General features: G+C 63.8%; 105 protein-coding genes (2 of these 105 only partly in view). 46 read left to right on the top strand and 59 right to left on the bottom strand.

Annotated elements, in window-relative coordinates:
• Positions 1–1,488, bottom strand: partial view of a class I adenylate-forming enzyme family protein gene (locus KO516_RS16490; RefSeq protein WP_216004945.1) — the 5' portion only. Its footprint begins 18 nt before the window's first position; the window shows 1,488 of its 1,506 coding nt (coding positions 1–1,488); its start codon is at positions 1,486–1,488; its stop codon lies off the left edge, out of view.
• Between the two features lie 64 nt (positions 1,489–1,552).
• Here KO516_RS16490 and KO516_RS16485 point away from each other — a divergent pair, with 64 nt between their 5' ends.
• A complete protein-coding gene (locus tag KO516_RS16485) occupies positions 1,553–2,173 on the top strand; it encodes a helix-turn-helix domain-containing protein (RefSeq protein WP_216004875.1) in 621 nt (206 codons plus the stop codon).
• Positions 2,174–2,176: 3 nt separating this feature from the next.
• Here the strand turns inward: KO516_RS16485 and KO516_RS16480 are convergent, their stop codons facing one another.
• From KO516_RS16480 to KO516_RS16445, 8 genes are all read right to left on the bottom strand, one after another.
• Positions 2,177–2,365: a hypothetical protein gene (locus KO516_RS16480; protein ID WP_216004874.1), complete on the bottom strand. Its 189-nt coding sequence runs from the start codon at positions 2,363–2,365 to the stop codon at positions 2,177–2,179.
• Between the two features lie 80 nt (positions 2,366–2,445).
• The gene (locus KO516_RS16475; protein WP_216004873.1) at positions 2,446–2,676 is read right to left on the bottom strand and encodes a hypothetical protein; all 231 of its coding nucleotides are present in this window, start codon (positions 2,674–2,676) and stop codon (positions 2,446–2,448) included.
• A 120-nt stretch (positions 2,677–2,796) separates the two neighbouring features.
• The gene (locus KO516_RS16470) at positions 2,797–4,086 is read right to left on the bottom strand and encodes a branched-chain amino acid ABC transporter permease (protein ID WP_216004872.1); all 1,290 of its coding nucleotides are present in this window, start codon (positions 4,084–4,086) and stop codon (positions 2,797–2,799) included.
• Positions 4,083–5,093 (bottom strand): branched-chain amino acid ABC transporter permease, encoded by a 1,011-nt coding sequence (locus KO516_RS16465; RefSeq protein ID WP_216004871.1) that lies wholly within the window; start codon positions 5,091–5,093, stop codon positions 4,083–4,085. Before KO516_RS16465 ends, KO516_RS16470 begins: the two co-directional genes overlap by 4 nt.
• A 57-nt stretch (positions 5,094–5,150) precedes the next feature.
• Positions 5,151–5,963, bottom strand: coding sequence for an ABC transporter ATP-binding protein (locus KO516_RS16460; protein WP_216004870.1), 813 nt, complete (start codon positions 5,961–5,963; stop codon positions 5,151–5,153).
• A gap of 82 nt (positions 5,964–6,045) precedes the next feature.
• The gene (locus KO516_RS16455) at positions 6,046–6,825 is read right to left on the bottom strand and encodes an ABC transporter ATP-binding protein (RefSeq protein WP_216004869.1); all 780 of its coding nucleotides are present in this window, start codon (positions 6,823–6,825) and stop codon (positions 6,046–6,048) included.
• 105 nt (positions 6,826–6,930) lie between these two features.
• Complete coding sequence (locus tag KO516_RS16450) at positions 6,931–8,115, bottom strand: ABC transporter substrate-binding protein (RefSeq protein WP_216004868.1); 1,185 nt, start codon at positions 8,113–8,115, stop codon at positions 6,931–6,933.
• 97 nt (positions 8,116–8,212) lie between these two features.
• Positions 8,213–9,208 (bottom strand): GlxA family transcriptional regulator, encoded by a 996-nt coding sequence (locus tag KO516_RS16445; RefSeq protein ID WP_216004944.1) that lies wholly within the window; start codon positions 9,206–9,208, stop codon positions 8,213–8,215.
• A 198-nt stretch (positions 9,209–9,406) separates the two neighbouring features.
• Here KO516_RS16445 and KO516_RS16440 point away from each other — a divergent pair, with 198 nt between their 5' ends.
• Together KO516_RS16440 and KO516_RS16435 are read left to right on the top strand one after the other, a co-directional pair.
• Complete coding sequence (locus KO516_RS16440; protein ID WP_216004867.1) at positions 9,407–10,777, top strand: class II 3-deoxy-7-phosphoheptulonate synthase; 1,371 nt, start codon at positions 9,407–9,409, stop codon at positions 10,775–10,777.
• A gap of 163 nt (positions 10,778–10,940) precedes the next feature.
• Positions 10,941–11,378, top strand: coding sequence for a DUF4174 domain-containing protein (locus KO516_RS16435; protein WP_216004866.1), 438 nt, complete (start codon positions 10,941–10,943; stop codon positions 11,376–11,378).
• A gap of 62 nt (positions 11,379–11,440) precedes the next feature.
• Here KO516_RS16435 and ggpS read toward each other — a convergent pair whose 3' ends face one another.
• Genes ggpS through KO516_RS16420 form a run of 3 tightly spaced genes read right to left on the bottom strand, consistent with a single transcriptional unit; the run spans position 11,441 to position 14,859 of the window.
• On the bottom strand, positions 11,441–12,949 hold the full coding sequence (gene ggpS / locus KO516_RS16430; protein ID WP_216004865.1) for a glucosylglycerol-phosphate synthase: 1,509 nt from the start codon (positions 12,947–12,949) through the stop codon (positions 11,441–11,443).
• A gap of 3 nt (positions 12,950–12,952) precedes the next feature.
• Positions 12,953–13,729 (bottom strand): HAD-IIB family hydrolase, encoded by a 777-nt coding sequence (locus KO516_RS16425; protein WP_216004864.1) that lies wholly within the window; start codon positions 13,727–13,729, stop codon positions 12,953–12,955.
• Entirely contained in the window at positions 13,726–14,859 is a 1,134-nt protein-coding gene (locus KO516_RS16420) for an NAD(P)H-dependent glycerol-3-phosphate dehydrogenase (RefSeq protein ID WP_216004863.1), read from the bottom strand. The genes KO516_RS16425 and KO516_RS16420 overlap by 4 nt, the downstream gene beginning before the upstream one ends.
• Before the next feature lie 442 nt (positions 14,860–15,301).
• Between KO516_RS16420 and KO516_RS16415 the strand changes: the two genes are divergently transcribed.
• Entirely contained in the window at positions 15,302–16,213 is a 912-nt protein-coding gene (locus KO516_RS16415; RefSeq protein ID WP_371742094.1) for a UTP--glucose-1-phosphate uridylyltransferase, read from the top strand.
• Positions 16,214–16,403: 190 nt separating this feature from the next.
• Here the strand turns inward: KO516_RS16415 and KO516_RS16410 are convergent, their stop codons facing one another.
• Positions 16,404–17,057 carry a PAS domain-containing protein gene (locus KO516_RS16410; RefSeq protein WP_252737644.1) on the bottom strand — a complete coding sequence of 218 codons (654 nt, stop codon included), beginning with the start codon at positions 17,055–17,057 and terminating at the stop codon, positions 16,404–16,406.
• A 287-nt stretch (positions 17,058–17,344) separates the two neighbouring features.
• On the opposite strand from KO516_RS16410, the gene KO516_RS16405 reads away from it, so the two are divergent.
• From KO516_RS16405 to tsf, 12 genes are all read left to right on the top strand, one after another.
• Entirely contained in the window at positions 17,345–18,223 is an 879-nt protein-coding gene (locus tag KO516_RS16405) for a YicC/YloC family endoribonuclease (RefSeq protein WP_252737643.1), read from the top strand.
• A 5-nt stretch (positions 18,224–18,228) separates the two neighbouring features.
• Positions 18,229–18,870, top strand: a complete 642-nt coding sequence (gmk, locus tag KO516_RS16400) for a guanylate kinase (RefSeq protein ID WP_216004859.1) — start codon at positions 18,229–18,231, stop codon at positions 18,868–18,870.
• On the top strand, positions 18,867–19,388 hold the full coding sequence (locus tag KO516_RS16395) for a gamma carbonic anhydrase family protein (protein WP_216004858.1): 522 nt from the start codon (positions 18,867–18,869) through the stop codon (positions 19,386–19,388). Before gmk ends, KO516_RS16395 begins: the two co-directional genes overlap by 4 nt.
• A 111-nt stretch (positions 19,389–19,499) precedes the next feature.
• Entirely contained in the window at positions 19,500–20,540 is a 1,041-nt protein-coding gene (locus KO516_RS16390) for a cell wall metabolism sensor histidine kinase WalK (protein ID WP_216004857.1), read from the top strand.
• 284 nt (positions 20,541–20,824) lie between these two features.
• Positions 20,825–21,865 carry a substrate-binding domain-containing protein gene (locus KO516_RS16385; RefSeq protein ID WP_216004856.1) on the top strand — a complete coding sequence of 347 codons (1,041 nt, stop codon included), beginning with the start codon at positions 20,825–20,827 and terminating at the stop codon, positions 21,863–21,865.
• Positions 21,866–21,959: 94 nt separating this feature from the next.
• Entirely contained in the window at positions 21,960–23,417 is a 1,458-nt protein-coding gene (pstC, locus tag KO516_RS16380) for a phosphate ABC transporter permease subunit PstC (protein WP_216004855.1), read from the top strand.
• Complete coding sequence (pstA, locus tag KO516_RS16375) at positions 23,414–24,763, top strand: phosphate ABC transporter permease PstA (RefSeq protein WP_216004854.1); 1,350 nt, start codon at positions 23,414–23,416, stop codon at positions 24,761–24,763. Before pstC ends, pstA begins: the two co-directional genes overlap by 4 nt.
• A 35-nt stretch (positions 24,764–24,798) precedes the next feature.
• Complete coding sequence (gene pstB / locus KO516_RS16370) at positions 24,799–25,596, top strand: phosphate ABC transporter ATP-binding protein PstB (RefSeq protein ID WP_216004853.1); 798 nt, start codon at positions 24,799–24,801, stop codon at positions 25,594–25,596.
• Between the two features lie 5 nt (positions 25,597–25,601).
• The gene (gene phoU, locus KO516_RS16365; RefSeq protein WP_216004852.1) at positions 25,602–26,336 is read left to right on the top strand and encodes a phosphate signaling complex protein PhoU; all 735 of its coding nucleotides are present in this window, start codon (positions 25,602–25,604) and stop codon (positions 26,334–26,336) included.
• 4 nt (positions 26,337–26,340) lie between these two features.
• The gene (gene phoB, locus KO516_RS16360) at positions 26,341–27,030 is read left to right on the top strand and encodes a phosphate regulon transcriptional regulator PhoB (RefSeq protein WP_216004851.1); all 690 of its coding nucleotides are present in this window, start codon (positions 26,341–26,343) and stop codon (positions 27,028–27,030) included.
• Positions 27,031–27,191: 161 nt separating this feature from the next.
• On the top strand, positions 27,192–27,956 hold the full coding sequence (gene rpsB, locus KO516_RS16355; RefSeq protein ID WP_216004850.1) for a 30S ribosomal protein S2: 765 nt from the start codon (positions 27,192–27,194) through the stop codon (positions 27,954–27,956).
• Positions 27,957–28,086: 130 nt separating this feature from the next.
• A complete protein-coding gene (gene tsf / locus KO516_RS16350) occupies positions 28,087–28,968 on the top strand; it encodes a translation elongation factor Ts (RefSeq protein WP_216004849.1) in 882 nt (293 codons plus the stop codon).
• A 464-nt stretch (positions 28,969–29,432) separates the two neighbouring features.
• Here the strand turns inward: tsf and KO516_RS16345 are convergent, their stop codons facing one another.
• Positions 29,433–30,197 (bottom strand): LuxR family transcriptional regulator, encoded by a 765-nt coding sequence (locus KO516_RS16345; protein ID WP_216004848.1) that lies wholly within the window; start codon positions 30,195–30,197, stop codon positions 29,433–29,435.
• Complete coding sequence (aroQ, locus tag KO516_RS16340) at positions 30,194–30,637, bottom strand: type II 3-dehydroquinate dehydratase (protein WP_216004847.1); 444 nt, start codon at positions 30,635–30,637, stop codon at positions 30,194–30,196. The genes KO516_RS16345 and aroQ overlap by 4 nt, the downstream gene beginning before the upstream one ends.
• A 191-nt stretch (positions 30,638–30,828) precedes the next feature.
• On the opposite strand from aroQ, the gene KO516_RS16335 reads away from it, so the two are divergent.
• From KO516_RS16335 to KO516_RS16320, 4 genes are all read left to right on the top strand, one after another.
• Positions 30,829–31,722, top strand: a complete 894-nt coding sequence (locus tag KO516_RS16335; protein ID WP_216004846.1) for a PfkB family carbohydrate kinase — start codon at positions 30,829–30,831, stop codon at positions 31,720–31,722.
• Entirely contained in the window at positions 31,719–32,636 is a 918-nt protein-coding gene (locus KO516_RS16330) for a pseudouridine-5'-phosphate glycosidase (protein ID WP_216004845.1), read from the top strand. The genes KO516_RS16335 and KO516_RS16330 overlap by 4 nt, the downstream gene beginning before the upstream one ends.
• 68 nt (positions 32,637–32,704) lie before the next feature.
• A complete protein-coding gene (locus KO516_RS16325) occupies positions 32,705–33,412 on the top strand; it encodes a DUF502 domain-containing protein (protein WP_216004844.1) in 708 nt (235 codons plus the stop codon).
• Between the two features lie 84 nt (positions 33,413–33,496).
• A complete protein-coding gene (locus KO516_RS16320) occupies positions 33,497–34,525 on the top strand; it encodes a PHB depolymerase family esterase (RefSeq protein ID WP_216004843.1) in 1,029 nt (342 codons plus the stop codon).
• 3 nt (positions 34,526–34,528) lie between these two features.
• Here KO516_RS16320 and KO516_RS16315 read toward each other — a convergent pair whose 3' ends face one another.
• On the bottom strand, positions 34,529–35,563 hold the full coding sequence (locus KO516_RS16315) for a patatin-like phospholipase family protein (RefSeq protein WP_216004842.1): 1,035 nt from the start codon (positions 35,561–35,563) through the stop codon (positions 34,529–34,531).
• Positions 35,564–35,735: 172 nt separating this feature from the next.
• Complete coding sequence (locus KO516_RS16310; RefSeq protein ID WP_216004841.1) at positions 35,736–36,509, bottom strand: 3-hydroxybutyrate dehydrogenase; 774 nt, start codon at positions 36,507–36,509, stop codon at positions 35,736–35,738.
• A gap of 376 nt (positions 36,510–36,885) precedes the next feature.
• Here KO516_RS16310 and KO516_RS16305 point away from each other — a divergent pair, with 376 nt between their 5' ends.
• The 5 genes from KO516_RS16305 to KO516_RS16285 all read left to right on the top strand — a co-directional run bounded on the left by KO516_RS16305 (position 36,886) and on the right by KO516_RS16285 (position 43,070).
• Positions 36,886–38,706, top strand: a complete 1,821-nt coding sequence (locus KO516_RS16305) for an extracellular solute-binding protein (protein WP_216004840.1) — start codon at positions 36,886–36,888, stop codon at positions 38,704–38,706.
• Positions 38,707–38,746: 40 nt separating this feature from the next.
• Positions 38,747–38,863 (top strand): entericidin EcnA/B family protein, encoded by a 117-nt coding sequence (locus KO516_RS16300; protein WP_216004839.1) that lies wholly within the window; start codon positions 38,747–38,749, stop codon positions 38,861–38,863.
• 84 nt (positions 38,864–38,947) lie between these two features.
• Positions 38,948–39,652 (top strand): response regulator transcription factor, encoded by a 705-nt coding sequence (locus KO516_RS16295; protein WP_216004838.1) that lies wholly within the window; start codon positions 38,948–38,950, stop codon positions 39,650–39,652.
• Between the two features lie 32 nt (positions 39,653–39,684).
• Complete coding sequence (locus tag KO516_RS16290; RefSeq protein ID WP_216004837.1) at positions 39,685–40,845, top strand: FIST N-terminal domain-containing protein; 1,161 nt, start codon at positions 39,685–39,687, stop codon at positions 40,843–40,845.
• A 2-nt stretch (positions 40,846–40,847) separates the two neighbouring features.
• Positions 40,848–43,070, top strand: a complete 2,223-nt coding sequence (locus tag KO516_RS16285; protein WP_216004836.1) for a PAS-domain containing protein — start codon at positions 40,848–40,850, stop codon at positions 43,068–43,070.
• 2 nt (positions 43,071–43,072) lie between these two features.
• Here KO516_RS16285 and KO516_RS16280 read toward each other — a convergent pair whose 3' ends face one another.
• On the bottom strand, positions 43,073–44,587 hold the full coding sequence (locus tag KO516_RS16280; protein ID WP_216004835.1) for a helicase HerA-like domain-containing protein: 1,515 nt from the start codon (positions 44,585–44,587) through the stop codon (positions 43,073–43,075).
• Between the two features lie 416 nt (positions 44,588–45,003).
• On the opposite strand from KO516_RS16280, the gene KO516_RS16275 reads away from it, so the two are divergent.
• The gene (locus tag KO516_RS16275; RefSeq protein WP_216004834.1) at positions 45,004–45,630 is read left to right on the top strand and encodes an invasion associated locus B family protein; all 627 of its coding nucleotides are present in this window, start codon (positions 45,004–45,006) and stop codon (positions 45,628–45,630) included.
• Positions 45,631–45,681: 51 nt separating this feature from the next.
• On the opposite strand, the gene lpxB is transcribed toward KO516_RS16275, so the two are convergent.
• The 12 genes from lpxB to frr all read right to left on the bottom strand — a co-directional run bounded on the left by lpxB (position 45,682) and on the right by frr (position 56,922).
• Positions 45,682–46,836 carry a lipid-A-disaccharide synthase gene (gene lpxB / locus KO516_RS16270; RefSeq protein WP_216004833.1) on the bottom strand — a complete coding sequence of 385 codons (1,155 nt, stop codon included), beginning with the start codon at positions 46,834–46,836 and terminating at the stop codon, positions 45,682–45,684.
• The gene (locus KO516_RS16265; protein ID WP_216004832.1) at positions 46,836–47,624 is read right to left on the bottom strand and encodes a UDP-2,3-diacylglucosamine diphosphatase LpxI domain-containing protein; all 789 of its coding nucleotides are present in this window, start codon (positions 47,622–47,624) and stop codon (positions 46,836–46,838) included. The genes lpxB and KO516_RS16265 overlap by 1 nt, the downstream gene beginning before the upstream one ends.
• Positions 47,621–48,406, bottom strand: coding sequence for an acyl-ACP--UDP-N-acetylglucosamine O-acyltransferase (gene lpxA / locus KO516_RS16260; protein WP_216004831.1), 786 nt, complete (start codon positions 48,404–48,406; stop codon positions 47,621–47,623). The genes KO516_RS16265 and lpxA overlap by 4 nt, the downstream gene beginning before the upstream one ends.
• Complete coding sequence (gene fabZ, locus KO516_RS16255; RefSeq protein ID WP_216004830.1) at positions 48,403–48,864, bottom strand: 3-hydroxyacyl-ACP dehydratase FabZ; 462 nt, start codon at positions 48,862–48,864, stop codon at positions 48,403–48,405. Before fabZ ends, lpxA begins: the two co-directional genes overlap by 4 nt.
• A gap of 69 nt (positions 48,865–48,933) precedes the next feature.
• On the bottom strand, positions 48,934–49,524 hold the full coding sequence (locus KO516_RS16250; protein ID WP_216004829.1) for an OmpH family outer membrane protein: 591 nt from the start codon (positions 49,522–49,524) through the stop codon (positions 48,934–48,936).
• 1 nt (position 49,525) lies between these two features.
• Positions 49,526–51,901 (bottom strand): outer membrane protein assembly factor BamA, encoded by a 2,376-nt coding sequence (bamA, locus tag KO516_RS16245; protein WP_216004828.1) that lies wholly within the window; start codon positions 51,899–51,901, stop codon positions 49,526–49,528.
• Between the two features lie 136 nt (positions 51,902–52,037).
• Positions 52,038–52,169, bottom strand: a complete 132-nt coding sequence (locus KO516_RS24580) for a hypothetical protein (RefSeq protein WP_256444185.1) — start codon at positions 52,167–52,169, stop codon at positions 52,038–52,040.
• 118 nt (positions 52,170–52,287) lie between these two features.
• Positions 52,288–53,616, bottom strand: coding sequence for an RIP metalloprotease RseP (gene rseP / locus KO516_RS16240; protein ID WP_371742093.1), 1,329 nt, complete (start codon positions 53,614–53,616; stop codon positions 52,288–52,290).
• 33 nt (positions 53,617–53,649) lie between these two features.
• Positions 53,650–54,816 (bottom strand): 1-deoxy-D-xylulose-5-phosphate reductoisomerase, encoded by a 1,167-nt coding sequence (gene dxr / locus KO516_RS16235; protein ID WP_216004826.1) that lies wholly within the window; start codon positions 54,814–54,816, stop codon positions 53,650–53,652.
• Positions 54,813–55,601 carry a phosphatidate cytidylyltransferase gene (locus tag KO516_RS16230; protein ID WP_216004825.1) on the bottom strand — a complete coding sequence of 263 codons (789 nt, stop codon included), beginning with the start codon at positions 55,599–55,601 and terminating at the stop codon, positions 54,813–54,815. Before KO516_RS16230 ends, dxr begins: the two co-directional genes overlap by 4 nt.
• A complete protein-coding gene (locus KO516_RS16225) occupies positions 55,598–56,323 on the bottom strand; it encodes an isoprenyl transferase (protein WP_216004824.1) in 726 nt (241 codons plus the stop codon). The genes KO516_RS16230 and KO516_RS16225 overlap by 4 nt, the downstream gene beginning before the upstream one ends.
• Before the next feature lie 35 nt (positions 56,324–56,358).
• Entirely contained in the window at positions 56,359–56,922 is a 564-nt protein-coding gene (frr, locus tag KO516_RS16220; RefSeq protein WP_216004823.1) for a ribosome recycling factor, read from the bottom strand.
• Between the two features lie 148 nt (positions 56,923–57,070).
• Between frr and KO516_RS16215 the strand changes: the two genes are divergently transcribed.
• Positions 57,071–57,733, top strand: a complete 663-nt coding sequence (locus KO516_RS16215) for a TrkA family potassium uptake protein (protein WP_216004822.1) — start codon at positions 57,071–57,073, stop codon at positions 57,731–57,733.
• A 9-nt stretch (positions 57,734–57,742) separates the two neighbouring features.
• On the top strand, positions 57,743–59,095 hold the full coding sequence (locus tag KO516_RS16210) for a TrkH family potassium uptake protein (RefSeq protein ID WP_216004821.1): 1,353 nt from the start codon (positions 57,743–57,745) through the stop codon (positions 59,093–59,095).
• 87 nt (positions 59,096–59,182) lie between these two features.
• On the opposite strand, the gene pyrH is transcribed toward KO516_RS16210, so the two are convergent.
• Positions 59,183–59,908, bottom strand: a complete 726-nt coding sequence (gene pyrH / locus KO516_RS16205; RefSeq protein ID WP_216004820.1) for a UMP kinase — start codon at positions 59,906–59,908, stop codon at positions 59,183–59,185.
• 40 nt (positions 59,909–59,948) lie between these two features.
• On the opposite strand from pyrH, the gene miaA reads away from it, so the two are divergent.
• A complete protein-coding gene (gene miaA, locus KO516_RS16200) occupies positions 59,949–60,908 on the top strand; it encodes a tRNA (adenosine(37)-N6)-dimethylallyltransferase MiaA (RefSeq protein ID WP_371742092.1) in 960 nt (319 codons plus the stop codon).
• A gap of 335 nt (positions 60,909–61,243) precedes the next feature.
• A complete protein-coding gene (locus KO516_RS16195) occupies positions 61,244–62,908 on the top strand; it encodes an ABC transporter substrate-binding protein (RefSeq protein WP_216004819.1) in 1,665 nt (554 codons plus the stop codon).
• Here KO516_RS16195 and KO516_RS16190 read toward each other — a convergent pair.
• Together KO516_RS16190 and KO516_RS16185 are read right to left on the bottom strand one after the other, a co-directional pair.
• Positions 62,905–64,038, bottom strand: coding sequence for a cytochrome-c peroxidase (locus KO516_RS16190; RefSeq protein WP_216004818.1), 1,134 nt, complete (start codon positions 64,036–64,038; stop codon positions 62,905–62,907). The genes KO516_RS16195 and KO516_RS16190 overlap by 4 nt on opposite strands.
• A gap of 101 nt (positions 64,039–64,139) precedes the next feature.
• Positions 64,140–64,757: a lytic transglycosylase domain-containing protein gene (locus tag KO516_RS16185; RefSeq protein WP_216004817.1), complete on the bottom strand. Its 618-nt coding sequence runs from the start codon at positions 64,755–64,757 to the stop codon at positions 64,140–64,142.
• A gap of 244 nt (positions 64,758–65,001) precedes the next feature.
• On the opposite strand from KO516_RS16185, the gene ssb reads away from it, so the two are divergent.
• Both ssb and KO516_RS16175 read left to right on the top strand, forming a co-directional pair.
• Positions 65,002–65,529, top strand: coding sequence for a single-stranded DNA-binding protein (gene ssb, locus KO516_RS16180; protein WP_216004816.1), 528 nt, complete (start codon positions 65,002–65,004; stop codon positions 65,527–65,529).
• A gap of 98 nt (positions 65,530–65,627) precedes the next feature.
• Positions 65,628–66,248, top strand: a complete 621-nt coding sequence (locus KO516_RS16175) for a YitT family protein (RefSeq protein ID WP_216004815.1) — start codon at positions 65,628–65,630, stop codon at positions 66,246–66,248.
• 1 nt (position 66,249) lies between these two features.
• Here KO516_RS16175 and KO516_RS16170 read toward each other — a convergent pair whose 3' ends face one another.
• The 6 genes from KO516_RS16170 to KO516_RS16145 form a co-directional block, all read right to left on the bottom strand.
• Positions 66,250–66,504 (bottom strand): hypothetical protein, encoded by a 255-nt coding sequence (locus KO516_RS16170; RefSeq protein ID WP_216004814.1) that lies wholly within the window; start codon positions 66,502–66,504, stop codon positions 66,250–66,252.
• A 226-nt stretch (positions 66,505–66,730) separates the two neighbouring features.
• Entirely contained in the window at positions 66,731–67,636 is a 906-nt protein-coding gene (locus tag KO516_RS16165) for a fructose bisphosphate aldolase (RefSeq protein ID WP_216004813.1), read from the bottom strand.
• Positions 67,637–67,725: 89 nt separating this feature from the next.
• Positions 67,726–69,078 (bottom strand): cytochrome P450, encoded by a 1,353-nt coding sequence (locus tag KO516_RS16160; RefSeq protein ID WP_216004812.1) that lies wholly within the window; start codon positions 69,076–69,078, stop codon positions 67,726–67,728.
• Positions 69,075–70,298 (bottom strand): hypothetical protein, encoded by a 1,224-nt coding sequence (locus KO516_RS16155; protein ID WP_216004811.1) that lies wholly within the window; start codon positions 70,296–70,298, stop codon positions 69,075–69,077. The genes KO516_RS16160 and KO516_RS16155 overlap by 4 nt, the downstream gene beginning before the upstream one ends.
• Before the next feature lie 122 nt (positions 70,299–70,420).
• Positions 70,421–71,164: a cytochrome c biogenesis CcdA family protein gene (locus tag KO516_RS16150; protein WP_216004810.1), complete on the bottom strand. Its 744-nt coding sequence runs from the start codon at positions 71,162–71,164 to the stop codon at positions 70,421–70,423.
• A gap of 199 nt (positions 71,165–71,363) precedes the next feature.
• A complete protein-coding gene (locus KO516_RS16145) occupies positions 71,364–74,243 on the bottom strand; it encodes a ribonuclease E/G (protein ID WP_216004809.1) in 2,880 nt (959 codons plus the stop codon).
• 608 nt (positions 74,244–74,851) lie between these two features.
• Between KO516_RS16145 and KO516_RS16140 the strand changes: the two genes are divergently transcribed.
• Complete coding sequence (locus KO516_RS16140) at positions 74,852–75,277, top strand: OsmC family protein (protein WP_216004808.1); 426 nt, start codon at positions 74,852–74,854, stop codon at positions 75,275–75,277.
• A 170-nt stretch (positions 75,278–75,447) separates the two neighbouring features.
• Here the strand turns inward: KO516_RS16140 and KO516_RS16135 are convergent, their stop codons facing one another.
• Complete coding sequence (locus KO516_RS16135; protein ID WP_216004807.1) at positions 75,448–76,320, bottom strand: NAD(P)-dependent oxidoreductase; 873 nt, start codon at positions 76,318–76,320, stop codon at positions 75,448–75,450.
• 116 nt (positions 76,321–76,436) lie between these two features.
• On the opposite strand from KO516_RS16135, the gene KO516_RS16130 reads away from it, so the two are divergent.
• Together KO516_RS16130 and KO516_RS16125 are read left to right on the top strand one after the other, a co-directional pair.
• A complete protein-coding gene (locus KO516_RS16130) occupies positions 76,437–78,908 on the top strand; it encodes a penicillin acylase family protein (protein WP_216004806.1) in 2,472 nt (823 codons plus the stop codon).
• Positions 78,909–78,919: 11 nt separating this feature from the next.
• Positions 78,920–79,870, top strand: coding sequence for a phosphotransferase family protein (locus tag KO516_RS16125; RefSeq protein WP_216004805.1), 951 nt, complete (start codon positions 78,920–78,922; stop codon positions 79,868–79,870).
• A 59-nt stretch (positions 79,871–79,929) separates the two neighbouring features.
• On the opposite strand, the gene hflX is transcribed toward KO516_RS16125, so the two are convergent.
• The 10 genes from hflX to dusB form a co-directional block, all read right to left on the bottom strand.
• Entirely contained in the window at positions 79,930–81,183 is a 1,254-nt protein-coding gene (gene hflX, locus KO516_RS16120) for a GTPase HflX (protein WP_216004942.1), read from the bottom strand.
• A gap of 17 nt (positions 81,184–81,200) precedes the next feature.
• The gene (gene hfq / locus KO516_RS16115) at positions 81,201–81,440 is read right to left on the bottom strand and encodes an RNA chaperone Hfq (protein WP_076703775.1); all 240 of its coding nucleotides are present in this window, start codon (positions 81,438–81,440) and stop codon (positions 81,201–81,203) included.
• Positions 81,441–81,597: 157 nt separating this feature from the next.
• Positions 81,598–83,112 carry a TrkH family potassium uptake protein gene (locus KO516_RS16110; protein ID WP_216004804.1) on the bottom strand — a complete coding sequence of 505 codons (1,515 nt, stop codon included), beginning with the start codon at positions 83,110–83,112 and terminating at the stop codon, positions 81,598–81,600.
• A 3-nt stretch (positions 83,113–83,115) separates the two neighbouring features.
• Entirely contained in the window at positions 83,116–84,492 is a 1,377-nt protein-coding gene (gene trkA / locus KO516_RS16105; RefSeq protein ID WP_216004803.1) for a Trk system potassium transporter TrkA, read from the bottom strand.
• A 165-nt stretch (positions 84,493–84,657) separates the two neighbouring features.
• Positions 84,658–85,251, bottom strand: coding sequence for a hypothetical protein (locus KO516_RS16100; RefSeq protein WP_216004802.1), 594 nt, complete (start codon positions 85,249–85,251; stop codon positions 84,658–84,660).
• Between the two features lie 2 nt (positions 85,252–85,253).
• Positions 85,254–86,672: a sigma-54 dependent transcriptional regulator gene (locus KO516_RS16095; protein WP_216004801.1), complete on the bottom strand. Its 1,419-nt coding sequence runs from the start codon at positions 86,670–86,672 to the stop codon at positions 85,254–85,256.
• On the bottom strand, positions 86,669–88,900 hold the full coding sequence (locus tag KO516_RS16090) for a PAS domain-containing sensor histidine kinase (protein WP_216004800.1): 2,232 nt from the start codon (positions 88,898–88,900) through the stop codon (positions 86,669–86,671). The genes KO516_RS16095 and KO516_RS16090 overlap by 4 nt, the downstream gene beginning before the upstream one ends.
• A gap of 247 nt (positions 88,901–89,147) precedes the next feature.
• Positions 89,148–90,521 carry a response regulator gene (locus KO516_RS16085; protein ID WP_216004799.1) on the bottom strand — a complete coding sequence of 458 codons (1,374 nt, stop codon included), beginning with the start codon at positions 90,519–90,521 and terminating at the stop codon, positions 89,148–89,150.
• Complete coding sequence (locus tag KO516_RS16080) at positions 90,522–91,607, bottom strand: nitrogen regulation protein NR(II) (protein WP_216004798.1); 1,086 nt, start codon at positions 91,605–91,607, stop codon at positions 90,522–90,524.
• On the bottom strand, positions 91,604–92,608 hold the full coding sequence (gene dusB, locus KO516_RS16075) for a tRNA dihydrouridine synthase DusB (protein WP_216004797.1): 1,005 nt from the start codon (positions 92,606–92,608) through the stop codon (positions 91,604–91,606). The genes KO516_RS16080 and dusB overlap by 4 nt, the downstream gene beginning before the upstream one ends.
• A gap of 178 nt (positions 92,609–92,786) precedes the next feature.
• On the opposite strand from dusB, the gene KO516_RS16070 reads away from it, so the two are divergent.
• From KO516_RS16070 to KO516_RS16060, 3 genes are read left to right on the top strand one after another with little or no spacing between them, the layout of a single operon-like run.
• A complete protein-coding gene (locus KO516_RS16070; protein ID WP_216004796.1) occupies positions 92,787–93,926 on the top strand; it encodes a bifunctional 2-C-methyl-D-erythritol 4-phosphate cytidylyltransferase/2-C-methyl-D-erythritol 2,4-cyclodiphosphate synthase in 1,140 nt (379 codons plus the stop codon).
• Positions 93,923–94,408 carry a phosphatidylglycerophosphatase A gene (locus KO516_RS16065; protein WP_216004795.1) on the top strand — a complete coding sequence of 162 codons (486 nt, stop codon included), beginning with the start codon at positions 93,923–93,925 and terminating at the stop codon, positions 94,406–94,408. The genes KO516_RS16070 and KO516_RS16065 overlap by 4 nt, the downstream gene beginning before the upstream one ends.
• The gene (locus KO516_RS16060; RefSeq protein WP_216004794.1) at positions 94,405–94,881 is read left to right on the top strand and encodes a CinA family protein; all 477 of its coding nucleotides are present in this window, start codon (positions 94,405–94,407) and stop codon (positions 94,879–94,881) included. Before KO516_RS16065 ends, KO516_RS16060 begins: the two co-directional genes overlap by 4 nt.
• 30 nt (positions 94,882–94,911) lie before the next feature.
• Here the strand turns inward: KO516_RS16060 and KO516_RS16055 are convergent, their stop codons facing one another.
• Positions 94,912–95,358 carry a type II toxin-antitoxin system RatA family toxin gene (locus tag KO516_RS16055; RefSeq protein ID WP_216004793.1) on the bottom strand — a complete coding sequence of 149 codons (447 nt, stop codon included), beginning with the start codon at positions 95,356–95,358 and terminating at the stop codon, positions 94,912–94,914.
• Between the two features lie 90 nt (positions 95,359–95,448).
• Here KO516_RS16055 and hpt point away from each other — a divergent pair, with 90 nt between their 5' ends.
• Positions 95,449–95,991, top strand: coding sequence for a hypoxanthine phosphoribosyltransferase (hpt, locus tag KO516_RS16050; protein WP_216004792.1), 543 nt, complete (start codon positions 95,449–95,451; stop codon positions 95,989–95,991).
• Positions 95,992–96,030: 39 nt separating this feature from the next.
• Here hpt and trpB read toward each other — a convergent pair whose 3' ends face one another.
• A complete protein-coding gene (trpB, locus tag KO516_RS16045; RefSeq protein WP_216004791.1) occupies positions 96,031–97,257 on the bottom strand; it encodes a tryptophan synthase subunit beta in 1,227 nt (408 codons plus the stop codon).
• A gap of 269 nt (positions 97,258–97,526) precedes the next feature.
• Here trpB and trmFO point away from each other — a divergent pair, with 269 nt between their 5' ends.
• The 3 genes from trmFO to gluQRS are packed head-to-tail and all read left to right on the top strand — an operon-like array spanning position 97,527 to position 99,965.
• Positions 97,527–98,879, top strand: coding sequence for a methylenetetrahydrofolate--tRNA-(uracil(54)-C(5))-methyltransferase (FADH(2)-oxidizing) TrmFO (trmFO, locus tag KO516_RS16040; RefSeq protein WP_216004790.1), 1,353 nt, complete (start codon positions 97,527–97,529; stop codon positions 98,877–98,879).
• A complete protein-coding gene (locus tag KO516_RS16035) occupies positions 98,876–99,097 on the top strand; it encodes a hypothetical protein (protein ID WP_216004789.1) in 222 nt (73 codons plus the stop codon). The genes trmFO and KO516_RS16035 overlap by 4 nt, the downstream gene beginning before the upstream one ends.
• A 1-nt stretch (position 99,098) precedes the next feature.
• A complete protein-coding gene (gene gluQRS, locus KO516_RS16030; protein ID WP_216004788.1) occupies positions 99,099–99,965 on the top strand; it encodes a tRNA glutamyl-Q(34) synthetase GluQRS in 867 nt (288 codons plus the stop codon).
• Here the strand turns inward: gluQRS and hisI are convergent.
• Entirely contained in the window at positions 99,946–100,305 is a 360-nt protein-coding gene (gene hisI / locus KO516_RS16025) for a phosphoribosyl-AMP cyclohydrolase (protein WP_216004787.1), read from the bottom strand. The two genes, gluQRS and hisI, sit on opposite strands and share 20 nt — an antisense overlap.
• A gap of 69 nt (positions 100,306–100,374) precedes the next feature.
• Here hisI and KO516_RS16020 point away from each other — a divergent pair, with 69 nt between their 5' ends.
• Positions 100,375–100,827 (top strand): iron-sulfur cluster assembly scaffold protein, encoded by a 453-nt coding sequence (locus KO516_RS16020; protein ID WP_216004786.1) that lies wholly within the window; start codon positions 100,375–100,377, stop codon positions 100,825–100,827.
• Between the two features lie 563 nt (positions 100,828–101,390).
• Here KO516_RS16020 and recG read toward each other — a convergent pair.
• From recG to KO516_RS16000, 4 genes are all read right to left on the bottom strand, one after another.
• Positions 101,391–103,481 carry an ATP-dependent DNA helicase RecG gene (gene recG / locus KO516_RS16015; RefSeq protein WP_216004785.1) on the bottom strand — a complete coding sequence of 697 codons (2,091 nt, stop codon included), beginning with the start codon at positions 103,479–103,481 and terminating at the stop codon, positions 101,391–101,393.
• Positions 103,478–105,739, bottom strand: coding sequence for an NAD-dependent DNA ligase LigA (gene ligA / locus KO516_RS16010; protein ID WP_216004784.1), 2,262 nt, complete (start codon positions 105,737–105,739; stop codon positions 103,478–103,480). Before ligA ends, recG begins: the two co-directional genes overlap by 4 nt.
• Positions 105,740–105,805: 66 nt before the next feature.
• Positions 105,806–106,522, bottom strand: coding sequence for a response regulator transcription factor CtrA (gene ctrA / locus KO516_RS16005; RefSeq protein WP_216004783.1), 717 nt, complete (start codon positions 106,520–106,522; stop codon positions 105,806–105,808).
• Positions 106,523–106,632: 110 nt separating this feature from the next.
• On the bottom strand, positions 106,633–106,938 hold the full coding sequence (locus KO516_RS16000) for a DUF1153 domain-containing protein (RefSeq protein ID WP_216004782.1): 306 nt from the start codon (positions 106,936–106,938) through the stop codon (positions 106,633–106,635).
• Positions 106,939–107,077: 139 nt separating this feature from the next.
• On the opposite strand from KO516_RS16000, the gene mnmA reads away from it, so the two are divergent.
• The 3 genes from mnmA to typA all read left to right on the top strand — a co-directional run bounded on the left by mnmA (position 107,078) and on the right by typA (position 110,610).
• Entirely contained in the window at positions 107,078–108,220 is a 1,143-nt protein-coding gene (gene mnmA / locus KO516_RS15995) for a tRNA 2-thiouridine(34) synthase MnmA (RefSeq protein ID WP_216004781.1), read from the top strand.
• 173 nt (positions 108,221–108,393) lie between these two features.
• On the top strand, positions 108,394–108,723 hold the full coding sequence (locus tag KO516_RS15990; protein ID WP_216004780.1) for an SMR family transporter: 330 nt from the start codon (positions 108,394–108,396) through the stop codon (positions 108,721–108,723).
• A gap of 69 nt (positions 108,724–108,792) precedes the next feature.
• The gene (gene typA, locus KO516_RS15985; RefSeq protein ID WP_216004779.1) at positions 108,793–110,610 is read left to right on the top strand and encodes a translational GTPase TypA; all 1,818 of its coding nucleotides are present in this window, start codon (positions 108,793–108,795) and stop codon (positions 110,608–110,610) included.
• A 154-nt stretch (positions 110,611–110,764) separates the two neighbouring features.
• Here the strand turns inward: typA and KO516_RS15980 are convergent, their stop codons facing one another.
• A complete protein-coding gene (locus KO516_RS15980; protein WP_216004778.1) occupies positions 110,765–111,436 on the bottom strand; it encodes a hypothetical protein in 672 nt (223 codons plus the stop codon).
• A 282-nt stretch (positions 111,437–111,718) separates the two neighbouring features.
• Positions 111,719–112,755, bottom strand: partial view of an Ig-like domain-containing protein gene (locus KO516_RS15975; protein WP_216004777.1) — the 3' end only. 1,375 nt of this gene lie beyond the right edge of the window; the window shows 1,037 of its 2,412 coding nt (coding positions 1,376–2,412); its start codon lies beyond the right edge, outside the window — the gene reads right to left on this strand; its stop codon occupies positions 111,719–111,721.

Genomic DNA, 112,755 nt, shown 5'->3' with positions numbered 1-112,755 from the left:
CAGGGCCTTGCGGATCAGCTTGCCATTCGGGTTGCGCGGCATGGCATCGACGCGGACAAAGGCGCGCGGCTGCTTGTAACGGGCAAGACGCTCGGCAGCGCGGGCACGCAGCGCCTCGTCCAAGGGGGCGGCTGCAACATAAAAAGCGGCGATGACAAAGACGCCGGGCTTGATCTCGATATCGGTCACACCGATCTCGCTCAGACCGGGAAGGCCCGCCAGCGTCGCCTCGACCTCCAGCGGCGAGACGCGATAGCCGCCCGCGTTCATCATGTCATCGCCGCGCCCAAGGTAGGTGATCGCGCCGTCCTTGGCCATGGCGCCGGTATCGCCGCTGAGAAACCACTCGCCGGCGTATTTCGCCGCCGTCTCTTCGGGCGCCCCGAGATAGCCCAGCATCAGGCCGGGATCGCTGCGATGGATCGCGATGCTGCCGGGGGTGCCAAAGGGCACCGGTGCATTATCCTCGCCCAGAATGGCGACGCGCCGACCGGGCTGCGGGCGCCCCAGCGTGCCCTCGGGGGCGCCGCGCCCCGGCGCTCCGGAAATCGGGGTCGAGCATTCCGACATGCCGTAGGCTTCAAAGATCTCGGTTCCGGTTGCCTCGCGCCAGTGATCGCGGATCGGCTGGGCCAGCTTTTCCCCAGCAGACAGCCCGTGCCGCAGCCTTGGAAGTGCTGGCATCGGGTACTTCAACATCTGCCGGTAAACCCCTGGTGCAGCGGCAAAGATCGTCGCATCATGGCGGTTCAGCAGCAGCGCCAGTTGCGCGGGGTCACTCCCGGCGGCGGGGATCAGCGCGGTGGCGCCCCGCGTCCAGGGATCCATCAGGCCGGTGCCCAGTGTATAGGTCCAGTTGAAGGCGCCCGCATGCAGCAGCCGGTCGCAAGAGCGCAGGCCGTACCAGCCATCCATCATCATCTGCCGCGCCCAGATGGCGCGATGCGCATGGCCCACGGCGCGCGGCACGCCCGAGGTGCCCGAGGTGTAGATGACATAGGCCAGCCGGTCTGGATCGCCCATGTCGTAGTCGGCGGGGGGCAGATCGTGCCAAGGCTCATAGATTTCGGGTCCAAGCACCGGCAGGGACGTTTCCGGGCAGGCGATGCCGGTACCGCGCAGGATCGCTGCCGGTTTCAGGGTCGCGAGCATCGGCGCAACCTCGCGCGCGGTCAGCTGCGACGAGGTTGGCACCGGCACGATACCAGCGGCGAGGGCACCAAGATAGGCGATCGGGAAGTCGACGGTGTTACCCAGCCGCATCAGCACGATGTCTCCGGGCTGCACACCGGCCCGCAGCAGCCCGCTGGCGGTGCCGCGGACCGCCGCGACCAGCCGGGCATAAGACCAGCTTTGCGCCCCGGTGGGCGTGACCACGCTTAGCGCGATCTTGTCCGGACACGCCTCTCCGGCGCGCAGCACATGGGCGGCAAGATTGAAGGGCGCGGGACAGGGCGCAAAGGCGCCGTCATCAAAGATCGAAACCATGGTCTTGGGGTAGGCCTCGCGCAGCAGCGTTGCAAGCAAAACGGCGCGGCCCTATAGCAATGCCATGACACGCGATCCAAAGACCCTCATCCGCCTTGCCCGCGAGACCGGCGAAGACACCGTGGCCGAGCCTCTCGATCTTGGTGCGCGGGTGCGCGAGCTGCGCAAGGAACGCGACTGGACGCTGGAACAGGCGGCGCGACAGGCGGGGCTGGCCCGCTCGACCCTGTCCAAGATCGAGAATGGGCAGATGTCGCCCACCTATGATGCGCTCAAGAAGCTGGCGGTGGGGCTTGGCATCGGTGTGCCGCAACTGTTCTCGCCGCCGCGCAAGGATCAGGTGTCGGGGCGGATGGTCCACACTCGCGACGGTGAGGGGCTGCATCAGGCCACCGTCACCTACGAGCATGAATTGCTGGCGGAGACCCTGACCAAAAAGAAGATGCTGCCCTATCGCGCCCGCGTGCGGGCTCGCAGCATGGATGAATTCGACGGCTGGGTGCGCCACGATGGCGAGGAATTCCTGCTGGTGCTGACCGGCATCATCCGGCTTTACACCGAGTTCTACGAACCCGTCGAAATGCGCCGCGGCGACAGCGCCTATTACGACGCAAGCATGGGGCACAATGTCGTGTCGCTCAGTGCCGAGGACGCAACCATTCTCTGGGTCACGTCGCTCGGCTAGGCCTCAAGGCTCGGCGTTGCGGGCAAGGGCCACGACACGGGCAAGCTCGTCTTCGGCGCTTGAGCGTGTCAATTCCCGAGGCGTAAGGCTCTGATCGCTGCCGCGGCGCATCAGATCGGGAAGATCCGATCCAGTCGGCGTCGCGATCACCGGAGCTTTGTCATGGCGAAAAAGTTCAAGAAGTCTGAGCATTGCAAGATCCTCCCCAGGTCATGATGCCGTGAAATCGCGTCCGGGTCCATCGTTGTCTGGACCCGACCGGTCGAACCGGACTAGCCCGACATACGCGAAAGCTGATAGGGCATCCGGTCGCCGAACAAGACATCCTCGACCTCTTCGCGCGCTTCGAAAAGCGACAGGTCGTTTTGCTCTGCAACCAGCTCTGCAAGGTATTCCAGACGGTCTGGCGGGGTAGACAAGAATTTGCGGTCAAGCCCCGGAAACCGCTGTTCGAGACGACGCGCTGCGCTGTCCCAGTCGTTGGCGATACTGTTCCATTCCATGGCCTGTTTCCTCCCGGCGATTGGTCATGAGCGGAGAACGCGGGACGGGTGAGCAAGGTTCCGTCTGCACGTGCGCAGATTCTACCATAACGAGAGGCGCCGATACAGAACACAATGCGCTCATTTTTCCGGCAGCAGACCCCTTGGCGCGAACCTGAGCACCAGCAGCAGGATCACCCCCATGGTGAGCAGGCGCATGTGCTGAACCGAGTCCAGCAGGTGATTTCTGATCGCGGAGTCATCCGCCATGCCAGCGGTGAGTAGGCCCATCAGCCACTGGCCCATCGGTTCGACCTGCACCCAGAGAAACCAGATCAGAAAGCCGCCGAGCACCGCCCCAAGGTTGTTGCCCGAGCCGCCGACAATCACCATCACCCAGATCAGAAAGGTATAGCGCAGCGGCTGGTAGCTTGACGGCGTCAGCTGCCCGTCCAGCGTGGTCATCATGGCGCCAGCGATCCCGCACAGCACGCTGCCAAGGATGAACACCTGAAGATGGCGGGCGGTGACATCCTTGCCCATGGCCTCGGCGGCTTCCTCGTTGTCGCGAATGGCGCGCATCATTCGCCCCCAAGGCGATTTCAGCGCCAGCTGCGCCAGCACCAGCACCGCGACCAGCACGGCGGCGAACAGCAGCGAATAGCCGACCTTGACATAAAGCGTCGAGGCGGTGGTGACATCCAGCCCCATCCCGGCGGCGCGCTCGGCAAAGCCGGGGGTCTGTTGCAGGTCGATCTCATAAGGCAGGGGCCGGGGCAGGCCGATCACGTTCTTGACGCCGCGCGCCAGCCAGTCCTCGTTCTTGAGCACGGCGATGATGATCTCGGCAATGCCAAGCGTCGCGATGGCCAGATAATCGGATCGCAGCCCCAGCGCCGTCTTGCCGATCATCCATGCCACGCCCGCCGCCAGCAGCCCACCCACCGGCCATGCCAGCAACACCGGCAGGCCCAGCCCGCCAAGATAACCGGTTGCGGCAGGATCGACCGACTCGATCGCCGCTGTCGCCGGGTCGAGCACCCAGCGAAACGCCACCAGCCCGACAAGGAGGATCGCCGCAACCGCAAGCCCGCGCCGCCGATGCGCCAGCCCGCGCCACGCCAGCGCCGCCAGCGTGATCACCGCCGCGCCAAGGATCAGCGCGGCGATGGCCCGCCCGCCGCCCGCCGCCCAGGCAGCTGGCACCGGCGCCACCGAGGTCAGCACCACCGCCAGCCCGCCCAGCGCTACAAAGCCCATGACCCCGACGTTGAACAGCCCCGCGAGGCCCCACTGCAGGTTGACCCCCAGCGACATGATCGCGCTCACCAGCCCCATGTTGAGGATGATCAGCGCCGAATTCCAGCTTTGCAGCACCCCGGTGCCAAGGATCAGCGCCGCCACCAGCGCAAACAGGCCAAGCGCTCTCATATGGATTTCCCCCGGAACAGGCCGGTCGGCCGGAACAGCAGCACGATGATCAGGATGACAAAGCTGACCGCGAATTTGTAATCGGTGCCCATCAGTTGCACGAGCCCGTCCGGCGCAAGCGAGGCGGGCAGCAGATAGCCCAGCACCTTCTTCCATGCATAGGTGAACAGCACCTCGGAAAAGGCGATGACGAAGCCGCCAGCGATGGCCCCGACGGGCGATCCGATGCCGCCCACGATGGCGCTGGCAAAGATTGGCAGCAGCAATTGGAAATAGGTGAAGGGCTTATAGCTCTTGTCCAGCCCGTAAAGCGTGCCGGCCACCACCGCCAGCGCCGCGACGATGACCCATGTCACCCGCACCACGGTTTCGGGGTTGATGCCCGACAGCAGCGCCAGTTCCTCGTTGTCGGAATAGGCGCGCATCGACTTGCCGGTGCGGGTGTGGTTGAGAAACCAGAACAGCAGCGCCACCACCAGCACGGCCACCACCACGGTGATCGCCTGCGTCGATTTCAGCGCCAGCCCCTCGTCCAGCCCCGACCACGCCTTGAAATCGCGCGCCGAGATCAGGAACCGCTCGCCATCGGCAAAGCTCTGGTCATCCGGCCCGATGATGAATCGCGTGATACCGTTGTAGACGAACATCACCCCCATAGACACGATCACAAGGATCACCGGCTTGGCCTTCTGCGCGCGGTAGAAACGATAGACCATCCGGTCGGTCAGCAGCAGCAGTGCCGCCGCGCCGAGGATGCCGAACGGGATCGCCAACAAGGCGGTCGGCAGCGGCCCAAGGCCGATCCCCAGCGCTTGCAGCCCCCATGTCACAAAGATCGTCACCATGGTGCCAATCGCCATGGTGTCGCCATGGGCAAAATTGGAAAACCGCAGGATCGCATAGATCAGCGTCACCCCAAGCGCGCCAAGCGCCAGCTGGCTGCCATAGGCCAGCGCCGGGATCAGCACGAAATTCGCCAGCGCGACCAGCGCATTCAGCAGATCCATCCGCTACCCCCTTCAGGCCCAACCGGGCCGGTCAACCTTGCCAAACCACACACCTGTTCAACCACCAAGGAAACTGCGCCGCACCTGCGGATCGTCCAGTAATTCGCGCCCGGTGCCGGTGTGGGCATTCGCCCCCTGCACCAGAACATAGCCCTTGTCCGCGATTTCCAGCGCCTGTCGGGCGTTCTGCTCCACCATCAGCACCGGCAGCCCGCTGCGGGCCACCTCGATGATCCGGTCAAACAGCTCATCCATCACGATGGGCGACACACCGGCGGTCGGCTCGTCCAGCATCAGCACCTTGGGCTGGGTCATCAGCGCCCGCCCAACGGCTACCTGCTGGCGTTGCCCGCCGGACAGCTCGCCCGCTGCCTGCCGCCGTTTGTCACGAAGAATCGGGAACAGCTCGTACACCTGTTCCAGCGTGTCGCGGAAATCGTCTTTGCGGATGAACGCGCCCATCTCAAGGTTCTCCTCGACGCTGAGCGAGGCAAAGATGTTGTGGGTCTGCGGCACGAACCCCATGCCCTTGCGCACCCGCGCCTGCGGGCTCAGCGCGGTGATATCCTCGCCATCCAGCCGAACCGAGCCGCCGCGCAGGTTCAGCATTCCGAACACCGCCTTCATCGCGGTCGACTTGCCCGCACCATTGGGCCCGACAATGACCGCGATCTCCCCGCGCTCGACCGCGATGGTGCAGCCATGCAGAATATCCGCGCCGCGCCCGTAGCCGCCGGTCATCGCCTCGCCGATCAGAAACGGCCCGCCTAGCGCCGCCCGCTCGTGGCCGCCCCGCACCGGGCGCGCCTCGCCCATCCCCGCAGGATTGCCGATCGACAGATCCCGGTTGCCCCGATCATCAAAGCTCATGCGCCGCGCCCTGGTTTCTTCTGGCCCAAAATATCCCGGGGGGCCCGAAGGGCGGGGGCAGCGCCCCCTCCGACATTGCCACTCACGCCAGCGCCTCCCTGTTCTTGAGCCCCGTGCCAAGATACGCCTCGACCACCGCCTCATTGGCCTTGATCTCGTCAATGCTGCCCTCAGCCAGCTTGCGCCCTTCGGCCATCACGATCACCGGTCCACAGATCTTGCCAATGAAATCCATGTCATGCTCGATGACGCAGAACGTATAGCCGCGCTCGCGGTTCAGCCGTAAAATAGTGTCGGCGATGGTCATCAGCAGCGTGCGGTTCACCCCGGCACCGACCTCGTCCAGAAACACGATTTTGGCGTCCACCATCATGGTCCGACCCAGCTCGAGCAGCTTTTTCTGCCCGCCCGACAGATTGCCGGCCTTCTCGTCCTTCAGATGCGAGATCGTCAGGAACTCAAGCACCTCATCGGCTTTCTTCAACAGGGCGGCCTCTTCCTGCGCGATCCGCCCGCGCCCGAACCACGCGTTCCACAGCGTTTCGCCAGCCTGATTGCCGGGCACCATCATCAGGTTCTCGCGGCAGCTCATCGAGGAAAATTCGTGCGCGATCTGAAAGGTGCGCAGCAGCCCCTTGTGAAACAGCTCGTGCGGCGGCAGGCCGGTGATGTCCTCGCCGTCCATGAACACCCGCCCCGAGGTTGGCGGCAGCGCGCCTGCGATGACGTTGAACAGCGTGGATTTTCCGGCGCCGTTCGGCCCCACCAGCCCGGTGATCGCCCCTTTGGCAATCTCGAGCGATGCGCCGTCTACGGCACGAAAACCGCCGAAATGGCGGTGCAGGGTCTCGACCCGGATCAATACGTTACTCCCCAACGGCGCTCTTGTCGGCGCCTGTCTGCGATCATGGCACCAGCCCGGAGCCTCTCGCTCCGGGCCGGGCTTCATGTCATTGCGCCTGTGGCATCACTTGAACGAAACGGTCGAAAACGCCCCGTCCTTGATCTCGTAATACCGATAGCTGCCCGCCGCTTCGCCGGCGCCGACCAGCTCGACATTGGTCGCGCCAACGTAATCCACCTCGCCGCCGTCCGCGATGATCTCCATCGCCTTGCCAAGTTCGCCGGGCAGGATCGGCTCACCGGGCGCATTCGCCACATCCAGCAGATTGGCTGCAACCGCCGCCGAAGACGGCTCGCCGCCCTTCATCATTGCCAGCGCAATCAGCGCCGCCGCGTCATAGCTTTCGCGGGTATACGAGCTTTCGGCGGTCACGCCCGCAGCCGTTGCCAGCTCGGAAAACGCCGTTGCGCCATCGCCCTCTGCCCATGGAATCGAGCCAAAGCTGCCGTCGATGTCATTGCCCAGATCGGCCAGAAGCGCGTCGGAATACATTCCGTCACCCATGGCAAAAGTGTCGAACGCCCCGCTGTCCAGTGCCGCCTGAATGATGCCCTTGCCGCCCGCGTCTGAATAGCCCAGCACCACCAGTACCTCGCCGCCAGCCGAGGCCAGCGCGCCGATTTCGGCGCTGTAATCGCCCTTGCCATCCTCATGCGGCGCGGTGAGGGTGATCGACCCGCCCACTGCCTGAAACGCTGCGTCGAAACTGTCGGCGAAGCCCTTGCCGTAATCGTTGTTGGTGTAGGTCACAGCAACCGAGGTGATGCCGCGCTCGGTCAGGATGTCGGCGAGAACCTCGCCCTGCCGCGCATCCGACGGCGCGGTGCGAAAGAACAACCCGTTGTCTTCGACGCTCGACAGCGCCGGAGAGGTCGCCGACGGCGAAACCATCGGCACGCCGTTGGGCATCGCCACATTGCTCAGGACCGCGCCGGTCACGCCCGAGCAATCGGCGCCCATAATCGCCACCACGCCATCGGTGGTCACCAGACGCTCGGCCGCGGCGGTCGCGGCGGCGGCGTCGATGCAGGTGCTGTCGGCCCGAACGGGCACAAGGGTCACGCCCTCAAGGAACTCGCCGCTGTCATTGACTTCGCTCAGCGCCAGCTCGGCGCTTGCGGCCATCGCCGGTGCCAGGGACTCGATGGGGCCGGTGAACCCGACGATGACGCCGATCTTGGCGTCTTCCGCTTGCACAGCCCCGGTTGCGAGCAGTGATGCGGCAGATGCCAGAAGCCACTTTTTCATGGAAGACTCTCCCTTGCTGGATCCTGTTGGATCTCGATTGCAAAGCGAATCCTAGCTTTCGGTTTGCTGAATGTGAAGAGGCCCGATCAGCCCCCGATCACTCCTTGGCCGAGCTGCTGCCGCGCTCGCGATAGGGGGTGGTCGCGTATTGCGCGCGGTAGCATTTGGAAAAATGCGACGGGCTGGCAAAGCCGCAGGCCAGCGCGACATTGATCACGCTCATATCGGTCTGCATCAACAGGTTGCGCGCCTTTTGCAGGCGCAGTTCCATGTAGTAGCGCTTGGGCGAGCGGTCGAGATAGCGCCGGAACAGCCGTTCCAGCTGGCGCGTCGACATGCCGACCTGACCCGCCAAAAGCGCCGGCGAGATCGGCTCTTCGATGGCGGCTTCCATCTTCTTGATGACCTCGCCCAGTTTGGGGTGGCGCACCCCGATGCGGGTCGGGGTCGATAGGCGCTGGGTGTCGCGGTCGGTGCGGATGGCGGAATAGATCAACTGGTCGGCAACCGCATTGGCCAGATCCTCGCCATGCTGATCCGCGACCAGCTTCAGCATCAGATCAATCGACGAGATGCCCCCGGCGGTCGACATCCGGTTACCATCGATCACAAAGACCGACTTGGTCAGACTCACCTCGGGGAATTCTTCTTCGAAACCGTCGTGGTTTTCCCAGTGGATGGTGGCGCGCTTGCCGTCCATCAGCCCGGCCTCGGCCAGCGCCCAGCTAGCTGTGCACAGCCCGCCCACCACCGGCCCCTTGCGCGCCTCGCGCCGCAGCCAGTTCAGCAGGCGTTTCGTTGTCGCCGATACGATGTCGATGCCGCCGCAGAGCATCACCGTATCGGCGCGGCTTACCTCTGGCAGATCGCCGTCAAGCTCGAACACCGTGCCCGCCGAACAGCGCACCATGCCGCCGCCATCGCCGACGATGCGCCACTCGTAGAGCGGTTTGCCGCTCATGCGGTTGGCAAGGCGCAGCGCCTCGAGCGCGGCGGAAAAGCTCAGCAAGGTGAACTCTGGCAGCAGCACAAAGATGAAACGGCGCGTCCGGTCCGATGCCTCTGGCCTTGCGTCGGCCTGCGATTGCGCCATCCCGACCTCGTTTTCCTGTCGATATATCATGGTGTTCCGACGCGCTGTTGCGGAATGGGCGCTCGTCGGTCTGGTCCAGATGTTCAGACAAGGACTGGGGCGTCAAGCCATGCGCGTCATTTGCTATGGCTTTGCCCCGGCACATTCGCTATAGGCGCTGCACGTTTTCGCTAACGGAGACCGAACGGGAGAGAAGCCATGAGCGAGTGGGACAAATCCAGCTGGAGAACCAAGCCCCGCATCCAGATGCCTGATTATCAGGATCAGGAGGCGCTGGAGCGTGTCGAGGCGCAGCTGTCGAAGTATCCGCCGCTGGTGTTTGCGGGTGAGGCGCGCAAGCTGCGGGCCGAGCTTGGCAAGGCGTCGCGCGGCGAGGCGTTCGTGTTGCAGGGCGGCGATTGCGCCGAGGCCTTCGACCAGTTCACCGGCACCGCGATCCGCGACACGTTCAAGGTGATGCTGCAGATGGCGATGGTGCTGACCTTTGGCGCCAAGGTGCCGGTGGTCAAGGTTGGCCGCATGGCGGGGCAATTCGCCAAGCCGCGCTCGGCGCCCACCGAAACCGTCGACGGCGTCGAGCTGCCCAGCTTCCGCGGTGACATCATCAACGAGCTGGCCTTCACCGCTGAGGCGCGCCGGCCCGATCCGCAGAAGATGCTTCAGGCCTACACACAGGCGGCGGCGACGCTGAACCTGATCCGCGCCTTCAGCACCGGCGGCTATGCCGATGTGCATCAGGTGCACCAGTGGACCCTTGGGTTCACCGAAGGCGAGAAGGCCGCGCGCTACCGCGAGATGGCCACCCGCATCGGCGACACGCTTGATTTCATGCGGGCGGCTGGCATCGACAGCCACCGCTCGGCGGCGCTGCATCAGGTGAACTTCTACACCAGCCATGAATCGCTGCTGCTGGAATACGAAGAGGCGCTGACCCGCGTCGACTCCACTTCCGGCAAGTGGCTGGCTGGCTCGGGCCACATGATCTGGATCGGCGATCGCACCCGGCAGCCGGACGGCGCGCATGTGGAATTCGCCCGCGGCGTGATGAACCCGATCGGCCTGAAATGCGGCCCCTCGATGACGCCCGAAGACCTCAAGGTGCTGATGGCCAAGCTCAACCCGCTGAACGATCCGGGCCGGCTGACGCTGATCACCCGCTTTGGCGCTGGCAAGGTGGCCGAACATCTGCCGCGCCTGATCGAGACGGTGCGCAGTGAAGGTGCCAACGTGCTGTGGGTCTGCGATCCGATGCATGGCAACACCGTCAAATCGGCCTCGGGCTACAAGACCCGGCCGTTTGACAAGGTGCTGTCCGAAGTGCGCGAGTTTTTTGCGGTGCACAAGGATCACAGCACCATTCCCGGCGGCGTGCATTTCGAGATGACCGGTCAGGACGTGACCGAATGCACCGGCGGCGTCTATGCCGTATCCGACGAGAACCTGAGCGATCGCTACCACACCGCCTGCGATCCGCGCCTGAACGCGTCGCAATCGCTGGAACTGGCATTCCTCGTGGCCGAAGAGCTGACCCAGCTGGGCCAGCGCCCGGCCGAGGTTGCTGCGGGCTGACCGCCACGGTTCAGGGCAAAGACCAGCGGCGCTCCGACAGGGGCGCCGTTTTGCGTTTGTGGTGCCTGCGCGAAACCTCGCGGGGCAGCATTGCAGTGCGGAACCCTTTCGCTGCCCCTGCGTAATACCTGCAGGAACCACTCAGCCGGAGGTACTGCCGCTCATGGGCCGCATCCTGATGAAGACCAAACTTGGCGTCGCCATTGCTGCGGGGGCGATTGCCGCCACCCAGTCGGGGGGGCAGGGCGAGCTGTTTCGCGCGTTGCCGCATGACATGCGCGATCTTGGCGAGATGCGCTGGCAGTACCGACCGGTGCTGCTGTTCGCCCCGTCAAGCGACGATCCGACTTATATGCGCCAGATGGCGCTGTTCGACGCCGCGCGCGCCGCGCTTGCCGAGCGCGACATCGTAGTGCTGAGCGACACCGAGCCAAAAGCCGCCTCATATCTGCGGCAGGGGTTTCAGCCGGGCGGGTTCAGGCTGGTCCTGGTAGGCAAGGATGGCGGCGTAAAGCTGGAACAGACCGAGGTTCTGCCGCCCGACGCGCTGTTTGCGGTGATCGACCGGATGCCGATGCGCCAGCGCGAGATCACCGACTGACGCGCCAAAGCAAAGGGGCGGGCCCAAAGACCCGCCCCCAAAATGCCCCCAAGAAACTCCTGTCAGGCGATCTCGGATTCCTGCGACTCCGATCCGAAATCTGCCGGAGACAACAGCGCCAGCTGGTCCGCAGCCCAGTGCTGGGTGTCGCGCTTTTCAACCGACGTGCGCAGCAGCGCGATGCGGGCGCGGCGCTCCTCTTCGGGCATGTCGAGCGCCATGTCGATGGCGTAATCCATCGACCGGGTCGAGAACGGATTGGCGAGCACCGCGGCCCCCATCTCGACCGCCGCACCAGCAAATTCCGACAGCACCACAACGCCGTCACCGTCGGTGCGCGCCGCGACATATTCCTTGCACACAAGGTTCATCCCGTCGGCCAGCGGTGTGATCCACGCCACGTCGGCCACCTGATACCACGCCACCAGTTCGTCGAACGGAACCGCCCGGCTGATCAATGCAACGGGTTGAAAGGTGAAGGTGCCAAAGCGCCCGTTGATCCGGCCCGCGATCTCTTCGAGCTCTTTCTGGATCGGCTCGTAAACCGTCATGGCGCGGTTGGCAGGCACCGACACATGCAGCAGGCGCACGACGCCGCGCAGATCGGGGCGCCGTTCGAGCAGGCGTTCAAAGGCCAGAAGCTGGTCGGCCCCGCCCTTGGTGTAATCGGTCCGCCCGACAGACAGCAGCACCCGGGTTTCGCCGATTTCATCGCGGAATCGTTCGGCCAGCTTTGCGGTGGTGTCGGATTCCGCGAGCCTCTTGATATAGTCGACATCAACGCCAACAGGCGTCACGCCCAGTTGCACAGTGCGCTCTTCAGTACGTATTTCGGTGGGCACGGTGCGATCCGACAGGGCAGAGCCTTCGGAGATCATGTCCGGCTCCACCGGCCTGCGCGGCACGTTGCCGACATCATGAACCGAGCGCACGCAGCTAACGAAATTCGACGCATAGCGCGGGATGTGAAAACCGACCACGTCGCAGGCCAGCAGCGAGTCGATGATCTCGCCGCGCCACGGCAGCACGTTGAACATGTCGGCTGCTGGGAAGGGTGTGTGATGATAGAAGGAAATCCGCACATCGGGGCGCATCTGCCGCAGATAGCCGGGCACCAGCCACAGGTTGTAGTCATGCACCCAGACCGACGCACCGGGGGCCGCCTCGGCGGCGGCAGCCTCGGCAAAGGCCCAGTTGACCTCCTTGAAGGTCGGCCAGTCGACCGGGTCGTAGTTGTACTTTTCCTTGAAGCCGTGAAGGATCGGCCAGAAGGCTTCTTTCGAGGTCACGTGATAGAAGCTTTTCACCTGCGCCCCGGTGAGAGGCAGGCGATACACGGTATATTTGCCGAAACTGTCCTCGATGTTGATCACCCGATCGAAACCGGGGTTCGAGGTATCCTCGGCCTCTTTCCAGGCGACCCACGCGGCATTCTCGACTTTGCCGAAGAAACTTTTCAGTGTCGGAACAATGCCGTTCGGGCTTTTGTTCGCGCGATACTCGATGGTGCCGTCAACTTCGACTTCTTCGTAGGGTTGGCGGTGGTAGACGATGACCAGTTCGCTGGGCATGGGTTACACTCCTTCCGGAAGGTCGTGTAGATTGAAGACGTCGACCGCCTCGAGAATGCCCGCCGCCCCGATCGCCTCGGCGGTGTGGACCAGCGGCAGGCCGGCGACCTGATCGAGCAGCGCCTGTTCGGCGCCGCCTACGGCAACCGCGCGCAACCCGCATTGCAGCATCGACAGATCGTTGAGCGTGTCGCCCGCGGCCAGCACCCGGTTTTCCTCGATCCCAAGGTGGGTTACGAGGCGGCGCAAGGACGGGCCCTTGGAAATGCCGCGCGGCAGTACGTCGAAATACCGGTTGTCCGACACCAGCACGTCGTGGCCAAGCTCTTGCACCTTGGCATGGGCGCTCTCATCGAAGCTGCCGAGATCGAGGTCATAGCTGACGCGGTAGCGGAATTCGGTCTGCTGCAGGGTCAGGCCGGGGTGGCCATGCAGCGCGGCGCGCACGGTGTCGCCAGCGCTGCCCCATGTCTCGGCGATCTCGACCTCGAGAGGTTCGATGGGATGGATCTTGCCATCCTCGACGCGGGCGATGGTGGTGCCGACATCGCCGACGACATATTCCGGCCAAGGCACACCGCCGTCGCAAAGCTCGCCGATGAATTTCGGATCGCGGCCGGTGACGAAGATCAGGCCGATGGTCTGCCGGTTTGCTTCGATCCAGTCGTAAAGACGGGCACGATCCTGTTCGGAGCCGCCAAGAAAGGTGCCGTCAAGATCGGTGGCAAGCACAAAGCGGCAGCCTGCGATGTCGCGGCCGTGGGGGTGATCAAAGCTCATGCGGGGTCTCCTTCGTGAGGGTGAAGGGTGATATCAAGCGCGCGCGGCTCACCCTCGATCGGGCGGGACCAGAGCGCCTGAAAGGTCTCGGACAGCGGCGCGCTCTCGTAAAGAATGGCGTGGACGGCTTCGCAGATCGGCATTTCGACCCCGACCCGGCGGGCCAGATCGACCACCGACACCGCGTTGACTTCGCCCTCGACCACCGTGGCCTTGCCACCAAAGCATTCGGCGCGCGGGATGCCCTTTCCAAGCTGGGTGCCCAGCGACATGTTGCGCGAGGTGCTCGACGAGCAGGTCAGGGTCAGATCGCCAGCGCCTGACAGTCCGGTGACAGTTTCTCTTTTTCCGCCAAGGGCTTCTGCCAGAACCTTCATTTCGTCCATGCCGCGGGTGATCAGCGCGGCGCGGGTGTTTTCGGCAAAGCCAGCGCCGGTCATCATGCCGCAGGCGATGGCGATGACATTCTTCACCGCGCCGCCGACCTCGACGCCGACAAGATCGTCGGACACATAGGGGCGGAAGGCCTGCGTTTGCATGGTCAGCGCGAGGCGCGCGGCGGGGGCACGTTCCGGCGCGATGCGATCGTGATGACGGAAGTTGAAGGCCACGGTGGCGGCGGTGGGATGCCCAAGCGCTGTTTCATGGGCAAAGGTCGGGCCGGAAATGGCGCCCACGGGGTGACCGGGCAGCTCTTCTTCGACCACATGGCTCAGCAGATAGCCGGTGCCACGTTCGATGCCCTTGCAGCACAGCGCAATCGGAATGCCCTCGGGCAGCCACGGGCGCATGGCGCGCGCCACGTCTCGCAAGGTGTGCGATGGCGTCACGAGCAGAACCGCCTCGGCGCCATCAAGCGCTTCGGACAGGTCCGAAGTTGCCTTCAATGTTGCGGGCAGCTTGATACCGGGAAGGTGGTCGACGTTCTCGCCAGCGGTTCGAATGGCGTCAGCAAGCGCTTCTCGACGCCCCCACAGGCGCGTGTCGCATCCGGCGGTCGCTGCGACGGTTGCCAGGGCGGTGCCCCAGCTGCCCATGCCGATAACGGCAAGACGGGCATAAGGTTCAGCGCGTTTGGGCAGGTTGCCGTTGGCGCGCGCGGGCGGGATGTTCAATCTCAGTCCGTCCATAATAATGTGCCGTGACCTTCGGGGCGAAGGCGGCAGGCCGATTGGCTCACTCCATGTTGTCTCGATTTGATAACGCGACACTATGGAATTGGTTCCCGCGCGCCAAGTCGCGCGCTGCGGTTTTCCGAGCATCCGCCACCCGAACGCCATTGGCAAATGGATTGGGCGAGTCCTGTGGGTGCTTGCCTGAATAATAAGCGAATGACGAATGTATTCGCTGAAAGACAACAATTTTCCACAATCATGTTTCGCATGATGTAACGTGGGCGTGCGGCCTGCCACGATTGTGGGTCGCAACTTTTCAAAGGTTTGTGCGCGGAACCTTGCGGACCGGCACGCGTTTTATTGACGTTATTTTGATAGGGCATACACTCTTACACAAATGCCGCGATGCAGCGTGCGTTTGACAGTGTGCCCAACCTATCGACAAGGAGAGCCCGTCGTGAACACATCCAGCCCCAAGGTCAGCCAGAAAGTCCGCACCGCGATCTTCCCGGTTGCCGGACTTGGAACCCGCTTCCTTCCGGCCACCAAGGCAACGCCGAAAGAGCTGCTTCCCGTGCTCGACAAGCCGCTTCTTCAATTCGCGATGGACGAGGCTCGCGATGCCGGGATCGAACGCATGATCTTTGTGTCGCACCCGTCCAAGAGCGCCATCGAACGCTATGTGCATCATGACGAGGAACTGTGCGACGCGCTGCGCTCCAAGGGCAAGCACGGCATTGCCGATCGTCTTGGCAAAGATGCCATCGACCCGGTAGCCGAGCAGGCGCATTTCGTGATGCAGCCCACGCCGCTTGGGCTTGGTCACGCGGTTCTGTGCGCGGTGGATGAGGTTCTGCCGGGGCCGGTTGCGGTGATCCTGCCAGATGACCTGATTGTCGGGCAAAAGGGCTGCCTGCGTGAAATGATCGAAGCTTATGAGACCGGCGTCGCCGGGCATATGGTGGCGACCATGGAAGTCAGCCGCGACGAGGTCAGCGCTTACGGTGTGCTCGACCCTGATGGCGACGTTGAAGGCCAGTGCATGACGGCCCGTGGCATGGTGGAAAAACCCGAAGCCGATGCCGCGCCCTCGCTGCAGGCGGTTGTGGGGCGCTACATTCTTGATGCGTCGATCTTTGACGATCTGCGCCAGCAGGACCCGGGGCTTGGCGGCGAGATTCAGCTGACCGATGCCATCGCCAAGGGCATCGAGCGCGTCGGTCTGTGCGGCTTCCGCTTCAGTGGTCAGCGCTTTGATTGCGGATCGAAGGCGGGGATGCTGCGCGCAACGCTTGCCTTTGCAGGCCGCCACGACGAGTTCCGGTCGATCCTCGAGGATCACGCATCGCTTCCGCTCGCAGCGGAATGACCCTGCCGTAACGCGATTTTAGGCGCGGCCTTCGGGCTGCGCCTTTTTCATGTCCGGCATCTTTGCGGCAAGCCGCACGAAAAGTCCCCCGCCGGATTCTCCATACGGGGGCTCGGCCCAGATCGCGCGGGCTGTAAGGACGAATGTCACCGCGCAACCAATTGGGATATCTACTGTTTTATCTGTCGGCTCAATCGTTCGACACGATAAGCCTCAGGTAGGGATGCTTGCCGGTTCTGCGCGGCTTGTGGGTGAAGCTGGCAGCAGGTTCGGCCAGTTCCGTCAACTGCTTGCGAGAGGCTTCGGGCTCCGGCAGGCTTGGCTGCGGCTTGGCCCCCAGCGCTGGCTCGACCGTACAGGCGGTGATGGTAAAGCGGCGCGGTGTGCGTCCGATGCGCCCGGTGGTAACCAGCATGCCGATCATCCGCGTCATATCGCCCATGTCCGAGCGCAGCGGCAGGATCAGCACGTGACCTTCCAGCGCGGTTTTGCCAAAGCCTTCCTCACCGGCGACGTCCAGACGCACCATGGCGCCTTCGGAGAACACCCGTGCCAGCGCCTCGCCCAGACGGTCGCGGGCGGCGGGGGTGAACAGGGCCGACAGCGGCATCCCGCCGGTTTCCATGCCCATCAGCTCGTTCAGGTGGGTGCCCGCCACGCGCAGCTTGGCAAGGCTGGGCGCGATGCGTTCGCCCAGAAAGGCGAATTCCAGCGCGCTTTCGATGCCGCGCGGGTCAATCTGGCTGCGCAGGGGCACCTCGCCGGTCAGGCCGGCAAGCCCTTGCCAATAGGTTTCCAGAAGGCGCAGCGGCGCCATCCGTTTGTGCTTTTCTCGATCGGTCATCGACACAATGCCTTGTCCGTTATCACCCTTACCGAACATGTGCGCACTCCTGAATTTCCTGCGCAGCGCGGTCGGAGCCCCCGTTCCACCTTGCCACCGCTTCTTCGTCTTGAGTGTGAACTTAACTCAAATGCGCCCCAATTTCGCACCAATTGTGGCTGAAAGGTTAACGTCCGACGGTTCAACGGGGAGTTGCTCCGCGAAATCCTAGCTAGTATGGCCTTAAAAACCAATATTTTCCGGAAAACTTTCGGTTAAAACAAAAGAGGGCGAAAATGCGGCATTCAATGACCGGATTTGCATCCAGAGCGGGCGATTCCGACGGGCTGCGGTGGTCTTGGGAGCTGCGCGGCGTCAATGGCAAGGGGCTCGATTTGCGTTTGCGCCTGCCAGACTGGATCGATGGGCTTGAGCCGGCGGTGCGCAGCGCCGCTGCGAAACGTCTGACGCGGGGCAATGTGCAGGTGTCGCTGCGCCTTGCCGGCGGCGGCGAGGACGATGCGGCGCGGCTTGACGAGGCGGCATTGGCCCGCACGCTCGATGCTCTGGCGCGGATCGAAGCCGAGGCGGCGCGGCGCGGGCTGGCACTTGTGCCCTCGAGCGCGGCCGAGATCGTGGCGCAGCGCGGCGTGATGGCGACGGGGCAGGGTGCGCGCGCGATTGCACCGCTGCGCGCGCTGCTTCTGGCCGAATTCGAAACCGCGCTGGAAGACTTCGCCGCGATGCGGGCGTCAGAGGGCGCGGCGCTGGCGGCGGTGCTCGACGGGCAGCTGTCGCAGATCGACACGCTGGTGCAGGATGCCTCAGCCGTTGTTGCCATGCGCCGGGATGAACAGCGCGACCGGCTGCGCGCTGCGCTGGCACGGGTGCTGGATGCGTCTGATGAGCTCGACGAAGCCCGCATGGCGCAGGAACTGGCGCTGATTGCGGTGAAGACCGATGTCACCGAAGAGCTCGACCGCCTCGGCGCCCATGTCGATGCCGCACGTGCGCTGCTGGCAGAGCCGGGCGCGATCGGGCGCAAGCTTGATTTCCTGATGCAGGAGTTCAACCGTGAAACCAACACCCTGTGCAGCAAATCGGGATCTACTGCGTTGACGCGGATCGGTCTGGACCTCAAGACGGTCATCGATCAGATGCGCGAGCAGGTCCAGAACGTGGAGTGAACCTTATGAACCGACGTGGTCTTCTTATCATCCTGTCCTCGCCCTCGGGTGCGGGCAAGTCGACGCTGGCCAAACGCCTGCGTGCCTGGGATCCGTCGGTGATCTTTTCGGTGTCGGCCACGACGCGCCCGCCGCGCCCCGGCGAGGTCGACGGCGAGGATTACCATTTCATGACCGACGCCGCCTTCAAGAAGGCGGTGGCCAATGGCGAGATGCTGGAACACGCACATGTCTTCGGCAATTTCTACGGCTCGCCCAAGGGCCCGGTGCGCGATGCGATCATCGACGGCAAGGATGTGCTGTTCGACATCGACTGGCAGGGCGCGCAGCAGATGACCAATTCCGAACTGGCGCTGCACACGCTGTCGATCTTTCTGCTGCCCCCGTCGATTGCCGAGCTCAAGCGGCGGCTGGAATCGCGCGGGCAGGATGGCCCCGAGGTGATCGACCGGCGGATGCAGAAAAGCTGGGACGAGATCTCGCATTGGGGCAGCTATGATTTCGTGCTGGTGAACGAGGATCTCGACGCCACCGAGGAACGACTTAAAAGCATCGTGACCGCAGCGCGGCTGCGGCGCACCCAGCAGCCCGGTCTGCTGGATCATGTCCGCGGCTTGCAGCGGGAATTCGAGGAGGGGGATGAATGACCATTTACAAACTTGACGGGATCGCTCCGCAGATCGCAGGCGGTGCATGGCTCGCGCCGGATGCCAACCTGATCGGCAATGTGGTGCTCGAGGCGGACAGCTCGGTCTGGTTCGGCTGCACGCTGCGCGGCGACAACGAGGAAATCCGCGTCGGTGCTGGTTCGAACGTGCAGGAAAACGTCGTGTGCCACACCGACATGGGCTATCCGCTGATCATCGGCGCGGGCTGCACCATCGGGCACAAGGTGATGCTGCACGGCTGTATCATCGGCGAAAACAGTCTGATTGGCATGGGGGCGACGATCCTCAACGGCGCGAAGATCGGGCGCAACTGCCTGATCGGCGCCGGGGCGTTGATCACCGAGGGCAAGGAGATTCCCGACGGCAGTCTTGTCATGGGAGTGCCGGGCAAGGTGGTGCGCCAGCTTGACGAGGCCGCCATCGAGGGGCTGCGCAAGTCGGCGCTGCATTACCAGCAAAACGCGCAGCGGTTCGCCGCCGGGCTGGAAGCGGTCTAGGCCTGTCATAAAATCGTTACGCCGGACTGGTCAAACACCCGGACCCTCAAGGTCGGTTTGACCGTCCGTTTGCAACAAAGAGCCAGTCATGTCGCATCAGAGCCGCCCCGCATGAGAACGGATTCGCGCCAGATCGTCGCCGCGGTGCCGCTGCCGGCGCTGCTGATCCGCCGCGACGAGCGCATCGCCGCCGCCAATGCCGAGGCGGGCGCGCTGCTCGGGAGCGATCTTGAAGGGCGGCATTTCATCACCGCGCTGCGCCAGCCGATCCTGCTGGATGCCATCGAGGGCACCTTTCGCGACGGGGCGCCGCGCCTGACGCGCTATCTCGTCTCGCACGAGCGGCGCGATGCCACCTACGAGGTGTCCTGCCGCTCGGTGACGCTTGAAGATGCGCCGGGGGTGATGCTGACCTTTCACGACATCACCCATCTGGAACAGGCCAGCCAGATGCGCCGCGATTTCGTCGCCAATGTCAGCCACGAGTTGCGCACGCCATTGACCGCGCTGCTGGGGTTCATCGAAACCCTGCGCGGCCCGGCGCGCAACGATGCCGCGGCGCGCGAGCGCTTTCTTGGTATCATGGAGCTGGAGGCCGGCCGGATGGAACGGCTGGTGGGCGATCTGCTCTCGCTCAGCCGGGTCGAGGCCGAAGAGCGCGTGCGCCCGACCGATCCGGTCAACCTGCCAGAGCTGATCCGCTCGGTGCTGGGCGGGCTGTCGCCGCTGGCCCGCGAGGCTGATGTCACGCTGAGCTGCGATCTTCCCGAAAACGATCTTGAGGTGCCCGGCGACGCCGACCAGTTGCGTCAGGTTCTGACCAATCTGGTCGAGAACGGGGTGAAATATGCCGGGCGTGGCACCCAGCTCAGCGTGGCGCTTTCCGGCCCGGTGTTTCAGCCCCGTCTGCGCGCCGATGGCGTCGAGCTGACGATTTCCGACACCGGGCAGGGCATCGATCCGATCCATATTCCGCGCCTGACCGAACGGTTCTACCGTGTTGATACCCACCGTTCGCGCGAAAAGGGCGGCACCGGCCTTGGCCTTGCCATCGTCAAACACATCGTCAACCGCCATCGCGGGCGGATGAAGATCGAAAGCGCGCCGGGCAAGGGCATGACCTTTCGCATCCTGCTGCCGATGTCCGCCTGAGCGGCGGCGCGATTCGTCACACATGCCGCCTAGGCCGCGCGCCGGGAAAGATAATCCAAAGTTTCCGCTCGCTGGAGAATCTCGGCAGGATCGCGCCAAAGTCCTTGTTTTCATGGTGTAATACGGGGCCTGTGGGACCCCAGTATGACGGAGCGCCGGTTTTCCATGGTCACTGTCATGATACTGTTACACAAGCGTCACAAAAGCATTGCGCGTGGGCCCTAGGGCTGCGCTCGAGGATCCCGCGGGGACGGGGTTCAGAAACATGTGACAGGAGCATCCCAATGCAATCCGTGAAACTCTCCGCTTCCGTGCTGGCAATCGCAGCCGTCTCGGCCACCGCCGCCGCTGCCCGCGACAACGTTCAGGTCGCCGGATCTTCGACCGTTCTGCCCTATGCTTCGATCGTTGCGGAAGCTTTCGGCGAGAATTTCGACTTCCCGACACCGGTGGTCGAATCGGGCGGCTCCTCGGCTGGCCTCAAGCGTTTCTGCGAAGGCGTCGGCGAGAACACCGTCGATATCGCCAACTCCTCGCGCAAAATCCGTGAAAAAGAAATCGCAGCCTGTGCAGACGCTGGCGTGACCGACATCATCGAAGTGCGCATCGGTTATGACGGCATCGTCTTCGCCTCGCAAAAGAGCGGCCCGGCCTTCAGCGCCTTCGAGCCGGCCGACTGGTTCAACGCCATCGGCGCCAAGGTCCTGAAGGACGGCGAGATCGTCGACAACGATTACAACTCGTGGGCCGAGGTCAACGCCGACCTTCCCGACGTTGAAATCGCCGCCTTCATCCCCGGCACCAAGCACGGCACCCGTGAAGTGTTCGAGGAAAAGGTCCTGCTTCAGGGCTGCGAAGACACCGGCGCGATGCAGGCGATGATCGACGGCGGCATGTCCGAAGACGACGCCGAAGGCGCCTGCATGTCCGTGCGCACCGACGGCAAATCGGTCGACATCGATGGTGATTACACCGAGACCCTCGCCCGCATCGACAGCAACACCAACGGCATTGGCGTGTTTGGCCTCGCGTTCTACGAGAACAACACCGACAAGCTGAAGGTTGCGACCATGTCCGGCGTCGAGCCGACCACCGAAACCATCGCCGCTGGCGATTACCCGGTGTCGCGCCCGCTGTTCTTCTACGTCAAGAAGGCCCATTTCGGCGTGATCCCCGGCCTGAAGGAATTCGCAGAATTCTTCGTGGCGGACGAGATTGCAGGCCCCGATGGCCCGCTGGCAGCCTACGGCCTTGTGTCGGACCCCGAGCTTGCCGACACCCAGGCAATGGTCTCGGAAGAAGAGGTCATGGGCTCGTCCATGTAATCTGACCTCTGGTCGGATCGCGCGGGGCGGCGTATCGCACGCCGCCCCGCTTCGCCATCAGGGCGATATTTTCTGAATTCTCACCGGGGGCAGCATGCCGGTTTCGTGGCTCATTCTCATCGTGCTGGCGATTGCGCTGGTCGGCTATATGGCCGGTCGGATGCGCATCGCGGGTTTTCATGGCGCCGAGCGCCCTCATTCTCTGCCAAATTATTACGGCTGGAACGTCGCCATGAAAGCGATGGTGCCGGCGTTTCTGTTGCTGGTCGTCTGGCTGATCGTGCAGCCCTTTGTGGTGAACTCGACCGTGTCCGCCCAGCTTGGCGAGGGCGCCGTGCCTGAAGGTGCGAGCATGGGGCTGGTGATGTCCGATGTGCGCCGCGTCGCCGAAGGGCTTGATGCCGCCGTTGCGCAGGGGCTGATGAGCCCCGAGCAGGTGACGGACCTGCGGACCGAATTTTCCAACGTGCGCGAGCGCATCGCCGCTGCTGGCGTTGCGCTTGGATCGAACGTCACGGCGCCGGTGCTTGCCGCCGCGCAGACCTGGCGCAAGATGAACAACACCGGCACGCTGATGATGAGCGCCGTGGTGCTGGGGCTTGCGCTTGCCGGAGCGGGCTGGGGCCTTGCGCAGACCAAGCGCGCGTTCCGTGCCCGCAACACCGTGGAAAGCGGCGTGCGCATTCTGCTGCTCTCTGCCGCCTCCATCGCCATTCTGACCACCATCGGCATCATGCTTTCGCTGATCGGCAACACGATCCACTTCTTCCGGATCTATCCGGCGGCGGATTTCTTCGGCTCCTTCACATGGTCGCCGTCGTTTGGCGGAGGCTCGCAGCTGGGCATCTGGCCGCTGCTGTGGGGCACGTTCTATATCTCGATCATCGCGCTTGTGGTGGCGGTGCCGATCGGGCTGTTCGCCGCCGTCTACCTGTCGGAATACGCCGGGCCGAAATTTCGCGCATGGGCCAAGCCGATGCTCGAGGTGCTCGCGGGCATCCCGACCATCGTCTACGGTCTGTTCGCGCTGCTGACCGTCGGCCCGCTGCTGCTGAGCGTCTTTGGCCGCGACGGCCTTGGCTGGATGCAGGCGGGCACCGCGGTGATGACCGCGGGCCTTGTGATGGGCATCATGCTGATCCCCTTTGTCAGCTCGCTGTCCGATGACATCATCAACGCCGTGCCGCAGTCGCTGCGCGACGGCAGCTACGGGCTGGGCGCCACCAAGTCCGAGACCATCAAGCAGGTGATCCTGCCGGCGGCGCTTCCGGGCATCGTTGGCGCGATCCTGCTGGCGGCGTCGCGCGCCATCGGCGAGACGATGATCGTGGTGCTTGGGGCAGGGGCGGCGGCGCGGCTGTCGCTCAACCCCTTCGATGCCATGACCACCGTCACCGCCAAGATCGTCAGCCAGCTGACCGGCGATGCGGATTTCGCCTCGCCCGAGGCGCTTGTCGCCTTTGCCCTCGGCATGACCCTGTTTGTCATGACGCTCGGGCTCAATGTCTTTGCACTGTATATCGTGCGCAAATACCGGGAGCAGTACGAATGAGCGACGCGACCCACACCGGCGGCGGCCAGCGCAGGACCAGCCTGACCGTCGCGGACGCCCGCACCAAGCGGCGCAACGCCACCGAGAAGCGCTTTCGCATCTACGGCCTGTCGGCGATCTGCGCCGGGATGTTCTTTCTTGTGGTGCTCATGAGCGCCATCCTGACCAATGGTCTTGGCGCCTTCCAGCAGACCTTCATCGAGGTGCCGGTCTATCTGGACCCGGCCAAGCTCGACAAGCAGGGTGGGCGCGATCCCGAGCAGCTTGCCAAGGTCTCGACCTTTGGCTACGCGCCGCTGGTTCAGAACGGCCTGTTCCAGCTGGTGAGTGATGCGGGCATCGAGACGCCTTATGACAGCGCCAAGGACATGAAGGCGCTGATCTCGGCCTCGGCGGCGGCGCAGGTGCGCGACTGGACGCTCAAAAACCCGGACCGTATCGGCGATACCGTCAGCTTCGACATCCTCGCCTCCAGCCGCGTCGATGGCTATCTCAAGGGCCGCGTGTCGCGCGATGGCATCACGCAGGACAAGAACATCGATGCCGGGCACCTTGATCTGGTCGATGCGCTGCGCACGCAGGGCGCGCTGCACAAGGGCTTCAACTGGGATTTCGTGCTGGGCGCGGATGCGTCCGAAAGCCGGGCGGAACAGGCAGGGCTTGGTGTGTCGATGCTGGGCTCGCTGTTCATGATGCTGGTGGTGCTGTTCCTTGCGCTGCCCATCGGGGTCGCCGCGTCGATCTACCTTGAGGAATTCGCGCCGACCAACTGGTTCACCGATTTCATCGAGGTCAACATTTCCAACCTCGCCGCGGTGCCCTCGATCGTCTTTGGTATCCTTGGCCTCGCGGTGTTCATCCAGTTCGTGCACCTGCCGCAATCGGCGCCGATCGTGGGTGGCCTGACGCTGACGCTGATGACGCTGCCGACCATCGTGATTTCGACCCGCGCGGCGCTGAAGGCGGTGCCGCCGTCGATCCGCAACGCGGCGCTGGGGGTTGGTGCGTCCAAGATGCAGTCGGTGTTCCACCACGTGCTGCCGCTGGCCATGCCCGGCATCCTGACCGGCACCATCATCGGCCTCGCCCAGGCGCTTGGCGAAACCGCGCCGCTGCTGCTGATCGGCATGGTTGGCTACATCGCCACCAACTACCCCGACGGCGTGATTTCCGGCTTCATGTCGCCGAACTCGGCGATGCCGGCGCAGATCTACGAATGGGCCAAGCGCGCCGATCCGGCCTATTACGAGCGGGCATGGGGCGGCATCATCGTCCTGCTGGTTTTCCTGCTCGTGATGAATGTGCTCGCGGTTCTTCTGCGCCGCAAATTCGAGCGTCGGTGGTGATCATGACCGCGCAAACAGTTAAAGAGGATGAACCTATGTACGACGCACCTCTGAGGAATGCCAACGTGGAAGCTCTGAATACCAAGATCGCCGCAAAGGATGTGCAGGTCTATTACGGCGACACCCACGCCATCAAGGACGTGTCGGTCAACCTGCTCGACAACACCGTGACCGCCTTCATCGGCCCGTCGGGCTGCGGCAAGTCGACCTTCCTGCGCTGTCTGAACCGGATGAACGACACCATCGACATCTGCCGCGTCGAAGGGCTGATCTCGCTTGATGACGAAGACATCTACGACAAGCGGGTCGATCCGGTGCAACTGCGCGCCAAGGTCGGCATGGTGTTCCAGAAGCCGAACCCGTTCCCCAAGTCGATCTACGACAATGTCGCCTACGGCCCCAAGATCCACGGCATGGCCAAGAGCAAGGCAGAGCTTGACGAGATCGTCGAAAAGGCGCTGCGCCGCGCCGCGATCTGGAATGAGGTCAAGGACCGCCTGCACGCGCCGGGCACCGGCCTGTCGGGCGGCCAGCAGCAGCGCCTGTGCATCGCCCGCGCCATCGCCACCGAACCCGAGGTGCTGCTGATGGACGAGCCGTGTTCGGCGCTTGACCCCATCGCCACCGCCCAGGTCGAAGAGCTGATCGACGAGCTGCGCACCAACTACTCGGTGGTGATCGTCACCCACTCGATGCAGCAGGCGGCGCGCGTGTCGCAAAAGACCGCCTTCTTCCACCTCGGCAATCTCGTGGAATACGGCGAAACCAGCCAGATCTTCACCAACCCCGTGGACCCGCGCACCGAGTCCTACATCACCGGACGGATCGGATAAGTCTCATGAGCGATCTCAAGCAACATATCGCCTCGGCTTTCGACCGGGATCTCGAAGGCATTCAGGCGCGCATTCTCAAGATGGGCGGGCTGGTCGAGGAAGCCATCCTCGAGGCCGCCAAATCGCTGGAAACCCGCGACGAGGAGCTGGCCGAAAAGGTCCGCAAGGGCGACAAGGCCATCGACGCGCTGGACGAGGAACTCAACGATGAGGCAGCGCGCCTGATCGCGCTGCGCCAGCCGGCGGCGTCCGATCTGCGCGTTGTGCTGTCGGTGATGCGCATGTCGAGCAACCTTGAGCGCATTGGCGATCTGAGCAAGAACATGGCCAAGCGCACCGGGGTTCTGGCGCAGCTCGCGCCGATCAATGGCTCGGCCACCGCGCTGCGCCGCATGGCGCGCGACGTTGAACACATGCTGCGGGATGCGCTGGATGCCTATATCAAGCGTGACGAGGCGCTGGCGCTGGATGTGATCGAACGCGACCGCGACGTCGATCAGATGTACAACACGCTGTTCCGCGAATTCCTGACCTTCATGCTGGAAGATCCGCGCAACATCACCTCGTGCATGCATCTGCATTTCATCGCCAAGAACGTCGAGCGCATGGGCGACCATGTCACGGCGATTGCCGAGGAAGTGGTGTTCCTGACCACCGGCAAGAAGCCCCACGGTGTGCGGATCAAAGAAGACCGCACGTCGTCGGACCCGGCGCTCAGCTCTAACTTCGAGACGGAGTGAGCTGATGCCCGCCGATCAACCGACGGTGCTTGTGGTCGAGGACGAGGCAGCGCAGCGCGAGGTGCTGCGCTACAATCTCGAGGCCGAGGGTTTTCGCGTCGCCGCTGCCGACAATGGCGAAGAAGCACTGGTGATGCTGGAGGAGGAAGCGCCCGATGTGGTGGTGCTTGACTGGATGCTGCCGAACCTGTCGGGCATCGAGGTCTGCCGCCAGATCAAGACCCGCACCGACACGCGCGGCGTTCCGGTCATCATGCTTTCAGCCCGGTCCGAGGAAATCGATCGGGTGAGGGGCCTTGAAACCGGGGCCGATGACTATGTCATCAAACCCTATTCGGTGCGCGAGCTTATGGCACGGGTCAAGGCCCAGCTGCGCCGGGCGCGCCCCGCTGCGGCGGGGCTTCAGCTGGAATACGAAGACATCCTGCTGGACGCTGAAACCCACCGGGTGATGCGCTCTGGCAAGGAGCTCAAGCTTGGGCCGACCGAATTCCGGCTGCTGTCGACTTTCATGGAAAAGCCGGGTCGGGTGTGGTCGCGCGAACAACTGCTCGACCGGGTCTGGGGGCGCGACATCTATGTCGACACTCGCACCGTCGATGTGCATATCGGGCGGCTGCGCAAGGCGCTTGGCATCCACGGCGGCGACGACCCGCTGCGCACCGTGCGCGGGGCCGGATACGCCCTGGGCTGATCAACAGGGGTTGCGCCTGCGGGATTTTGCCCGTATAGGCGCGCCCACGAACCCCGCAGGCGGGGTCGGGCCTTTGGGGGAGACATCCTCAAAGCGTCCACCGGTTGCCCCATCTGGGTCAAGCCCCCGCCGAGGAAATGAAACCGGAAAGGATAACGGACATGGCTCTTCCTGAGTTCACCATGCGCCAGCTGCTTGAAGCAGGCGTGCACTTTGGCCACCAGACGCAGCGCTGGAACCCCCGTATGGGCGAGTTCATCTACGGCGCGCGCAACGGCATCCACATCATGGACCTGACGCAGACCGTCCCGATGCTGGACGCCGCGCTCAAGGCCATTCGCGACACCGTCGCCAAGGGCGGCCGCGTGCTGTTCGTCGGCACCAAGCGTCAGGCAGCTCTGCCGATCGCCGAAGCCGCCGAGAAATGCGCACAGTATTACATGAACCACCGTTGGCTGGGCGGCACGCTCACCAACTGGCAGACCGTTTCGCAGTCGATCCAGCGTCTCAAGACGATCGACGAGCAGATGGAATCCGGTGCCGAAGGCCTCACCAAGAAAGAGCGCCTGCACATGGAACGCGATCAGGCCAAGCTCGAAGCTTCGCTGGGCGGCATCCGTGACATGGGCGGCGTGCCGGACATGCTGTTCGTCATCGACGTCAAGAAAGAAGCGCTGGCGATCCTCGAAGCCAAGAAGCTGGGCATTCCGGTTGTCGCCATCGTCGACACCAACTGCTCGCCCGACGGCATCGATTACATCATTCCGGGCAACGACGACGCGGCCCGTGCCATCGCGCTGTATTGCGATCTGGTGTCGCGCGCGGCTCTGGACGGCATGACCGGTCAGATGGAAGCAGCAGGCGTCGACATCGGCGCGCTCGAGGCTGCACCGACCGAAGAACTGCTGGCTGAAGTACAGCAGTAAGCCTTTTGCACGCATCGCGCGGGCCAGTCCTGCGCGATGCTGTCGCGAAAGCGTCACGCAAGCATGACATAGGCGGCAAGGCCCGGGGCAGGGCCGGCCGCATTGACCCATTCGAGAGGGAGCCACGACCATGGCAATCACCGCTGCACAGGTGAAAGAACTGCGCGAAATGACCGGCGCAGGCATGATGGACGCCAAGAAGGCGCTGACCGAGACCGATGGCGACATGGACGCCGCCGTCGACTGGCTGCGCACCAAGGGTCTCGCCAAGGCCGCCAAGAAGTCGGGTCGCACCGCGGCCGAAGGCCTCGTGGCTGTCGAAGTTTCCGGTGGCACCGGTGTCGCCGTTGAAGTCAACGCCGAGACCGATTTCGTCGCCAAGAACGCCGAATTCCAGGAAATGGTGTCGGGCATCGCCAAGGCCGCTGCCGGTGTCGACAGCGTCGAAGCGCTGGCCGATGCGGACATGGGCGGCAAGAAGGTGTCGGAAGTCCTGACCGACAAGATCGCCAAGATCGGCGAGAACATGACGCTGCGCCGGATGGCCAAGGTCGAAGGCGAAGTCGTCGCGACCTACGTGCACAACGCAGCTGCCGATGGCCTTGGCCAGATCGGTGTTCTGGTTGCGATGACCGGTGGCAACGAGGCGTTCGGCAAGCAGGTTGCGATGCATGTCGCCGCGGCTGACCCGCGCCCGCAGGCACTCAACGCCGACGAACTCGACCCGGCGGTCGTCGAAAAGGAACGCCAGATCCAGATCGATATCGCCCGCGAGTCCGGCAAGCCCGAAGCCGTGATCGAGAAGATGATCGAAGGCCGGATGAAGAAGTTCCTCGCCGAGATCACTCTGCTGAACCAGGCCTTCGTGATCAACCCCGATGTCACCGTCGAGCAGGCCGCCAAGGAAGCTGGCGCAACCATCGTCGGTTTCGTGCGCATGCAGGTCGGTGAAGGCATCGAGAAGGAAAAAGAGGATTTCGCCGCCGAGGTCGCCAAAGCGGCACAGGGCTGATCTTTTCGCCTTGGGAATAAAACGCAGCGGAGCCGCCCCTCGGGGCGGCTCCGTTTCCCTTTCCGGTACCCCCGGCGATGGGGATGATCCAAAGATACCGGATCCGGGTTGGCACCAGCACGGTTAACGCAGAAAATTGCGTCCGCCTGACACCGCCTCCGATTTTCACCGGTAAGAGATCCAGAGCCCCCGAAATTGCGAGGGATAAGGTCTCTTGAGTCCCATGGCAAAAGCCACCACTCACGGAACATCACCAGATTGGCAAGTTCCGGCCGGTCATGGAAGTGGCTGAAAGCCGAGTTGACGCTGAATCGTGAAAAAATCGTTTAAATCCACCGTCAATTTTGAAATTCTGAAGTCAGTTATCAGGAAAATTGAAGCTTTGGGACGCAACGTCACGGTCCTGATGCGGAATCCGCGCCAAAATACGACTCGACTGAACGGTTCAGTCGAAACCGTCCGGACTAGATGTCGATGACGAACATCTGGTTCTGGAAGGCCGCCTTGGCGACTGCCTGAGCCGTGGTTTCGACATTCAGCGCTTCGCGCGCCAGCCGCAGATGCTTTTCTATGGTGGCCTGCGTCAGACCCATGATCGCGGCGATGTCCTGCATGGTCTTGCCGTCGCCTACCCATTCCAGTGCCTCGCGCTGACGCTTGGTCAGGCTCTGGTTCGGCGGCACATAGGGCAGGGTGAGGATCTTGAGATGCAGCACGTTGTTCATCAGCACGATGTCGCTGCCGTGATCGGTCCACATCGCGTCCATTTCATGCTGCTGCGTGCCCGCCGCCGCAGTCAGCGCGATGGCACCCTTGGAGCGGCTCGATACCGAGCGGAAGCTGATCGAATAGCCGGCCCGCACGTCTTGCGACAGGTTGAAGTCGATCACCCGCCGTTCGGCGTCGCCGACAAGACCCTGCGCCATGCGTTCGCCCAGAACCGACCAAGAGCAGGCACCTTCGTGTTCCAGCGCCCAGTTCACCATCGGAGCATGGCGATACAATCCCTTGCCAACAAACACATCGGTATAATCAGAACTGTGGTTGGTCAGCAGCACAAAATCATTGGGGTCGCCAAGCGATGTCACGGTGCGGTAGCGCGTGAACCCGTACATCAGCCGATCGAAGCCGTAGCTTGCCATGCGCGCCACATGCATCGCCCAGAGCTCTTCGATGGAGCTGGCGTTGGTCATGTCGAGCAGCTGCTGCCGGGTTTGCGCCGAGATCATCCACGGCTCTCCAGATGGCTTTTCATGGCATCCATCGCTAGCGTGTAGCCGCGGGCACCAAAGCCGCAGATCACGCCGACCGCGACGCGCGCGATATAGCTCTTATGGCGAAACTCTTCGCGGGCGTGAACATTTGACAGGTGCAGCTCGATCGTCGGGATCTCGGCAGAGCTGATCGCATCCATCAGCGCGATCGAGCTATGGGTGTAAGCGCCGGCATTGAGGATCAACCCGTCAAGCCGGCCACGGGTGGCGTGGATCGCATCTATGAGCGCGCCTTCGTGATTGCTTTGCGCGAATTCCACCGTCATGCCGATGCTGCCTGCGTGGGCGCGGCACATGTCCTCGACATCGGCCAGCGTCGTGCGGCCATAGACTTCGGGCTGGCGCGTGCCAAGCAGGTTGAGGTTCGGACCGTTGAGGATCAGGATCCCGGGCATGTGCATCTTCCTTTGGGTCATGCAGCGCAGATAGCGGTCTTGGGGCGGGCTTGTCCAGATTGCATAAGTGGCAGGGTGTTCGCCATATACGCGAATATAACACATAATACTGATTACAAGATAACAAGAACCCTCTGGATCGCCACCCGGCATGTCTTGCCGTGCGCCATTCCCTGCGGCACAAAGCGCTTATGGCACAGACACCTGACCTTCTTTGTATCGGCTCCGTCCTGTGGGACGTGATCGGCCGTTCCGCGAGCCACATGCGGTTTGGCGCCGACGTTCCGGGCCGGATCACCCGGCTTCCCGGCGGCGTTGCGCTGAACATCGCGATGACCTTTGCCCGGTTCGGCGAGCGGCCCGCGCTGCTGAGCGCCGTCGGGCGTGACCGCGAAGGCGACGAGCTGCTCGAAGCTTGCGCGCAACTGGGCTGCGAGACTGCGCTGGTTTATCGCTCCGACGATCTTCCGACCGATCGGTACATGGCGGTCGAAGGCGCCAACGGGCTGATCGCCGCCATTGCCGATGCCCATTCGCTGGAACGCGCCGGTGCGCGTATCCTTGCGCCGCTGCGCGACGGGATGCTGGGCAGCAGCGCCGCGCCCTTTGCCGGAACCGTGGCGCTGGATGGCAACCTGACGGCGGCGCTGCTCGATGAGATTTCGCGCGATCCGGCGCTGGCCTGCGCCGATCTGCGCATTGCGCCCGCCAGTCCCGGCAAGGCCGAACGCCTGCTGCCGTTCCTGCGCACGACCCGCGGCGTACTATACGTGAACCTCGAAGAAGCCGGGCTGCTCTGTCAGGCCGAGTTCGGTTCTGCGCCAGAGGCCGCAGCGCGGCTGGTCGAGCGCGGCGCGGCCCGCGCCATCGTGACCAACGGCGCAGAATGCGCTTGCGATGCCACAGCGGATGGCGTGATCGCTGAACGCCCGCCCGAAGTGCTGGTGACCCGCGTCACCGGCGCTGGCGATACTTTCATGGCCGCCCATATCGTGGCCGAAATGCACGGCGCTGGCCGGGCCGAGGCGCTTGGCCTCGCGCTCACTGCCGCCGCAACCTATGTTTCCGGAGATATCCCCTCATGAGCCTTGTTACGCTGTCCGCCTCTGTCGCCGAGGCCCTGGCCAGCGGCGCGCCCGTCGTCGCGCTGGAATCCACCATCATCACCCATGGTATGCCTTGGCCACAGAACCTTGAAATGGCGCGCAAGGTCGAAGAAACCGTGCGCGCCGAGGGTGCCGTTCCCGCCACCGTCGCGGTGCTGGACGGCAAGCTTTGCGTCGGTCTGGAGGATGCCCAGATCGAGGCGCTGGCACAGGCGCGCGGCGTTGCCAAACTCAGCCGCGCCGATCTTGCGGTCTGCATGTCTCAGGGTGGCACTGGCGCCACCACCGTCGCCGCCACGATGATCGGCGCGGCGCGCGCTGGCATCAAGACCTTTGCCACTGGCGGCATCGGCGGCGTGCATCAGGGCGCCGAGAAAAGCTTTGACGTCTCGGCGGACCTGCAAGAGCTTGCACAAACCCCGGTGACGGTTGTCTGCGCTGGCGCCAAGGCCATCCTCGACCTGCCAAAGACGCTGGAAGTGCTTGAAACCCTTGGTGTTCCGGTGATCGCCTACGGTCAGGACCAGCTGCCGGCCTTCTGGTCGCGCGAGGCCGGTCTGCGCGCGCCGCTGCGCATGGACAGCCCCGAAGAGATCGCCCGCGCCAGCGCCATGCGCGCCGCGCTTGGCCTGCCCGGCGGTCAGCTTGTCGCCAACCCGATCCCGCCCAAAGCCGAGATCGCCCGTGATGTGCTGGCCCCGGTCATCGCCCGCGCCAATGCTGACGCCGAAGCGCATGGCATTCGCGGCAAGCAGCTGACGCCCTATCTGCTGCAACGGATCTTTGAGCTGACAGAGGGCCGCTCGCTGGAGGCAAACATCGCGCTGGTGCTCAACAACGCGCGGCTTGGGGCGCAGATCGCCAAGGCCATCAGCGCGCTACCCGGGAAATGAGCTGGCGCCATTGCGGCGCATCGTGCAAGACCTTACCTTGACATCATTGTGCCATTAGCGGGACCCGCATGAACACGCCCTTTGACGACATTCCGCGCAAACGGGGCCTGCTGGCGTCGTTACGCGCCAGCTTCTTCACCGGGCTGGTGGTGATCGCCCCGGTCGGCCTGACGATCTGGCTGATCTGGTCGCTGTTCGGCTGGGTCGACGGCTTTGTGCTGCCGCTGATCCCCGGCTGGTTCAACCCCGAGGAATATATCGGTATCAATCTGCGCGGCGTCGGGGTGATCTTTTTTCTGGTGTTCACGATCGTGGTTGGCTGGGTCGCCAAGGGGCTGATCGGGCGCTCGCTGATCCGCTTTGGCGAAAGCGTGGTCGAACGCACGCCGGTGGTGCGCTCGATCTATTCCGGCATCAAGCAGATCGCCGAGACCGTCTTTGCCCAATCCGAACGCAGCTTTGAGAAAGCCTGCCTCGTCCAATATCCGCGCAAGGGCATCTGGGCTGTCGGCTTTGTCTCGACCGAAGCGCGCGGCGAAATCGCATCGCGCGTTGGCACCAGCGGTGCGCTGGTATCGGTGTTCGTGCCGACAACGCCGAACCCGACCTCGGGCTTCCTGTTGTATTTCCCCGAAGAAGATGTCGTTCTGCTCGACATGGGGATCGAGGACGCCGCCAAGCTGATCATCTCTGCCGGGCTGGTCTATCCGCCCGAACGCTCCGCCGCGGGCCCCGCGGACAAGCCGCGCGTCGAGCCTGTGCGCAAGGTGTCCTGACCGGCGCGCGACAGTCCGGTCTTGCAACGCGACGCAACCCACGGGAGAGTGATCGCAGTTTATTAATATGCGATTGGAGAGCGGATGAGAGTTTTCGCAAAGACCCTTCTGGGGGCCCTGCTGGGCGCCCTGCCCGCGCCGCTTGTCGCGCTGGAAGAAATCACCGATTTTGGCAGCAATCCCGGCCAGTTACAGATGTTTCTACAGCGCCCGTCCGAGACTTTGGATGAGATGCCGCTGGTGGTCGCGCTGCACGGCTGCACCATGAGCGCCGATCGTTTTGACAATGAGACCGGGCTGGCGGCGCTGGCGGAAGAGCTTGGCTTTGTTCTGCTTTTGCCGCAGCAGTCCGACGATAACCAGCCGCGAAAATGCTTTCGCTGGTATGACGAAGACCACAACCGCCCCGGCCTTGGCGAAAGCGCATCGATCCTGCAGATGATCGACCATGCGCTGGCGCATGAGGCCATCGACCCGGATCGCGTCGAGATCATGGGCCTGTCCGCTGGCGGCGCGATGACGGCTGTGATGCTTGCCAATTACCCTTCGCGGTTTGATGGCGGCGCGATCATTGCCGGGCTGCCGTTCGACTGCAACCGCCCGCGCGGCACATTCGATGGCTGGTGGAGCGTGCTGCGTGGGCTGCGCTGGTCGTCGCTGTTCGACGGCGCCGATGCGGCCTATGCCTGTGGGGTAAAATCCGGGCTGGCGCCGGTGGATCGCGATCCGGCTGACTGGGCGCGCTATATCACCGATATCGCGCAGGATGTGCCCGAGACATGGCCGCGCCTGTCGATCTGGCAAGGCGCTGCGGATGAGACGGTGGAGCCGCAGAACCTGCGCGAACTGGTCGACCAGTGGACGGCGCTGCAACCCGATCTGGTGCAGATCCCCGAAACCGACGAGACCGTCTCCGGCGCCACCCGCAAGGTCTGGCGGTTGCACTCGGGTGAGCCGCGGCTCGAGACGTGGGAGCTGCCCGACCTGCCCCATGCCGTGCCGGTCAATGCGCAGGCAACGCCAGCCTGCGGCATCGCCGAGGCGGACTACATGTCGAACGGCACGATCTGCGCGGTGCGCAGGATCGTCGATTTCTGGGGGCTCCTGCCCTGACGCTTAGTTGAACATCGACCGCAGGTCGGCGCTTTGGCGTTGGCCAAGGTCGCCGCCATGCTGCGACAGAAACGCCTCGGCAGCGTCGCGCCCAGCATTCCTGAGCTGCGAAATGACCGAGGGAAACGCCACCAGCTTGGTCGCCACCGACAGCTGGTTCATCAACGCGTCATCAGAGATCATATGCACCCGCAGCTTTTTCATCACGCCGGGTTTCACCGACCCGTCTTCAATCAGCCGCTGCACGAATTCGATGGCGCGCAATTCCCGTAACAGCGCGGAATTGAAGCTGATCTCGTTGATCCGGTTCTGGATTTCCGGCGCCGTGACGGGCAGCGCCTCGCGGATCATCGGGTTGAGGCTGATGATGACAAGGTCTTCGGGAAGATCGGGTCGAAACATCGGGAACAGCGCCGGATTGCCGGAATAGCCGCCATCCCAGAACGCCCCGGGCTTGCCGGTTTGCGGATCTTCAAGCTCGACCGCCTGAAAGATCGTCGGCAGGCAGGCCGACGCCATGATCGCGCCGGGGCTGAGTGTATCGCCGGTAAAGATGCGGATCTTGCCATCGCGCACCGCCGTTGCACCAACAAAGAGCTCAGGACCTTCGGGGCAGCAGACGCTGGCAAAATCGAGATGCTCGATGATGGTTTCAAGCGGATTGCGATACAGCGGCCCCCAGATATAGGGCGACATGGTGCGGGTGATCGCCTCGCCAGCGGCAAAGCTCAGCGAATTGTGCAGGGCGCTGCTCATCAGGCCGGGATCGGGCAGCCATGCGGACATCCATTCGGGAATCGACATATCGCGCACGCCCGAAATCTCGCGCCAGAGCCAGTCGAGAAGCGCGCGCGCCTCACTGCGCCCACCGCGCGCCAGACCGGCCTTGAGAGCCGCCCCATTCAGCGCCCCGGCAGAGGTGCCGGAGATGGCGGAAATCTCGATCCACTCTTCTTCGAGCAAACGATCGAGAACCCCCCAAGTGAAAGCGCCGTGCGCTCCGCCACCCTGAAGCGCAAGACAGATCCGCGTGGTCATGCCGATACCTCATTCCTTTGCGCCTGTACGCTGGCCGAAACGGTCCTGACCCCTGCCGTGCCCGGCGTGGGCAGCGCCCGAAGCGCGGAGTCGGCCATCTCCCGGAGCCTGCGCGACAGGCGCGCCCCGCCCCGGATGACCAGCCGATCCGTTCCCGCCTCGGGCGCGACGCTCATAGCGCCGTCCAGCCGCCGTCAACGGAAATGGTAGTGCCGGTGATCTGCTCGGCCGCGTCCGAGCACAGGAAAACCGCCGTGCCGCCAATCTGCTCGACCGTGGCAAATTCCTTGGACGGCTGACGTTCGAGAAGGACCTTTTCGATCACCTCCTCTTCGGTCATGTCATATTTCCGGGCTGTGTCGGGGATCTGCGCCTCGACCAGCGGGGTCTTGACGTACCCCGGGCAGATCGCATTGCAAGTAATTGGTTCCTTTGCAGTTTCCAGTGCCACGACCTTGGTCATACCGACCACGCCATGCTTGGCCGCAACATAGGCCGACTTGTAGGGCGAGGCCGTCAGCCCATGCGCCGAGGCGATGTTGACCACCCGGCCCCAGCCCGCCTGCCGCATCATCGGCAACGCCGCCGCCGTGCAATGATAGGCCGAACTCATGTTGATCGCGATGATCGCATCCCATTTTTCCACCGGGAATTCATCAATCGGCGCGACATACTGAATGCCCGCGTTGTTCACCAGAATGTCGCAGGCCCCGGCCTGTTCGATCAGCGCGCGGCACTGCTCGCCCTTGGACATGTCGGCCTGAATGTAGCGCACGGAGACGCCATATTCCTTGGCCATATCCTCGGCCAGCTTGTGATTTTCAGGTGAATCTGTGAATGAATTCAGGATGATCGACGCGCCAGCGCGCGCCAGCTCGCGCGCGACGCCAAGCCCGATGCCCGAATTCGATCCGGTGACGACGGCGGTCTTGCCCTTGAGTGACATGGTGGAAATCTCCTTCATACCTGTGGCGCAACATAGCATGCTGCATCTGCAAGATAAGGGGAGATGTGCCGTGCGGGGCTTCTGCCCGCTGCGATCACGCTTTCTCGACTGGAACGATCTGCGCCGAGGCGTTACGAAGCCCCGTTCCCAAGCGTTCCAAAGCCCTTGCGCGACGGGGTGAAAGCAAAAAAAACGCCGGCGCGAAGCCGGCGTTAAGTCATTGAGGCAGGTTTCATACAGGCAAGAAACCTATCGAGCAGTGCCCTCTTTATACGCGGTTTGAGGAAAGAGTCCAAGGTAAAAGTTTGAAAAGGCGTAAAACCGGCGCTACGGTCCAGAGCCAAGAAAACAAGGGCAGACACGAGGCTATTCAACAATGTTAGCAGATTGTTTCCACCCGCGAGCGGTGGCTGTGGCGCTGATCTGCGCGAGTCTCGGATTTGGGGGATTCGCGCGGGCCGAGCCGATGCATGGCATCGCCATGTATGGCGAACCGGCGCTGGATGCAGATTATGACCACCTGCCCTATGCCCGCCCCGATGCGCCCAAGGGCGGTCGGTTGGTCACCGGCGAGACCGGCAGTTTCGACAGCCTTAACCCACATATCCTCAAGGGATCAACCCCGTGGCAGCTGCGCTTTCTGGCCTATGAATCGCTGATGGGGCGCAGCTGGGACGAGCCGTTCACGCTCTATGGCCTGCTGGCTGAAACCATCGAGACCGGGCCGAATCGCGACTGGGTCGAATTCACCCTGCGCCCCGAGGCGAGGTTTTCCGATGGCAGCCCCGTCACCGTCGAAGACGTGATGTGGAGCTACGAGACGCTGGGCACCATCGGCCATCCGCGCTATCGCGGCTCGTGGGCGCAGGTCGAGAGCATGGAACAGACCGGGCCGCGCAGCATCCGCTTTACCTTTGCGACGGACGATCGCGAACTGGCGCTGATCATCGGGATGCGCCCGATCCTGCAGAAAGCGCAATGGGAGGGCAAGGATTTCGCCTCGAGCGGGCTGGATGTGATCCCGATCACCACCGCGCCCTATGTCATCGACGACTTCGAGGCGGGCCGTTTCCTGACGCTCAAACGCAACCCGGATTACTGGGGCAAGGATCTGCCGTTCATGAAAGGTCAGGCAAATCTGGACGAGATTCGCATGGAATTCTTTGGCGACGGCACCGTGCTGTTCGAAGCCTTCAAGGCTGGCGAGCTGACCGTGATGCGCGAATCCAACGCCGAGAAATGGGACAGCCAGTATGATTTCCCGGCGGTGCAGCGCGGCGACGTGGTGAAATCGGAAATTTCGCACGGGCGGCCCACTGGCATGACCGGGTTCGTGATGAACACACGGCGCGACGTCTTCGCCGACTGGCGGGTGCGCGACGCCATGATGCACGCCTTCAATTTCGAATATATCAACGAGACGATGACCGGCTCGAAACAGCCGCGCATCACCTCGTATTTCTCGAATTCCGAGCTGGGTATGCAGGACGGTCCCGCAACGGGCCGGGTGCGCGAGCTGCTCGCGCCTTTTGCCGACACGCTGCCCCCCGGCGCGCTCGACGGCTACGCCCTGCCCGTCAGCGACGGCACCGCCCGCAACCGCGCCGGGCTGCGCCAGGCCATGCAGCGGATGCAGGATGCGGGTTACAGCATTCAGGACGGCGTCATGCTTGCCCCGAACGGCCAGCCGCTGCGCTTTGAAATCGTGCTGGCGCAGGGCTCTGGCGAAGAGCAGTCGATCGTCGATATCTTTGCCCAAGGGCTGCAGCGGATGGGCATCACCCCCACGATCACCGTCATCGACAGCGCGCAATACAACGAGCGCATCAACAGTTTCGATTTCGACATGACCTTCTTTCGGCGCGGGCTGTCGCTGTCTCCGGGCAACGAGCAGCGGCTGTACTGGGGCTCTGGCGCGGCGGACCAGATCGGCTCGCGCAACCTGATGGGCATGAAAAGCCCGGCGGCGGATGCGATGATCGACGTGCTGCTGAACGCCACCAGCGAAGAGGATTTTATCGCCGCCGCGCGCGGGCTCGACCGGGTGCTGACCGCCGGGCGCTACGTGATTCCGATCTACCAGTGGAACGTCTCGCGCATCGCTCATGCCCGCCAGCTGCATCATCCGGCGCAGACCCCCGTCTATGGCGACTGGATCGACTGGATGCCGAACGCATGGTGGTGGCAAGAAGACTGAACCGACAAGACCAAGAAAACCGAGCAGAAGGACAGACAACATGAAACAGGCCATCCTCCTCGCCGCCCTCGCGGCAACGCTAGCGGGATGCGGCACCGTCGACGGTGTCGGGCAGGATATCTCTTCGGCGTCGCGCACCGTGCAAAGCTGGTTCTAGCGTCGCGCCTCCGACCTTTTGGCAGTTCCGGCGGCGCGCCCGCCGGGATAGGCTGGCAGGACACGAAGACAAAGAGCAGGGCCAATGAACGAGCGACTGAAGCTGAAGAACGACGGCAGGCAGATCCGGGCTTTGGTGGTCGACGATCATCCGCTGTTCTGCGATGCGCTGACCCTTACGCTGCAATCCATCGCCGATTTCGAAGAGATCCGCACCGCGGGTACGCTGGAAAAGGCCCTGAGCATCGTCACCAACGACGCCTTGCCCGATCTGGTGATCCTCGATCTCAACCTGCCCGACGTCAACGGGCTGGATGGGCTGGTGCGCCTGCGCACTGCCGCGCCGCGCGCCGCGATCCTGATCGCCTCGTCGATGGCCGACAACCGCATGATCAGCCATGCGCTCAAGGCCGGGGCCGATGGCTTCGTGCCCAAGCATTCGCAGCGCTCGGTGTTTCGCCGCGCCTTCGAGGCGGTGGCCGACGGCGTGCCCTTTGTGCCCGATGGCTACATCGACCCGCATGAGCCGAACAGCGACAGCCCGCCCGACGATGCGCTGACCCGGCTTGGCACGCTGACCAACCAGCAGGCCCGCATCCTGTCGCTGATCTGCGAGGGCAAGCTGAACAAACAGATCGCCTATGATCTGACGATCGCCGAAACCACCGTCAAAGCGCATGTCACCGCGATCATGCGCAAGCTTGGGGTGCACAGCCGCACGCAGGCGGTGCTGATCGCGCAAGAGGCCTCTTTCGGGCGGGTCTTGCCAAGCCAGAGCCATACGCCGTAACCTTGACCTCACGTCGGTAGGGAGGATCGGTGTTGGACGGAAGCGCAACGCGCTCCGCGGAGGATGATCAGGCGCTGCGCGTCGCCCAAGTACATTGGAACGATGCCGATCCAATCGGCAAGCTGACGCGTAAGCTCGGGCCCGGCCCGTTCGAGCTGGTCTGCCTGTTCGTGTCTCCGCGCGCGGATTTTCATGCATTGAACGGCGCGGCGAAGGGCGCGTTCGGGCGGGCCGACGTGTTCGCCTGCACCACTGCGGGCGAGATCGGCGCCACCGGCTATGAAGAAGGCCAGATCATCGCCATCGGCTTTCCCTCAACGCTGTTCAGCGTCGATGCGCTGGTGATCGACGGTCTGGATGCGATCAATGACCGCGAGGTGATTGACCGCCTGATGCAAAGGCGGCTGAGGCTCAGCATGGAAGCCTCTGACATGACGCATGAATTCGCTTTCTTGCTGGTCGACGGGCTGTCGCTTCAGGAAGAGAACATCGCCTCGGTTCTGGCCCCGGCGATGGGGCCGATGCCGCTGTTTGGCGGCTCGACCGGCGATGGCACCAATTTCGATACGACCTGGCTGTCCTACAACGGTCAGGTGCGGCAAAACGCGGCGCTGCTGGCGCTGGTGCGCAGCCGCTGCCCGGTGCAGGTGTTCAGTGTCGATCATTTTGAGCCGACCGACATCCGCATGGTGGTCACCCGCGCCGCGCCCGATCATCGCACCGTGCTTGAAATCAACGCCGAGCCCGCCGCGACGGAATACGCCCGGCTGCTGGGCAAGGATCTGGCGCAGCTTGATACCGGTACTTTTGCCGCGCATCCTCTGGTGGTGCGCCTTGGGCACAGCCATCATGTGCGCTCGATCCGCAAGGTCGGAGAGGACGGCAGCCTGCTGTTCTTCTCGGCAATCAACGAAGGCATGGTGCTGACCCTCGCCGAAACGCAGGACATGGCGCATCATCTTGAAAATGCGCTGCAAAACCTTGGGCGCGATGGCGCGCCGACGCAGATCCTCGGCTGCGATTGCCTGCTGCGCCGGCTTGAGGCAGAGCAGTTCCAGCAGACCCGTGCGCTGTCGCAGATCCTGTCGCGCCATCGGGTCACCGGGTTCAACACCTATGGCGAACAGCATGGCGCCCTGCATGTGAACCAGACCCTGACGGGGGTTGCGTTCTACCCGCCGGATCAGGATTAATTATGGTCACCAGCTCATTGATAAATCCGCAAGATTCTCTTTCGAGGCAGAACGAGAAACTGTTGCGCATCGCCGATGTTCTGATGCGCAACGTCGAACATGGCACCGCCCAGTCGGGCGAAGCCTATGCCCAGTTCGAACGCGCCGCCCTGCTCGAAGACCGGGTGCGCGAGCGCACGCTGGAACTGGAACGCACGCTCAACCTGCTGCACGAGTCCAACGCCCAGCTTGGCCGCGCCCGCGATGAAACCGAGGCCGCACGCCGCAATCTGGCCGATGCCATCGAAACCGTGTCCGAAGGCTTTGCGCTGTTCGATGGCGACGATCTTTTGGTCATGTCCAATTCGCGATTCTGCCGGGATTTTCGCGACAAGGTCAAGGATCTGCGCCCCGGTCTTCCGTTCAACAGCTATGTCGAACTGGTGAGCCGCTCGCGCCATCTTGCCCTGCCCGAAGGCATTTCCCCCGAGTCATGGGCCGAGGATCGCATCCGCAAGCACACCGACCGGCGGGTGATGTTCAACGTCCGGCACGGGCCGGATCGCTGGTTGCAGGTGTCCGAACATCGCACCGCCAATGGCGGCACGGTGATCCTGCAGACCGATGTCACCGACATCATCCGGCTCGAACGGCAGGAACGGCTGAAGCTCAAGGACAAGCAGACCCGGATGATCCGCGCCACGCTGGATCATCTCGATCACGGGGTGTGCATCTTTGACGAAAACGCCCGGCTGGTGGCGTGGAACGAAAAGATCGGGACGTTGCTGAACCTTCCGGTGCGCCGTCTGCACCTTGGCGCGTCGTTTTCCGGCCTGCTGGAGCTGGTCGATCAGACCTTTGCCTTTGGCGAGGGGCGCAGCCGCGAACGCTTTCGGCAATGGGCGTCGCGGCAAGGCCTGCGCGGCACCATCAGTTTCGAGCTGACGCGCGACGGTGGCGTGGTGTTACAGGTCTTTGGCCGGGGTATGCCCGACGGCGGCTTCCTGTTTTCCTGCATGGATGTGACCGCCGAACGCGAGGCGGCGCGGCGGCTGACGCAGGTCAACGAGATGCTCGAGGCCCGCGTCATGGAGCGCACGCTTGAGCTTGAGGATGCGCTGTCTGCCGCCGAACGGGCGAATGCGTCCAAAACGCGCTTCGTGGCGGCGGCAAGCCACGATCTGCTTCAACCGCTGTCGGCGGCCAAGCTGTTCGTCTCGTCGCTGGCGGATCGCTGCACCGATCCTGCCGACCGCATGGTGCTGGACAAGACGGAATCGGCGCTGACCTCGGCCGAGCAGCTGATCGACGCCTTGCTCGACATTTCGAAGCTGGAATCCGACCGGCTGACCTTTGACATCCGGCCCGTGGCGCTGCGCGAGATCTTCGTGCGACTGCGTGACGAGATGGAGGTTCTGGCCGCTCGCAAGGGGCTTAAACTGCGGATCATCGACAGCAATCTCGTGGTCGAGACCGACCCATCCTACCTGCGCCGGGTGGTGCAGAACCTGATGGCCAACGCGATCCGCTACACCGACTCGGGGCGGGTTCTGGTTGGGGTGCGTCGCCGCGGCGGAACCGCCCGCATCGAGGTCTGGGACACCGGCCCCGGCATCGCCGAAGACGACCAGTCGGCAATCTTTGAAGAGTTCAAGCGGCTTGATACCCGCGCTTCGACCAATGACGGCTTGGGCCTCGGGCTGGCCATTGTCGAGCGCGCCTGCGCACGGCTGGGCCATCCGCTGGGCCTGTGGTCCGAACCGGGGCGCGGCTCGTGTTTCATGGTCAGTCTGCCGGTGCTGGGCGGCGCGCTGCCGACGCGGCCGGCGACTCAGGGCCCGGCGCGCCCGCAAGGGCTGGCGCAGGCCGGGCTGATCGTGCTGCTGGTCGAGAACGACCCGCAGCTGCGCCGCGCCATGTCGGTGCTGATGGAAAGCTGGGGGGTGAACGTGATCGAGGCGGAACACGCCGACGGGGCGATCGAGCTGCTTCTGGATCTAGAGATCACTCCCGACGCCTTGCTGCTGGATTACCAGCTTGGCTCGGGTATGTCGGGCACGCAGCTGTTCGGCGAGATCACCACGCGCTTTGGCCGCCTGCCCTGCGCCATCGTGTCTGCGGATCGCTCATCGACCCTGCGCGAGGCCTGCGCGGCGCTGAACATCGACTTGCTGAACAAGCCGGTAGACCGGCACCGGCTTGGGCGGTTCTTCGATGCGATCCTGCATGGCGGCGCGCCGGGCTGACCTTACCGCGCCCGGAACAACCCCCCAAGGATGCCGCGCACCAGCCGCTTGCCGGTGGTGCCGGAGAGCTCTTTCAGCACCGCCTGCCCCAATGCTTCGCCGATGGACCCGGGGGCGCTGTAGCGGCTGGATTTGCGTGAACTGGGCGCTGATGGCTGATAGCGGCGGGCGCGACTGTGCTCGCGCGGTTGCTCGGCTTCGGCCTCGGACGCTGCGGCAGTGGCGCGCGCCTTGAGCATTTCGTAAGCGGACTGCCGGTCGATTTGCGCCTCGTAGCGCCCGGAAAGCGCAGAGGCCGCAATCGTCTCGGCGCGCTCCTTCGGCGTGACCGGGCCAAGCCGCGATGCGGGCGGACGGATCAGGGTGCGCTCGACGATGCCGGGAATGCCCTTGTCTTGCAGCATCGAGGTCACGGCTTCGCCGGTGCCAACGGTGCGGATCGCCTCTTCGGTATCGAAGGCGGGATTGGGGCGATAGGTTTCCGCCGCCAGTTTCAGGGCCTTGCGATCGCGCGCGGTAAAGGCGCGCAGGGCGTGCTGCACCCGGTTGCCAAGCTGGCCAAGGATATCATCGGGAATGTCATCCGGGGCCTGCGTGACAAAATACACCCCCACGCCTTTCGAACGGATCAGCCGCGCCACCTGCTCGACCTTGTCGATCAGCGCCTTGGGGGCACCGTCGAACAGCAGATGCGCCTCGTCAAAGAAGAACACCAGCTTGGGTTTGTCGGGGTTGCCGACCTCGGGCAACTCCTCGAACAGCTCAGAGAGCAGCCACAGCAGGAAGGTCGCATAGAGCCGTGGGGCCTTCATCAGCACATCGGCGGCGAGGATGTTGACCTGCCCGCGGCCCTGCGCGTCGTGGCGCATCAGATCCGCCAGATCCAGCGCTGGCTCGCCGAACAGCTGCGCGCCGCCCTCGTTTTCCAGCACCAAAAGCCGGCGCTGAATCGCGCCGACCGAGGCGGTCGAGACATTGCCATAGCGCAGCGACAGCGCCTTGGCGTTCTCGCCCACCGATGTCAGCAGCGCGCGCAGATCCTTGAGATCAAGCAGCGGCAGGCCGTCTTCGTCCGACAGGCGGAAGGCGATGTTCAGAACCCCTTCCTGCGCGTCGGACAGCTCGAGCAGGCGCGACAGCAGCAGCGGACCCATCTCGGCGATGGTGGTGCGCACCGGGTGGCCCTGCACGCCGAAGATATCCCAGAACACCGTGGGGAAAGCGGCATAGGAAAAATCGTCAAAACCGATGGTGGCGTTGCGCTCTGCAAAGGCGGCGTGCAGCTTGCCGGTGGCTTGCCCTGCCCGCGACAGCCCGGCAAGATCCCCCTTCACATCTGCCAGAAAAACCGGCACGCCAGCGGCGCTGAATTCTTCGGCGAGGATTTGCAGTGTCACGGTCTTGCCGGTGCCCGTCGCGCCCGCGATCAGGCCGTGGCGATTTGCATAGTTGTTGAGCAGATACTGTTTCTCGCCGTAGCCCTCGCCACCGCCGCCTACAAAAACCCCTTGGTTCATTGACTGTCTCCACGCTCCGTACGGTGCTGACCATAGTTAATTAACCAATTGATGCCAGTATCAAACTCGCCCGAAGCAACATGTCCTCTCCTGCTTTGGGCAGACTTCCTCCCTGTCAGACTGGCCGCGCCCAATGGCGCGGTCTTTTTTTGTGCGACGCAGGTCGCGCAATAGTTACAAGTCTGTTGACCGGTGACGCAGAGTTTCGTAGCTTTCGCCCAATGACAAAGTCGGCCGGTCCGACAGGGAGCAAGGGGAAAGGGACCGAAAGGTCCCTTTTCTCGTCTTTACAACGGGGTGCAAGCTGCCTTCAGCGGCTCGCCATTCCGTGAAACCGGTATTTTCCGCCCTGACACCGCTACCGCAGCGTGCTACTCGGTGCGGCAACCATGACCTGACATTCCAGGGGAGTTTACATGACCAGACCTCTTTCGCTTCTTTGGGCGCTGCCGCTTGCCCTGTCGCTTGCCAGCGTCCCGGCGCTTGCACAAGATTCCGCAGCCCCCGCCGATGATTCCGCACCTATCGGCGGCGATCTGTCGATCGGCGAGACCGAAGCCCCCGAGACTGCGGCGGCCGCCAAGCCCGAGACCTACATCAAGACAACCCACGGCGACTGGCAGATGCAATGTCTGCGCGTTCCCGAAGGCACCGATGCCGAAGATCCCTGCCAGATGTACCAGCTGCTCAAGGACGGCAATGGCGGCAACGTCGCCGAGGTCAGCCTGTTCCGCCTGCAGAATGGTGGTCAGGTCGCCGCCGGGGGCACCTTTGTTGTGCCGCTGGAAACGCTTCTGACGCAAAAGCTGTCGATCTCGGTCGATGGCGGTCAGCCGAAGCGCTACGATTTCTCGTTCTGCACCCAGGTCGGCTGCTATGCGCGCGTCGGGTTCACCGCCGAGGATGTGGCAAAGTTCAAGGCTGGCAATGCAGCCACGATCACCATCTCTCCGGCGATGGCTCCCGATCAGACGGTCGAGCTGTCCATGTCGCTGTCGGGCTTCACCGCCGCCATCGACGAGACCTCGCAACTGCGCCAGTAAGCGCGCCGAGATCTGTTCAAGGCCGCGCCGGATGCCCCGGCGCGGCCTTTTTCATGCGCGAAGCCCGTCCAGAACCGCCCATGCGGCGCGCTGTCCGGGGGGCGGCCCGCCGCGCCCGAGCTTTTGCATCGTCCGCTCCATCGCCGCACCTTGCGCGTCTTTCGTGCCAAGGATACCCAGCAGCGCATCGCAGATCGGCCCCGGACGGCAGGCGTTGCCGATGAATTCCGGCACATCGCGCGTGTCTGACACGAGGTTCACCAACGTTACGGTATCGACCCGCAGCATCCGTCCGATAATCTGACGCGACAGCCAGCCCATGTCATAGGCGATGACCATCGGCGTATGGGTTGCGGCAAGTTCCAGCGACACCGTGCCAGAGGCGGCAAGCGCCACGTCCGCCGCCTTGAACGCGGCGCGCTTTTCCTCAAGCGCCCGCGCCCCTAGTGCGCGCGGATCAAGGATCAGCGGCGCGCCCGGCCAGCCTGCGCACATGTCCTGCACCATCTCGGCCACTGGCGCTGCGGCGGGAATGACAAGGCGCAGATCAGGGCGTGCGGCGTGCAACCGGGCTGCGACCTCGCCAAAGACCGGGGCCAGCCGCGATACCTCCGAGCGCCGCGAACCGGGCAGCATCAGCGCCAGTGGCGTCTGCCCGATCCCGTGGCGGGTGCGAAAGGCTGCGGCGTCCTCGTCACTGGCAACGGGTTCGGTGACCACCGGATGCCCGACGAAATCACAGCGCATCCCGGCGGCCTCCATATAGGGCGGCTCGAACGGCAGCAGCGCCAGCACCTGATCGACGTGGCGCGCCATCTTGGCCGCGCGGCCCGGACGCCAGGCCCAGACCGTGGGGGCGACGTAATGCACGATGCGAATATCCGACGCTGCGCGCACCAGCTTGGCCACCCGCAGCGAGAATTCCGGAAGGTCGACGGTGATCAGCACATCGGGGCGCGCCGCGATCACCGCATCAGCGGTCTGCCGGATGCGGGCCTTGAGCGCGCCGTACTGGCGCAGGATCTCGCTCACGCCCATGACGCTGATCTCGTCCATCGGGAACAGGCTTTGCAGGCCCTGCGCCGCCATCAGATCGCCGCCGATGCCGGTGAAGGTCACGTCGGGCACCATGGCGCGAAGCCCCTCCATCAGCGCTGCGCCAAGCCGGTCGCCCGAAGGTTCGCCAGCGGTGATGAAAACCTGCATCACGGTCTCTTTCTGATCCAGAGGAACTGTCCCGCCGCATCCAGCGCGGCCACGGTTGCCGGCAGATCCAGCACCATCACACCGCCCGCAGACAGCACGATCCCCGACAGCCCGGCCTTGCGGATCGCCTCGGCGGTGTGCGGCCCGATGACCGGCAGATCGGCGCGCCGGTCCTGCCCCGGCTTTTCCGCCTTGTAGAGAATGCCTTCGCCCAGGTTCGCAAGACCTGAAAGCATCTGGTCGGTGCCACTATCGTCTTCGCGGGCGACAACGTCGCTGCCGCGAATGACACAAGCCTGGCCCAGATCCAGCGCCGCCTGCTCTGCGCTGATGAGATCGCCAAGCGCGGCCTCGGCCTCGACCAAGGGGCCGGGGCGGGCGCGGGTCGGCACGCCGATGGGCGGCAGGAGCGCAGGCGCGGCCTCATGCGCGCCGATCACGGTGATGCCGGCGTCTTCGAAAATCGCGATGATCTCGCGCAGGGCCCCGTCATCGCCCAGCGACAGCGCTTGCATCAGGCGCGGCACCAGCGGCAGCGTCGCCGCGTCGATGGCCGAGGCATCCACCGCAGGCCGCCGGATCGTGCCACACATGCACAGGCGGCGAATATCGCGCGCGACCAGCTGCTCTACCAGCGTGCCCAGCGTTTCCAGCCGAAAGGTTAGGTCCGGGTGCAGATGCGCTGGCGCAAAGCCGTCCAGCGCGCAGATCAGCGGCCGGGTGTCGCAGGCATCCACCACCGCGCCGGGCAGATCGCCCAGCCCGGCAATCAGCGCAAGACGGCTCACGGCACGAGGAAGTGGCGGTCGCTCTCGCCAAGGATAAAGGTCACGATCTCGCGCACATAATCGCTCTGGGTTTCATCGCCAAGCCTGCGGGCACGGTCGGCAAAGGCGCCCTCGCCCTGCGCCAGCATCTGGAACGCGGCGCGCAGCGCGGTGATATCGGCGCGGCTGACACCCTTGCGCTTGAGCCCCACAAGGTTCAGCCCGTCGAGCTTGCCGCGCGGTGCCTGCACAAGGCCGTGGGGGATCACGTCATTGGTCACCATGGTCACCGCGCCAATGATCGCCCCGCGCCCGATGCGCACCCATTGATGCACGCCTGACAGCCCGCCGACGATGACCTCGTCCTCGATGATACAATGCCCGGCCAGCGCAGAATTGTTCACAAGGATCACCCGGTCGCCAACCTGCACATCATGGGCCACGTGACAACCGGCCATGAACAGCCCGTCATCCCCAACGCGGGTGACGCCGCCGCCGCCCTCGGTGCCGCAATTCATCGTGACATGTTCTCGAATGCGATTGCGCTTGCCGATTTCCAGCGAGGTCGTCTCGCCCCGGAATTTCAGATCCTGCGGGATCTCGCCGAGCACGGCAAAGGGAAACACCACCGTGCCCTCGCCGATGCTGGTGCGCCCGGTCACGATGACATGGGATTTCAGCTCGACGTTTTCGGCCAGAACAACCTCGGGGCCGATATGGCAGAACGGGCCGATGCGGCAGCCCGCTCCGATCCGGGCGCCGTCTTCGACGATCGCGCCGGGATGGATCACGGGTTCGCTCATGTCGGCAGATCCATCATTGCGGTGAATTCCACCTCTGCGGCCATTTCGCCATCGACTTCGGCGCGGCCTTCGAATTTCCACACCTTGCCGCCGGGCTTGCCGCGCGTCGTGGTTACACTCATCCGCAGTTGATCGCCCGGAACCACCATGCGGCGGAACTTGCACTTGTCGATGGCCATGAAATAGACCTTGAGTTCCTTGTCGGCAAGATCGAGCGCCACGCCCACCATCACCGCCGAGGTCTGCGCCATCGCTTCGATGATGGTGACGCCGGGCATGATCGGCTTGCCGGGGAAATGCCCCTGAAAATGCGGCTCGTTCATCGTGACATTTTTGATGCCGACGGCGGATTTGATCCCGTCGATCTGTTCGACCCGGTCGACCAGCAAAAACGGGTAGCGGTGCGGCAGGATACGCTGGATCAGCTGGATATCCGCGGAGAGAAGCGTGTCGGTCATCTCGGGCCTTTTCCCTTCAAGTCAGGTGGTCCGTCCCTAGCAACCCACGTGCCAAGGGGCAAGCAAAGGCTAGTTGTCCGGGCTGTCCGGCAGGCCGGACTTCGCGCCATCGCCGATCGCAGCGTCGATGCGCGCAATCGCAAGACTGGTGATGTCGATGGCATCGGCCGACAGAAACACGCTGCGCTTGTCGAGCAACGCAGCCGCGCCTGTTTCCTGCATGATGTCGCCAAGCACCGGCTCGGCAAGGGCAAGGAACTGGCGGCGACTTTCCTCGGACAGGGTGCCAAGCGCGCGCGCCTTGGCATCCTGTTCCTGCCGCAAGGCCTGCACCTTCTGGTCGAACGCATCGGCCAGCTCGCGAAAACGTGCCTGCGGCAAGGTGGCCCGCTGCTCTGTCAGGCTGCGTTCTTCTTCGGTGAGTTCAGATTCGATGCGGCGGTTTTCAACGGCAATGGCGTTGCTTTCGGCCTCAAGCTTGGCGCCGATACGCTGGCCATAGGCGCTTTCGGAGAACAGCCGGTCGATCTCGATGGTCAGCACGGCGCTTTGCACCATATTGGGCTGAACGGCCCCAGTTTGCGCGGCGGTCTGGGCATGGGCTGCGGGGGAAAGCCCCGCAAGCCCGATCAAAACCGCCGCGCAATATCTTGAAATCATATCAGAACTCGGTCGAGATCGCGAAGCTGAAGTTCTCTTCCTCGTCGTATTCTTCTTTCTTGAGAGCCTTCGAAAAGTTCAGCCGGAGCGGACCAAGGATCGAATCCCACAGCACCGAAACGCCGATTACATGGCGCGCGCTGAAATCGGTATAGAGGATATCGTTCGTGGTTTTCGAGCTTGTCGAATCCGACAGCCCCCAGACCGAGCCTATGTCATAGAACAAGCCCCCGGAGATGCCGTATTCCTCGGGCAGACCCAGCGGGAATTCCGCCTCGAAACGTGCAACAGCAAAGTTGTTGCCGCCCAGCGAGTCGTCGACATCGCTGTCTTCGTCGTATTCGCGCGGACCGATGCCGCCGTATTCAAAGCCGCGCATCGTGGTGTCGCTCAGCAGGAAGCGCGTGGTCACCCGGCTTTCGCCGCTGGTGTAATTCACGTTGCCCGCCTCGAAGGACGCGCGCAGGGTGACTTCCTCGTTCCAGATCTTGGTCTGCGCAATGGCGCGCAGGTTGGTCTTGATGAAGGTGGTATCGCCCCCGACCCCGCCGAAATCCTGCCCGAATTCCAGCAAGACCCCCGCGTTCGGGTTCAGACCCGTACGGCGGCTGTCGTAGCTGTAGGTATAGCCGATCGAGCTTTCGAACTGTGCCGCCTCGTCCTCTTCAGCCGTGATCACCTGTCCGATCTCGTCCGAGTCCGAGTCGGTGATCTCGTTGTAATCGTAGGTGTAGCGCAGCGACAGGCGCTGCTGATCCGACAGTGCAAAGCCGATGGACGGGCGGAAGGCCCCCTTGGCGGTGTCGTAGACCGAATAGTAGCTGTCGGTCTCGGTGTAGTTCAGCCCCAGACCGAACGACACGTCACGGCCAAGGAAATACGGCTCGGTGAAGTTGAAGTTGTAAGCTTGGCTCGAGCTGGCGGTGTTGATGCCCAGCGACAGCGTCTGGCCGCGGCCGAGGAAGTTCTGCTCGCTGAACGAGATTGCCGCACCAAAGCCGCTGGACGTGGAATAAGACCCGCCAAAGCTGATCGCGCCGGTGGGCTTTTCCTCGACGTTGACGTCAACAATCACCTGCTGCGGGCTCGATCCCTCACGGGCATTGACCTCGGCAGTGGTGAAATAGCCAAGCGCCCGGATACGCTCTGCCGCTTCGCGGATGGCGCGCGGGTTGAACGGATCGCCCTCGGCGGTGTCGAACTGGCGGCGGATCACCCGGTCGAGCGTCGTGGTGTTGCCCTCGATGTCGATGCGTTCGACAAAGATGCGCTCGCCGCGGGTCAGCTGGAAGGTTACGTCAAGCGTCAGGTCACGGTCGTTGCGGCTGATCTGCGGTTCGATCCGCACGAATTGCAGACCCTCCTGCACGGTGAGCCGTTCGAGACGGGCGATCGCCGTGTCGATTGCGGAGGGCGAATAGGTCTGGCCCGGCTTGAGCTTCAGCGCCGAGGTGAATTTCGCAATATCGACCTCGGGCAGATCGGATTCGACCGTGACCGCGCCGACATCGAAGGACTGGCCTTCCTCGACGTTGAAGGTGACGAAATAGGCGTCGCGCTCTGCCGACAGTTCGGCATTCACCCCGGTGATGCGGAAATCGACATAGCCGCGCGAGGCGTAGAAATCCTGCAGCAGCTGGCGGTCAAAGGCGATGCGGTCGGTGATGAACGTGTCCGAGCGGATCAGCGCCCGCAGCAGGCCAGCCTGCTTGGTTTCCAGCACCCGGCGCAGACGGCCATCGGAATAGGCTTGGTTGCCGACAAAGCCGATGCGTTCGACCTCGGTCACGCCGCCTTCAAAGATCTCGTACACAAGATCGACGCGGTTGTCGGAGCGCTTGATCAGCTTGGGCGTCACCCGCGCCGAAATCCGGCCTTGCTGCACATAGGCATTGGCGATTGCGGCGGCGTCTTCCTCGGCGATGCGAGGATTGTAGACGCGCCGACCCTGACTGCGCACCAGCGGCGCAAGGTCATCGTCCTTGATGCGGCTGTTGCCTTCGAAGGCGACGACATTGACGGTGGGGTATTCGACAACCTTGATCACCAGCGTGCCGCCCTGCGGCAGGATCTCGACCGTCTCGAACAGGCCCGAGGCGACAATGCGCTGGTAGGCATCGTTCAGTTCTGCGGCGCTGACGGATTCACCGCGCGCAATGCCCGCATAGCTCAGGATGGTCCCGGCTTCGATCCGCTCATTGCCTTCGATCTGCACGTTGCCAAAGGCAAAGGTCTGCGCATCCGCAGCGTCGGGAAGCGCCGTCACGGCGACCGAAAAGGCAACCGACAGGGCCGCCAGCGATACGCCTTTTCTGAACCCATTCGAAAATTTGCGCATACCACGCAGGGGGGTTGCCCCTTCACGCCCGTAGGTCATGCCACCAATCCACTCCGCCGTATTTTTTTTACGTGAGTAAAGGCATCGGAAGGACGTGTCAAAACGTTAGAGAGGCGTTTGCCAATCGAAACGCGAACTGCGCCGTCCCTGCATCGGGTGGCGCAGTTCGCGGGCCTTACATCGAGCCAAGCCAAGCGCCGAGAAACAGCGCAGCTGGAATGGCGATGACAAAAAGCAACCGGTCCGTGTTGAGGTTGAACAGCAGGTTGAGGCCGCGATATCCGCTCTGGATGGTTTGCATGAGCATAACCCCATCGTTGTTGGTGTCTGCTGCGATTATAGCAATAAAATAAGGCTGAATTCTGGCGTTCACGAAAAAAGGGGCGCCAGACGCGCCCCCTTTTGCAGATCCGTCGCGGCGAAAGTTACGGGCAGAACAGATCGTTGCTGAGCGCGAACACCATCAGCCCCAGAATCAGCGCCAGCCCGATCGACATCGCGACATTCAGCGCGCGGTCCGACGGCGGCTTGCCGGTCACGGCTTCCCAGGCGTGGAACACAAGATGCCCGCCGTCGAGCACTGGCACCGGGAACAGGTTCAGCAGCCCGACCGCCGTCGAGAGCACCGCAATGAAAGTGATGAAGCTGGTGCCGCCCTGACTGGCCATCGCGCCCGAGGTCTGGGCAATGCCGATCGGCCCCGACAGGTTGCACGACGAGATATTGCCCGCGATCATGTGGCCCAGCCCCGACAGCGAGCCGGTGACGATGCCCCATGTGCGCTTGACCCCGCCCCATGCGGCCTCGGCGGGGTTCATCATGGTGGTGGCCGGATGGAACGCCATATCGCCGACGATGCCGATCCGGTACACCGCCTGAAACCCGCCATCGGGCAGCGGCTCGTCGGTGCGCTTGGGGGTCATCACCACGTCGAAAGTCTCGCCATCGCGCCAGATGGTCAGATCGACCGGTGCGCCTTCGGAGGCTTCGACCACCTCCTTGAGCTGGGAAAAGGCAAAGGCGCGTGTGCCGTTGATGTTGAGGATGGTGTCGCCCGGTTCAAGCCCGGCCTCATAGGCGGCAGAGCGCGGCACCACCTGACTGACCAGCGGCGGATAGACATAGGGTCCATCCACCACCATGCGCGCACCATCGCGTTCGACGGTGTAGGGCAGAACTGGCTGATAAGGCAGCGCCTTCATGAATTCGTCATAGGCTTCGGGATCATCGAAGCCCGGCAGCGGCTGACCGTCGATCTGCAGGATCACATCGCCGGTGCGCAGCTCTTGCGCAATGGGCAGCGCGCGCAGCTCGCCCACGGCAAAGGGCTCGCTGACCTTGCCCTGAAAGGTGAACAGCAGCGTGAAGACAAGGATCGACAGCGCGAAATTGAACACCGGACCGGCGGCAACCGTGGCCGACCGCGCCCAAAGCGGCGCACCGTTCATGGTGTGGCGCAATTCCTCGTCGCTCATGCCCGCCAAGGCATCTTCGTCGGCCCCGCCCGAGGCATTGGAATCGCCGCGAAATTTCACGTAACCGCCAAAGGGAAGCGCCGCGACCTGCCATCTGGTGCCCCGCTTGTCCATGCGCGACCAGATCACCGGCCCGAAGCCAAGCGAGAACACATCTGCCTCGATGCCCGTCCAGCGCCCGACGATGTAATGGCCGTATTCATGGATCGCGACGATCACCGACAAGGCGATCACGAAGAAGACAAGGGTGAACAGCAGCCCCCCGAAGTCCGAGCTCATCTGCGCGATGTCCAAAAGTCCTGCCCCTTTTTCTTAGTTTTGCAGCATGATCATGTCGGCGGTCTCCCGGGCGAGATGGTCAACCGCACGCACGTTATCAAGGCTCATCCCGGCGTGAATGAGGCCGTTTTGCGCCGAAACACGATTCAGTGTTTGTTCGACGACATGCGCCATGCCGGTGAATCCGATCCGTTTTGCGATGAACGCATCCAGCGCGCGCTCCTTGGCGGCGTTGAACACCGCGCCCGACAGTCCGCCCTCGGCCATCACCTCGCGGGCGAGGCGCAGCGCAGGCCAGCGGGTCTCGCAGGCGGCGCGAAAGGTCAGCGCGCCAAGCTTGACAAGGTCAAGCCGTTCGACCGGCAGCGCCCGGCGTGCCGGATGGTGCAGCGCATAGCCGATAGCGTGGCGCATGTCGGGTGGGCCGACATGCGCCATCAACGCGCCGTCGTTGAACCCGACGAGCGCGTGTATCATGGATTCCGGGTGCACCACGACCTCGATCAGGCTTGGGTCGATGTCAAAGAACTCTTTTGTTTCAATGACCTCCAGCGCCTTATTGAACATCGATGCGGAATCGATGGTGATGCGCTGGCCCATGTCCCAATTGGGATGGGTCGCGGCCTGTTCGGGGGTTGCGCTGGCCAGCTGCTCCAGCGGCCAATCCCGAAACGCCCCGCCACTGGCGGTGATGATCACCCGCTCGACGGCGGCAAGATCCTCGCCCACCAGCGCCTGAAACACCGCGCTGTGCTCGCTGTCGACGGGCAGGACGGCAGCGCCATGGGCGCGCGCAGTCTGCATCACCAGCGGCCCGGCGCAGACCATGCTTTCCTTGTTGGCCAGCGCCAGCGTCGCCCCGGTCTTCAGCGCCTCGAGCCCCGGCGCAAGCCCGGCTGCGCCGACAATCGCCGACATCACCCAGTCGGCGGGCCGCTGCGCCGCCTCGATCAGGGCGGTCTCGCCCGCGGCGGTCTCGATGCCGGTTCCGGCAAGAAGCTCGCGCAGCTCGGCAAGGCAGGTCTCATCGGCGCACACGGCGATCTGCGCGCCCAGCTTGCGCGCATCCTGCGCCAGCTGCACGACATTGCGCCCGCCGCTCAGCGCCACGATGTCATAGGCATCGGGCTCGCGGGCAATCAGATCGATGGTGTTCTGTCCGATCGAGCCGGTGGCTCCGAAGATCGAAATGCGTCTCATTCAAGCCCCGGCGGGAAATCCACGATCTGCCCTGCGATCAGCAGGAACAGCGCTGCGCCCAGCATCCCGTCGAACCGGTCGAGCAACCCGCCATGGCCCGGCAACAGGTTCGAGCTGTCCTTGACCCCTGCCCGGCGCTTGACGGTGCTTTCCGCCATGTCACCGATCTGGCTGGCCATGGAAATCGCGATGGACACCCCCATCAGGCCGACACCGGCACGGGTCGTGCCAGCAAAGACCAGCCCGACGATCCCGGCCCCGATCCAGCCCGCAACAGCGCCCGACCATGTTTTCTTGGGCGAAACGCGCGGCCACAGCTTCGGCCCGCCGATCATCCGCCCGGCAAAATAGCCGCCCACATCGGTGATCACCACCACGCAGACCAGCCACAACATCCAGATAAGCCCGAAATCGGCGCGCAGCTTCATGAAGCCATAGCCCGCCAGCAGGATCAGCGCGGTAAACACGGCATAGGTCACTCCGCCCCGCTCCATCCGGCCAAAGCCCGCCATCGAGGGCAGCAGCAACAGCGGCAGCGCGAAAGCTGGCGGCAAGTAGGCGGTGGCCAGCGCGCAGACTCCGGCGACAATGGCCAGCAAGGGCGCCGACTTGTCGCGCGCGGTGTCCACCATGCGCACCAGTTCCCACACCATCAGGCCACAGGCCAGCGAGATGACGGCGCGCCACACAAAGCCGCCGATCCAGACCGCGACCAGCGCAACCCCGATCAGCACGGCGGCCGAGATCACCCTCGGGCGCAGATCCGTCCAGCGCGATGCGCTCATGCCTTTACTCCTCCGTAGCGGCGCTCGCGGGTGCCATAGGCATTGACGAGCCGCGAAAATTCCTCGGCCCCGAAATCGGGCCACAGGGTATCGATGAACTCGTATTCGGCATAGGCCGATTGCCACAGAAGGAAATTCGAGATCCGCGCCTCGCCGCTGGTGCGGATCACCAGATCGGGATCGGGCAGCACGCAGGTATCAAGGTATTTCGGCAGCGTTTCCTCGTTCACCTCGTTGGGATCGAGCTTGCCCGCCGCAACGTCCTGGGCAAGGCGCTTGGTTGCGCGCGCGACCTCGTCGCGGCCGCCGTAGTTGATGGCGATGGTCAGGTTGACCCCGGTGCAATCCGAGGTCAGCTGTTCAAGCTCGTCCATCAGCTTGATCAGCTTGTTGTCCAGCTTGACCCGATCACCGATGAAGCGCACCTGCACGTTCTCTTCCTTGAGGCCGCGGGCTTCCTTGGTGATGTAGCGCCGGAACAGGCTCATCAGCCCGGCCACCTCGGATTGGGTGCGCTTCCAGTTCTCGGTCGAAAAGGCGAAAATCGTCAGGTATTTGACCCCGACATCCGGGCAAGCCTCGACGATCTCGCGCACCCGCTTGGCTCCAGCATGGTGGCCAAAGAGCCGTGGCCGGCCCCGGCGTTGCGCCCATCGGCCGTTGCCGTCCATGATGACGGCAACGTGGCGCGGTCCGGCGCCATCGCGGATCGGCTTGGGCATGCGACTGGCCCCTCCTTCGGGTGTCATGCAGGTCTTCAGACCTGCATGATCTCTTCCTGCTTGGTCTCGAGCGCGGCGTCCACCTTCTTGATGTAGGTGTCTGTCAGGTCCTGCACTTCGGATTCCCAGAACTTCTGGTCGTCCTCGGCCAGACCGTCGGCCTTGGCCTTCTTGATCCGGTCCATGCCTTCACGGCGCACATTGCGCACAGAGACCCGCGCGCTTTCGGCGTAATGCCCCGCAACCTTGGTCAGCTCGCGGCGGCGTTCCTCGTTCAGCTCGGGAATCGGCAGCATGATGATCGTGCCGTTCATCTGCGGATTGATCCCCAGACCCGACTCGCGGATCGCCTTTTCGACCTTGTTCACAAGGCCCTTGTCCCAGACGTTGATGGTGACCATGCGCGGCTCGGGCACGTTGACGGTGCCAACCTGGTTGATCGGGGTCATCTGCCCATAGGCATCAACCTGAACCGGTTCAAGCATCGAGGCAGACGCCCGCCCGGTGCGAAGCGATGCGAATTCCGTGCGCAGGTTTGCAATAGCGCCATCCATGCGACGCTTGAGGTCGTCGGTATCGAGTTCGAAATCTTCTGACATGATTGGTCTGCCCGCTCAGGTGTTTGTCTTTCGTCGCGCTTTCTAAGGCAGGACGTAACGGATGTATAGCCACTAGCCGGGGGTGCGCTTGACTCCGCTCCGCGCGGAGATACCGTCGCACAGGACCGCGACACAAAGGAGAGCCCGCTTGGCGCGCCCCGACACCAAATTCGTCGTCATCGGCCTTGGCGCCTTTGGCACCACCGTCGCCCAGGAACTGCTGCGGTTCGGCAATCACGTGATGGGAATCGATGCCAACGAAAAGCTGGTGTCGCGGCTGGCCGACACCCTGACCTCTTCGGCGATTCTCGACAGCACCGACGAGGCCGCCCTGCGCGAGGCCGGTGTCGACCGCTACGGCGCCGCGCTGGTGGCCATTGGCACCAATATCGAGGCCTCGATTCTCACGACGATGAACCTCAAACTGCTCGGGCTCAAGACGATCTGGGTCAAGGCGATGAACCGCCCCCATCACCGGATCCTGTCTAAGCTCGGCGTCGACCGGGTTATCCTTCCCGAACAGGAGATGGGCCGCCACACCGCGCAGATGCTCAACAACCCGTCGATCCAAGATTACATGACCCTTGGCAATGGTTACAGCGTGGTCAACGTGGTGCTGCCCGAACGGTACGACGGCGTCAGCGCCGCAAAGCTGCGCATCACCGCAGAGCGCGGCCTGCGCCTGCTGGGCATGATGCGCGGCACCGAATTCATTCCTTGCGAAGACCCCGAGCGCCCGATGAAATGCGATGACCGGCTGGTCATCCTTGGCAAGCGTGCCGATCTGCGCGCCTTTGGCGATGCTCTCTGAAGACCGGCGATGGCGCTGAAACGACATGCCCGCAACCGGCTGCTGCGCAAGCTGCTGTACCTGTCTCCGCCGCTGAGCCTTGCGGCGCTCTATGCGATGCTCATCCTGCTGGGCGGTTTGCTGTTCAAGCTCGACCTGTCGACGACGAGTCCGATCAGCTGGTCGGATGCGTTCTTCACCGCCGCCTCGGCAGTGACCGTGACCGGCCTTGCGGTGTTCGATCCGGGGGTGCGCTTCACCCTGTTCGGCGAAGCGGTGCTGATGGTGCTGATCCAGCTCGGCGGGCTCGGCTTGATGACCTTCGCCGTGCTGGTGCTGGCGGCGCTGCGGGTGCCGCTGGGCATCACCGGGCAGATCTATCTGCGCGAAGAGCTGAACCAAAGCTCGCTGGCCCGGCTGATGGCGCTGGTGCGCCGGATCTTTCAGGTGGTCCTCTTCTGCGAGCTGCTCGGCGCGGCGCTGCTGTGCATCAGCTTCGTGCCACAGCTGGGCTGGTGGGATGGCCTGTGGTCGGCGCTGTTCCACTCGGTCTCGGCCTTCAACAACGCTGGATTCAGCACGTTTTCCAACGGTCTGGTGCCCTTTGCCGGGGATCGCATCGTCAATACGGTGATCCCGGCGCTCTTCATCGTCGGTGGTATCGGTTATGTGGTGATCGACGACATCGTCCGCCTGCGCCGCTGGAGCGCGTTTTCGCTGCACACCAAGATCATGCTCACCGGCACCGTGGCACTGATCCTGTTTGGTTGTGGCGGCTTTGCCTTGCTCGAATGGCACAACCCCCACACCCTCGGTGCAATTGACAGCACCGAAACCCGGCTCTGGGCATCGTGGTTTCAGGGCGTGACCACCCGCACCGCCGGGTTCAACACCGTCGACATCGCCCATATCCATGACAGCACCGCGCTGATGATGATCTCGATGATGCTGATCGGCGGCGGCCCCACCTCGACCGCGGGTGGCATCAAGGTGACCACCTTCGTGGTGATGTGCCTTGCCACCATCGCCTTCTTTCAGCGCCGCACCCAGCTCAATGCCTTCGGGCGCTCGATCGGCCTCATCGAAGTGCTCAAGGTGATGGCGCTGACGGCGATCAGCGTGGTGCTGTGCTTCATCGGCGTCTTCGTGCTCGCCGCAACCCACGAAGGCCATTTCCTCGATGTCAGCTTTGAAGTCGCCTCCGCCTTCGGCACCGTCGGCCTGTCGCGCGGCTTCACCGACGATCTGAGCGAATCCGGTCGGGCGGTGATCGCCGTCATCATGTTCATCGGCCGTGTCGGCCCGCTGACGCTGGGCTATTTCCTCGCCACCCGTTCGGCGCCGCTGGTGCGCTTCCCCGAGGGCCGCGTGCACCTTGGATAAGGCGCAGCGTCCCGCCTTCTTCTGGCCTCAAATATCCCGGGGGGAGCGCCTTGCGCGGGGGGCAGCGCCCCCCTGCCACGCCCGCCTTCAGGGATGCACTTCGGTATAGGTGCCCTGCCCGGCCAAAATGCCCCGGAAGCCGCCCGGCTCGTCCAGCGAGAACACGATGATGGGCAGTTTGTTGTCCCGCGCCAGCGCGATTGCCGACGCATCCATCACCTTGAGGTTCTTGATCAGCACATCGTCATAGCTCACCCGGTCGTAGCGCACCGCGTCGGTGTGCTTGGCCGGATCCTTATCGTAGATGCCATCCACCTTGGTGCCCTTGAAGATCGCCTCGCAGGCCATCTCGTTGGCACGCAGCGTGGCCGCCGTGTCGGTGGTGAAATACGGGTTGCCGGTCCCGGCGGCAAAGATGCAGACCCGCTTTTTCTCCAGGTGACGCACGGCGCGGCGGCGAATATAGGGCTCGGCCACCTCGTCCATGCGGATCGCCGAGATCACCCGGGTATAGACCCCCTGTTCTTCCAGCGCCGATTGCATCGCCAGCGCATTCATCACCGTTGCCAGCATGCCCATGTAATCGGCGGTGGTGCGTTCCATGCCCTGAGCCGATCCGGCAAGGCCGCGAAAGATGTTGCCGCCGCCGATGACCATGCAGATCTCGACGCCCATCTCCTGCACCGATTTCACCTCGGAGGCGATGCGCTCGACGGTGGGCGGATGCAGCCCGTAGCCCTGGTCGCCCATAAGGGCCTCTCCAGAGATTTTCAGCATAACCCGTTTGAAGGTGGTCTGGGGGGCTTGGGTCATGTTGCGCTCCGTCGTTCGCAGGGGGTAGGATCGCGGCCATATGTGGCGGAAATCCCCGCCAGCTGCAACGGCTGACACCGCAAGAGGACCGCCCTTGGCTGACAAGCTGACCATGGCCGCGATGCGCGCGGCCCCCGATCCGGACCGCCACGTTCTGATCGCCGGACCAACTGCGTCGGGAAAATCGGCGTTGGCGCTAAAAATAGCCGATCTGGCAGGCGGTATTGTTGTCAATGCCGATGCATTGCAGGTGTTTTCCGACTGGCGCATCCTGACGGCGCGCCCCTCTGCACAAGACGAGGCGCTGGCCCGGCATGAACTTTATGGCCATGTACCTGGACAGATTGCCTATTCCGTGGGCGCATGGTTGCGCGATCTCGATCCGCTTCTGGCGCAGGGCACGCGGCTGATCATCACCGGCGGCACCGGGCTTTATTTCACCGCCCTGACCGAAGGTCTGGCCGAAATTCCGCCCACCCCGCCACAGATTCGCGCCGAGGCGATGGCGCGGCTCGCTGCTGACGCGCTGCCGGATATGGTGGCCGAGCTCGATTCTGCGTCGCGGGCGCGAATCGATACCGCCAACCCGATGCGCGTTCAGCGGGCATGGGAGGTTCTGCGCGCCACCGGGCGTGGCATCGCCGAGTGGCAGCAAGCCACCCCGCCGCCGCGCCTGCCGCTGGCCGATGCACAGCCCATCCTTTTCGATGCGCCCAAGGACTGGCTGACCCCGCGAATCGAGGGCCGCTTCGAAGCCATGCTCAAGGCTGGCGCGCTGGACGAGGCACGGGCCAACCTCGCCACATGGTCGCCGACGCTGCCTTCGGCCAAGGCCATCGGCGCGGCCGAGCTGATCGCCCATCTGCGCGGCGAGATGCCGCTGGACGAGGCGAGCCGGCGCGCCACGACCCTGACGCGCCAGTTCGCCAAGCGCCAGCGCAGCTGGTTCCGCGCCCGCATGGGGGCGTGGCCGCGCCTGTGCCCGGCGGATCTGGCTTAACTGCCCGCGTCCGCCCGCAGGGGCCGCTGCCCGAATGGGATTGCCCGCTGCTGCACGAGTAGGCTGATCTGGCTCACGCAGGGCCGAGCGCCCCTGCTGCTGACCGATCCGAGCCGCATCGCGCAGAGGCGCGTGTTTCACAGCCCGCCGTTTGTCTCCCGCGTCATCCGCCGCCACACCGGCCGGTCAGTAATCGGGCCGTCGGCCCCTCCCGCGCGGCCAGGCCATCGCAACTGACACAATTGTTCACGGCGAAAAGCCTTGCGCCCGGTGGCCGCCTTTGTCTTTCATCTCGCCGTGCAGGGGGCCGAGCCCCTGCAAGAAAGGACAGCCCCATGTCGCTTCCGCAGCCCCGACATCCCCTCGCGCAGCGGCACGCGCGCGAATTGGCCGAGGGGCGGCTGACCCGGCGCGAATTCCTGACGCGGGTCACCGCGCTTGGGGTGCCTGTGGCGGGTGCCTATGCGCTTGGCGGCCTGTCCGCCCCGGCCCGCGCCGATGAAACTTTCGAGACCGAGGGCACCGCCCTGCGCATCCAGATGGAGGTGCGCGCGCTCAAGGATCCGCGTTCCGCCGACTGGTCCGAGATTGCCAATATCTACCGCGGCTGGCTGGAATATCTTGTCGAATACAACAGCGATGGCAGCGTGCGCGGCATGCTGCTTGATCGCTGGGAGGTCAGCGACGACGCGTTGACCTACACGCTGCATCTGCGCCCCGGTGTGCGCTGGAACAATGGCGACGCCTTCACCGCCGAAGATGTGGCGCGGATGTTCCGCTATTGGTGCGACCGCGAGGTCGCGGGCAATTCCATGGCCGGGCGGCTGGTGTCTCTGGTCGATCACGACACCGGGCAGTTGCGCGATGGCGCGGTAACGGTGATCGATCCGCTGACCGTGACGCTGACGCTGCAAAGCCCCGACGTGGCGCTGATGGTCGGCCTGTCGGATTATCCCGCCGCCGTGGTCCATGCCGATCACGACCCGCTGACCATGCTCGACAATCCGCTTGGCACCGGCCCCTATCTGCCCGAGGCGCTCGACCCCGGCGTGCGCGCGCTGCTGGTGCGCAACACCAACCACGACTGGTGGGGGGCGCGAACCGAAGGCTTTGGCGGGGCGACGCTCGATGCCATCGAATTCATCGATTACGGCACCGATCCGGCCAGTTGGCTTGCCGCCGCCGAGGCGGGCGAAATCGACATGATGTACGAGAACATCGGCGATTTCATTGCGCTCGCCGATGCCCTCGGCTGGCAGCGCTCCGAGGTCACCACCGGCTCGACCGTGGTGCTGCGCGGCAGTCAGATCGCCAAGCTGGATGGCCGCGCGCCCTATGCCGACGCGCGCGTGCGCAAGGCGATCCAGCTGGCCATCGACAATGAGATCGCGCTTGAACTGGGCTATAGCGGCCATGGCATCGTGGCAGAAAACCATCACGTCGCCCCGGTGCATCCCGATTATGCCGCCATCGGCCCAACAGCCTATGATCCCGATGCCGCGCTGGCGCTCATGGTCGAGGCGGGCATGGAGGGTTTTGAACATGAGCTGGTCACCCTTGATGACGGGCTGACCATGCGCACCGGCGATGCCTGCGCCGCGATGCTGCGCGACGCCGGGCTGAAGGTTAAACGCACGGTGCTGCCCGGCGCGCGGTTCTGGGCCGAGTGGAAAAGCTATCCGCTGTCGATCACCGAATGGAATCACCGCCCGCTGGGAATCCAGATGCTGGCGCTGGCCTATCGCAGCGGCGAGCCGTGGAACGAAAGCGGTTATGCCAACCATGACTTCGACGTTCTGGTGGGCGAAGCGCTTGGCATTGCCGAGGCCGAGGCCCGGCGCGATATCATGGCCCGGCTAGAAGCGATGCTGCAACAGGATGCGGTGATCGTGCAGCCCTACTGGCGCTCGCTCTACCGCCATGTCCGCCCCGGCGTCACCGGCGCCGAGATGCACCCCGCTTTCGAAATCCACCTCTACAAGCTGGGACTGCGCCCCTAATCCAGCAGATCTTCGTAGCGCGCATCGGTCAGGGTCTTGAGGAATGCCACCAGCGCATCGATGCGCTGATCATCAAGCGCCGGGCCTTCGGTCAGCTCGTCCATGGCGATGTTCTGCGCCACTTCGGGTGCGGCAAAGGGCGCGCCGGTCTCGGGGTTGATCTTACGCTTTTCGTTGCGGGTGTTGTAGGTGTTGTAGAACAGGATCACCGTGCGCAGATCCTCGAACACGCCGTTGTGCATATACGGCCCGGTCACCGCCACGTTGCGCAATGTCGGGGTGCGATAGCGCCCCTGCGTGTCTGCCGCTGCCGATACGCCCGGATTTTGCGCCAACCCGCCATCCGTTACGGTAACGCCGTTGCTCTCGCGCAGGGCGCGGTTTTCGGGCACCCCAAGGTTGTAGTAGCGATAATCGGAAAAGGTCTCTCCGGGGTCCATGGCGCTCTGGCGCAGCTGGTGGCATTCCCGGCAATTGGTGAATTGCTGCGAAAAGAACAGCAGGCGACCAAGATCCTCCTGCTTGGTCAGCTCGGCCTCGCCGCGCAGAAACCGGTCGTATTTCGAATCGAAGGGCGAGAACTCCGGCGTGCGCTCATAGGCGGCGATGGCGCGGGTCATCGCGTCAAAGCCACTGTCGGTATCCTCCAGCACGCCCGCGCCGAACAGCGCCGTAAAGGCATGGACGTAATCGGGATCTTCGCGCAGCCGCGCCACCACGGCGGCCTTGTCCGGCATCCCCATCTCGATCGGGTTGAGCGGCGGAGCGCCTGCCTGCGACTCGAGCGTGCCCGCCCGCCCGTCATGGAACAGCCCGCCAACCCAGTCGCCGTCTGCGTCGGGGGCGAATTCGGGAATGAACCGGGCATAGGTGGCGGTGGGCGCGTTGCGATCCCCCAGCGACACGCCATCGTCGCCCGGAGACGCCGCCCCGCGCGGATCGGAAAAGGCGCGCGCTGGCTCATGGCAGCTGGCGCAGCTTTGCGTCCGGTTGGCCGACAGGTTGGTATCAAAGAACAATCGCTCGCCAAGCGCCGTGATGTCATCGGGCGCGCCCACCGGCGCCGAGGCGCCAAGCCCTGCCGCCAAAGCGGCGATCACGGTTGCGGCAAGGATGGGGGCGGCTTTCATCTTGGCGTCTTCTGGTTGGGAACGAGGATAGGCGCGGCTTTACCCCACCCGTTGCCCTCGGTCAAATTGCCCGACGTTTTCGCTCGGGATAACCCCGATGCTCAGCTGCCCCAGATGGTTTTCACATAATTGCGCGTTTCGCGGTAAGGCGGCACGCCGCCATGCTTTTCCACCGCGCCCGGCCCGGCGTTATACGCCGCCAGCGCCAGCCGCCACGAGCCGAATGTCAGGTATTGCTGCTTGAGATAGCGTGCCCCACCATCAAGGTTCTGCGCCGGGTCGAGCGGATCGACCCCAAGAGCTTTGGCAGTGAACGGCATCAGCTGGGCAAGGCCAAGCGCGCCCTTGTGCGACTTGGCCTTGGCATTCCAGTTCGATTCCTGCTTCACGAGGCGCAGGAACAGGTCTTCGGGAACGCCGTGCCGCCGGGCCGCGATGCGGGCCAGATCGGCGTAGGGCCCGTTGTAGCCGCCGCGATAAACCGGCGTGCGGCCCTCGTCTGCGCCCATCGGGCCCCATTTGGTGGGCGTGACCACCGAGGGCGGCTGTAGCCGCACCGAACTGCGGTATTGTTCCGATGCGCGGTTGTCCAGAACCCCGGTCTGCTGGCGAAACAGCATCACCCGGTTCTTGGTCGAGATCGTCTCGGCCTGCGCCAACCCCGCCGTCCCCGCACAAATTACCAGTGCAGGCAGCGCCTTGCGTGCCAATATCAACATGAGCCAGCCTCGTCCCCGCGTGTCCCAGTCCGAAGGCGCGCTGGCCTTCGCTCTCCCTTTTGGCCGGAGCCTACAGGCGCAGGCGCTTTTTCGCTACCCCAGAGGCGCAGGACGGGCAGAAACCCGCCGCCGCTGTGTTGAACAGGTTTCGGACAGGATGCGGTGGCGATTTTCAGCGGCGCGATGTAACCCTTCAGGAACCCCCGCAAGGGAACAGAATCGAAGCAATCCAGAGAGGACGGACATGGCCGGATCGGTGAACAAGGTGATCTTGGTGGGCAATCTCGGGGCCGACCCCGAGGTGCGCAGCTTTCAGAACGGTGGCAAAGTCTGCAACCTGCGCATTGCTACCTCCGAGACGTGGAAAGACAAGAACACCGGCGAGCGCCGGGAGCGCACCGAATGGCATTCGGTCGCGATCTTCTCGGAGCCGCTGGCGCGCATTGCCGAGCAGTATCTGCGCAAGGGCAGCAAGGTCTATATCGAGGGCCAGCTGGAAACCCGCAAATGGCAGGACCAGTCCGGGCAGGATCGTTATTCGACCGAGGTCGTGCTGCGCCCCTTCCGTTCGGAACTGACGCTGCTCGACAGCCGTCAGGGCGGCGGCGGCGGCGGTGATTTCGGCGGCGGCTCGGGCGGCGGTCGTGACAGCTACGGCGGTGGCCGCGACGAAGGCTACGGCGGTGGCGGCGGCTACGGTGGCGGCAGTGGCTCTGGCGGCGGTGGCCGCAGCGCCCCGTCGCGCGATCTCGACGACGAGATCCCGTTTTAAGCATCAAGGCCCGGCGCTCCTATCGAGGCCGGGCCTTTTTCATGCCCACGCCGCCTGTGCCCTTGACCGGCACGCCGCGGCGCGGCATGCCCTGACACATGCAATTGCTTCAGACCCCGCCCCCGGACCGCCATTCGCTCTGGGAAGACCTCGCGGCCATCGTCATCGGTACGACCCTGGTGGCGCTGGCGATTCAATTCCTGCGGGCGTCCGAGCTGTTTACCGGCCAAATCGCCGGGCTGGCGCTGGTGCTGAGCTATCCGACCGGCCTGCCCTTCGGTGCGATTTTCTTTGCGCTAAACCTGCCGTTCTATGTGCTGGCGGTGCGCCAGCTTGGCTGGCGCTTTACCATCAAGAGCTTCTTCGCCGTGGCGCTGATGTCGACCATGGCCGATACCCTGCCGCATCTGCTGACCATCAACCATCTGCACCCGGCGCTGGGCGCGTCGCTGTCGGGAATTCTGGCGGGCATCGGCCTGCTGTCTCTGTTCCGGCACGGGGCGACGCTGGGCGGCATCGGGGTCGTGGCGCTGTGGCTTCAGGACACGCGCGGCATCAAGGCCGGGCATATCCAGCTTGGCTTCGATCTGTGCGTGTTCACCGTGGCGCTGTTCTTGTTCGACTGGCAACAGGTCCTGTGGTCGCTGCTGGGCGCGGTCATCCTCAACCTGTTGATCATCATGAACCACCGCCGCGACCGCTACGTCGCCCGCAGCTAGATCAGATCGCCCAGGTCGTCTCGAGCGCGCCTTTGGACCGGGCCGCTGTCAATTCGCCTTCATCCAGAAGCCCGTCGCCATCGGTGTCCATCCGCATAAAATCATCGGTCGACACCTCGGGCCATGCCCTCATCACCTCAAGCATGGTGAGCGTGCCATCGTGATTGGCGTCGGCGTCCAGCCCGACCCAGTCTCCAGCGATGGCGAAAGAGGCCATCAGCCCCAGCGCGGCGGCTGCCGCTAGTCGTCCCTTCATGTCGATTTCCCTAGCCTGTACGCCGCGTTGACCGCGATCAGCGTTCCGCTGAATATCAGATCCGGTGGGGCGAGAACCATGGCAAACCTGCCCCCGACCGCAGCACCGGCAGCAGATCGCCTATGCGCAAGGCAGGCATCGGCAAGCAAGCGCGCAAAGCTTGCCTGCATGACGCAAAAGGCCCGGCGCAATGCCGGGCCTTTCGAAGCTGTTTGAAATGGCGTGCTTACAGCGAGGCCTGATAGATCTTGTCGATGTTGCTGCCGAGCAGCGCGTTGAAATCCTCGTCCGATTGCTTTTTCGACAGGCCTTCGGCCAGCGCGCGGCTGAACGAGGCGATCATCTTGGGCTGTTTGGACAGGCGCGCGCAGGCGTCATCGGTGGTATAGCCACCCGACAGCGCCACGACGCGCACACAGCGCGGGTGGTCGGCCAGCGCGTCATACAGACCGGGCACGTTCGGGATGGTCAGCTTGATCATCACGTCGTCGCCTTCGGGCAGCGTGTCGAGCGCGGCAAGCAGTTCGGCCTTGAGGATCTCTTCGGCCTCGGCCTTGGCGGGGGCGTTGATGTCGACCTCGGGCTCGAGGATCGGCACCATGCCAGCCGCGACCACCATCTTGCCGACTTCAAGCTGCTGCTCGACCACCGCCTTGATGCCAGCAGCATCGGCTTCGAAGATCACCGAACGCTCTTTGGTGCCGAAGATGCCGAATTCCTGGGCGGCCTCGGTCAGCAGCTCTTCGAGCCCGGGCATCGGCTTCATCAGCTGCACACCGTTTGCCTTTTCGGCAAGGCCCTTGTCGATCTTGAGAAACGGCACCACGCCGCGCTTTTCCCAGAGATACTGCGCCGAGGGCATGCCTTCGATTTCGGCGCGCATGGTGCGCTCGAACAGGATCGCACCGAGCACCTTCGCATTGGTGAAATCGGGGGCGGTGATGATCCGGGTGCGCATCTTGTGGATCTCGCCATACATCTCGGCTTCGCCGGAATATTCGCTTTCCTCGACGCCGTATTGCAGCAGCGCCTTGGGGGTCGATCCCCCCGACTGGTCGAGCGCCGCAATGAAGCCCCCGCCCGTTTGCATCTGAGCTTTCTGCTTTGCGAACACAGCTTTATCCTGGGCCATGAAGATCCCTCTCCCGTGCGGAAATTGTTGTCTCGGGAAGGCTTAGACCAAGTGCAAACGGATGGATAGCATCCAGATCAAGTTTAACGCTAACGGAACGCGACTTTCAGATGAATGCCCGAACGGGCGCGCACGGTCAGAAAAGCGACCGGTTCTGGCACCCGTTTCAAGACGGGTGAAAAGCGCAGATCGCGCATCAGAAGCGCCAGCAAGAGCGGCCCTTCGACCATGGCAAACCCCGCGCCCGGGCACACGCGCGGCCCGGCGGAAAACGGCATATAGGCCTCACGCGCGCATTGCTTGCCGTTTTCGCTGCCCCAGCGGGACGGATCAAATTCATCGGGGCGCTCCCAGAGCCGCTCGTGCCGGTGCTGGTGCCATGGGCTCAGCACCACCTGCGCGCCCTTGGGCAGAACACGCCCGCGAAACTGCTGCCCGCCGCACGTCTCGCGCACCATCATCGGCACCGGCGGGTACAGCCGCAGCGTCTCGCGGAACACGTCGCGGGTGATGCGCAGCTTGGCCATGTCGGCGAAATCGGCGCTCTCGCCCAGGCGCTGGGCTTCGGCGGCGACCTTGTCCTGCCACTCGGGGTGGGTTGCCAACAGATAAAGCGCCCATGCCAGCGCTGAAGCGCTGGTTTCATGCCCCGCCAGAAAGAAGATCGCCACCTGATCGACCATTTCATCGGTGGTGAAGGTCTCGCCCGTCACAGGATCGCGGGTGGTCATGATCTTGGTGGCCAGATCGTCGGGGGCGGTGCCCGCCGCGATCTCGCGCTGGCGCGCTTCGGTCAGTTCGGTGATCAGCGCCCGGATGCGCCGCGCCGAGGCTTTGGTGTCGGCCCGGTGAAACCGAGGCACAAACCGCGGCAGCGGCAGGAAGGCGGCAAGGTTCACGATCGGCTGGCTGCGCTGATAGGCCCTGAATTCGTGAAACACCCGGCTGGCAAGATCGTCTTCGATGGGGATCGAGAACAGCGTGCGAAAAATGATGTCGGCGGCGGCGTGGCTGGTCTGTTCCTCGATCTCGACCGTGTCGCCCGCGCGGCTGCGCAGCCGGGCGCGGGCCGCCTGACTGGCCTGCCACATGGCGGGAAAGGTCTCGCGCAGGCGCCCGCCCTCGAAGGCCGGATCGATGATGCGCCGCTGCCTGAGCCATTTTGCGCCATTGGTCAGAAACACCGACTCGCCCAGCAGCGGGCGAAGCCCCTCGGCGATGCGCCCCGACTTGGGAAACGCCATCGGGCGATCCTTCAGCACGGTCTTCACCAGATCGGGCTGGTTGATCAGGTAGCTGCGAAAGAATGGCGTGCGGAATTCGGCCATCCACGCCCGGTAAAGCCGTGCCGGCTGCGCCGACAGGATATCTTGGCGAAACAGCCGCAGATAGCGCAGCAGCGAAACCTTGTCGGGGCGCGAGGGCGGCTTGGGCGGGATCATGGCGCGGTGCTGGTGAATTTGCTGGCGGGCAGCTCGATGCGGCTGGCCGAAGGGGGGCGACCCGCGTAGCGGCTGCGCAAGGTCAGCGGGCCGGCGGTGATGCGGAAATAATCGTAATCCAGCGGCTGATCGAAGGCACATAGATACTGGAAATGCAGCCGGAAGAACCGCCAGCGCAATTCTGCCCACCGCGCCGGGCTGAGCGATCGGGTGAATTGCGCCGAGAATACCAGCGGCCAGAGCTTGCCTTCGGGGGCGACGCCGCTGACCGCCACCGGATCGCACAGCGCAAAGGCGCAGCCATCGCCGGGCGCGGTGACGTCAATCCATGCGATCTCCGGGCGCATCGACAGATCGGCCAGATCGGCGCGCAGCCGCCACGCGCCGCGCAGGAACGACACCATCGGCACCACATGCCCAAGGCTGAGAAACGCCAGCTGCGGCCCCTGCGCAGGCAGAGGCCCGGCGCGGGCAAGATCGGCAAGGATCGATACCGCCAGATGCGCGCCAGAGCTGTGACCGACCACCAGCACCTCGTCGACATCCTCGCGCAGCGCCGCCGCGATGATCTGTCCGAACTGCGCCATGCGGGCCTCAAGCTCCGGGGGATTGGCGCCCTTGTGCTGCGCCGAATAGGCGTAATCATGCATCAGGTAATAGGCGAACAGCTTGCCGTCCTTTGCTTTGAACCAGCGCAGGATCAGCACGGCGACAGCCGCGCCCGCAACGGCGCCAAGCAGCGTTGCCACGACACCGATCCACGGCGCCAGCAGAGCCATCATTTTCAGAACGGCCCAACCAGCCAGCAGCGCGAGCAGAAGTTGCAACAACAGCGCCCCAACCGGGTAAAGCGCCGCGATCACCGGCCCCTTGCGCAGCCGCATCAGACGCCGCAGCGCCCCGGACGCGATGTATTCCCAAGCGGTGCGCAGCAGTTGCAGATAGGTCGCGGGGATGCTGGTCGACATGCTGTCGCGCACGATGTCGGACCAGACCAGCACCTCGATATCGCTCTGAACCCGCGCGCCATCCTGCGTGCTGGTCACGTGCCAGCCATAAGGCCCGCCACCCGCCTTTGGCGACAGCGCGATATCGTAGCCGCTGATGGCGGCCTGCGCCGCGCCCTCCTTGCGGTAAAGCTCGCGATAGCGGCGCGGATGAATCGGATCATAGCCGGGGATGTAAAACACCCGCCTGCGCCGCACCTCCTGCCCGCTCATCAACGCTCCGTCCCTGCAGCTGCCTCTTGTGCCACCCTGACCGTGATGGATCACTTGGGCAAGAGCGCGGCGGAGCGATGATCAAATGTGCAACAGGGCGCGGTTTCGCGCGCGCACCGGTGTCAGCCCAGCGTGGCGAGGCCCGGAAAGGTCTCGAGCAGCCAGAAGGAAAACGCCGAAAAGCCCCCCGTCAGCATCAGCAAGCCGATGGTCCAGAGCAGCAGGCCCATCAGGCGCTCGATCCGCTCCATGTGGCGTTTCATCCACGACATGACGCCGCCGAGTTTGCCAAGGAAGGCCGCGACCAGCAGAAACGGAATGCCCAGCCCCGCCGCATAGACGCCCAGCAGCAAGGTGCCCCGCGCCACCGAGGCTTCGGAGGCCGCCAGCGTCAGGATCGCCCCCAGCTGCGGGCCGATGCAGGGCGTCCAGCCAAAGGCAAAGGCCAGCCCCAGCAGATAGGCGCCAAAGGCAGACCCGCCCCGATCACCGACATCAAGTCGCGCCTCACGGTCGAGAAAGCCGATGCGATACACCCCGACAAAATGCGCGCCAAAGATCATCACGACGATCCCCGCCGCCGTATTCAGCGCCTGCTGGTATTGCAGCAGCGCCAATCCAAGCGCCGAGGCGGCAAAGCCCAGCAACAGGAACACCGTCGACAGACCCATTACGAAGAACAGCGCGGGAAGCAACACCTTGCCCGACCGCCCCTGCACCTCGGCCATCGAGATGCCGCTCATATAGGCCAGATAGGGTGGCACCACGGGCAGCACACAAGGGCTGAGAAAAGAGATCACCCCAGCGGCAAGCGCCACCATCATCGCCGGCAGAAGGCTGGCATCTATAAGATCGATTCCGAACATGGTGCTTTCCTAGAAGATCGGGCGGCCTTCGTCACGCGGTGGGCTGTCACAAGCGCGTGGAGCGCAACGATTGCATGGGGTTTCATCTGTAGTGCCACGGTTCTGCGATCAGGGATGTGGCTTTATGCGCTGGTTTCAAATGCAAAACGCCCCGGATGCTCTCCGGGGCGTTTGCGTTTTCTCGGTGCCAGGACCGGGGTCAGTTGCCCATCGACCACCAGCCGCGGCGCTTGGGCTTACCATCATCCTCGGCACCACCCGCATCGACCGTTTCAGCGACCGGGGCCGCTTCGGGCTGCGGCGTTTCGGCGGGCGCGTCTTCAACCTGCGGTGCGGGCTGTTCAACCTGCGGCGCGGGCTGTTCAACCTGCGGCGCGGGCTGTTCGGCCACCGGAGCAGGCTCTTCGGCTTGCGGCGCAGCTGCGACCTCTTGCTCTACAGGCCCGACGCTTTCAGAGGCCTGCGCAACCTCGGGGGCGGGAGCCGCCTCGGGCTGCGGCGATGCTTCGGCGACCGGCTCGGCGGGCTGTTCCACCGGCGCATCTTCGACGACCGGCGTGGGCGCCGGGGCGGGAGCTTCCTCGGCAACCGGCTCCTGAGCCGGGGCGACGGGCTCCGGCGCAGCCTCTGCGACAGGCTCGGCCTGTGCGCTTTCGGCAGCCGGTTCAGCTGCGGGCGCTGCCTCTGGTGCGGGCGCCGCTTCGGCCTCGTCGGCCTTGGGCTTGCGCGACCGGGTCCGGCGGCTGCGGCTCCGCTTGGGCTTGCTTTCCTCGGTCGGTTCCGGGGTTTCGGCAGGCGCCTCTTCTGTCACCGCCTCAACCGAGGCTGCGACCACATCGGCGGGTGTTTCAACGGCTTCAGCCGCATCATCAGAGCCGGAGCCGTCGGAGTCAGCGCGATCGCCATCGGACGTGTCATCCTTGTCCTTCGAGCGCGACCGCCGACGCCGGCGACGGCGCTTCTTGGGCTTGGTTTCGTCCTCGCCTTCGGCTTCGGGGGCGCTGGCCTCCTGCGTCTGGGCTTCGGTCTCGGCCTCGACCTCGGTCTCTTCTGCGGCGACATCGAGATCTTCGTCGATCTCGTCCATCAGCGTGGTGTCGACAGAAACCACCGGCACGACCACTTCGGGCACAGAGCGCGTCGCGGTCTTGAACTTCTCCATGGTGAAGTCCGGCGAGACGAGATGCAGATCGCCCTCGATGCGCACGGACATGCCATAGCGCGCCTCGATCATGGCGACATGCTCGCGCTTCTGGTTCATCAGGTAGTTGGCGATGCTCACCGGCACTTTGACCAGAACTTCGCGCGACCGGCGGCGGGTGCCTTCCTCTTCGATCTGGCGCAGGATGTTCAGCGCCATGTTGTCATCAGAGCGGATCAGGCCGGTGCCGTGGCAGGCCGGGCACGGCTGGGTCGTCGCCTCGATCATGCCGGGGCGCAGACGCTGACGCGACATTTCCAGCAGGCCAAAGCCCGAGATCCGCCCCACCTGAATGCGGGCGCGGTCGGTCTTGAGCTTGTCCTTGATCTTTTTCTCGACGGCGGCGTTGTTCTTGCGCTCTTCCATGTCGATGAAATCGATCACGATCAGCCCGGCAAGGTCACGCAGACGCAGCTGGCGCGCCACCTCTTCGGCGGCTTCAAGGTTGGTCTTGAGCGCGGTTTCCTCGATCGAGCCTTCCTTGGTGGCGCGGCCCGAGTTCACGTCGATCGCCACCAGCGCCTCGGTCACACCGATCACGATATAGCCACCGGATTTCAGCTGCACCGTCGGGTTGAACATCGACGACAGGTAGCTTTCCACCTGATAGCGCGCAAACAGCGGCATCGATTCAGCGTAATGCTTCACGTTCTTGGCGTGGGACGGCATGATCATCTTCATGAAGTCCTTGGCGATCCGGTAGCCTTTTTCGCCTTCGACATGCACCTCGTCGATGTCGCGGTTATAGAGATCGCGGATCGACCGCTTGATCAGATCGCCTTCCTCGTAGATCTTGGCGGGCGCGATGGATTTCAGCGTCAGCTCGCGGATCTGTTCCCACAGGCGCTGCAGGTATTCGTAATCGCGCTTGATCTCGGTCTTGGTGCGCTTGGCGCCAGCGGTGCGGATGATCAGCCCCGCGCCCTTGGGCACGTCGATTTCTTGCGCGATCTGCTTGAGCTTGGAGCGGTCGGCGGCGTTGGTGATCTTGCGCGAGATGCCGCCGCCACGGGCGGTGTTTGGCATCAGCACGCAGTAGCGCCCGGCAAGCGACAGGTAGGTGGTCAGCGCGGCGCCCTTGTTGCCACGCTCTTCCTTGACCACCTGCACCAGCATGATCTGGCGAACCTTGACGACTTCCTGAATCTTGTACTTGCGCGCACGGGGCTTGCGCACCGGGCGGATGTCTTCCTCGGTGTCATCGTCGGCGACGGATTCGATGCTGTCATCGCCATTGTCCTGATCCGGCTCGTCGTCGCCATCGTCATTCTGCTCGTCATCGGACGAATAGCTGGCCGGGGCCTCGTCTTGCGATGCCTCGTCTTCCGGGGTCGCATCCGGAACCGGTGCTGGCGTCACAGCCGGCTCGGCGTCAGCGGTGGGCTCGCCCGCCGGGGTGGCCTGTGCGTCGTCAGCGGCTTCGGTGTCATCGCCAAGGTCGATGGTTTCCATGCCCGAGATCTCGGAGACCTCGGCGCTGGTGGTCTTGTCTTCGGTCTTGGTCTTTTCAGCCTTGGTGCGCGAGCGCGAACGGCGCGAGCGAGAGCTGCGCTTGGGCTTGTCGTCTTCTTCCTCTTCCGCCTCGGCGGCAAAGGCGGCCTCTTCTTCCATCAGCGCCTGACGATCGGCGACCGGGATCTGGTAGTAATCGGGGTGAATTTCCGAGAACGCCAGAAAACCGTGACGATTGCCGCCGTAATCGACAAACGCCGCCTGAAGCGAGGGTTCTACCCGCGTGACCTTGGCGAGATATATATTTCCGGCGAGTTGCCGTTTGTTCTCGGATTCGAAATCGAATTCCTCGACCTTGTTTCCGTCGACCACCACGACGCGGGTTTCCTCCGCGTGGGTGGCGTCGATAAGCATCTTCTTGGGCATGGTATCCGTCTGCACGGCGCATGCGCCCGTGACCCGCCCGGAGGCAGTTTCAAAGGTGTTGCGGCGTGGCTTGTCTGGGCGAGTTGCGGCGCGCAGGCACGGGAAGACGATCCGTCTTCGCCCGAGTGCCTGATGTTCGTCGCACGCTTCATCGCGTTTCTTCTCCGACGCATGTCCGTATCCCCGTCACGGGGTATCCGCCTGCGCCTGTTTGAGGCCCTCCGCCTGAGCGGTTCGGGCAGTCTTCGTGTGACCTTGCGGCCCGATCGGTCTGCGACGGCTTCCCGGTGCGGGATGCGGCGGCGCAGCGAAACTCATTGGGCGGTCGCAGTGCGACCACCTCAGCTAAAGCATAAGGGAAGTGCTGTGGAAAAGACAATATCGAATGTGACGGCGCTATGTCGGCTGCGCAGGGCGGTTTTGGCGGGAAGAGTCACCGCGACGGGCTGCGCAGCTTGGCGAAGACGGCCTGCCAGTTGGTCAGGGGCGCGCCACGGCCCGCGGTTAATCCCGACCAAGGCAAGGGGCGATGCAACCGCACGGCGCTCTGGCGCGTTAAACACGACATGCGCCGCATGGCGTGGATGATCAGGGAAAAGGAGCAAGACATGATCCGCAAGAAGGGATCGGCGAACTGGCAAGGCGGGCTCAAGGACGGGACCGGCACGATTTCGACGGAATCCGGCGTGCTTGATGCTGTCAACTACGGCTTCAACAAGCGGTTCGAAGGCGCGCCCGGCAGCAACCCCGAAGAGCTGATCGCCGCCGCCCATGCCAGTTGCTTTTCCATGGCGCTGAGCATGGTTCTGGGCGAGGCGGGCTTCACCGCCGATGATATCTCGACCGAGGCAACGGTGGCGCTTGAAAAGCAGGACGGCGGCTTCGCGGTGACCAAGAGCCATCTCGTGGTGACGGCCAAGGTGCCGAATGCGTCAGAGGCCGAATTTGCAGAGGCGGCAAACACCGCCAAGGCGAACTGTCCGATCTCGAAGCTGCTGAACGCCGAGATCACCATGGAAGCCACGCTGGTTTGAGACGGGGCTGTTTCTTTGGTTAATCATAAAGGCGGCGTCCGATGATCGGGCGCCGCTTTTTGCTGAGGTTGGAGGGGGGCCAGCCCCCCGCGCTTTGCGCTCCCCCCGGAGTTTACCGGGCAAGATGAAGACGGGGCGCTGCGCGTCGGGCCGACGGTGTCGAGAGCCTGTCAGCCGAAGCTTTTGAGCCGCTTGACCAGGCTCGACGTGTCCCAGCGCCCGCCGCCCATGTTCTGCACATCCTTGTAGAACTGATCGACAAGGGCCGTGACCGGCAGCGAGGCGCCGTTTTCCTCGGCGGTGGCGAGGCAGATCGCGAGGTCCTTGCGCATCCAGTCGACCGCGAACCCATGTTCGAACTTGTCGTCGAGCATGGTCTCGTAGCGGTTGACCATCTGCCACGACCCGGCCGCGCCGCCGCCGATCACCTCGACCACCTTGCGCGCGTCGATCCCGGCCTTTTCGGCAAAGGCCAGCCCTTCGGAGAGGCCCTGCACCAGCCCGGCGATACAGATCTGGTTGACGCTTTTGGCCACCTGCCCCGCGCCGCTGTCGCCGATGCGGCGGCAGAGCTTGGAATAGGCGTCGATCACCGGCTCGGCGGCATCGTATTGCGCCTGCTCGCCGCCGCACATCACCACCAGCTGGCCGTTTTCGGCGCCGGCCTGTCCGCCGGAGACCGGCGCATCGACGAACCCCTTGCCCTGCTCTGCTGCGATTGCCTGAAGCTCGCGCGTCACCATCGGGCTGACGGTGGTGTGATCGACAAAGATCGCCCCGGCCGCCATGCCCGCGAAAGCACCGTCTTCGCCGAGGCAGACGCTGCGCAGATCATCGTCATTGCCGACGCAGGCCATCACGAAATCGGCGCCCATCGCCGCCTCGCGCGGGGTCGGTGCGGCGGCTCCGCCATGTTCGGCGGCCCATTTTTCGGCTTTGGAGACGGTTCGGTTGTAGACGGTGACCTCGTGCCCGGCGCGGGCCAGGTGGCCGGCCATCGGGTATCCCATCACCCCGAGGCCCAGAAAGGCGCATTTCGCCATTGGTTCAAGCTCCCGTTATCGTTGTCATCTGTGACCTACGCCGCTGGCCGCGCTCTTGGCAAGGGGGCGGCGAGACGATAAGCCAGCCTCTCAGGGCCAGATTTGCGGGGCACCCGATGGCGACACTCTTTCGATGGCTGCTGCGGCTGGCCAGCATGGCGATCTTTGTCACTGTGGTGGCTGTGCTGCTGGTCTATTACCTCGCCGCGCGCTCATTGCCCGAGTATGACAAGACGCTGGCGGTAAACGGCATCGCCAGCAGCGTCGAGATCGTGCGCGACAATTCCGCCGTGCCACATATTTTTGCCAGCAGCGATGCAGATGCCTATTTCGGCCTCGGGTATGCCCATGCGCAGGACCGTCTGTGGCAGATGGTGCTGATGCGGCGCACCGTGCAGGGGCGCTTGTCCGAGCTGTTCGGACAGCGCACGCTTGATACCGACATCCTGATGCGCCGGCTCGATCTTTACACGCTGGCCACCCGGTCGGTCGCAGCGCAGACCCCCGAAGCTCTGGCGGCGCTGAAGGCTTATGCCAAGGGCGTCAACGCCCGTATCGCCGAGATCAATGACCAAAGCCTTGGCCGCGGTGCGCCGGAGTTCTTTGTGTTCGACGCGCCCATCGCGCCGTGGCAGCCCGCTGACAGCATTGCGCTGGTCAAGCTGATGGCGCTGCAACTGTCGGGCCAGTTCCGCGACGAGATCCTGCGCGCGCGCAGCTCGCTGCTGTTGCCCGATCCGGCGCGGCTGGCGGACATCCTGCCCGATATTCCCGGCGAGGGCACGGCCGCCCTGCCCGCCTATGCCAGCCTGCTGCCGGATGCGCAGTTTCCGCGCTACGCCGCGACGTCCGAGCCGGACGATCCGCTGTCGCCGGTGCCACGGCGCGGGCTGGCGGGGGCGTCGAATGTCTGGGCAGCGGCGCCTGAGCGCTCCGCCGGGGGCGGCACGCTACTGGCGAATGATCCGCATCTTGGGCTGACGGCGCCGTCGACATGGTACCTTGCACGGCTGCAACTGCAAAGCGGCGGGGTCATCGGCGGCACCATTCCGGGCATTCCGGCGGTGTTGCTGGGGCGCTCGCCAAAACTGGCATGGGGGATCACCTCGTCCTACCTCGACGATCAGGACCTGCATATCGAAGAGCTGAACCCCGATGATCCGCAGCAATACCGCACCCCGGACGGCTGGGCCCGCTTCACCACGCGGCGCTCGATCATCGAGATCAAGGGCAGCGCGCCTGTCACCGTCACCCTGCGCTGGACCGAAAACGGCCCGGTGCTGCCGATGGCGCGCTTTGGCATCGACGCGATCACCCCTGCCGGGCATGTGATGACCCTGAGCTGGACGGCGCTGTCGGATCAGGACACTTCCCTTAGCGCGGCGCTGGCGCTGATGGGCGCGCAGGACGTCGACGCGGCGATGCAGGCCAGCAAACTTTACGTGGCACCCTCGCAGATGCTGACGGTGATCGACGAGCGCCATATCGGCATGAAGCTGGTCGGCGCGATGCCACGGCGCGATGCGGCGATGCAGGCACAGGGGCGCCTGCCCTCGCCCGGCTGGATCGAAACCAACCGCTGGCAGGGCATGTTCCCGCCCGAAGACAATCCCGAATGGATCGACCCCGAAGGCGGCATCATCGGCAACACCAACAACAAGATCCTAGATCGGCCGTTCCCCGAGCATGTCAGCTTTGACTGGGGCGACAGCCAGCGCGTCACCCGCTGGACACAGATGATGCAGGGGCGGCAGGTGCACACCCGCGACAGCTTCATCGAAGCGCAGCTTGACACCGTGTCGCCAGCGGCGCGCACCCTGCTGCCGCTGATCGGGCGCGATCTGTGGTACACCGGCGAGGCCTCGGCCGAGGGCACCCTCGCCCGCCAACGCGAGCGGGCGCTGGATCTGCTTGCCAACTGGAACGGCGAGATGAGCGAGCATCTGCCCGAACCGCTGATCTATGCCGCTTGGCTGCGCGCCTTGCAGGACCGGCTGATCCGCGACGAGCTGGGCCCGCTGGCCGACGAGTTCGACCATGTCGAGCCATTGTTCATCGAACGGGTGTTTCGCGATGTCGACGGGGCCGGTGCATGGTGCGACGTGATCCGCTCTGTCGCGGTGGAAAGCTGCACCGACATCGCCCGCCTGTCGCTGGACGACGCGCTGGTGTGGATCGGCGAGCATTACGGCAACGCGCTGGAATCGCTGCGCTGGGGCGATGCGCATCAGGCGGTCCATCGCCACAGCGTGCTGGGCGACGTGCCGATTCTGCGGGCCTTCGTCAACATCCGGCAGAATACCTCGGGCGGCGATTTCACCCTTCAGCGCGGCGTCAGCTCTGGCAAGGACCCGGAGCCGTTTCTCAACGTTCACGCGGCGACCTATCGCGGGGTCTACGATTTCAACGATCCGGATTCGTCGGTGTACATCTCCTCGACCGGGCAGTCGGGGCATTTCCTGTCGCGGCATTACGACAATCTGGGCACGCTGTGGCGGCGCGGAGAATACATCCCGATGTCGCTGGACGAAGACCTCGCCCGCGCCGCATCGATCGGGGTGACCCATCTTGTGCCCACCCAGCCCTGAGCATCTGGCATATGATCAGGACCGATGCGGATATGCTTGATCTTGCCGCCGCCCGCCAGTTCGCCCGGCGGGCGCTGGCGCGGCAATGGCCCGGCGAAGCGTTCGGGCTGGGCAGTCTCAAACCCGACCCGGGCGCGGCGGCGCATGTGCTGTGCGCCGCCAGCCCGGACAGGCTGCTGGTGGTCAAGGTCTATGCATCAGGTGCCAGCGAAAAGGCGCAAGCGCAGTTTGCCCGTCAGCAAAGCGTGACCACGGCGTTGCCCGGCATCGGCCCCGAGGTGCTGTTCTTTGACGAGGCGCTACGGGTTCTGGGCATGCGCTATATCGACGGGCCGACCCTGGCGGCGCTGTGGCCCAGATTGGCGCCTGCCGCCCGGCTGATGCGCCTCGAACAGGCGGGCCGCTGGTTGTCGAGGTTTCACGGGCTTAGCATGGCGGCGCATCCCTTCCGCCCGCGCGGGCCGCTGGACTGGCTGGCAAAGCTGGTCGAAAGCCACCGCAGCGGGCTGCGCGAGATCCCCGAATTCCCCATCTTCGAACGCCACGTGGCCGAACTGGAAAGCTTTTTCCCGCTGGTGCGCGGGCGGCCTTCGCAGCGCGCCGTACTGCACCGCGACATGCACCTGTCGAATCTGCTGGCTGCGCCGGGCGGGCTTGTCGGGCTTGATTTCGAAAACACCCGCGCCGACGAGCCGCTGCGCGATCTGGTCTGGCTGCTGATCGATGCCATGGCGCGCAGCGATCCCGAGCAATACGCCCATATTCCCGGCGCGGCGCTGGCGCGCGGCTATGGTGCGCTGATGGCAGAGTCCGCCGTAATGATCTTTATTCAGCGCATGGTTGCGCTTGGGATCTGGGCGGCGACGCCAGCGCGCCCGTCGCAGCACCACGTTGCCCGCTTTGTCGCTGCACGGCAGGTGGCCGAGCTGAGGGTACCGCTGTTCGTGGCAGGCCGCGCTTGACGCTCTGCGGTATCGGGCCGGACGCTCGTCTCAACCAGCGCCTGCCCGATAGCAGCGTCTCAGAGCGTTTCGAACTGGGCGCGGTCCTTGGCGCTCCAGCGCAGTTGCAGCAGGTAGCCGTCGTCATCCTGTGTCTCGGATTGCACCACGCCCTTTTCGAACAGCCACGCCCGGCGCTTGCCAGCGTCGAAGCCAAGCCGCAGTTCTTCGTCGATGCTCTCGCCCTGCAACCGGTCGGTGACCGAGCGCAGCAGCATGTCCAGCCCGTCTCCGGTGATCGCCGAGGTGGCAAAGATGCCCTCGTCGCGCTCGGCCCGCAGCATCATCGCGTCCCGCGCCTCGGGGTCGAGACGGTCTGTCTTGTTCCAGACCTCAAGCAGCGGCACATCTTCGGGCACGCCAAGCGAGGACAGGATCTGATCGACATCGCGCGCCTGTTCGGCGCTGTTGGGATGGGAAATATCGCGCACATGCAGGATAATGTCGGCGGCCAGCACCTCTTCGAGCGTGGCGCGGAAAGCGGCGACCAGCTCGGTCGGCAGATCCGAGATGAACCCGACGGTGTCGGACAGAATGATGTCGATGCCCGTTGGCAGGCGCACCGCCCGCATGGTCGGATCGAGCGTGGCGAACAGCATGTCCTTCGCCAGCACCTCGGCCCCGGTGAGCCGGTTGAACAGCGTCGATTTGCCAGCGTTGGTATAGCCCACCAGCGCAACGATCGGATAAGGCACCTTGGCGCGGGCCTTACGATGCAGCTCGCGGGTTTTCACCACCCGTTCGAGCTGACGGCGCAGCCGCACGAGTTGCTCGTCAATGGCGCGCCGGTCGGCCTCGATCTGGGTTTCACCGGGGCCGCCGACAAAGCCAAGCCCGCCGCGCTGACGTTCAAGGTGGGTCCAGGCCCGCACCAGCCGGGTGCGCTGATAGCTCAGCGCCGCCATCTCGACCTGAAGCACGCCTTCGCGGGTGGCCGCACGATCGGAAAAGATCTCGAGGATCAGCCCGGTGCGGTCCAGAAGCTTGACCTTCCACTGCTTTTCAAGATTGCGCTGCTGCACCGGCGACACCGGGCCATCGACCAGCACCAGCTCTACCTCGGCCGCTTCGATCAGGCCGCGCAGTTCCTCGACCTTCCCCGAGCCGAACAGCATCCCCGGATGCGGGTCGCGCAGCGGCACGACGGTCGAGCCCACGACCTCGAGATTGGGAAGCGCGCCGGCAAGAGCAACGACTTCTTCAAGCGCCATGTCGGCGTCACGCCGGTCACGGTCGTAGCGAATATCGGGATGCAGAACCCAGGCGCGGGTCACATGCGTGTCGTGCTCTTTCAATCGCTGCCGTCGCCGTCATAAAGGTTGATCGGCTGCGACGGCATGATCGTTGAAATCGCGTGCTTGTAGACCAGCTGCGACTGCCCATCACGGCGCAGAAGCACACAGAAGTTGTCGAACCAGGTGATGACTCCCTGCAGCTTGACACCGTTAATCAGAAACACAGTCACTGGAACCTTGGTCTTGCGGACGTGATTCAGAAACGCGTCCTGCAGGTTTTGCCTATCCGAAGCCATTAAATTGCCTTTTTTTCTGCCCCTTGTGGCGGAGCTTCCATCCCTCGTACGGGCGAGTATGTCGCGTGCGAGTGGGAACTTCCAGTGCAAAAACAAACGGTGACTGCGCGATGCGGCACCATCTGTCGCCCTGCGCCCAACCACGAGGCAACGAGATTCAGTCGCGCCAGAGATCCGGCGTCAGCAAGACGATGATCGCCATTAGTTCCAGCCGCCCCAGAACCATCACGCCGCCCAGGACCAGTTTGGCCCCGTCGTTGAGTTGCGCAAGGTTTACCGGCACTTCGGCGGCAAAGGGGATAAGCGGGCCGCAATTGGTCAGACCGGCGATGGTCAGCACCATGGCGTTTTCGAAATCGATGTTGAAGATCGAAAAGATCAGCGAAAACACCGCGACGGACATGGCAAAGAGCATGAAGAACACCCATGCGATGAACGCGCCCTGCCGCCGCATCCTGCGGGCCAGCGCCCCGTTTCGCCCGATGGAATGCGGGTGCACCAGACGTTCCAGTTCGCGCTTTCCGGCCAGATACAGCGCATAGATCCGCAGCAGCTTGACCCCGCCCGCAGTGGTCGCAACGCCACCGCCGACGATGGCAAGCCCCATCAGGATCAGCCCCGGCGTCGGCAGCCCCGACCAGCCCTGCGCCGCGACCCATTGCTTGCTGACAAAGCCGGTGGTCGACAAGAAGGACAGCGCGGTGAACACCCCGCCCCACAGCGCGCCGAGCCCCTGAGTGAGGTTGCTTTCGGTGCCGATGTCGAACGAGGCGATCCAGTGCCGCAGGAACAGCGCCAGTGGCACCAGCGCCGAAATGACGATGCCAAGACGGAATTCAGGGTCCTCGCGCAGGCCGGGCCGGAAGGCAGCGCCGGTGTCACTGGAAAAGGTCAGCCGCGACAGTGCAAAGAACAGGAAGCAGAACAGGATCATTTCGCCCGCCAGACCCGCACTGGACCCGACCGGCCCGCCCACCGGCGAAATGCCAGAGGTCGATAGCGTCGACATGGCGTGGCTTGCGGCGATCAAAGGCGGGTCTCCGGCCATCATCAGCATGATCCACAGCGCCAGCGTCAGCCCGCTGTAGATCGGCACGAGGTGGCGCGCCGAGACGATCAGCCGCTGCGCCGGGTCCGACATGTCGCGCTGCGCAGCGCCAGCATCGACGCTTTGCCCCGGCTCGCCGCGGGCGGTGATCTCGAACCCGCCCAGTGTCAGCGGCGCAAGGATCGCGGCGGCAGCGACCCACATCAGCAGCCCGCCCATCCAGCCGACCTGCGCCCGCCACAGATGCTCGGCCGAGGACAGCCGCGTCGGATCGAACAGCGTTGCGCCGGTGGTGGTGAAGCTCGACACCATTTCGAAGAAGGCGTTCAGAAAGGTCGTGGTGCGCACCGCTTCGTGGAAGGGCACGGCGAACAACGCCGGCAACAGTACGAAGGCCAGCAGCAGCGCGAACAGCTGGCGCGAGGCGGTGCGGTTGTAGCGCCGGTTCGACATGGCGATGCCGGTCAGCGCCGTCAGCACCATCCCCACGATCCCGGCATAAAAGAAACTGCGCGCGTCGTGAAATTCCTGTTCCGCCAGCGCCACGGCGGCGGGCAGGATCATCGAAGCGCTGGACAGCCCGGTCAGCAGCAACAGCAATGGCAATCTGTAAAGCGCTGCCATGGCTCAGAAAAAATCGATCGAGACCTGGAGCAGCTTCTCAACCTGCGCCACGTCCTTGGACAGGGCAAAGATCACCACCCGGTCGCCATCTTCGATGCGCAGCTCACCGGTGAGCTTGACCACCTTGTCATCCTTGCAGACCGCGCCGACGAGCACGCCTTCGGGAAAGTCGATCTCGCGGATCTGCTTGCCGGCCAGAGACGAGGTCGACAGCACCTCGGCCTCGATCACCTCGGCCTCGGCGTCTCCGATGGAATAGACCGACCGCACCCGCCCGTGCCGGATGTGGCGCAGGATCGAGCTGACGGTGGTGGCGCGCGGGTTGATGAAGGCATCGACGCCCAGCGGTTCCATCAGCGGAATCAGCGTCGGATCGTTGACCAGTGCAATGGCATAGGGGCAGCCCGCCGCCTTGGCGCGCACCGCGGCCAGCATGTTGGTCTTGTCGTCTGCGGTCACGCACAAAACGGCATCGGCGCGCTCGATCCCCGCTTCGGTCAGCAGCCCGGCGTCAAGCCCATCGCCATGCAGGACGATGGTGCGCTCAAGCGCGTCAGCAGCGCGTTCGGCGCGGGGCCGGTCGCGTTCGATGACCTTGGCGCGGATGCGGTCGGTGCGCTTTTCAAGCGCGCTTGCCACGGCAAGCCCCACGTTGCCGCCGCCGATGATCACCACGCGTTCCTGCTTTTTCTGAGACTTGCCAAAGATTTCCAGCGTGCGGTGAATGTCGTCTTTGTGGCTGATGATATAACAGGAATCGCCCGCGAAGATCTGGTCGCGCGGCTCGGGCGCAAACAGAGTGCCATCGCGGCGGATGCCGACCACTACCGCGCGCAGGGTCGAGAACAGGTCGGAAAGCTGGCGCAGCGGCGTGTTCACGATCGGGCAGTCGGCTTCGATGGTCAGGCCAAGCAGATGCGCGCCGCCATCGAGAAACCGTTCGGTATCAAACGCCGCGGGCGCTTCGAGTCGCTGCTGCGCGGCTTCGGCGACCTCTTTTTCCGGAGAAATGACCACGTCGATCGGCATGTGGTCGCGCCGGTAGAGATCCGAATAGATCGCCGTCAGATACGATTGCGCCCGCAGGCGCGCCACCTTGCGCGGAATGGCAAAGACCGAATGGGCAACTTGACAGGTCACCATGTTGACCTCGTCGGAATAGGTTGCCGCGATGATCATGTCGGCATCGCGCGCCCCGGCCTTTTCAAGCACATCCGGGTAGGAGGCAAAACCGGCGATGCCCTGCACGTCGAGCGTATCGGTGGCGCGGCGTACGAGATCGGGATTGCTGTCGACGACAGTGACGTCGTTGCGCTCTCCGGACAGGTGGCGGGCGATCTGCCAGCCGACCTGACCCGCGCCGCAGATGATGACTTTCATGCCAAGTCCCCGTTGCTTCGTGTTCCGGCATGGCACGGGATGTGCGGGGGGTCAACGCTGTGCCCACCCGTCATCGCAGCGCCGTGTTGGGATGTTGCGCCAGCGAGGGGCCAGCCCCTCGCGCTCCCCGGAGTTTAGGGGCAAGATGAAGACGGGCGCGGCGCGTTATCCGAAGGGCGCAGTGCTGCGGGTTTGCCACGTCTTGCGCCAGGCGCGCCAGCTTTCGCGGCTTTCCCATTTGTAGCTGGGATCGTCTGCAACCTTTGCCCACCAGAGGCGCCCCTGACCGACGCGCCAAGGATCGAGGATCAGCCCCTGCTCCCACGGCTGGCCCTTTGCGGTGATGACCACGGTGGCGTGTTCTAGCGTTATGCCGCGCCCGTTGCCGATGGCGCGGTGCAGATCGAGCGTTCGTAAGTGCGCGGCAGTCAGTGCGATTTCCAACGCATCGGCCCAATCCTGACAGACGCCCTTGTCGCGAAACCCGTTCACCACCTTGAAATTATGCACTAGCGGGGAGTCTTCCACCCGCCAGGCGCGCGCCCAATCGAGCGGTTGCCGGACCGCGATGTCAGCGGCGCGGGCTGCTTCGGCTGGATCGACCTGCGGGCCAAGCGCCAGAAGCGCCTCGGTGAGCTGTGTCACCTGCGCGTCGAGGCTGTCTTTGCTGGCTGCGAGCTGCATCTTTTGCGGCGGCGCGGGGGTATGCCCGCAACCGCTCAGGGCAAGCGCAAGGCCTGCCACAACGATCGCTTTCACCGTCAGCCTGCCTTTTGCGCCTGATCCTCGTCGACATAGGCGAGGCGACCACCGGATTTCGGCCCGGTGACCACGCCAAGCGACTTGAGCTTGCGGTGCAGCGCCGAGCGCTCCATGCCGACAAAGGCGGCGGTGCGCGAGATATTGCCGCCGAATCGGTTGATCTGGGTGAGCAGGTATTCGCGCTCGAACGCCTCGCGGGCTTCGCGCAGCGGCAGCGTGGCGAGCGTGCCCGACAGCACCACCCGGCCTTCCTCGTCATCGCCAAGCGGGGCGTCTTGCGGCAGCTCGCGCGCCTCGATCGGGCCAGCGCCATCGCCAAGGATCAGCACCCGTTCGACAAGGTTCTTGAGCTGGCGCACATTGCCGGGCCAGATCATCGTCTGCAGCAGCGCCACGGCGTCATCGGACAGGGCGCGTTTCGGCAGCCCCTGCGCCTTGTTGAAGCTGTCGATGAAGTGGCGGGCCAGCAGCGGGATATCCTCGCGCCGTTCGGCCAGCGAGGGCACGGCAATCGGCACCACGTTCAGGCGATGGTAGAGTTCCTGACGGAAGTTTCCGCGATCGATCTCTTCGACAAGGTCGCGGTTGGTCGACGAGATCACCCGCAAATCGACGCGCACCTTGTCCTGTCCGCCAACGCGGGCAAAGCTCTGATCAACCAGAACCCGCAGGATTTTGGATTGGGTGCCAAGCGGCATGTCGGCGACCTCGTCGAAATAGAGCACGCCGCCGTGGGCCTGTTCCAGCAGCCCCGGCTCGATGCCGCGTTCGGGGGTTTCGCGGCCGAACAGCACCTCTTCCATGGTATCGGGCGCGACGCCGGCGCAGTTTACCGTCACGAACGGGGCCGAGGCGCGGCTGGAATGGGCGTGGATGTAGCGCGCCGCGACCTCTTTGCCGCTACCCGCGGGGCCGGTCAGCATCACCCGCCCGTTCGAGCGCGTCACCTTGTCGAGCTGGCTGACCAGCCCGCGGAACCCGGCGCTGTCGCCGATCATTTCCGAGACTTCGGTTTCACGCCGGCGCAGCTTCTGGTTCTCGCGGCGCAGGCGCGAGGTTTCCATGGCGCGCCGGATCACCACCAGCAGCTGGTCGATATTGAACGGCTTTTCGATGAAATCGTAAGCGCCCTGCTTGATCGCGGCGACGGCGATCTCGATGTTGCCATGCCCCGAGATGATGATGATCGGGATGTCGGGATTGTCGCGCTTGACTGTCTTGAGAATGTCGATCCCGTCCATCTTGCTGTCCTTCAGCCAGATATCCAGAATCATCAGGCCGGGCGGCTCGGCATTGACCTCGTTCATCGCATCGGTGGAGTTTGCCGCAAGACGGGTGCTGTAGCCTTCGTCCTCGAGAATGTCCCCGATCAATTCGCGAATGTCGCGCTCGTCATCGACGATAAGAATGTCGCTCATGTCTGCCTCTCCAATTCGGAAGTCACCGTCTGCTTGTTGTTGGCCGCGCGCCCTGGCCCGAGCCCGAGCGGCAGGCGGATCACCGCCATGGCACCGGTATGGCTCGCCCCGTCAAAGCGCGCCGCATCTTCGAGAGACAGGCTGCCGCCGTGTTCCTCGATGATCTTCTTCACAATGGGCAGGCCAAGGCCGGTGCCCTTGTCGCGGGTGGTCACGTAGGGTTCGAACAGCCGCGCACGGTCTTCGGGAAGCCCGATGCCATTGTCGCTGACCTTGATCAGGGCGCGCTCTGCCTCTTGGGCCAGCTGAATGCGGATTTCCGGGGTGTAGCCCTCTGGTTCGCCATTTTCCTTCAGCGTTTCAATGGCTTCTCCGGCGTTCTTGATAATGTTGGTCAGCGCCTGACCAATCATCGTGGAATCGAGCTCGGCCAACATCGGGGTATCGGGAAGATCGATAACAAAGCGCACACCGGGCTGGCCGGTTTCCTGCAAAAGCGCCGCCCCACGCAGGATCGCGACCACATCTTCAGGCTTGCGCTCGGGCGCGGGCATCCGTGCGAATTTCGAGAATTCATCGACGATGCGGCGCAGATCTTCGGTCTGGCGGACGATGACCTCGGTCATCTGGGCCAGCTTTTCCGCATCTTCACCAACCAGTTGTCGCCCAAACTTGCGCTGGATGCGCTCAGCGGACAGGCGGATCGGGGTCAGCGGGTTCTTGATCTCATGCGCAATACGCCGCGCCACGTCGCCCCATGCCGCCATGCGCTGCGCACTGACCAGATCGGTCACGTCGTCAAAGGCAACCACGTAGCCTTCAAGCGCGCCGTCGGCGTGCCGGCGCACCGACATGCGCACCAGCAGATGTTCCAGATGGCCCTCCCGGCTGACCTTCAGCTCTTCGGTCACCGTTTCATGGCCGCTTGACTGCAGTTTGTGGAAGAGCGCGCCGAATTCCGGCACGGCCACGACGATTGGCACCTCGGATTTGGTCTCCTGCCAGCCCAGCAGGCGCTTGGCCGAGCGGTTCACAAAGGTCACCCGCCCTGCGTCATCCAGCCCGACCACGCCCGAGGTCACCGAACCGAGCACGGAATCGAACAACCGCTGGCGCCGTTCGATCTGCCGGGTGTTTTCCAGCAGAGCCTCGCGCTGGCCCTTCAGCTGGCGCGTCATCTGGTTGAAATAGCGGCCCAGCATCGAGATTTCGTCATCGCCCTCATCTTCGATGACCTGCACATCGAGATCGCCCGCGCCGACCCGTTGCGCCGCGCCCGCGAGCCGCCCCACGGGGCGGGCGAGCCGTTCGGCAAACCACAGGCCAAGCCAGGTCGCCGCAAGGATAAGAAGCACCGCGAAGCCAAGGTAAAGCAACGCAAAATCGAAAAGGCGACGGCCCCGTTCGGTTTCCTGCTGCTGATAGAATTTGGCGGTTTCCTGCGTTTCGTCCAACAAGTTCAGAAGGTTGCCATCAACCGTGCGTGAGACCGAAAGATAGCGGTCGGCAAAGGCCTGAAGCGGCACCAGCGCGCGCAGTTCGTGGTTTTCCCAGTCCGGGATCAGCACCACGCCTTCGCGGTCGGCAAGCGCCAGCTGCGCGACGGTCGGTTGTTCGTAGTCGAACAGATAGCTGCGTTCGCCGCGCGCACGGATGGTGCCCGCGCCGTCAATGACATAGGCCTCGCGCAGGCCGCGCTGGATCTGCCCCTGCCCTTGTTGAAGAATCTGCCGGATATCCCCGTCATCAAAGGCAAAATTGGCCCGACGCGCGGCATCGACGAAATTTCCCAGCGCGATGACGTCTTCGCTCAGCCCCTTTTTCTGCTCCAGCTCATAGGCTTCGGCAGCGGCCAAAGAGGCGCCGACAACGTTTTGAACCCGCTTGGAAAACCACGTTTCAAGGCCGATGTTGATGGTGAGCACCGCAAACACAGCAACCGTGACCGTCGGCAGCAGCGCCATCAGCGCGAACACGCCCGTCAGGCGCAGGTGCAGCCGCGATCCGGCGGATTGCGCGCGCCGCTCTGCGATCATCTTTGCCAGCCGCCCTAGCACCAGCGTCGCCAACAGCAACACATAGACCAGATCGGCCAGCAAGATGAGCTTGAGGCTCAGCTCCGTGCTGTTGGCCGCCCCAAGCGGCCCGAGCACCATGAAGGTTGCAAACGCCAGCACTGGCCCCAGAAGGACAAGCCCGAGCGTCGCGACATTCTGCACCCTGCGCATCCGACGGAGTCGCTGAATGCGCGCCCAGGTCATGCCATGAGCTACTGATTTCCGTGCCCGGATGGCCACAGAGTACCCTCGCCTAATGTGCTGCCCAGTCCGCCTCAGCCTGATCGGCATCGGAGATCGCGGGCAGCGAACCGCCATATACTGTGGCTTCTGTCACCCAGCCCGGACGGGGCCCCTGTGGATAAGCTTGGGGAAACCCCGGCCAGCGCTGCGGCGCGGCCACATCTATGTGATCCTTTTACATCAGTTTGCGCCGTCGTGTCACGCGAATATCGAGATCGGTGATCTTCTTTCGCAGGGTATTTCGGTTGATTCCAAGCAGATCGGCGCATTTGGCCTGATTGCCACCCGTCGCTTCAAGTGCGATCTCGATCAGGGGCGCTTCGACCTCCTTGAGGATGCGGGTGTAGAGCCCCGGCGGCGGCAGCATGTTGCCGTGCAGATCGAAATAACGCCGCAAATGCCGCGCCACCGAGGTGCCCAATTTTTCCGCATCGCCGCCGCGCAGGATCGGGCCGGTGTCGGGCTGGTTGCCCAGCACCGCCTCGACCTCGGAGCGGCTGATCTCTTCTGCGCGGCTGGTCAGCGACAGCCGACGCACCGAGTTTTCCAGCTGGCGCACGTTTCCGGGCCAGCTATAGGCGCGGAACAGCTCAGAGGCATCGCGCGACAGCCAGCGCTTGGGCGCGCCGTCGCGCTCGGCGCGGGCGAGGAAGTGATCGGTCAACAGCGCGATATCTTCGACCCGCTCGCGCAGGCTGGGCACGTTGATCGTTGCCCCGGACAGCCGGTAATACAGATCCTGCCGCACCCGGCCCTCTTCCATCGCCTGACTCAGATCGCCCTGCGAGGTGGCCATGAAGCGCGGCACATGTTCGCCCGGAATATCCATCATCCGCACCACGCGGGCCTGAATCTCGTCGGGAATATCGGTGATCTCGTCAATCAGCAGCGTGCCGCCCTTGACCCGCGCCAGCACCCGCGCCGGGCCTTCTAGATCCGACAGATCGGCGCCGGTCACCGTGATGAACGGCAGCGTGCGCCGATCCGAAAAATCGTGAATCGCCCGGGCGATCAGCGATTTTCCAGTGCCGCTTTCGCCCGAGATCAGCACCGGAAGATCGGTGTTCATCACCCGCGCGACCAGCCGGTAGAGCGCCTGCATCGCAGGGGTCTTGCCGACCAGCGGCAGCTCGTCGGGCGCATCGGCGCCGATCGTCGCCACGTCTTCGCGCTTGGGCGTGCGATTGCGGTTGTCGAGCGCCTTGGCGGTGCGCTTCATCAGATCGGGCAGATCGAAGGGCTTGGGCAGGTAGTCGTAAGCTTCGGCCTCGGCGGCCTGAATCGCCGTCATGATGGTGTTCTGCGCCGAGATCACGATGACCGGCAGCTCGGGCCGGTCCTGATGGATCTTGGGCAACATCTCCAGCCCGTTGCCATCGGGCATGACCACGTCGGAAATCACCACGTCGCCCTTGCCCTCGCCGACCCAGCGCATCAGCGTTGTCAGCGAGCTGGTCGCGTGAACCTTGCACCCGGCACGGGTCAGCGCCTGTGTCAGGACCGTGCGAATGGTGCGGTCGTCGTCTGCAACGAGTACGGTGCCGTCCATTTACCTGTTCTCCTCTGTCTCGCGCGGTGCGCGGGGAAGTGAAATCCTGAAAACCGTGCGGCCAGGAACCGAATCCACGGAAATCCAGCCGTCGTGATCCGAGATGATCTTGCTCACCAGCGCGAGGCCGAGCCCCGTGCCGTTTTCCTTGCCCGACACGAAGGGATCGAACACATCGCCCCGGATGTCGTCCGGGAGGCCGGGGCCGTCGTCGATGACCTCGACCTGAAGCGGCAGCCTCTGCGCGGTGCCGTCAGCCCTGCGGGTGCGGAAACTGTGCTCGTAGAAGGTGCGCAGCCGGATCACGCCACCCGACTGTGGATCGGCGGCCTCGGCGGCATTCTTGAGCAGGTTCAGCACGACCTGAAGCAGCTGGTCCGGATCGCCATAGGTGGCGGGCAGCGAGGGGTCGAAATCCTCGATGAATTTCATATGGCCGCCGACACCCAGTTGGGTCGAGCGGCGGGCGCGATCGAGCACGTCGTGAATGTTGACCGGCTTCTTTTCCGGCGCAGAGAGATTGCCGAACTGCTCGACCTGTTCGAGCAGCTTCACGATGCGGCGGGTCTCGGCAACGATCAGATCGGTCAGTTCCAGATCGTCCTTGGTTAGCGACATCGACAGCAGCTGCGCCGCACCCGAGATTCCGGCGAGCGGGTTCTTGATCTCATGCGCCAGCATTTCGGCCATGCCGATGGCGGATTTCGCGGCGGATTTCACCGAATGGCTCTGGGTCATGCGCCCCGCCAATTCGCGCGGCGAAATCAGCATGATGAACCAGCCGGGATAGCCCTGCACCGGTGCGATCTGAAGATTGCACACCAGCGGTGGGCGATTGCCGGTGCCGACATCAACATCGTTGACGAACAGCGGCGTGCCATGGAGACGGGCGCGGGCAAGGCTTTCTTCCAGCGGCGCATCGACGGCAAGCCGGTCCCAGATCGGCTGCCCGACCAGCCATTTGGCGGAATTGTTGAGAAAGCCCTCGGCGGCGGGATTCATGTCGGCGATGCGCTCTTCGGCGTCGAGCAGGATCGCGGGCACCGGCAGCGAGGACCACAGCTGCATCTGAAGTTCGCTGTTCATGCCGCCACTGCCTTGTCAGAGGCCTGAAGGTGTGCGGCCGCGTCCAGCGCGTCGTCCAGCAGCACGCAAACTTCGGATGGGGTGCGCTCGGTCAGCACACGGCGGCGCAGATCGGGCGGTGTTCCGGCGGCGTCCATGTACCAGCCAAGATGCTTGCGGGCGACCCTTACACCAAGGTCGATGCCGTAGAACCGGATCATCTCGTCGTAATGCTCCTTTACGATTTGCGTCAGCGCAGCGCCTTGCGGCACTTGCGGCGCGGGCGTGCCGTAAAGCGCGTGGGCGATTTCAGCCAGCCGCCACGGCGCCCCCTGCGCCCCGCGCCCGACCATCACGCCAGCGGCGCCAGACAGGCGCAGCGCCTCACGCGCGGTCTGCGCATTGATGATGTCGCCATTGGCGATCACCGGAATAGATACGGCCTCGACCACCTCGCGGATCGCAGCCCAATCGGCGGCCCCCTTGTAGAACTGACAGCGGGTGCGCCCGTGAATGACGATCATCTGCACGCCCGCGCCCTCGGCCCGGCGCGCCAGTTCGGCGGCGTTGCGCAGGCCGTCATCCCAGCCCAGCCGGGTCTTGAGCGTCACCGGCACATCGCTTGCCGACACCACCGCGTCGATCAGGCGCAGCGCATGGTCGGGATCGCGCATCAGCGCCGACCCGGAATAGCCCCCCGTCACCTTCTTGGCCGGGCAGCCCATGTTGATGTCGATGACCCGTGCGCCCATGTCGGCGACCATACGCGCTGCCTCGGCCATCGGGCCCGGCGCACGCCCGGCGATCTGTACCGAGGTGTTGGCGACCCCGGCCCCAAGCTCGGCCTTCTCGCGCGTGCCGGGGCGGGCGGTGAGAAACTCACCCGAGGCGATCATCTCGGAGACGACCAGCCCCGCGCCCCATCGTGACACCAAGGAGCGGAATGGCAAATCGGTGATCCCCGCAAGCGGAGCCAGCAGAACCGGGGGAGTGATCGAGAGGTCACCCAGAGACAAAGTCAAGCGCCTATTCCTTGTGCAGTTGCTTGTGAGGTAACCTGTGTGGCAAAGGCATTCAACAATCGATACGGCATTTGCCGCCGCCGTGACGGGCGATGCCTAAACTTTAATCAGGACAGGGCTGCGGATTGCGCCGCCCCACCGCAACCCCTAGAAACGCCGCAAAGGAGCGCCGAAGCCTATGAAAACAGCCGTCATCATCGTTGCCGCCGGGCGCGGGACACGAGCGGGCGGCCGTGAGCCGAAACAATGGCAGATGCTCGGGGAAAAGCCCGTCGCGGCATGGACCTTGCAAGCGTTCTCTCATCTTCCACTGCTGGTGCTGGTCATCCACCCCGAAGACCGCGCAAATGCCGAGGCCTGTTGCGCCGGCCTGCCGGTACGGCTGGTCACTGGCGCGGCCGATCGGGCTGGCTCTGTTCGCGCGGGGATTGAGTCCTTGAGAGACGAATCCCCGGATGCGGTCTTGATCCATGATGTGGCCCGCCCCTGCGTGTCGCGCCATGTCATTGATGCGGTGATCGCGGCACTGGCACAGGCCGACGGCGCGGCCCCGGCGCTGGCGATCACCGACGCGCTCTGGACGGGCGCTAACGGGCGGGTGAGCGGCACGCAGGATCGCAGCGGCCTGTGGCGGGCGCAGACCCCGCAGGGCTTTCGCTTTGACGCCATCGCCGCCGCCCATGCCGCCCATAGCGGCGCGGCCGCCGACGATGTCGAAGTCGCCCGCGCCGCCGGTCTGGACGTGGCCATCGTTCCGGGCGAAGAGCGCAATCTCAAGATCACCACGCCCGGCGATTTCGCCCGCGCGCTCGCTTTTCTCGACCATGGAGACACCCCGATGGATATCCGTCTTGGCAATGGCTATGACGTTCACCGCTTTGGACCGGGCGATCACGTCGTGCTGTGCGGCATCAAGCTTCCGCACGGGCGCGGGCTGCAAGGCCATTCCGACGCCGATGTTGGAATGCACGCGGTCACCGATGCGCTGTACGGCGCCATGGCCGAGGGCGACATCGGTCGCCATTTCCCGCCCTCCGACATGCAGTGGAAGGGCGCGGCCTCCGAGATTTTCCTGCGCCATGCGGTGGAACTGGCGCGGGCCAAAGGTTTTACGATTTCCAACATCGACCTCACGCTGATCTGCGAGCGCCCGAAGATCGGGCCTCATGCCGCTGATATGACAGCGCAAATGGCGCGGATCACCGGAATGGATTTCGACCGGATCTCGATCAAGGCGACCACATCGGAGCGGCTGGGCTTTACCGGGCGCGAAGAAGGCATCGCCGCTATAGCAACCGCAACACTGGTGAAACCATGAAACTCATCGCGTCATTCTTCGGTGTGGGCTACCTGCGGCCCGCGCCCGGCACATGGGGATCTCTGGCCGCGCTGCCCGTCGGCTATGTTCTGTTGCTGGCGGGCGGATTCTGGCTGCTGTTCGCTGCGACGTTGATCGCCTTTGTGGCAGGGCTGATCGCCACCAAAGCCATCATCGCCACTGGCGACGATCACGACCCGTCGTGGATCGTCATCGACGAGGTCGTCGGCCAGTGGATCGCGCTGTTCCCGGTGGCGTACGGCGCGGCGATGATGGGGGTGGAGTACTGGCAACTCTATCCCGGCTGGATCGCGGGGTTTGCGCTGTTCCGGCTGTTCGATATCCGCAAGCCGTGGCTGGTGGGCATGGCAGACCGGCGCGGCGACGCGCTGGGAGTAATGCTTGACGACGTGATCGCCGGGGTGTTCGCTGCTGTGGTGACCATCGTTCTGGCCGGTATCGCCCACGGAGTGCTGATGTGACCGAAGTTCTCGCCAAAGACATCCTGCTCCGCGCCCGCGAGCGCGGCCTGACGGTGACCACCGCCGAAAGCTGCACCGGCGGCATGGTTGCCGCCGCGTTGACCGACATCGCCGGATCTTCGGATATCTTCCATCGCGGCATGGTCACCTATTCCAACGCTGCCAAGCAGGACATGCTCGGGGTGCGCCACGAGACGCTCGAAGCGCATGGTGCCGTGTCCGAACAGGTGGTGCGCGAGATGGCCGCCGGGGCGCTTGCCGCCGCCAAGGCCGATCTTGCCATCGCGATTTCGGGAATCGCCGGTCCAGGAGGTTCGGAGATGAAACCCGAAGGGCGCGTCTGTTTCGCGCTGGCCAGCGCCGCCGAGATAGCCACGCAGACCGTAGACTTCGGGGCGCTAGGCCGCGCCAATGTGCGCGCCGCCGCCACCCATCATGCGCTGGAATTGCTGGCAGACGCGCTGACCGATTGAGGGTCGGAAAGGCTGCGCGAAAATCGCGCCCTAGCCGTAAAGCGTATCGGCCCGTCGCTCGAACGCCTTGACGATGCGCTGCATCGCTTCAAAGAAGAACATCCCCGCCGCCCCTTGCAGAAGACGGTTGCGAAATTCGAAATCGACAAAGAAATGCACGTCGACGCCGCCCTGCGGGCTGTCCTGAAAGCGCCATTTCGAAATCATGTGCTTGAACGGGCCGTCGAGATATTCGGTGTCGATGCGCCGCTCGGCCGGATACAGCGTGACGCGGCTGCCAAAGCGTTCGCGGAAAACTTTGAAGCTGATGACAAGGTCCGCCAGCATCACCTCGGCCGCGCCATCTGGCGTGCGCGAGCGGATGCGCGCCGCCGCGGTCCAGGGCAGGAACTGCGGATAGGATTCAACGTCGGCCACAAGCTCGTACATCTGCTGGGCGGTGTAAGGCAGGTGCCTGGTTTCGGAATGCGTTGGCATATCGCTGGTTCTAGGCCCCGTTTCCGGCGTGACAATCCCGGGCTGTTTCTTATGCTGCGCGCGAATTTGCAAGCGGATTGCGGGGAATACATGACACAACGGCCCTATGTCGTCGACGAGATGATCTCGGCCAAGGCCATCGCGGCCCGAATCGAAACACTGGCGCGCGAGATTGGGCGCGAATTCGCTGACACTGACAAACTGGTGGTGGTGGGCCTGCTGCGCGGCAGTTTTGTCTTCATTGCCGATCTGGTGCGCGAGATCGACCTGCCCATCGAGGTGGATTTCCTCGAAGCCTCCTCTTACGGCGATGCCATGCAATCAAGCCGCGAGGTGCGCATCCTCAAGGATCTGCGCTCGCCCATCGAAGGGCGTGATGTGCTAGTGGTTGAGGATATCGTCGATACCGGCTTCACGCTCAGTCATGTGCTGCGGCTGCTGCGCTCGCGAGAGCCGCGCAAGCTGCGCACCATCGCCCTGCTGGACAAGCCTGTGCGGCGCGAGGTCGACCTGCGCGCCGACTGGATCGGTTTCGAAATTCCCGATGAATTCGTCGTGGGTTACGGCATCGACTTCGCGCAGCGAAACCGCAACCTGCCGTTCATCGGCAAGGTCCGTTTCCCCGAAGACTGAATGGTCCGGCGCGGGGTCTTGTGCCCCGCGCCCGCATCCTCAGCCCAGCTTCTGGCCAAGATGTTCGGCAACGGCAAAGATGTCCTTGTCGCCGCGTCCGCACATGTTCATCACGATGATGTGGTCCTTGGGCAGCGTCGGCGCGATCTTCATCACATGCGCCAGCGCGTGACTCGGCTCCAGCGCAGGAATGATGCCTTCGGTTCGGCACGAGAACTGGAACGCCTCCAGCGCCTCGGAATCGGTGATCGAGACATATTTCGCCCGCCCGATATCGTGCAGCCAGGCGTGTTCCGGCCCGATCCCGGGATAATCCAGCCCCGCCGAAATCGAGAACCCTTCCAGGATCTGCCCGTCGTCATCCTGAAGCAGATAGGTGCGGTTGCCATGCAGCACACCGGGGCGCCCGCCGGTCAGCGAGGCACAATGCTGCATCTTCTCGTCAACGCCCTTGCCGCCCGCCTCGACGCCGATGATGTTGACAGAGGCATCGTCAAGGAACGGGTAGAACAACCCCATGGCGTTCGACCCGCCGCCGATGGCCGCGATCACCGTGTCAGGCAAACGACCCTCGCCTTCCTGCTCGGGAAGCTGCCAGCGCACTTCCTTGCCGATGATCGACTGGAAATCGCGCACCATCGCCGGATAGGGATGCGGCCCGGCCACCGTGCCGATGCAATAGAACGTGTCGCGCACATTGGTCACCCAGTCGCGCAGCGCATCGTTCATCGCATCCTTCAGCGTGCCGCGCCCCGAGGTCACCGGCACCACCTCGGCGCCCAGCAGCCTCATACGGAACACGTTGGGCTTTTGCCGCTCGACGTCATGCGCGCCCATGTAGACCACGCATTTCAACCCGAACTTGGCACAGACGGTGGCGGTCGCCACGCCATGCTGCCCGGCGCCGGTCTCGGCGATGATCCGGGTCTTGCCCATGCGGCGGGCCAGAATGATCTGCCCCAGCACGTTGTTGATCTTGTGCGCACCGGTGTGGTTCAGCTCGTCGCGCTTGAGATAGATCTTCGCCCCACCGAGCTCATCCGTCATCCGCTGGGCGAAATACAGCGGCGAGGGGCGCCCGACGTAATGGGTCCACAGATCGCTCATCTCGGCCCAGAAGCTGTCATCGGTCTTGGCGCGCTCGTATTCCGCCTCGAGCGACAGGATCAGGGGCATCAGCGTCTCGGACACAAACCGCCCGCCGTGGATGCCGAACCGGCCCTTCTCGTCGGGGCCATTCATGAAGGAATTGAATAGATCGTCCATCGTGCGCCTCTCCGTCTCGCAGTTCAGCATAACTAGTCAGATCGCCCGGCATTGACCAGCCCCCGCACCCGCGCCCGGTTTCTTCTGGCCCGAAATATCCCGGGGGAGCCCGAAGGGCGGGGGCAGCGCCCCCGTCTGCCGTTCCGAACCGTGGCCACGCTGCCCCAAAGGTCCCAACAGCGCCGCGCGCCCCCTCCGGGCGCCTGCTCGCTGCCCATCGCACGCATCCCCTCTTAACTTTGCATCCGCGATCGCCTATTTGCCCAGTCATGACACAGACACTCCATATCGTCGGCGGCGGCATGGCCGGATCCGAAGCAGCCTGGCAGGCCGCGCAGGCTGGCCTCAAGGTGGTCATCCACGAGATGCGCCCTAGCGTTGAAACCTTCGCCCACCGCACCGGCAAGCTCGCCGAGATGGTGTGCTCCAATTCCTTCCGCTCGGATGACGACGAACAAAACGCCGTCGGGCTGCTGCATTGGGAAATGCGCCGCGCGGGCGGCATCGTCATGGCAATGGCCGCGCAGCACCGCCTGCCCGCTGGCGGCGCGCTGGCGGTCGATCGCGAGGCGTTCAGCCAGGCGGTGACCGATGCGCTGATGGCCCACCCCAATATCAGCCGCAGCGATGCGGAAATCACCGCCCTGCCCGACAGCGGCCACTGGATCATCGCCACCGGCCCGCTGACCTCGGACGCGCTGGGCCAAGCCATCGCCGCCGAGACCGGCACCGATGCGCTGGCCTTTTTCGATGCCATCGCGCCCATCGTCCATGCTGACAGCATCGACATGGACACAGCATGGCTGCAATCGCGCTATGACAAGGGCGAGACCGAAGAAGAACAGCGCGCCTACGTCAATTGCCCGATGACCAAGCCCGAATACGAGGCCTTCATCGACGCGCTTCTCGCCGCCGAAAAGGCCGAGTTCCACGAAGGCGAGACCGCCGGCTATTTCGATGGCTGCCTGCCGATCGAGGTTATGGCCGAGCGTGGCCGCGAAACCCTGCGCCACGGCCCGATGAAACCCATCGGCCTGACCAACGCGCACAAGCCCGACGACAAGCCCTATGCCGTGGTGCAGCTGCGCCGCGACAATGCGCTCGGAACGCTGTTCAACATCGTCGGCTTCCAGACCAAGATGAAATACGGCGCGCAAACCGAGGTTCTGCGGATGATCCCCGGCCTGCAAAACGCCCGGTTCGCACGGCTGGGCGGCATTCACCGCAACACCTTCCTCAACTCGCCAACGCTGCTCGACAACCAGATGCGCCTGCGCTCCAAGCCGCATCTGCGCTTTGCCGGGCAGATCACCGGGGTCGAAGGCTATGTTGAATCCGCCGCCATGGGCCTTGCCGCGGGCCGCATGGCGGTGGCCGAAATCTTGGGCCGCCCCCTGCCCGTGATCCCGCAGGACACCGCCCATGGCGCGCTGATCCATCACATCACTGGCGGCGCCGAGGCCAAGAGCTTTCAGCCGATGAACGTCAACTTCGGCCTGTTCCGCCCGCTCGAGGGCATCAAGGGTGGGCGCCGTGGCCGCAAGGACCGCTACAAGGCATACACCGACCGGGCCAAGGCCGACTGGGAGACATGGCTCGCCGCACAGGAGGTTCCCGCATGAATTACGTCCTCGCGCTGTTTCTGCCGCCGCTGTCGATCTTCCTGATCGGGCGAATCTTTCTGTCGATCATCGTCTTCATCATCTGGATTCCTGCGATCATCTTTTCCGGCGGGCTGACGCATCCGATGTTCATCCTGCTGGCTTGGGTGCTGATCTACCAATCCGGCGAGGAACGCCGTACCCGCCGTCTGGAACGGGCCTGGCGCGACGAAGACTAAGATGATCACCCGGTTCGCGCCCTCTCCGACGGGGCCGCTGCACCTTGGGCATGCGTTCTCGGCGCTGACGGCGCAGGATATGGCGCGTGCCGCTGGCGGGGCATTCCTGCTGCGCATCGACGATCTGGACCAATCCCGTGCCCGCCCTGCATGGGAGACGCAGCTCAAGGACGATCTGCGCTGGCTCGGGCTCGACTGGCCCGAGCCCTGCCGCCGCGAATCCGAGCATAGCGCCGAATACCACGCCGCGCTCGATCTGCTATGGCAGCAAGGGCTGCTCTACCCCTGCGGCTGCACCCGCCGCGACATTCGCGACGCCCTGTCGGCGCCGCAGGAAAGCGCGCCGCTCACAGGCCCCGACGGGCTGGTCTATCCCGGCACCTGCCGCCCCGCACATCCGCCCACCGGCCCGCGCCCGCGCGATGCGACGCTTCGGCTGAACATGCGCCGCGCCTGCGCCATCGGCCCGGCGCCATTTACCGAAACCGGCGCCGGGCCTTTGGCCGAGACCGGCCTCATCGCAACGCCGCGCGCGCGTATGATCGAGGGCATTGGCGACGTTGTGCTGTCCCGTCAGGGCATGGGCGCGGCCTATCACCTTGCGGTGGTGGTGGATGATGCCGCCCAGCAGATCACCCATGTGGTGCGCGGCGAAGACCTGTTCGATGCCACCCGCATCCATGCGCTGCTGCAACGCCTGCTCGGGCTGCCAACGCCGGTCTATCACCATCACGCGCTGATCCGCGACGACTCTGGCAAACGGCTGGCGAAACGCGACGACGCCCGCGCCATCGCGCTGTTCCGCGCCGAGGGCCGCAGCCCCGCCGACATCCGCGCCATGGTCGGCCTTACGCCATCGGTGCCATGATTTCCGTCTCATCGCCTTCGCGGATCGCCGTGTAAAAGCACGAACGCCGGTTGGTGTGACAGGCTGGGCCGGTCTGCCGCACCAGCGCCAGCAGACAGTCGCGATCGCAATCCAGCCGCAGCTCGACCAGCTCCTGCACATGGCCCGAACTTTCGCCCTTGATCCAGAAGGCGGCGCGCGAGCGCGACCAATAGGTCACCCGCCCGCTGGCCAGAGTTTTTGCCACCGACTCGGCGTTCATCCACGCCATCATCAGCACCTCGCCGCTGGTCTCATCCTGCGCGATGCAGGGGATCAACCCGCGGCTGTCATAGACCAAAGTCTTGGGATCGAAGCTCATGACGGAATTTTCCTTTTGCAGCGGCGGCGTCAAACCCTATTTAGGAAAGACGATCCAGAAGGGAAAGCCATGTCCACCGAGACCGACCTCATCAAGCTGTATTCCCAGCGCATCCTTGCCCTTGCTGCCGATATTCCGCGGACCGGGCGGCTGGAGGCGCCCGATGCAAGCGTCAAGAAGCGCTCGCCGCTCTGCGGCTCGACGGTGACGGTCGATCTGTCGATGCATGAGGGCAAGGTTTCCGATTATGCGCAGGACGTGAAGGCCTGCGCGCTTGGGCAGGCCTCGGCCTCGGTGGTTGGCGCGGCGATCATCGGCTGCACCCCGGCGCAGATCGACGCCGCGCGCGACGGGCTGCGCGCCATGCTCAAGGACGACGGCCCGACACCGCCCGCGCCCTTCGACGGGCTCGAGGTGCTGCGCCCGGCGCAGACCTACAAAAATCGGCATGCGTCGATCCTGCTGGCGCTCGACGCTGCAAGCGAGGCGGTGCACGCGGCCGAAGAAGCCCGTGCCGGTTAGCTCCATGCAAGAGATGTGACGGCGATCACCTGATCGGAACTGATTGACCAGCATAAATGGCCGGGATCGTGGCAGCTTGTAGCACGCCTTTCGCCCTGCATAAAAAAACCGCCGCACTTCGGGACAGCGAAGGCGGCGGTCAGTGGCGTATCTTTGCTCCCGCAGGACAGACCTATGATGGATCGGGCAGATCCAAGGCCTTGCAGGGACAGGCGCAGCGCATCCGGGACGGAATGCGCGACCTAACGGGAGAAAGACCGCAGGCAGAAAGCGGATCGAAACGTCAGAGGCTGGGCAGATGCAGCGCCCCAAGTAGGATGACAACAAGGCACAGAGCGCCGATCATATCCTGAAGCACGTTGCATTCAGGGCGGCTCATCGCGCGGAAAAGGGTCTTGATCATTCTGTAAACTCCCTCGTCTGTCGTTTGTTGCCTATTTGTTCTCATTTCCTTTACGTTCTGTAAAGAACTTTATGAGAACATAAGCGAACAAAGGCAGCATAAGTGATTGTATCCCCAAAAATGGCACAGATTCCGGGCGGATCGTTTCCCAGACATTCCCTCAGCCGACCGAGATCAGCCTGATCGCCTCATCCTGCCGCATGAGCCACAAAAGCATCCGCGCCGCCCGGCCGCGGGTGCTTTCCAGACCCGGATCGTCGTGCAACAGCTTTCGCACGTCGCTTTGGGCCATCGCCATCAGGCCGGCCTGGTGTTCTAGGTCGGCGATGCGAAACTTTGGCAGGCCCGACTGTGCCGTGCCGATCAGATCGCCAGCCCCTCGCATCTCTAGGTCGACCTCCGAAATGCGAAACCCGTCTTCGGTCTCGCGCAGCGTCGTCAGCCGCCGGGTCCCCGACGCATTCAACGGCGGCTGGTAGATCAACAGGCAGGTGCTTTGCGCCTCGCCGCGCCCAACCCGCCCACGCAACTGGTGCAATTGGGCAAGGCCGAACCATTCCGCCCGCTCAATGACCATGATGGATGCGTTGGGCACATTGACTCCGACCTCGATCACCGTGGTCGCCACAAGCACCTGCGTTTCGCCGGAAACGAAGCGGGCCATCGCCGCGTCCTTTTCGGCGGGCGGCATCTGGCCGTGGACAAGCCCTACCACACCCTCGCCGAGCGCGGCGCGCAAATGCCGGAAACGTTCTTCGGCGGCGGTCAGGTCGGTGACCTCGCTTTCCTCGACAAGCGGGCAGACCCAATAGGCCTGTCGCCCTTCGGCAACCGCCTTGCGCAGGTGGTCGACCACTTCTTCCATCCGCTCGCTCGACACCAGCGCCGTGCGGATCGGTTTGCGCCCGGGCGGTTTTTCGTCCAGCAGCGACACATCCATGTCGCCATATTGCGCCAAGGCAAGGCTGCGCGGAATCGGCGTTGCCGTCATCACCAGAACGTCGGCCGCAGCGCCCTTTCGCCCCAATTCGAGACGTTGCCGGACCCCGAACCGATGCTGCTCATCCACGATTGCCAACCGCAGATCGCAAAACTGAACATCGGCCTGAAATACCGCATGCGTGCCCACGAGAATGCCGATGTCCCCACGCGCGAGGGCTTCGAGCTTGGCGCGCCGCTCGGCCCCCTTGTCGCGCCCCGTCAGCAGTTCAAGCACCACCCCGGCTTGCTCAGCCAGTGGGCGCAGCCCTTCAAGATGTTGCCGCGCAAGGATTTCGGTGGGCGCCATCATCACGCCCTGCCCGCCCGCCTCGACCGCAATCAGCAACGCCATCAGCGCCACCAGCGTTTTGCCCGCGCCGACGTCGCCCTGCAAAAGCCGGTTCATCCTCTCCGGGCTTGCCATGTCTTCGGCAATCTCGTCCATCGCCCGTATCTGCGCGCCGGTCGGGCGAAATGGCAGGGACGCCAGCACCTTGCGCCGCAGCGCCCCATTGCCAACGCTGACCAAACCCTTGGCCGCGCGCCGCCGCGAGCGCGCCAAGGCCAAGGTCAGCTGATGCGCCAGCAGTTCATCATAGGCCAGACGTGCCCGCGCCGGGACGGTCTGGACAAGATCCGCCCCGCCGGTCGGTGCGTGAGCCTCGAGCAGCGCGGCGCGCCAATCCGGCCAGCCCTCACGGGCTTTGAGGCCCGGGTCGATCCATTCGGCAAGCTCGGGCGTGCGCGCCAGCACATCGGCAAGCGCCTTGGCCATCAGTTTTTGTGTCACGCCGCCAAGCAGCGGATAGACCGGCTCGAACGCAGGGAGCGACGCCGCCTCGTCGACCGGCAGCACATGTTCAGGGTGGACCATCTGCGCCATGCCGTCGAAGCGTTCGACCCGGCCTGACACGATGCGGCGCGCGCCTTCCGGCAGAATGCGTTGCAAATAATCGCCGCGACCATGGAAGAAAACCAGCTGAAAGTGATCCCGCGAATCTTCGACATGAATCCGGTACGGCCCGCCCTTGCGCGCCGATGGCGTGTGGCGACCGACCGTGATCTCGACCGTCACGACGCCGGGCAGTTCCGCATCCTGAACCGACGGTTTCGGCCGTCGATCAATGACCCCGTGCGGCAGCGTGAACAGCAGATCGCGCGGCGCCTCGATGCCGCCGCTTTCCAGCGCCTTGGCGGTCTTTGGGCCGACTCCGTCAAGCGTTTTCAGCTCGGCGAAAAGCGGCCAAAGCGGTTCGGGCCGCTGGCTCATGCGCCGATCAGCGCCAGCCAGGCGTCTTCATCCATGATCTCGACCCCAAGTTCGCGGGCCTTTTCTCCCTTGGAACCGGCGCCCGGCCCGGCGATGACGATGTCGGTCTTCTTGCTCACCGAGCCCGAAACCTTGGCGCCAAGCGCCTCTGCGCGGGCTTTGGCCTCGGCGCGGGTCATGCGTTCGAGCGTGCCGGTGAAGACCACGGTCTTGCCTGCCACCGGGCTGCCGTCGCTCGCCGGGCGCTCGGCATCCTGGATGTCGAGGCATGCGGCCAGCCGGTCGATCGAGGCGCGCTCGGTCGGCTGGCCGAACGAAGTGACAAGCGACACAGCGACCGTCTCGCCGATACCGTCGATGCCGATCAATTCATCCCATGCCGCGCGGGCCTCTGCCGGGATCGCCGGGTCCGCCGCCCAGCAGCCATCGCGGGTTTCCTTGAGCTTTGCGCGGCGCCCTTCAGCCGCTGCGGCCTGACGTTCCCGCGTGACTGCCTGCTCGGCCTCGCGGTAGCGCACGGCGGCGGCTCGCGCGGCGTCCAGCGCGTTGATCAGCGCCGACCATGACAGGTAATGGCGGGCCAGATCGTTCGAGACAACCTCGCCAACATGGCGCAGACCGAGCGAGAACAACAGCCTTCCAAGAGGGATTTTACGCTTTTCATCAATGGCATCGAAGAGATTGTTCGCGCTTTTTTCGCCCCAGCCTTCGCGGTTTCGAAGTTGCTGCATGCCGCTGCCGAACCGCTCTTTCAGCGAGAATATATCCGCCGGCTCGGCGATCCACTCGTCGCGATAGAGCTGTTCAACCTGCTTGGCGCCAAGCCCCTCGATGTCGAAGGCGGCGCGCGAGACAAAATGCTTGAGCTTCTCGACCGCTTGCGCCGGGCAGACCAGACCGCCGGTGCATCGGCGCACCGCGTCCCCGTCCTCGCGGATCGCGTCGGAGCCGCATTCAGGGCAGGTTTCGGGAAACACAAAGCGCTCGGACCCGGGCGGGCGCTTGTCCAGATCCACATCCGCGAGCTTGGGAATGACGTCGCCAGCGCGGTAGACCTGCACCCAGTCGCCGATACGGATATCCTTGCCATCGCGGATCGGCGCGCCCGTGGCGTCGCGCCCGGCAATGTAATCCTCGTTGTGAAGCGTGGCGTTCGAGACCACGACCCCGCCCACCGTCACCGGCGTCAGCCGCGCCACAGGAGACAGCGCCCCGGTCCGTCCGACCTGAATGTCGATGGATTCGAGCCGGGTCCATGCCAGTTCGGCTGGGAACTTGTGCGCGATGGCCCAGCGTGGCGTGGTCGAGCGGAAGCCAAGCCGCGCCTGAAGCGCCAGATCGTCGATCTTGTAAACTACGCCGTCGATGTCATACCCAAGCGTGGCGCGCTGCTCTTCGATGGCGCTGTAATGGGCCAGCATTTCGGTCGGCCCGTCGCACCGCTTCGTGAGCGGGTTGATGCTGAAGCCGAGCGCCGACAGCCGTTCGATGGCGCCCATCTGCGTCGGCGCGAGCGGCTCCGATAGCTCTCCCCAAGCATAGGCGAAGAATTTCAGCGGGCGGGAGCGAGTGATTTCGGCATCGAGCTGGCGCAGAGAGCCGGCGGCGGCATTGCGGGGATTCGCAAAGCGTTTGCCGCCGCGCGCCTCCTGACGCGCATTGAGCGCCGAAAAATCCGCGTGGCTCATGTAGACCTCGCCGCGCACTTCGAGCACGTCCGGTGCACCCGACAGGGTCTGAGGAATATCGTCGATCGTGCGGGCATTGACCGTAACGTTCTCGCCAACCGCACCGTCGCCCCGCGTTGCAGCCTGAATCAGAATGCCCTTTTCATAGCGCAGCGACAGCGACAGACCATCAATCTTCGGCTCGGCGGTGAAGGCCAGCGGCGCATCGTCTGCCAAGCCGAGATAGCGCCGAATCGAACGGTCGAAATCTTCGATCTCGGGTGCGTCGAAGGCATTCGCCAGCGACATCATCCGCACCGAATGCGCGAGTTTCGTGAACCCTTCGGCCAGCGGCGCGCCAACCTGTTCGCTTGGGCTGTCGGCGCGCTTGAGCTGTGGGTAACGCTCTTCGATCGCAAGGTTGCGGCGCTTCAACGCGTCGTAATCGGCATCGCTCAGATCGGGGGAATCTTCGGTGTGATAGGCTTGGTTCGCCGCCGTTAAAACAGAGGCAAGGCGCGAGAGTTCATCCCGCGCCTGTGCCTCGGTCAACATATCGACCGCGATGTCCTGCATTGCATCCGTGGCCATGGTTGCGCCCCCTGCTTACGACGTTCGGGCAAGTGATAGGGCGCAAGTCCGGTCTCGTCCAGCCGATCAGCCGGCGGCGGCGATCGCCGGGGGGTCGCCAGCGCGCGGCTCGGGATCGCGCAGCACATAGCCACGCCCCCACACCGTTTCGATGTAATTCTCGTCGCCGGTCGCCTCGGAGAGCTTTTTGCGCAACTTGCAGATGAACACATCGATAATCTTGAGTTCAGGCTCGTCCATGCCGCCGTAAAGATGGTTCAGGAACATCTCTTTCGTCAGTGTCGTGCCCTTGCGCAGCGAAAGCAGCTCGAGCATCTGGTATTCCTTGCCGGTCAGATGGACCGGCTTGCCCGCCACCTCGACCGTCTTCGCGTCAAGGTTGACGGAAATCTTGGCTGTCCGGATCACCGATTGGGAATGCCCTTTCGAGCGGCGAATGATCGCATGGATGCGCGCCACCAGCTCGTCGCGGTGGAAGGGTTTGGTCAGGTAATCGTCGGCCCCAAAGCCAAATCCCTTGATCTTGTTTTCGGTGTCATCGGCCCCCGACAGGATCAGGATCGGCGTGTTGATCCGCGACTGGCGCAATTGCCGCAAGACCTCGTGACCATTGATGTCTGGCAGATTGAGATCGAGCAGGATCAGGTCGTAATCGTACAGTTTTGCCAGATCGATGCCTTCTTCGCCCAGATCGGTCGAATAGACGTTCAGGTTGGCATGGGTTAGCATAAGTTCGATGCTCTTCGACGTGGTCGGGTCGTCTTCCACCAGAAGGATGCGCATAATCCGTTCTCCGCTTGTTCTGTCCCTTTGACCCGACACTGTCGGAAGAAGGTTAATGGAACTTTACTGTACGTGAACGATTGCAAATTACAACTGATGGTTGCACATATTCAGGCGTTATCTTCAGCGCCATCGACGCCGGGGCTGCGAAACTTCTGGACGAGCGTCGCTTTCAGGGCCTCTTCGCCATGGTGCGCGACGGCTTCCATCCATTCTGCCAGCTCTTCTTCCGATAGAGTATAGCGCTCCATCGCCTGACTTTCGGAGAGCAGGCCGAAGCGCACCGCCTTGACCACGGCCGCCTTGCGCGATGCCACCCAGCGGCGCGTTTCGACCGGTGGAAGATCGGCCCGCGTCATCACGCTGCCATCGGGAAGGTGGACCGCGCGAGGTCCGTCGATTTTCTTTAGATACATTGAACTTATGCCCCAGTCTTTCCGGCTCTGACCCATTTGACCCGACACAATTTAACGCCATCTAAAACGACCACTTGAGAATGAGTTGCATTTTCCTATATTTCCCCGGTTCCCGCAGATCTGTCCGAAGGAGGAGGCCATGCCCCTCGACGCCCCTACCCTGAACTCGCTCGGCCTGCCCAAGCCGCCCTCGCAGACGCGGGTGGTGGTGGCGATGTCGGGCGGCGTCGACAGCTCGGTCGTGGCCGCCATGCTCGCCGAGGAAGGCTATGACGTGATCGGCGTGACGCTGCAGCTCTACGATCACGGCGCGGCGCTGGCCAAGAAAGGCGCCTGCTGCGCGGGGGTCGACATTCACGATGCGCGCCGCGTTGCCGAGCAGATGGGCTTTCCCCATTATGTTCTTGATTATGAAAACATCTTCAAGGATGCGGTGATCGACGAATTTGCCGAAAGCTACCTTGGCGGCGCGACCCCGGTGCCCTGCATCCGCTGCAACGAGCGGGTGAAGTTCAAGGATCTGCTGGAAACCGCCAAGGACCTTGATGCCGATTGCATGGCGACCGGGCATTACATCCAGCGCATGGATGGGCGCGGTGGCCCCGAGCTGCATTCCGCCGCCGATGCCAACCGCGACCAGAGCTATTTCCTGTTTTCGACCACGCCCGAACAGCTGTCGTTCCTGCGATTCCCCTTGGGGCATCTGAAAAGCAAGGCCGAGACCCGCGCGCTGGCCGCGAAATATGGTTTGAGCGTCGCCGACAAGCCCGACAGTCAGGACATCTGCTTTGTGCCCGACGGCAATTATGCCGCCGTGATCGAAAAGCTGCGCCCCGGCGCCGCCGATCCGGGCAACATCGTGCATGCCGATGGCCGCGTCCTTGGCACCCACAAGGGCGTGATCCATTACACCATCGGCCAGCGCCGTGGCCTTGGCATCGGCGGTCTCGAAGAGCCGCTCTACGTGGTGAAGCTTGATGTCGACGCCAAGCAGGTCATCGTCGGGCCCAAGGACATGCTTGCCACCCGCTCGGTTCCCGTCCGCGAGATCAACTGGCTGGGCGACGCCCCCTTCACCAGCCGCGAGGAATGGCATCTGTCGGTCCGGGTGCGTTCGACCCGCCCGCCGCGCGATGCCATCGTGCGCCCGATCTCGGCCACTGAAGCCACCGTCGAGCTGATCACTGCAGAAGAAGGCATCAGCCCCGGTCAGGCCTGCGTCTTTTACGACCCCGAGGGCACCCGCATCTTTGGCGGCGGCTGGATCTGGCGCGGCAACTGAGCGCGGTTTCAAATCGACCCTGCCGGAGGAGCGCCAACCGCCCCTCCGGCGGTGCCTGCGAACCGGGCGCCGGATACCTGCCCTGCAACAATCGATAGCTTCTAACTGGCCAGCGCGTGAAATCCGCGTCATGACTGCGCAAGCCCTGCCGCTTGCACACGAACGGACAAGTCATGCCCTACCTCATTCTTGCCATCGCCGTCCTGGCCGAGACCATCGGCACCTCTGCGCTTCAGGCCAGCCAGCAGTTTAGCCGCCTCGGCCCGTCGGCGCTCTCGGTGGTGGCCTATGCCATCGCCATCTACCTGCTGTCGATGGCGCTGAAATTTATGCCCGTCGGGGTCGCCTATGCGATCTGGTCCGGCCTTGGCATCGTGCTGATCGCGGTGATCGGTTTCATCGCCTTCGGGCAGCGGCTGGACCTGCCGGCAGTGGCCGGGATTGGGCTGATCCTTGCCGGAATCCTTGTGATCAACCTGTTTTCCGCCACGACCGGGCATTAAGGGGCTGGCAATCCGGGCGCTATGACGCTAGGCGAAGCTCCAAACTCCCTTCCTTTCAAAGGCTGCCCTATGGACCTTCGCAATATCGCGATCATCGCCCACGTTGACCACGGCAAGACGACCCTCGTCGACGAGCTGCTCAAACAGTCGGGCGCATTCCGCGAAAATCAGGCCGTGGCCGAACGCGCGATGGACAGCAACGACCTTGAGCGCGAGCGTGGTATCACCATTTTCGCCAAGCCGACTTCGGTCGAGTGGAAAGGCACGCGCATCAACATCGTCGACACCCCCGGCCACGCCGATTTCGGCGGCGAGGTCGAGCGTATCCTGAGCATGGTCGACGGTGTTGTCCTGCTGGTCGATGCCGCCGAAGGCCCGATGCCGCAGACCAAGTTCGTGACCTCCAAGGCGCTTGCGCTCGGGCTGCGCCCGATTGTGGTGCTCAACAAGGTCGACAAGCCCGACGCCGAACCCGACCGCGCACTGGATGAATGCTTCGATCTGTTTGCATCGCTGGATGCCGATGAGGATCAGCTGGATTTCCCGCATATGTACGCCTCGGGCCGCAACGGCTGGGCCGATGCCGAGCTGGACGGGGCGCGCAAGGATCTCTCGGCGCTGTTCAACCTGATCGTCAACCACGTGCCTGCCCCCAAGCAGGTCAAGCGTCAAGACGAAGATTTCCGCATGCTGGCCACCACGCTGGGCTCTGACCCGTTCGTCGGCCGCCTGCTGACCGGCCGCGTTGAAACCGGTCGGGTCAAGGTTGGCCAGACCGTGCAGGCGCTCAGCCGCATCGGGCAAAAGATCGAACAGTTCCGCGTCACCCGCGTGCAGGCCTTTCGTGGCCTTGCGCAGTCGGACATCGACGAAGGCCTCGCGGGCGATATCGTCTCGCTCGCCGGCATGACCAAAGCGACCGTGGCCGACACCATCTGCGCGCTAGCCGTGGATGAACCGCTCGATGCTCAGCCGATCGATCCGCCCACCATCACCGTCACCTTCGGCATCAACGATTCGCCGCTGGCGGGCCGTGACGGCAAAAAGGTGCAGTCCCGCGTCATCCGCGAGCGTCTGATGAAGGAAGCAGAAGGCAATGTCGCGATCAAGATCGCCGACACCCCCGGCGGCGAGGCCTTCGAGGTCTCGGGTCGCGGTGAACTTCAGATGGGCGTTCTCATCGAGAACATGCGCCGCGAAGGGTTCGAACTGTCGATCTCACGCCCGCAGGTGATCATGAAGGAAATCGACGGCCAGCTGATGGAGCCGGTCGAGGAAGCCACCATCGACGTCGATGACGAATACTCCGGCGCGGTGATCGAAAAGCTGACCGGCGCACGCAAGGGCGAACTGGTCGAGATGCGTCAGGCTGGCGCGGGCAAGACGCGGATCATCGCGCATGTGCCCTCGCGCGGTCTGATCGGCTATCACGGCGAATTCCTCACCGACACCCGCGGCACCGGCGTTCTGAACCGGGTGTTCCACGGCATGACCCCGCACAAGGGGCCGATCGAAGGCCGTCGCGCTGGCGTTCTGATCTCGATGGAAAACGGCGAGGCGGTGGCCTATGCGCTGTGGAACCTCGAAGATCGCGGCAAGATGTTCCTTGGTGCGCAGGCCCCGGTCTACACCGGCATGATCATCGGCGAGCATTCGCGCGACAACGATCTTGAGGTGAACCCGCTCAAGGGCAAGAAGCTGACCAACGTGCGCGCCTCGGGCACCGATGAAGCGGTCCGCCTGACCACGCCCGTGACCCTGTCGCTGGAAGAGGCCATCGCCTACATCAACGACGACGAACTGGTCGAAGTAACGCCCAACGCGATCCGCCTGCGCAAGCGCTACCTCGATCCGAACGAGCGCAAGCGGATGTCCAAGGGGCAGTAAAGGCGCCCCCTCCAGACAAGAAGGCCCACATGTTGATATGTGGGCCTTTTCAGACAACATATTAATTAGCTAATTGCGAAAACACACCGCAAACTCTCGCCATCTACGGAATGCCGATATGGCGAGAAGACTTCTCAATCAAACTTTGATAATTTCACTCACTCTTTCTTGAATGAGATGTTTTCAAGCCACGCGAAACAGAGACTGCCGGACTCGAGATGATCGTAAAGAATCCATCTCTGAGATCTGACTTGATACGATCCGATGCGGTACGAAGAGCTTTTGATATCTCTTCAGCTGCAAATCCTGTAGCACCTGCCGTACCGATTTCACTCAAGTACTCAGATCTACTGAGATAACCAACATCTTCTAATCGGCGCAATATAGACGACGACTCTGCCATGTGCTTCGACAAAAATCTCTGATCAACCGTAGTTTCGAAGGGAGGCATTTGATTGCTTTCAAGTGCCCTAGCTCTTCTTGTATCACGTGACTGGCGATCTTGCGAAAGCGTATTCGCGATATCCTCGGAAACTCGGCGCGCTTCATCGGATAAACGCTCCAGCTTACTCTTGGAGCAAGATCTGTGAAGAGCTAAGCGCCAATTGCCCCAGCCGTACGCAATCGCGAGACCAGCGACACCAATGACAATTATTGCCAGATCAAGCGCGTAACCTTGATCCACTGCTTGAAATACTTTTCCAGCATCTTCAATGAGCTCCGCTGTGTCTTCCGGGGCGGTTGTTAGTGCTAAAAGTCCAAAAAAGACTCGCAACACAAATCGAAAAAACTCGACTATCAGGATTAGGAAAAAGAAAAATTTCATTAGGATATACGCTCCTGACATTGGCCTTCATTGCAAGCTGACGATGGCGGATTGAAGACAGACCATTCGAGAACCCGAGGATCAGCCAAATCTTTCCAGTTTAGACCTCCTAATCCCCTACGTGTTTTGTGATGACGCTACATTCTGGATAGGCAAACACCAAGGCATATCTAAAAGGCAAGTAGAAAAACGGGGCAGCCCTTGCCACCCCGTTTCCTGTTGTCATCCCGATGCTGGGTCGAAGCGCAGCGGGATGATCTCTGGTTGCCGCGACGCGCGGCTTTATTTGGTCAGCAACTGCGCCTCATGCTTTTTCAGCGAGCGGCGGGCGGCGCCGTAGGCGCGCAGTCCGTCGGCATTCTCCAGTTCGGGAAACAACTCAAAGATCTCCTGACGCTGGTCTTCGTCCATGGCGCCAAGCGTCATGTCGCCGGGCTGGAAGCTTTCGGTCCAGGCACCGTTGGACAGCACGACCTCGTGGTTGTCGAACATCATGTGGATGTAGGTGACGCCCATGGTCTCGACCTCGTCCACCCCTTCAAGGCCGGTGAGATGCTTGGCGGCGGCCAGCACTTCGCGCTCTTCGAAATACAGCGCCGTCTTGTCGTTGGCGACCAGTACGCGGTGGTTGGGCGAGACCAGAAGATCGTGCTCCGGCAGGTTCCTGCCCAGCGATCCGGCCTGGATCAGCACCGGGCGCAGATGCGTCTTGCGCGCCAGCTGGTGGCCGGTCAGTTCCTTGTTGCCGATCCAGCGGATCTCCTGAATGCCATTGTCGCGGGTGATCACCCGGTCGCCAACTTCCAGTGTCTCGACCAGACGTTCGCCCTGCGGCGTGGCGATCAGCGTGCCGGGGGTGAAGCAGGGCAGCACCTCGACGCTGATATTCGCTTCGCTCTCGCCGCCATTACCGTCGCTGATCGAATAGGTGAAGGAGTCATAGAAGCTGCCCTCGGTGAAACCATCCGGGGTGGAAACCGAGGTATAGCTGACGGTGCCGTCCTCGTTCAGCGTCACCGTGCCGAAGTCGGCCTCGCCAACCGCCGTGACGGTCAGCGGATCGCCCTCGGGATCGGTGTCGTTCTCGGTCGGGTCAACCGTCTGCGTGGCATAAAGCGTCGTGGCATAAAGATCGTCGACTGCGGTCGGAGCGCTGTTCCCACCGGGCCCAGTGTCATCGCCGCCGACGCTGATGGTGATCACCGAATCGTCGCTGCCGCCATTGCCGTCGCTGACAGTGTAGGGAATGGTGTCATCGCCTTCGAAACCGGTGTCCGGCGTATAGGTGAAGGTGCCATCGCCATTGTCGACCAGCGTGC

This window comes from Citreicella sp. C3M06, from assembly GCF_018860705.1.
Classification (GTDB): Bacteria; Pseudomonadota; Alphaproteobacteria; order Rhodobacterales; family Rhodobacteraceae; genus Salipiger.
The sequence above is the reverse complement of the archived record's forward strand: the minus strand, read 5'-3'. Positions and strand labels throughout refer to the sequence as shown.

Bases quoted from the DNA above. Each gene is read 5' to 3' on its own strand.
- KO516_RS16140 (WP_216004808.1), top strand. From the start codon at position 74,852: ATGATCCGCAAGAAGGGATCGGCGAACTGGCAAGGCGGGCTCAAGGAC.
- KO516_RS16250 (WP_216004829.1), bottom strand. From the start codon at position 49,524: ATGATTTCAAGATATTGCGCGGCGGTTTTGATCGGGCTTGCGGGGCTT.
- pstC (WP_216004855.1), top strand. From the start codon at position 21,960: ATGCCGGTTTCGTGGCTCATTCTCATCGTGCTGGCGATTGCGCTGGTC.
- recG (WP_216004785.1), bottom strand. From the start codon at position 103,481: ATGAGCCAGCGGCCCGAACCGCTTTGGCCGCTTTTCGCCGAGCTGAAA.
- tsf (WP_216004849.1), top strand. From the start codon at position 28,087: ATGGCAATCACCGCTGCACAGGTGAAAGAACTGCGCGAAATGACCGGC.
- KO516_RS16280 (WP_216004835.1), bottom strand. From the start codon at position 44,587: ATGAACCAAGGGGTTTTTGTAGGCGGCGGTGGCGAGGGCTACGGCGAG.
- rseP (WP_371742093.1), bottom strand. From the start codon at position 53,616: ATGAGCTCGGACTTCGGGGGGCTGCTGTTCACCCTTGTCTTCTTCGTG.
- KO516_RS16435 (WP_216004866.1), top strand. From the start codon at position 10,941: ATGGGCCGCATCCTGATGAAGACCAAACTTGGCGTCGCCATTGCTGCG.
- KO516_RS16475 (WP_216004873.1), bottom strand. From the start codon at position 2,676: ATGGAATGGAACAGTATCGCCAACGACTGGGACAGCGCAGCGCGTCGT.
- KO516_RS16295 (WP_216004838.1), top strand. From the start codon at position 38,948: ATGAACGAGCGACTGAAGCTGAAGAACGACGGCAGGCAGATCCGGGCT.
- KO516_RS16485 (WP_216004875.1), top strand. From the start codon at position 1,553: ATGACACGCGATCCAAAGACCCTCATCCGCCTTGCCCGCGAGACCGGC.
- miaA (WP_371742092.1), top strand. From the start codon at position 59,949: ATGTGGCGGAAATCCCCGCCAGCTGCAACGGCTGACACCGCAAGAGGA.
- pstA (WP_216004854.1), top strand. From the start codon at position 23,414: ATGAGCGACGCGACCCACACCGGCGGCGGCCAGCGCAGGACCAGCCTG.
- ssb (WP_216004816.1), top strand. From the start codon at position 65,002: ATGGCCGGATCGGTGAACAAGGTGATCTTGGTGGGCAATCTCGGGGCC.
- KO516_RS16345 (WP_216004848.1), bottom strand. From the start codon at position 30,197: ATGATCTCGGCGCAAACCCGGCAGCAGCTGCTCGACATGACCAACGCC.
- trmFO (WP_216004790.1), top strand. From the start codon at position 97,527: ATGACACAGACACTCCATATCGTCGGCGGCGGCATGGCCGGATCCGAA.
- KO516_RS16095 (WP_216004801.1), bottom strand. From the start codon at position 86,672: ATGAGCGACATTCTTATCGTCGATGACGAGCGCGACATTCGCGAATTG.
- KO516_RS16230 (WP_216004825.1), bottom strand. From the start codon at position 55,601: ATGAGCGCATCGCGCTGGACGGATCTGCGCCCGAGGGTGATCTCGGCC.
- hpt (WP_216004792.1), top strand. From the start codon at position 95,449: ATGACACAACGGCCCTATGTCGTCGACGAGATGATCTCGGCCAAGGCC.
- pyrH (WP_216004820.1), bottom strand. From the start codon at position 59,908: ATGACCCAAGCCCCCCAGACCACCTTCAAACGGGTTATGCTGAAAATC.
- KO516_RS16320 (WP_216004843.1), top strand. From the start codon at position 33,497: ATGAGAGTTTTCGCAAAGACCCTTCTGGGGGCCCTGCTGGGCGCCCTG.
- phoB (WP_216004851.1), top strand. From the start codon at position 26,341: ATGCCCGCCGATCAACCGACGGTGCTTGTGGTCGAGGACGAGGCAGCG.
- KO516_RS16385 (WP_216004856.1), top strand. From the start codon at position 20,825: ATGCAATCCGTGAAACTCTCCGCTTCCGTGCTGGCAATCGCAGCCGTC.
- KO516_RS24580 (WP_256444185.1), bottom strand. From the start codon at position 52,169: ATGCTCATGCAAACCATCCAGAGCGGATATCGCGGCCTCAACCTGCTG.
- KO516_RS16310 (WP_216004841.1), bottom strand. From the start codon at position 36,509: ATGTCACTCAAGGGCAAGACCGCCGTCGTCACCGGATCGAATTCGGGC.
- ligA (WP_216004784.1), bottom strand. From the start codon at position 105,739: ATGGCCACGGATGCAATGCAGGACATCGCGGTCGATATGTTGACCGAG.
- typA (WP_216004779.1), top strand. From the start codon at position 108,793: ATGGACCTTCGCAATATCGCGATCATCGCCCACGTTGACCACGGCAAG.
- dxr (WP_216004826.1), bottom strand. From the start codon at position 54,816: ATGAGACGCATTTCGATCTTCGGAGCCACCGGCTCGATCGGACAGAAC.
- aroQ (WP_216004847.1), bottom strand. From the start codon at position 30,637: ATGCCCGGGATCCTGATCCTCAACGGTCCGAACCTCAACCTGCTTGGC.
- lpxA (WP_216004831.1), bottom strand. From the start codon at position 48,406: ATGAGCGAACCCGTGATCCATCCCGGCGCGATCGTCGAAGACGGCGCC.
- hfq (WP_076703775.1), bottom strand. From the start codon at position 81,440: ATGGCTTCGGATAGGCAAAACCTGCAGGACGCGTTTCTGAATCACGTC.
- gmk (WP_216004859.1), top strand. From the start codon at position 18,229: ATGAACCGACGTGGTCTTCTTATCATCCTGTCCTCGCCCTCGGGTGCG.
- ggpS (WP_216004865.1), bottom strand. From the start codon at position 12,949: ATGCCCAGCGAACTGGTCATCGTCTACCACCGCCAACCCTACGAAGAA.
- gluQRS (WP_216004788.1), top strand. From the start codon at position 99,099: ATGATCACCCGGTTCGCGCCCTCTCCGACGGGGCCGCTGCACCTTGGG.
- KO516_RS16420 (WP_216004863.1), bottom strand. From the start codon at position 14,859: ATGGACGGACTGAGATTGAACATCCCGCCCGCGCGCGCCAACGGCAAC.
- pstB (WP_216004853.1), top strand. From the start codon at position 24,799: ATGTACGACGCACCTCTGAGGAATGCCAACGTGGAAGCTCTGAATACC.
- KO516_RS16000 (WP_216004782.1), bottom strand. From the start codon at position 106,938: ATGTATCTAAAGAAAATCGACGGACCTCGCGCGGTCCACCTTCCCGAT.
- ctrA (WP_216004783.1), bottom strand. From the start codon at position 106,522: ATGCGCATCCTTCTGGTGGAAGACGACCCGACCACGTCGAAGAGCATC.
- KO516_RS16335 (WP_216004846.1), top strand. From the start codon at position 30,829: ATGGCACAGACACCTGACCTTCTTTGTATCGGCTCCGTCCTGTGGGAC.
- KO516_RS16110 (WP_216004804.1), bottom strand. From the start codon at position 83,112: ATGGCAGCGCTTTACAGATTGCCATTGCTGTTGCTGCTGACCGGGCTG.
- KO516_RS16070 (WP_216004796.1), top strand. From the start codon at position 92,787: ATGAAAACAGCCGTCATCATCGTTGCCGCCGGGCGCGGGACACGAGCG.
- KO516_RS16470 (WP_216004872.1), bottom strand. From the start codon at position 4,086: ATGAGAGCGCTTGGCCTGTTTGCGCTGGTGGCGGCGCTGATCCTTGGC.
- KO516_RS16460 (WP_216004870.1), bottom strand. From the start codon at position 5,963: ATGAGCTTTGATGATCGGGGCAACCGGGATCTGTCGATCGGCAATCCT.
- KO516_RS16085 (WP_216004799.1), bottom strand. From the start codon at position 90,521: ATGGACGGCACCGTACTCGTTGCAGACGACGACCGCACCATTCGCACG.
- KO516_RS16165 (WP_216004813.1), bottom strand. From the start codon at position 67,636: ATGGCCCAGGATAAAGCTGTGTTCGCAAAGCAGAAAGCTCAGATGCAA.
- fabZ (WP_216004830.1), bottom strand. From the start codon at position 48,864: ATGACCGACACGCTTCTCTCCGCGGATATCCAGCTGATCCAGCGTATC.
- KO516_RS16135 (WP_216004807.1), bottom strand. From the start codon at position 76,320: ATGGCGAAATGCGCCTTTCTGGGCCTCGGGGTGATGGGATACCCGATG.
- KO516_RS16175 (WP_216004815.1), top strand. From the start codon at position 65,628: ATGCAATTGCTTCAGACCCCGCCCCCGGACCGCCATTCGCTCTGGGAA.
- KO516_RS16395 (WP_216004858.1), top strand. From the start codon at position 18,867: ATGACCATTTACAAACTTGACGGGATCGCTCCGCAGATCGCAGGCGGT.
- KO516_RS16425 (WP_216004864.1), bottom strand. From the start codon at position 13,729: ATGAGCTTTGATCACCCCCACGGCCGCGACATCGCAGGCTGCCGCTTT.
- frr (WP_216004823.1), bottom strand. From the start codon at position 56,922: ATGTCAGAAGATTTCGAACTCGATACCGACGACCTCAAGCGTCGCATG.
- lpxB (WP_216004833.1), bottom strand. From the start codon at position 46,836: ATGCAGGTTTTCATCACCGCTGGCGAACCTTCGGGCGACCGGCTTGGC.
- KO516_RS16405 (WP_252737643.1), top strand. From the start codon at position 17,345: ATGACCGGATTTGCATCCAGAGCGGGCGATTCCGACGGGCTGCGGTGG.
- KO516_RS16325 (WP_216004844.1), top strand. From the start codon at position 32,705: ATGAACACGCCCTTTGACGACATTCCGCGCAAACGGGGCCTGCTGGCG.
- trpB (WP_216004791.1), bottom strand. From the start codon at position 97,257: ATGGACGATCTATTCAATTCCTTCATGAATGGCCCCGACGAGAAGGGC.
- KO516_RS16155 (WP_216004811.1), bottom strand. From the start codon at position 70,298: ATGAGCGGGCAGGAGGTGCGGCGCAGGCGGGTGTTTTACATCCCCGGC.
- phoU (WP_216004852.1), top strand. From the start codon at position 25,602: ATGAGCGATCTCAAGCAACATATCGCCTCGGCTTTCGACCGGGATCTC.
- hisI (WP_216004787.1), bottom strand. From the start codon at position 100,305: ATGAGCTTCGATCCCAAGACTTTGGTCTATGACAGCCGCGGGTTGATC.
- KO516_RS16465 (WP_216004871.1), bottom strand. From the start codon at position 5,093: ATGGATCTGCTGAATGCGCTGGTCGCGCTGGCGAATTTCGTGCTGATC.
- KO516_RS16080 (WP_216004798.1), bottom strand. From the start codon at position 91,607: ATGAACAGCGAACTTCAGATGCAGCTGTGGTCCTCGCTGCCGGTGCCC.
- KO516_RS16055 (WP_216004793.1), bottom strand. From the start codon at position 95,358: ATGCCAACGCATTCCGAAACCAGGCACCTGCCTTACACCGCCCAGCAG.
- KO516_RS16210 (WP_216004821.1), top strand. From the start codon at position 57,743: ATGGCGCTGAAACGACATGCCCGCAACCGGCTGCTGCGCAAGCTGCTG.
- KO516_RS16440 (WP_216004867.1), top strand. From the start codon at position 9,407: ATGAGCGAGTGGGACAAATCCAGCTGGAGAACCAAGCCCCGCATCCAG.
- KO516_RS16160 (WP_216004812.1), bottom strand. From the start codon at position 69,078: ATGATCCCGCCCAAGCCGCCCTCGCGCCCCGACAAGGTTTCGCTGCTG.
- KO516_RS16305 (WP_216004840.1), top strand. From the start codon at position 36,886: ATGTTAGCAGATTGTTTCCACCCGCGAGCGGTGGCTGTGGCGCTGATC.
- KO516_RS16450 (WP_216004868.1), bottom strand. From the start codon at position 8,115: ATGAAAAAGTGGCTTCTGGCATCTGCCGCATCACTGCTCGCAACCGGG.
- KO516_RS16020 (WP_216004786.1), top strand. From the start codon at position 100,375: ATGTCCACCGAGACCGACCTCATCAAGCTGTATTCCCAGCGCATCCTT.
- KO516_RS16035 (WP_216004789.1), top strand. From the start codon at position 98,876: ATGAATTACGTCCTCGCGCTGTTTCTGCCGCCGCTGTCGATCTTCCTG.
- KO516_RS16300 (WP_216004839.1), top strand. From the start codon at position 38,747: ATGAAACAGGCCATCCTCCTCGCCGCCCTCGCGGCAACGCTAGCGGGA.
- KO516_RS16090 (WP_216004800.1), bottom strand. From the start codon at position 88,900: ATGCGCAGGGTGCAGAATGTCGCGACGCTCGGGCTTGTCCTTCTGGGG.
- KO516_RS15990 (WP_216004780.1), top strand. From the start codon at position 108,394: ATGCCCTACCTCATTCTTGCCATCGCCGTCCTGGCCGAGACCATCGGC.
- KO516_RS15980 (WP_216004778.1), bottom strand. From the start codon at position 111,436: ATGAAATTTTTCTTTTTCCTAATCCTGATAGTCGAGTTTTTTCGATTT.
- trkA (WP_216004803.1), bottom strand. From the start codon at position 84,492: ATGAAAGTCATCATCTGCGGCGCGGGTCAGGTCGGCTGGCAGATCGCC.
- KO516_RS16315 (WP_216004842.1), bottom strand. From the start codon at position 35,563: ATGACCACGCGGATCTGTCTTGCGCTTCAGGGTGGCGGAGCGCACGGC.
- KO516_RS16150 (WP_216004810.1), bottom strand. From the start codon at position 71,164: ATGTTCGGAATCGATCTTATAGATGCCAGCCTTCTGCCGGCGATGATG.
- KO516_RS16185 (WP_216004817.1), bottom strand. From the start codon at position 64,757: ATGTTGATATTGGCACGCAAGGCGCTGCCTGCACTGGTAATTTGTGCG.
- KO516_RS16390 (WP_216004857.1), top strand. From the start codon at position 19,500: ATGAGAACGGATTCGCGCCAGATCGTCGCCGCGGTGCCGCTGCCGGCG.
- KO516_RS16125 (WP_216004805.1), top strand. From the start codon at position 78,920: ATGATCAGGACCGATGCGGATATGCTTGATCTTGCCGCCGCCCGCCAG.
- KO516_RS16170 (WP_216004814.1), bottom strand. From the start codon at position 66,504: ATGAAGGGACGACTAGCGGCAGCCGCCGCGCTGGGGCTGATGGCCTCT.
- KO516_RS16285 (WP_216004836.1), top strand. From the start codon at position 40,848: ATGGTCACCAGCTCATTGATAAATCCGCAAGATTCTCTTTCGAGGCAG.
- KO516_RS16330 (WP_216004845.1), top strand. From the start codon at position 31,719: ATGAGCCTTGTTACGCTGTCCGCCTCTGTCGCCGAGGCCCTGGCCAGC.
- KO516_RS16480 (WP_216004874.1), bottom strand. From the start codon at position 2,365: ATGCTCAGACTTCTTGAACTTTTTCGCCATGACAAAGCTCCGGTGATC.
- KO516_RS16130 (WP_216004806.1), top strand. From the start codon at position 76,437: ATGGCGACACTCTTTCGATGGCTGCTGCGGCTGGCCAGCATGGCGATC.
- mnmA (WP_216004781.1), top strand. From the start codon at position 107,078: ATGCCCCTCGACGCCCCTACCCTGAACTCGCTCGGCCTGCCCAAGCCG.
- KO516_RS16145 (WP_216004809.1), bottom strand. From the start codon at position 74,243: ATGCCCAAGAAGATGCTTATCGACGCCACCCACGCGGAGGAAACCCGC.
- rpsB (WP_216004850.1), top strand. From the start codon at position 27,192: ATGGCTCTTCCTGAGTTCACCATGCGCCAGCTGCTTGAAGCAGGCGTG.
- KO516_RS16065 (WP_216004795.1), top strand. From the start codon at position 93,923: ATGAAACTCATCGCGTCATTCTTCGGTGTGGGCTACCTGCGGCCCGCG.
- KO516_RS16275 (WP_216004834.1), top strand. From the start codon at position 45,004: ATGACCAGACCTCTTTCGCTTCTTTGGGCGCTGCCGCTTGCCCTGTCG.
- bamA (WP_216004828.1), bottom strand. From the start codon at position 51,901: ATGACCTACGGGCGTGAAGGGGCAACCCCCCTGCGTGGTATGCGCAAA.
- KO516_RS16445 (WP_216004944.1), bottom strand. From the start codon at position 9,208: ATGGCGCAATCGCAGGCCGACGCAAGGCCAGAGGCATCGGACCGGACG.
- KO516_RS16190 (WP_216004818.1), bottom strand. From the start codon at position 64,038: ATGAAAGCCGCCCCCATCCTTGCCGCAACCGTGATCGCCGCTTTGGCG.
- KO516_RS16195 (WP_216004819.1), top strand. From the start codon at position 61,244: ATGTCGCTTCCGCAGCCCCGACATCCCCTCGCGCAGCGGCACGCGCGC.
- KO516_RS16410 (WP_252737644.1), bottom strand. From the start codon at position 17,057: ATGACCGATCGAGAAAAGCACAAACGGATGGCGCCGCTGCGCCTTCTG.
- KO516_RS16225 (WP_216004824.1), bottom strand. From the start codon at position 56,323: ATGCCCAAGCCGATCCGCGATGGCGCCGGACCGCGCCACGTTGCCGTC.